General features: G+C 73.3%; 82 protein-coding genes, 5 pseudogenes and 2 riboswitches (1 of these 89 running past the window's edge). Of the genes and pseudogenes, 52 read left to right on the forward strand and 35 right to left on the reverse strand.

The features are described 5' to 3' along the window. Nucleotides 1-118 precede the first annotated feature (118 nt). Nucleotides 119-1,987, reverse strand: a complete 1,869-nt coding sequence (locus ACFYX4_RS29090) for an N-acetylmuramoyl-L-alanine amidase (protein WP_389339822.1) — start codon at nt 1,985-1,987, stop codon at nt 119-121. A gap of 339 nt (nt 1,988-2,326) precedes the next feature. Next, nucleotides 2,327-3,463 (reverse strand): aminoglycoside phosphotransferase family protein, encoded by a 1,137-nt coding sequence (locus ACFYX4_RS29095; RefSeq protein ID WP_389339514.1) that lies wholly within the window; start codon nt 3,461-3,463, stop codon nt 2,327-2,329. Between the two features lie 232 nt (nt 3,464-3,695). Here ACFYX4_RS29095 and ACFYX4_RS29100 point away from each other — a divergent pair, with 232 nt between their 5' ends. Continuing rightward, complete coding sequence (locus ACFYX4_RS29100; RefSeq protein WP_389339516.1) at nt 3,696-5,204, forward strand: hypothetical protein; 1,509 nt, start codon at nt 3,696-3,698, stop codon at nt 5,202-5,204. 78 nt (nt 5,205-5,282) lie between these two features. Here ACFYX4_RS29100 and ACFYX4_RS29105 read toward each other — a convergent pair whose 3' ends face one another. After that, on the reverse strand, nt 5,283-6,731 hold the full coding sequence (locus ACFYX4_RS29105) for a PP2C family protein-serine/threonine phosphatase (protein ID WP_389339518.1): 1,449 nt from the start codon (nt 6,729-6,731) through the stop codon (nt 5,283-5,285). 427 nt (nt 6,732-7,158) lie between these two features. On the opposite strand from ACFYX4_RS29105, the gene ACFYX4_RS29110 reads away from it, so the two are divergent. Then, nucleotides 7,159-7,581, forward strand: coding sequence for an SsgA family sporulation/cell division regulator (locus ACFYX4_RS29110; RefSeq protein WP_389339520.1), 423 nt, complete (start codon nt 7,159-7,161; stop codon nt 7,579-7,581). Nucleotides 7,582-7,904: 323 nt separating this feature from the next. Here the strand turns inward: ACFYX4_RS29110 and ACFYX4_RS29115 are convergent, their stop codons facing one another. Together ACFYX4_RS29115 and ACFYX4_RS29120 are read right to left on the reverse strand one after the other, a co-directional pair. Further along, entirely contained in the window at nt 7,905-8,918 is a 1,014-nt protein-coding gene (locus ACFYX4_RS29115) for a Gfo/Idh/MocA family protein (protein ID WP_389339522.1), read from the reverse strand. Between the two features lie 99 nt (nt 8,919-9,017). Beyond that, the gene (locus tag ACFYX4_RS29120; RefSeq protein ID WP_389339524.1) at nt 9,018-10,112 is read right to left on the reverse strand and encodes a chemotaxis protein; all 1,095 of its coding nucleotides are present in this window, start codon (nt 10,110-10,112) and stop codon (nt 9,018-9,020) included. A gap of 327 nt (nt 10,113-10,439) precedes the next feature. Here ACFYX4_RS29120 and ACFYX4_RS29125 point away from each other — a divergent pair, with 327 nt between their 5' ends. The 5 genes from ACFYX4_RS29125 to ACFYX4_RS29145 all read left to right on the forward strand — a co-directional run bounded on the left by ACFYX4_RS29125 (nt 10,440) and on the right by ACFYX4_RS29145 (nt 30,853). Further along, entirely contained in the window at nt 10,440-12,164 is a 1,725-nt protein-coding gene (locus tag ACFYX4_RS29125; RefSeq protein WP_389339526.1) for a fatty acyl-AMP ligase, read from the forward strand. A 200-nt stretch (nt 12,165-12,364) separates the two neighbouring features. Continuing rightward, nucleotides 12,365-26,386, forward strand: coding sequence for an SDR family NAD(P)-dependent oxidoreductase (locus ACFYX4_RS29130; protein WP_389339528.1), 14,022 nt, complete (start codon nt 12,365-12,367; stop codon nt 26,384-26,386). 73 nt (nt 26,387-26,459) lie between these two features. After that, the gene (locus ACFYX4_RS29135) at nt 26,460-28,844 is read left to right on the forward strand and encodes a thioester reductase domain-containing protein (protein WP_389339530.1); all 2,385 of its coding nucleotides are present in this window, start codon (nt 26,460-26,462) and stop codon (nt 28,842-28,844) included. Next, complete coding sequence (locus tag ACFYX4_RS29140; protein WP_389339532.1) at nt 28,841-29,983, forward strand: alpha/beta hydrolase; 1,143 nt, start codon at nt 28,841-28,843, stop codon at nt 29,981-29,983. Before ACFYX4_RS29135 ends, ACFYX4_RS29140 begins: the two co-directional genes overlap by 4 nt. Nucleotides 29,984-30,073: 90 nt before the next feature. Then, a complete protein-coding gene (locus tag ACFYX4_RS29145; RefSeq protein WP_389339534.1) occupies nt 30,074-30,853 on the forward strand; it encodes an alpha/beta fold hydrolase in 780 nt (259 codons plus the stop codon). Here the strand turns inward: ACFYX4_RS29145 and ACFYX4_RS29150 are convergent. From ACFYX4_RS29150 to ACFYX4_RS29160, 3 genes are all read right to left on the reverse strand, one after another. Then, nucleotides 30,850-32,235, reverse strand: a complete 1,386-nt coding sequence (locus tag ACFYX4_RS29150; RefSeq protein WP_389339824.1) for a phosphatase PAP2 family protein — start codon at nt 32,233-32,235, stop codon at nt 30,850-30,852. The genes ACFYX4_RS29145 and ACFYX4_RS29150 overlap by 4 nt on opposite strands. Before the next feature lie 199 nt (nt 32,236-32,434). Then, the gene (locus tag ACFYX4_RS29155; protein ID WP_389339536.1) at nt 32,435-33,949 is read right to left on the reverse strand and encodes a glutamate synthase-related protein; all 1,515 of its coding nucleotides are present in this window, start codon (nt 33,947-33,949) and stop codon (nt 32,435-32,437) included. Next, nucleotides 33,950-35,581, reverse strand: a complete 1,632-nt coding sequence (locus ACFYX4_RS29160; RefSeq protein WP_389339538.1) for an alpha/beta hydrolase — start codon at nt 35,579-35,581, stop codon at nt 33,950-33,952. It lies immediately after the preceding gene. Nucleotides 35,582-35,906: 325 nt separating this feature from the next. Here ACFYX4_RS29160 and ACFYX4_RS29165 point away from each other — a divergent pair, with 325 nt between their 5' ends. From ACFYX4_RS29165 to ACFYX4_RS29195, 7 genes and pseudogenes are all read left to right on the forward strand, one after another. Further along, the gene (locus ACFYX4_RS29165; RefSeq protein ID WP_389339540.1) at nt 35,907-36,620 is read left to right on the forward strand and encodes a chaplin; all 714 of its coding nucleotides are present in this window, start codon (nt 35,907-35,909) and stop codon (nt 36,618-36,620) included. Nucleotides 36,621-36,834: 214 nt separating this feature from the next. Continuing rightward, nucleotides 36,835-37,438, forward strand: a pseudogene (locus ACFYX4_RS29170) (aldehyde dehydrogenase family protein); the annotation flags it as partial. A 71-nt stretch (nt 37,439-37,509) separates the two neighbouring features. Further along, nucleotides 37,510-38,297 (forward strand): annotated as a pseudogene (locus ACFYX4_RS29175) (acyl-CoA dehydrogenase family protein); the annotation flags it as partial. Continuing rightward, nucleotides 38,294-39,358 carry an enoyl-CoA hydratase/isomerase family protein gene (locus ACFYX4_RS29180; RefSeq protein ID WP_389339542.1) on the forward strand — a complete coding sequence of 355 codons (1,065 nt, stop codon included), beginning with the start codon at nt 38,294-38,296 and terminating at the stop codon, nt 39,356-39,358. The pseudogene ACFYX4_RS29175 and the gene ACFYX4_RS29180, both read left to right, overlap by 4 nt. Beyond that, a pseudogene (locus tag ACFYX4_RS29185) lies at nt 39,355-39,968 on the forward strand (NAD(P)-binding domain-containing protein); the annotation flags it as partial. The gene ACFYX4_RS29180 and the pseudogene ACFYX4_RS29185, both read left to right, overlap by 4 nt. Before the next feature lie 176 nt (nt 39,969-40,144). Then, a riboswitch (cobalamin riboswitch) is annotated at nt 40,145-40,224 on the forward strand. Nucleotides 40,225-40,287: 63 nt separating this feature from the next. Continuing rightward, a complete protein-coding gene (locus ACFYX4_RS29190) occupies nt 40,288-40,443 on the forward strand; it encodes a hypothetical protein (protein WP_389339544.1) in 156 nt (51 codons plus the stop codon). Nucleotides 40,444-40,550: 107 nt separating this feature from the next. Beyond that, nucleotides 40,551-42,710, forward strand: coding sequence for a SpoIIE family protein phosphatase (locus ACFYX4_RS29195; protein ID WP_389339546.1), 2,160 nt, complete (start codon nt 40,551-40,553; stop codon nt 42,708-42,710). Between the two features lie 36 nt (nt 42,711-42,746). Here ACFYX4_RS29195 and ACFYX4_RS29200 read toward each other — a convergent pair whose 3' ends face one another. From ACFYX4_RS29200 to ACFYX4_RS29215, 4 genes are all read right to left on the reverse strand, one after another. Then, the gene (locus ACFYX4_RS29200) at nt 42,747-43,982 is read right to left on the reverse strand and encodes a cytochrome P450 (RefSeq protein ID WP_389339548.1); all 1,236 of its coding nucleotides are present in this window, start codon (nt 43,980-43,982) and stop codon (nt 42,747-42,749) included. Between the two features lie 23 nt (nt 43,983-44,005). After that, nucleotides 44,006-45,397, reverse strand: coding sequence for an NAD(P)/FAD-dependent oxidoreductase (locus tag ACFYX4_RS29205; RefSeq protein ID WP_389339550.1), 1,392 nt, complete (start codon nt 45,395-45,397; stop codon nt 44,006-44,008). After that, nucleotides 45,387-45,611 (reverse strand): ferredoxin, encoded by a 225-nt coding sequence (locus tag ACFYX4_RS29210; protein WP_389339826.1) that lies wholly within the window; start codon nt 45,609-45,611, stop codon nt 45,387-45,389. Before ACFYX4_RS29210 ends, ACFYX4_RS29205 begins: the two co-directional genes overlap by 11 nt. 166 nt (nt 45,612-45,777) lie before the next feature. Further along, complete coding sequence (locus ACFYX4_RS29215) at nt 45,778-46,416, reverse strand: hypothetical protein (protein WP_389339552.1); 639 nt, start codon at nt 46,414-46,416, stop codon at nt 45,778-45,780. A gap of 418 nt (nt 46,417-46,834) precedes the next feature. Between ACFYX4_RS29215 and ACFYX4_RS29220 the strand changes: the two genes are divergently transcribed. Then, nucleotides 46,835-47,593: an IclR family transcriptional regulator gene (locus ACFYX4_RS29220; protein WP_389339554.1), complete on the forward strand. Its 759-nt coding sequence runs from the start codon at nt 46,835-46,837 to the stop codon at nt 47,591-47,593. A gap of 104 nt (nt 47,594-47,697) precedes the next feature. Then, a complete protein-coding gene (locus tag ACFYX4_RS29225; RefSeq protein WP_389339556.1) occupies nt 47,698-48,864 on the forward strand; it encodes a PP2C family protein-serine/threonine phosphatase in 1,167 nt (388 codons plus the stop codon). Between the two features lie 19 nt (nt 48,865-48,883). Here the strand turns inward: ACFYX4_RS29225 and ACFYX4_RS29230 are convergent, their stop codons facing one another. Further along, nucleotides 48,884-49,309 (reverse strand): ATP-binding protein, encoded by a 426-nt coding sequence (locus ACFYX4_RS29230; RefSeq protein ID WP_389339558.1) that lies wholly within the window; start codon nt 49,307-49,309, stop codon nt 48,884-48,886. A 198-nt stretch (nt 49,310-49,507) separates the two neighbouring features. Here ACFYX4_RS29230 and ACFYX4_RS29235 point away from each other — a divergent pair, with 198 nt between their 5' ends. From ACFYX4_RS29235 to ACFYX4_RS29270, 8 genes and pseudogenes are all read left to right on the forward strand, one after another. Next, on the forward strand, nt 49,508-50,275 hold the full coding sequence (locus tag ACFYX4_RS29235; RefSeq protein ID WP_389339560.1) for an IclR family transcriptional regulator: 768 nt from the start codon (nt 49,508-49,510) through the stop codon (nt 50,273-50,275). 23 nt (nt 50,276-50,298) lie between these two features. Continuing rightward, entirely contained in the window at nt 50,299-51,804 is a 1,506-nt protein-coding gene (gene glpK / locus ACFYX4_RS29240; protein WP_389339562.1) for a glycerol kinase GlpK, read from the forward strand. 545 nt (nt 51,805-52,349) lie between these two features. Then, nucleotides 52,350-54,110, forward strand: coding sequence for a VanW family protein (locus ACFYX4_RS29245; RefSeq protein WP_389339565.1), 1,761 nt, complete (start codon nt 52,350-52,352; stop codon nt 54,108-54,110). A gap of 49 nt (nt 54,111-54,159) precedes the next feature. After that, nucleotides 54,160-54,646 (forward strand): annotated as a pseudogene (locus ACFYX4_RS29250) (heavy metal translocating P-type ATPase); the annotation flags it as partial. 447 nt (nt 54,647-55,093) lie between these two features. Next, nucleotides 55,094-55,909 carry a VOC family protein gene (locus tag ACFYX4_RS29255; protein WP_389339567.1) on the forward strand — a complete coding sequence of 272 codons (816 nt, stop codon included), beginning with the start codon at nt 55,094-55,096 and terminating at the stop codon, nt 55,907-55,909. A gap of 374 nt (nt 55,910-56,283) precedes the next feature. Next, a pseudogene (locus tag ACFYX4_RS29260) lies at nt 56,284-56,733 on the forward strand (PAS domain-containing protein); the annotation flags it as partial. A 457-nt stretch (nt 56,734-57,190) separates the two neighbouring features. Next, nucleotides 57,191-58,357, forward strand: coding sequence for a PP2C family protein-serine/threonine phosphatase (locus tag ACFYX4_RS29265; protein WP_389339569.1), 1,167 nt, complete (start codon nt 57,191-57,193; stop codon nt 58,355-58,357). 129 nt (nt 58,358-58,486) lie between these two features. After that, entirely contained in the window at nt 58,487-58,876 is a 390-nt protein-coding gene (locus ACFYX4_RS29270; protein ID WP_389339571.1) for a hypothetical protein, read from the forward strand. A gap of 33 nt (nt 58,877-58,909) precedes the next feature. Here ACFYX4_RS29270 and ACFYX4_RS29275 read toward each other — a convergent pair whose 3' ends face one another. The 4 genes from ACFYX4_RS29275 to ACFYX4_RS29290 all read right to left on the reverse strand — a co-directional run bounded on the left by ACFYX4_RS29275 (nt 58,910) and on the right by ACFYX4_RS29290 (nt 63,140). Next, nucleotides 58,910-60,526 (reverse strand): alpha/beta hydrolase, encoded by a 1,617-nt coding sequence (locus ACFYX4_RS29275; RefSeq protein WP_389339573.1) that lies wholly within the window; start codon nt 60,524-60,526, stop codon nt 58,910-58,912. A 187-nt stretch (nt 60,527-60,713) separates the two neighbouring features. Beyond that, nucleotides 60,714-61,892 (reverse strand): phytanoyl-CoA dioxygenase family protein, encoded by a 1,179-nt coding sequence (locus tag ACFYX4_RS29280; RefSeq protein ID WP_389339575.1) that lies wholly within the window; start codon nt 61,890-61,892, stop codon nt 60,714-60,716. Between the two features lie 37 nt (nt 61,893-61,929). Beyond that, on the reverse strand, nt 61,930-62,217 hold the full coding sequence (locus ACFYX4_RS29285; RefSeq protein ID WP_389339577.1) for a hypothetical protein: 288 nt from the start codon (nt 62,215-62,217) through the stop codon (nt 61,930-61,932). Nucleotides 62,218-62,297: 80 nt separating this feature from the next. Further along, entirely contained in the window at nt 62,298-63,140 is an 843-nt protein-coding gene (locus tag ACFYX4_RS29290) for a class I SAM-dependent methyltransferase (RefSeq protein WP_389339828.1), read from the reverse strand. A 110-nt stretch (nt 63,141-63,250) separates the two neighbouring features. On the opposite strand from ACFYX4_RS29290, the gene ACFYX4_RS29295 reads away from it, so the two are divergent. After that, entirely contained in the window at nt 63,251-64,105 is an 855-nt protein-coding gene (locus ACFYX4_RS29295) for an endo alpha-1,4 polygalactosaminidase (protein WP_389339579.1), read from the forward strand. Here ACFYX4_RS29295 and ACFYX4_RS29300 read toward each other — a convergent pair whose 3' ends face one another. Together ACFYX4_RS29300 and ACFYX4_RS29305 are read right to left on the reverse strand one after the other, a co-directional pair. Further along, a complete protein-coding gene (locus ACFYX4_RS29300) occupies nt 64,106-64,702 on the reverse strand; it encodes an NADPH-dependent F420 reductase (RefSeq protein ID WP_389339581.1) in 597 nt (198 codons plus the stop codon). A gap of 111 nt (nt 64,703-64,813) precedes the next feature. After that, the gene (locus ACFYX4_RS29305) at nt 64,814-65,659 is read right to left on the reverse strand and encodes an inositol monophosphatase family protein (RefSeq protein ID WP_389339583.1); all 846 of its coding nucleotides are present in this window, start codon (nt 65,657-65,659) and stop codon (nt 64,814-64,816) included. Between the two features lie 137 nt (nt 65,660-65,796). On the opposite strand from ACFYX4_RS29305, the gene ACFYX4_RS29310 reads away from it, so the two are divergent. Then, a complete protein-coding gene (locus ACFYX4_RS29310) occupies nt 65,797-66,702 on the forward strand; it encodes a LysR family transcriptional regulator (RefSeq protein WP_389339585.1) in 906 nt (301 codons plus the stop codon). Nucleotides 66,703-66,809: 107 nt separating this feature from the next. Next, nucleotides 66,810-67,886, forward strand: a complete 1,077-nt coding sequence (locus ACFYX4_RS29315) for an AI-2E family transporter (RefSeq protein ID WP_389339587.1) — start codon at nt 66,810-66,812, stop codon at nt 67,884-67,886. Nucleotides 67,887-67,931: 45 nt separating this feature from the next. Here the strand turns inward: ACFYX4_RS29315 and ACFYX4_RS29320 are convergent, their stop codons facing one another. Together ACFYX4_RS29320 and ACFYX4_RS29325 are read right to left on the reverse strand one after the other, a co-directional pair. Next, on the reverse strand, nt 67,932-68,687 hold the full coding sequence (locus ACFYX4_RS29320; protein ID WP_389339589.1) for a class F sortase: 756 nt from the start codon (nt 68,685-68,687) through the stop codon (nt 67,932-67,934). A 107-nt stretch (nt 68,688-68,794) separates the two neighbouring features. Further along, entirely contained in the window at nt 68,795-69,286 is a 492-nt protein-coding gene (locus ACFYX4_RS29325; protein WP_389339591.1) for a sortase, read from the reverse strand. 549 nt (nt 69,287-69,835) lie between these two features. On the opposite strand from ACFYX4_RS29325, the gene ACFYX4_RS29330 reads away from it, so the two are divergent. The 3 genes from ACFYX4_RS29330 to ACFYX4_RS29340 all read left to right on the forward strand — a co-directional run bounded on the left by ACFYX4_RS29330 (nt 69,836) and on the right by ACFYX4_RS29340 (nt 75,276). Continuing rightward, entirely contained in the window at nt 69,836-72,286 is a 2,451-nt protein-coding gene (locus tag ACFYX4_RS29330) for a protein kinase (protein ID WP_389339593.1), read from the forward strand. Nucleotides 72,287-72,534: 248 nt separating this feature from the next. Next, on the forward strand, nt 72,535-73,227 hold the full coding sequence (locus tag ACFYX4_RS29335; RefSeq protein ID WP_389339595.1) for a hypothetical protein: 693 nt from the start codon (nt 72,535-72,537) through the stop codon (nt 73,225-73,227). Nucleotides 73,228-73,788: 561 nt separating this feature from the next. After that, nucleotides 73,789-75,276: a PepSY-associated TM helix domain-containing protein gene (locus ACFYX4_RS29340; RefSeq protein WP_389339830.1), complete on the forward strand. Its 1,488-nt coding sequence runs from the start codon at nt 73,789-73,791 to the stop codon at nt 75,274-75,276. Nucleotides 75,277-75,335: 59 nt separating this feature from the next. On the opposite strand, the gene ACFYX4_RS29345 is transcribed toward ACFYX4_RS29340, so the two are convergent. Together ACFYX4_RS29345 and tsaD are read right to left on the reverse strand one after the other, a co-directional pair. Continuing rightward, the gene (locus ACFYX4_RS29345) at nt 75,336-75,968 is read right to left on the reverse strand and encodes a GNAT family N-acetyltransferase (protein WP_389339597.1); all 633 of its coding nucleotides are present in this window, start codon (nt 75,966-75,968) and stop codon (nt 75,336-75,338) included. Further along, nucleotides 75,968-77,047 (reverse strand): tRNA (adenosine(37)-N6)-threonylcarbamoyltransferase complex transferase subunit TsaD, encoded by a 1,080-nt coding sequence (tsaD, locus tag ACFYX4_RS29350; RefSeq protein ID WP_389339599.1) that lies wholly within the window; start codon nt 77,045-77,047, stop codon nt 75,968-75,970. The genes ACFYX4_RS29345 and tsaD overlap by 1 nt, the downstream gene beginning before the upstream one ends. 223 nt (nt 77,048-77,270) lie before the next feature. Between tsaD and ACFYX4_RS29355 the strand changes: the two genes are divergently transcribed. Beyond that, entirely contained in the window at nt 77,271-77,912 is a 642-nt protein-coding gene (locus ACFYX4_RS29355; protein WP_389339601.1) for a superoxide dismutase, read from the forward strand. A gap of 120 nt (nt 77,913-78,032) precedes the next feature. Here the strand turns inward: ACFYX4_RS29355 and cpt are convergent, their stop codons facing one another. After that, nucleotides 78,033-78,554 (reverse strand): chloramphenicol phosphotransferase CPT, encoded by a 522-nt coding sequence (gene cpt, locus ACFYX4_RS29360; protein WP_389339603.1) that lies wholly within the window; start codon nt 78,552-78,554, stop codon nt 78,033-78,035. A 163-nt stretch (nt 78,555-78,717) separates the two neighbouring features. Here cpt and ACFYX4_RS29365 point away from each other — a divergent pair, with 163 nt between their 5' ends. Both ACFYX4_RS29365 and ACFYX4_RS29370 read left to right on the forward strand, forming a co-directional pair. Then, nucleotides 78,718-78,894, forward strand: a complete 177-nt coding sequence (locus ACFYX4_RS29365; RefSeq protein ID WP_389339605.1) for a hypothetical protein — start codon at nt 78,718-78,720, stop codon at nt 78,892-78,894. Further along, nucleotides 78,864-79,346 (forward strand): LysE family translocator, encoded by a 483-nt coding sequence (locus tag ACFYX4_RS29370; protein ID WP_389339607.1) that lies wholly within the window; start codon nt 78,864-78,866, stop codon nt 79,344-79,346. The genes ACFYX4_RS29365 and ACFYX4_RS29370 overlap by 31 nt, the downstream gene beginning before the upstream one ends. 21 nt (nt 79,347-79,367) lie before the next feature. On the opposite strand, the gene ACFYX4_RS29375 is transcribed toward ACFYX4_RS29370, so the two are convergent. Continuing rightward, the gene (locus ACFYX4_RS29375) at nt 79,368-80,279 is read right to left on the reverse strand and encodes an NAD(P)-dependent oxidoreductase (RefSeq protein ID WP_389339609.1); all 912 of its coding nucleotides are present in this window, start codon (nt 80,277-80,279) and stop codon (nt 79,368-79,370) included. Nucleotides 80,280-80,363: 84 nt separating this feature from the next. On the opposite strand from ACFYX4_RS29375, the gene ACFYX4_RS29380 reads away from it, so the two are divergent. Continuing rightward, nucleotides 80,364-80,744, forward strand: coding sequence for a winged helix-turn-helix transcriptional regulator (locus ACFYX4_RS29380; protein ID WP_389339611.1), 381 nt, complete (start codon nt 80,364-80,366; stop codon nt 80,742-80,744). Between the two features lie 39 nt (nt 80,745-80,783). On the opposite strand, the gene ACFYX4_RS29385 is transcribed toward ACFYX4_RS29380, so the two are convergent. Then, nucleotides 80,784-81,884: a magnesium and cobalt transport protein CorA gene (locus ACFYX4_RS29385; RefSeq protein ID WP_389339613.1), complete on the reverse strand. Its 1,101-nt coding sequence runs from the start codon at nt 81,882-81,884 to the stop codon at nt 80,784-80,786. Nucleotides 81,885-82,198: 314 nt separating this feature from the next. Here ACFYX4_RS29385 and cbiE point away from each other — a divergent pair, with 314 nt between their 5' ends. From cbiE to ACFYX4_RS29400, 3 genes are read left to right on the forward strand one after another with little or no spacing between them, the layout of a single operon-like run. Further along, entirely contained in the window at nt 82,199-83,467 is a 1,269-nt protein-coding gene (cbiE, locus tag ACFYX4_RS29390) for a precorrin-6y C5,15-methyltransferase (decarboxylating) subunit CbiE (RefSeq protein ID WP_389339615.1), read from the forward strand. Beyond that, entirely contained in the window at nt 83,464-84,213 is a 750-nt protein-coding gene (cobM, locus tag ACFYX4_RS29395; protein ID WP_389339617.1) for a precorrin-4 C(11)-methyltransferase, read from the forward strand. The genes cbiE and cobM overlap by 4 nt, the downstream gene beginning before the upstream one ends. Beyond that, nucleotides 84,207-84,560, forward strand: coding sequence for a glyoxalase superfamily protein (locus tag ACFYX4_RS29400; RefSeq protein ID WP_389339619.1), 354 nt, complete (start codon nt 84,207-84,209; stop codon nt 84,558-84,560). The genes cobM and ACFYX4_RS29400 overlap by 7 nt, the downstream gene beginning before the upstream one ends. Before the next feature lie 21 nt (nt 84,561-84,581). Here the strand turns inward: ACFYX4_RS29400 and ACFYX4_RS29405 are convergent, their stop codons facing one another. Further along, on the reverse strand, nt 84,582-85,745 hold the full coding sequence (locus tag ACFYX4_RS29405) for a cobalt-precorrin-5B (C(1))-methyltransferase (RefSeq protein ID WP_389339621.1): 1,164 nt from the start codon (nt 85,743-85,745) through the stop codon (nt 84,582-84,584). 18 nt (nt 85,746-85,763) lie between these two features. On the opposite strand from ACFYX4_RS29405, the gene ACFYX4_RS29410 reads away from it, so the two are divergent. Beyond that, on the forward strand, nt 85,764-86,528 hold the full coding sequence (locus tag ACFYX4_RS29410; RefSeq protein WP_389339623.1) for a cobalt-precorrin-6A reductase: 765 nt from the start codon (nt 85,764-85,766) through the stop codon (nt 86,526-86,528). Between the two features lie 190 nt (nt 86,529-86,718). Here the strand turns inward: ACFYX4_RS29410 and ACFYX4_RS29415 are convergent, their stop codons facing one another. From ACFYX4_RS29415 to cobG, 3 genes are read right to left on the reverse strand one after another with little or no spacing between them, the layout of a single operon-like run. Then, complete coding sequence (locus ACFYX4_RS29415) at nt 86,719-88,209, reverse strand: precorrin-2 C(20)-methyltransferase (protein WP_389339625.1); 1,491 nt, start codon at nt 88,207-88,209, stop codon at nt 86,719-86,721. Next, nucleotides 88,206-88,838, reverse strand: a complete 633-nt coding sequence (locus ACFYX4_RS29420; RefSeq protein WP_389339627.1) for a precorrin-8X methylmutase — start codon at nt 88,836-88,838, stop codon at nt 88,206-88,208. The genes ACFYX4_RS29415 and ACFYX4_RS29420 overlap by 4 nt, the downstream gene beginning before the upstream one ends. A gap of 10 nt (nt 88,839-88,848) precedes the next feature. Further along, nucleotides 88,849-90,168 (reverse strand): precorrin-3B synthase, encoded by a 1,320-nt coding sequence (cobG, locus tag ACFYX4_RS29425; RefSeq protein WP_389339832.1) that lies wholly within the window; start codon nt 90,166-90,168, stop codon nt 88,849-88,851. A 102-nt stretch (nt 90,169-90,270) separates the two neighbouring features. After that, nucleotides 90,271-90,348, forward strand: a riboswitch (cobalamin riboswitch). A 52-nt stretch (nt 90,349-90,400) separates the two neighbouring features. On the opposite strand from cobG, the gene cobN reads away from it, so the two are divergent. Together cobN and ACFYX4_RS29435 are read left to right on the forward strand one after the other, a co-directional pair. Then, nucleotides 90,401-93,988: a cobaltochelatase subunit CobN gene (cobN, locus tag ACFYX4_RS29430; protein ID WP_389339629.1), complete on the forward strand. Its 3,588-nt coding sequence runs from the start codon at nt 90,401-90,403 to the stop codon at nt 93,986-93,988. A gap of 237 nt (nt 93,989-94,225) precedes the next feature. Further along, nucleotides 94,226-96,760, forward strand: coding sequence for a SpoIIE family protein phosphatase (locus ACFYX4_RS29435; RefSeq protein ID WP_389339631.1), 2,535 nt, complete (start codon nt 94,226-94,228; stop codon nt 96,758-96,760). Between the two features lie 48 nt (nt 96,761-96,808). Here the strand turns inward: ACFYX4_RS29435 and ACFYX4_RS29440 are convergent, their stop codons facing one another. Both ACFYX4_RS29440 and ACFYX4_RS29445 read right to left on the reverse strand, forming a co-directional pair. Next, nucleotides 96,809-99,310 carry a SpoIIE family protein phosphatase gene (locus ACFYX4_RS29440; protein ID WP_389339633.1) on the reverse strand — a complete coding sequence of 834 codons (2,502 nt, stop codon included), beginning with the start codon at nt 99,308-99,310 and terminating at the stop codon, nt 96,809-96,811. Nucleotides 99,311-99,490: 180 nt separating this feature from the next. Beyond that, entirely contained in the window at nt 99,491-100,093 is a 603-nt protein-coding gene (locus ACFYX4_RS29445) for a TetR/AcrR family transcriptional regulator (RefSeq protein WP_389339635.1), read from the reverse strand. A 132-nt stretch (nt 100,094-100,225) separates the two neighbouring features. Between ACFYX4_RS29445 and ACFYX4_RS29450 the strand changes: the two genes are divergently transcribed. Together ACFYX4_RS29450 and ACFYX4_RS29455 are read left to right on the forward strand one after the other, a co-directional pair. Further along, a complete protein-coding gene (locus tag ACFYX4_RS29450; RefSeq protein WP_389339637.1) occupies nt 100,226-101,209 on the forward strand; it encodes a patatin-like phospholipase family protein in 984 nt (327 codons plus the stop codon). A gap of 132 nt (nt 101,210-101,341) precedes the next feature. Continuing rightward, nucleotides 101,342-102,841 carry a flavin-containing monooxygenase gene (locus ACFYX4_RS29455; protein ID WP_389339639.1) on the forward strand — a complete coding sequence of 500 codons (1,500 nt, stop codon included), beginning with the start codon at nt 101,342-101,344 and terminating at the stop codon, nt 102,839-102,841. An 83-nt stretch (nt 102,842-102,924) separates the two neighbouring features. On the opposite strand, the gene ACFYX4_RS29460 is transcribed toward ACFYX4_RS29455, so the two are convergent. Further along, nucleotides 102,925-103,692, reverse strand: coding sequence for an SDR family oxidoreductase (locus tag ACFYX4_RS29460; protein ID WP_389339641.1), 768 nt, complete (start codon nt 103,690-103,692; stop codon nt 102,925-102,927). A gap of 148 nt (nt 103,693-103,840) precedes the next feature. Here ACFYX4_RS29460 and ACFYX4_RS29465 point away from each other — a divergent pair, with 148 nt between their 5' ends. From ACFYX4_RS29465 to ACFYX4_RS29495, 7 genes are all read left to right on the forward strand, one after another. After that, on the forward strand, nt 103,841-104,662 hold the full coding sequence (locus tag ACFYX4_RS29465) for a helix-turn-helix transcriptional regulator (RefSeq protein ID WP_389339643.1): 822 nt from the start codon (nt 103,841-103,843) through the stop codon (nt 104,660-104,662). A gap of 14 nt (nt 104,663-104,676) precedes the next feature. Next, a complete protein-coding gene (locus ACFYX4_RS29470) occupies nt 104,677-105,015 on the forward strand; it encodes a VOC family protein (RefSeq protein ID WP_389339645.1) in 339 nt (112 codons plus the stop codon). A gap of 195 nt (nt 105,016-105,210) precedes the next feature. Beyond that, a complete protein-coding gene (locus ACFYX4_RS29475; protein ID WP_389339647.1) occupies nt 105,211-106,575 on the forward strand; it encodes an APC family permease in 1,365 nt (454 codons plus the stop codon). A 198-nt stretch (nt 106,576-106,773) separates the two neighbouring features. Then, on the forward strand, nt 106,774-107,166 hold the full coding sequence (locus ACFYX4_RS29480; RefSeq protein ID WP_389339649.1) for a DUF3040 domain-containing protein: 393 nt from the start codon (nt 106,774-106,776) through the stop codon (nt 107,164-107,166). Nucleotides 107,167-107,291: 125 nt separating this feature from the next. Further along, nucleotides 107,292-108,611, forward strand: coding sequence for a cation:proton antiporter (locus tag ACFYX4_RS29485; protein WP_389339651.1), 1,320 nt, complete (start codon nt 107,292-107,294; stop codon nt 108,609-108,611). A 149-nt stretch (nt 108,612-108,760) separates the two neighbouring features. Further along, nucleotides 108,761-109,423 (forward strand): GPP34 family phosphoprotein, encoded by a 663-nt coding sequence (locus tag ACFYX4_RS29490; protein WP_389339653.1) that lies wholly within the window; start codon nt 108,761-108,763, stop codon nt 109,421-109,423. Between the two features lie 55 nt (nt 109,424-109,478). Further along, complete coding sequence (locus tag ACFYX4_RS29495; RefSeq protein WP_389339655.1) at nt 109,479-110,354, forward strand: methyltransferase domain-containing protein; 876 nt, start codon at nt 109,479-109,481, stop codon at nt 110,352-110,354. Nucleotides 110,355-110,448: 94 nt separating this feature from the next. Here ACFYX4_RS29495 and ACFYX4_RS29500 read toward each other — a convergent pair whose 3' ends face one another. After that, complete coding sequence (locus ACFYX4_RS29500; RefSeq protein ID WP_389339657.1) at nt 110,449-111,147, reverse strand: GAP family protein; 699 nt, start codon at nt 111,145-111,147, stop codon at nt 110,449-110,451. A 332-nt stretch (nt 111,148-111,479) separates the two neighbouring features. On the opposite strand from ACFYX4_RS29500, the gene ACFYX4_RS29505 reads away from it, so the two are divergent. Next, a complete protein-coding gene (locus tag ACFYX4_RS29505) occupies nt 111,480-112,517 on the forward strand; it encodes a YhjD/YihY/BrkB family envelope integrity protein (protein WP_389339659.1) in 1,038 nt (345 codons plus the stop codon). A 62-nt stretch (nt 112,518-112,579) separates the two neighbouring features. Beyond that, complete coding sequence (locus ACFYX4_RS29510; protein ID WP_389339661.1) at nt 112,580-113,257, forward strand: tetratricopeptide repeat protein; 678 nt, start codon at nt 112,580-112,582, stop codon at nt 113,255-113,257. Nucleotide 113,258: 1 nt separating this feature from the next. Here ACFYX4_RS29510 and ACFYX4_RS29515 read toward each other — a convergent pair whose 3' ends face one another. After that, complete coding sequence (locus tag ACFYX4_RS29515) at nt 113,259-113,972, reverse strand: hypothetical protein (protein WP_389339663.1); 714 nt, start codon at nt 113,970-113,972, stop codon at nt 113,259-113,261. A 131-nt stretch (nt 113,973-114,103) separates the two neighbouring features. Here ACFYX4_RS29515 and ACFYX4_RS29520 point away from each other — a divergent pair, with 131 nt between their 5' ends. Then, nucleotides 114,104-115,343, forward strand: the 5' portion of a protein-coding gene (locus tag ACFYX4_RS29520; protein ID WP_389339665.1) for a HEAT repeat domain-containing protein. Its footprint extends 986 nt past the window's final position; 1,240 of the gene's 2,226 nt are visible here — the first part of the coding sequence; its start codon is at nt 114,104-114,106; its stop codon lies off the right edge, out of view.

Genomic DNA, 115,343 nt, shown 5'->3' on the forward strand with positions numbered 1-115,343 from the left:
AGGTTTCCCATACGTCAGGCCCGACCGTCTCGCCGACCCACTCACCCATCGCCACATGACGAGTCTGGCCCTGCCGCTGACGCGGCAGGGCCAGAGCCCCAAGATCTTCATGAGCCTTCTAGGAAGCCGACACGCGCACGTCCGCCGCGCGGACGAACGCCACCCGGTGTCCGAACTGGATCTCGTAGTACTCGTCCTTGCCGACCACGACCTTGTGCGCGTCGGTGGCGAAGCTGACGGCGTAGTAGTACTCGCCCGGCACCTTGTCACCGACCACGTACTGCTGGCCCTTCGGCAGCCGGTACGGCAGCGGCGAGACCGCCTGCACCGGGACGCCCGCCGGGTAGGCCGACGCCTCCGGGTAGGCGCGCCCGTAGACCGGGACGCTGTCCAGGCCGTCCTTCGGGGTCACCACCACACCCTTGGCGGGCACCGCCGTCGGCTGCGCCGGCGGGTTGCGGAACCAGGCCTTCTGGCCGAGGTACCAGATCGCCGTCCAGTCGCCCCACCGGTCGGCGACCGCGTACTGCTGACCGGTGGAGACCCGCGAGGAGATGTCGTTGACGCCCGTGCCCGGCGTGGTGCCCAGACCGACGTCCTTGATCAGCGGGGACTTCTCGTCGTGGTCGGAGTACAGCCGTACGTCGCTGGAACCGTGCGCCGCGCATGGCTCGCCCGGGGCGACGCAGCCCGTGAAAACCGGCTGGTTGGCCGCGTAGTCCGGCCGGATCGTCACCAGGCCGCTGTTCTTGCGGCCCGTGGCCTTCACCGGACGGCCCAGCAGCTCGAAGTAGTGCGCCCAGTCCCAGTACGGACCAGGGTCCGTGTGCATCCCCGGCACCGTCGCCGTCGTCGGTCCCGGCACGTTGTTGTGGCCGAGGATGTGCTGCCGGTCCAGCGGGACGCCGTACTTCGCGGCCAGATACGTCACCAGGCGGGCCGACGACCGGTACATCGCCTCCGTGTACCAGGAGTCCGGGTAGGCCAGGAACCCCTCGTGCTCCAGGCCGATCGACTTGGCGTTGACGTACCAGTTGCCCGCGTGCCACGCCACGTCCTTCGCCTTCACATGCTGGGCGACATGGCCGTCGGTGGAGCGCAGCGAGTACTGCCAGGACACGTACGTCGGGTCCTGGACGAGGTTGATGACCCCTTCCCAGCCGCCCTCGGTGTCGTGGATGACGATGTACTTGATCGACTGGGACTTCGGACGGTCGCCCAGGTCGTGGTTGCCGTAGTCGTCGTCGCCGAACTGCTGGTACGGCGCCGGGATCCACTCGCAGGAGACGGTGCTCGGGCACTCGGTGCCCGCGGCGGCGGGCGCCCGCAGACCGGTCTGCCGCAGCTGCGCCGTCCTCGGCGCCAGGCGCGGCTGGGCGGCCAGCGCGACGCGCTGCCCGGCGTCGGTGGTGCGCTCCCCGCCGGTGCGGATCACGTCGTACACGTCGTGGGCGTACGCGGCGGCCGTCGCGCTGTCGTCGGCCCCCGAGAAGCGGGCCACCGCGCCGTACCAGTCCGCCGGGTCGGCGCTCAGCGGCACCCCCAGGTCGCGCTGGGCGAAGGCGAGGAGGGCGGCCCCGCCGGTGATGTTGGCCGCGGGGTCGGTGCGCAGGCGCTCGGGGCTCAGGCCGGTCAGTTCGGCGGCTTTGACGAGGGTGCTGAGCCGGGCCGGGACGTCGGCGGCGTTCGACAGGTCCGGCTGGGGGCGCAGGGCCGGGCGGGCGTCGTCGCCGCGCGGATCCTCCGTGCCCTCGCTGTGGTGCGGGGCCGTGGCGAGAGCGGTGCGGGCGTCGGTGAGGTGCATCGGGCCGTAGCCGCCGGTGACGCTCGGCGCGCCGGCGTGCCCGTCCCAGCGGGACTGGAGGTAGGAGACGGCCAGGAGCACGCTCTGCGGCACCCGGTACTCGGCGGCGGCGGCCGCGAACGCGTTCTGGAGCGTGGCCGAGGAGACGCGCTCGGGGCTCGGGGCGGCGCCCATCAGCGGCATCAGCAGGGCCGCCGAGGCGAAGGCGCCGGCGGTTCTGCGGGTGCGTCCGCGTCCGGCGGGGGAGTGGGGGGAGGGAACGGGTCCTCGCAATGCGGCCTCCTGGGACGAGCGAGCGGAGCGGGGCGTGCGGGGCCGAACGTGCGTTAGTCGTACCGGCTTGCCGACGATCCGTCAATCATGCCCACAGGCAGGCGATTTCCCTTGTCAAGAGGGGTCCGGCGCGTTTCGCGCCGACGGCGAGGACGGAAAGGTGAGGCACTGCGAACAGAGAGGTCCGCGGTGTGAACAGAAAGGTCCGCGGTGCGCCGCCGCTCTGGCGCACCGCGGACCTTCCTCCCCTCAGCGAGTGCCGACCGCCGCCCGAACGGCCCGTCGGGCCAGTTGGCAGTCGTCGTGCAGCCGCCGCAGCAGCAGCCGCTGCTCCTCGCCGGACGGCGCGGCGCCCGGGTGGGCCATCCCCGGGGCCGTGGGGGTCGTGTCGTGCAGGGAACGCTGCACGGCCGTCTCGTAGGTGCGGATCTCCCGGGTCAGGACCAGCATCAGGTTCACCAGGAACGCGTCCCGTGAGGCCGGGCCCGCGGACTGCGCGATCTGGCTGATCTGACGGCGCGCCACCGGCGCGTCGCCGAGGACCGCCCACAGCGTCGCCAGGTCGTAGCCCGGCAGGTACCACCCCGCGTGCTCCCAGTCCACCAGCACTGGACCGGCCGGTGACAGGAGCATGTTCGACAGCAGGGCGTCGCCGTGGCAGAACTGGCCCATGCCCTGCCGGCCCGCGGTCGCCGCGATGCCGCGCAGGAGTTTCTGGAGGTCGCCCAGGTCCCGGTCGGTGAGCAGACCCAGCTCGTGGTACCGGGAGATCCGGGCCGGGTAGTCCAGCGGCGCGTCGAAGGCGCCCGCCGGGGGACGCCAGGCGTTCAGCCGGCAGACCGCGCCGAGCGCCGCCCTGATGTCCGTCCGCGGCGGGGCCTCCACCGGGTGCCGCTGGAGCGCGGCCACCCGGCCCGGCATCCGCTCGATGACCAGGGTGCAGTTGTCCGGGTCCGCCGCGATCAGTCTCGGCGCCCGCACAGGGGGGCGGTGCCGGACGAACGTGCGGTATGCGCCTATTTCGTGCCTGATCCGCTCGGACCAGACGGGCGAGTGGTCCAGTAAACACTTGGCGACCGCCGTGCTGCGTCCCGTCGTGCCGACCAGGAGCACGGAGCGTCCGCTGCGGCGCAGCACCTGCACCGGGGCGAACTCCGGGCAGATCCGGTGCACCGACGCGATCGCCGTGCGCAGCTGCGCGCCCTGGGGGCCGGACAGGTCGAGTCTCCCGCTGAGCGGTTGCGTGCCGAGCCCCGCGGGGCGCCGGCCGCGGCCCGCGCCGAGCACGGGGGGCGCGGGCCGGGCGGGGTCGAGATACGGGCCGCCGCCCGGACGGATGCGCGGCGACCGGGGTGGGGCGGACACGGAGGACGATGCTGCGTACATGGGCGAAACAGATCCCTTCGTGTGCCGGACGTAAGAACGCTGCCCCGACCGGCCCTTACGGGTGCACCCTGGGGAATGTCCCTCGGCGACCGGGTCGGGGTGGCGCGTTCCTACCTGACACCCATCGCCCAGTGGCACACCATCTGGCGCACCCTGGCGAAACCCTGGCGAATAGTCGCCCGGCAACTTTTGCGGGCTACTGTCAACTCAGCCGAGAACCTGGGGGCTTGACGTGAGCGGACAACCCAACACCCGCCTGGCGGACCTGTTCGGCCTGGCCGGCTGGTCCAAGGGTGAACTCGCGAGGCTGGTCAACCGGCAGGCGGCGGCCATGGGCCACCCCCAGCTGGCGACGGACACCTCCCGGGTGCGGCGTTGGATCGACACGGGAGAGATCCCGCGCGATCCGGTGCCTCGGGTGCTGGCGGCTCTGTTCACCGAGCGTCTCGGCCGTGTCGTGACCATCGAGGACCTCGGTCTGGTACGGCACGGGCGCGCGGGGAAACGGCGGGGCGGCGGGAGTGCGGAACATCCCGACGGCGTGCCGTGGGCGCCCGAACGGACCGCCGCGGTCCTCACCGAATTCACGGGAATGGACCTCATGCTCAACCGACGCGGCTTGGTGGGCGCGGGTGCCGCGCTCGCCGCGGGCTCAGCACTCAGCAGCGCCATGTACGACTGGCTGCACACCGACCCCATCCTCTCCGCCGACGCACCCGTCGTCGACCATCCCCTCGTGCAGGCCGACTCGGCCGACTTCGACCGCTACGAGGCCGCTCCCGTCGGGACGGCGGAGGTCGACGAACTGGAGCGCTCGGTGGAGGTGTTCCGAGCCTGGGACGCCGCCCGCGGCGGCGGACTCCAGCGCAAGGCCGTGGTGGGTCAGCTCAACGAGGTGGGCGGCATGCTCGCCTACCACCACCCACCCCATCTCCAGCGGCGCCTGTGGGGCGTCGCCGCCAACCTCGCCGTCCTCGCGGGCTGGATGTCGCACGACGTCGGTCTGGAGCCCACGGCCCAGAAGTACTTCGTCATCGCCGCCCACGCCGCGCGCGAGGGGGGCGACCGGCCCCGGGCCGGTGAGGCGCTGTCCCGGGCGGCCCGTCAGATGGTCCATCTGGGCCGGCCCGACGACGCCCTGGACCTGATGAAGCTCGCCCAGTCCGGCTCCGGCGACGAGGTGCTGCCGCGGACCCGGGCGATGTTCCACACCGTCGAGGCGTGGGCGCAGGCCTCGATGGGCAAGGGCCAGGCCATGCGCCGCACCCTCGGCCGCGCGGAGGACCTGTTCGTCTCCGACAAGAGCGATGTGCCGCCGCCCAGTTGGATGCAGTTGTTCAACGAGGCGGATCTGTACGGCATGCAGGCCCTCGCCTACCGCACGCTCGCCGAGTTCGAGCCGGGCGCGGCGGCCCACGCCCAACACTACGCGGACAAGGCGCTGGCGCTGCGGATCGACGCCCAGGAGCGGTCGAAGATCTTCGACTTCCTGTCGATGGCCTCGGCCTGCTTCATCGCCGACGACCCCGAGCAGGCGGACCGGTTCGCCCGTCTCGCCCTGGTGTCGATGGGGCAGAACTCCTCGCGCCGCACGTGGGACCGGCTGCGCCAGATGTACCGGCTCAGCGCCGCGTACGCCGCCTACCCGAGCATCCACGAGCTGCGGGAGGAGATCCGGCAGGCGCTGCCGAAGACGTCGAGGGCGAAGGGGGGCAGCGGCGGCGACAGCGTCTCGCTGTGAGCCGGCCGGGAGGTCCGCCGTCGGTTCGGCCGGTGCCGGTTCGGCCGGTGTCGGGGCATCGTGTGCCGGCGAGGCCGGTCAGGAGGTCAGGGGGCGGTCGGGGGCCGGCACCCGGGCGACGAGCACGCAGGCGTCGTCCTCGCGCCCCCGCTCGCCGCACTCCTCCACGACCATCCGTACGCAGTCCTGCGCGGTGGGCGCCCCGTTCAGACGGGGGGCGAGGCCGAGCAGGCGGTCCGGGTCGGCCGGTGCGCCGCCGGGCAGCAGGCCGTCGGTGTGCAGCAGGAGCAGGTCGCCCACTTCGAGCGTCTCCTCGGCCTGTCCGTAGACGGCGCCCGGGGTGGCGCCGAGGAGCACGCCGTCCGGGGAGGTCAGCCGGCGTCCCGTCCCGTCGCGGAACAGCAGCGGGGCGGGGTGTCCGGCCTGCGCCCACAGCAGGGTGCGGCGGTCGGGGAGGTAGCGGCAGCATACGGCGCTGCCCAGGGCCGGTTGGGCGTTGGCGTCGAGTAACTGGTTCAGCCAGGACAGCAGTTGGGCGGGGCGGGTGCCGGCCATGGCCATGCCGCGCAGGGCGCCCAGCATCATCGCCATGGTGGAGGCGACGGCCGGTCCGTGCCCGGTGAGGTCTCCGACGCTCAACAGCGTCTCGCCGTCGGAGAGTTCGAGGGCGTCGTACCAGTCGCCGCCGATCGGCGAGTTCGCGTCGGCGGGCAGGTGGCGGGCGGAGAGGTCGAGACAGCTGGGGCCTCGGCGCGGCAGCCGCAGGGCGCCCCGGCCGGGCGGCAGCACGGCCTCCTGGACCTCTGCCGTCAACCGGTGCTCGGTGCGGGCCGCTCGGCGGTGGCGGCGTAACGACTCCTGGGTCTCGCTCACCTCCTGCCGGCCGCGACGGAGGTCGCTGACGTCCCGCAGTACGGCCCACATGGCGCAGGTGCTGCCGTCGGCGTCGACGACGGGCTCGCCCATCATGTGCACGGCGCGGACCACGCCGTCCGGCCGGACGACCCTGAACTCCCCGTCGATGGGACGGGCGTCGACGAGGCAGTCGGTGACCATGGCCGTGAGCGTGCGCCGGTCCTCCTCCACTACTAGGGAAGGGAGTTCGTCGAGGGTGAGCGGGGGAGCGGCCGGGTCGCGGCCGAGGATCCGGTACAGCTCCGCCGACCAGACGGCCTCGTCCGTGAGGAGGTTCCACTCCGCGCTGCCGACCGGGCCGATGAGGGCGTCGCGGTGGGCGGCGGGCGCCGCGCCGGGTGCGGGTGCGGGTGCTTGAGCGTTCTCGGCCTCCGACGTCGGGCCGTCCCGCAGTTGAGCCAAGTGCGCGTGCAGGTCGTCGAGTTGATGCAGCGCCAGGTCGCACAGCGCTCGTTGCCAGCGGCCCTGCGGGTCGGATCCGTCGTCCTGCGCGTCCCGTCGTACCGCGTCCACGTCGCCCTTGAGCCGTCGCGTCTGCGTGATCAGCGTGTCGACCGGGCCGCGTCCTGGCGGCTGGCCGGCGGGGCGGTCCGCAGAGAGATGGGACGGCATGACGCACTCCGATGGGGGGACGGGACGGCCGGGACGGACGGAAGGGGCCGTTACGACTCTCGCACAGCCCGCCACGCGGTGTAAGGGATTTGGCAACACACGATGCGGTGATGCTTCCGGCATATGCCACAGTCTTCACGGCCAGGTCACGGGGTGCGTTCGGCGTACGTCATGCAGGGGGTAAGTCGTAGTCGAGGTACGCGACTTGGTGGACGACGAGGGGCGTATGACGGGTGGTGTGCGGGTGTTCGGCGACCGTGTGTTCCCTCCAGCGCCGCAGAACGACGGGCCGGGTCCCTCGGGGCGTGCACTCGTGACACAGGTCACATCAATTCGTTACCGGTTTTGCGTAATGCGAAGGGCCCCTTCGAAGTCCTACAAGCACCATGCCGAAACGGCCGACCTCTCACCGCTGCGGAGACCGACCATGGACCTAGCCCACGTCACCGTCCAACAGTCCGCCCACGCCCGGCTCATCACCTCGGAGGAGCGGGAGGTGCCCGTCGCCGCGACGCTGCGCTACACCTCCGCCGATCCGCTCGCCGTGTTTCTGGACTTCCCTCCGGAAGCCGCGCTCCAGGGCGAGGCGGTCACCTGGACCTTCGGCCGCACGCTGCTGGAGGAGGGGCTGAGCGGGCCGGCGGGCAGTGGTGACGTGCAGATCTGGCCGTGCGGACGGGAGCGGACGGTGGTGGAGTTCCACTCGCCGATGGGCCTGGCCCTGCTCCAGTTCGACACGGCGGCCCTGCGCCGCTTCCTGCTCCGCAGCTACGCGGTGATCGCCCCGGGCAGCGAGGACGTCGGCGCGGCGGTCGACCGGGGGCTCGACGCCTTACTCGGCAACGTGTGAGACGGGTGGAGGGGTTTCGGTCGTAGCGCGCCGGGCGCGCCTGGCGCGGACGGTCTCTGCCGTACGGCACCGGGTCCGGCTGCGCCGAGCCCGGAGGGGCTTGCCTCGGCCGTACAGGGCGGGGCATCGCGCCCTGCGGTCCGGACAGTGCTGTGCCGTGTCGTGCCGGATTCTGCGGCCCGGCAGTGTCGTGCCGGAGTCTGCGGCTCCGGTTGTGCCGCGTCACGGCCGGCGACCTCCAGCCGTACAGCCCCGGGCTCAGCGGCTCAGTCGTACGGCCCCGGGCTCAGCGGCCTCAGCCGTACAGCCCCGGCTCCGCGGTCTCAGTCGTACAGGGCCGGGCGTGGGGCCAGGTCGATCTGGGTGCGGGCGCCGGTTTCGAGGGCGTGGACGCCGGCTTCGGCGACGGTGGAGGCCGCGTAGCCGTCCCAGGCCGTGGGGCCGGTGACGTGGCCCCGTCGGGTGGCGTCGACCCATGCCTGCACCTCGCGGTCGTAGGCCTCGGCGAACCGGACCAGGTAGTCCTGGGGCACCTCCGTGCCGGCCGAGCCGCGCCCGGTCACCAGCGGCCCGCGGTCGTCGCCGACGCGCACGCTGCCCGCCTCGCACACGGCCTCGCAGCGCACCTGGTAGCCGAAGCCGCAGTTGACGAAGACCTCCACGTCGACCAGGGCGCCGCCGTCGGTCTCGAAGAGCACGAACTGCGGGTCGAGGAGCCCCTCCGGAGCGCCGGCGGACGGGCGCGGCCGCAGCACCGTGACGGCGGTCAGCTCCTGGCCCAGCAGCCAGCGGGCCGCGTCGATCTCGTGCGACACCGAGCTGTCGATCAGCATCGCGCTGGTGAAGCCGGGCGGTGAGGAGACGTTGCGGTGGACGCAGTGCAGCATCAACGGCCGGCCGAGCCCGCCGTCGTCCAGCAGGGCCTTGAGCCCGCGGTACTCGGTGTCGTAGCGCCGCATGAACCCGATCTGGGCCAGCCGCCGGCCCAGCCGCGCCTCCGCCTCCAGCACGCGCAGCGCGCCCGCGGACTCCGGCGTCATCGGCTTCTCGCACAGCACCGGCAGCCCGCGGGCGAAGGCCGCGAGCAGCGCCTCCTCGTGCGCGGGACCGGGGGAGGCGATCAGCACGGCCTCGACGCCGGGCGCGTCGAGCGCCGCCTCCGCCTCGGTGTGCACGGCGACCCCGTCGATCCCCGCGACGGCCTCCCGCGCACGGTCCGCGTCGGGATCGGCGACGGCGGCGACCCTGGCGCCGCTCACCACGCCATCGAGGCGTCGTATGTGGTCGGCGCCCATGTGTCCGGCACCCAGTACGGCCACGCCCAGCAGGTCACCCATGTACGTCCGTCCTCCCGGCCTCCGGCGGTGATCACGCCGTAGGGTACGTCGCCGGGAGAAGCGCGGGGCGGGCCGCCTCGGAAGCGGGTCGGCGGCGCGTCAGTAGCGCAGCACCCCCGCCATGCCGGCCGCGTCGCCCAGCGCGCCGTCCGGGACGAACCGCACGTCGGCGCCCGTCTCCAGGCACTGCTCGACGATCTCGTCCACGATGTCCTCGCGGGCGTCGAGATCACCGCTCTCGGCCGGGATCAGATGGTCGCCGTCGTCGCGCACCGTGACGCGGTAGTTCTCCTCGACGGCCAGCAGCCGGACGCGGCCCTCGCGCGCGTTCTGCCACAGCTCGTCCACGCCGGCCGCGAAGGTCTTGTGGCCGCGCGCCGAGTCCAGCTCACGGGCCACGTCGGCGGTGTCCCGCCGGGCCTGCGCGTCGAGCACCGGGCGCACCGCCTGCCACACGGCGTCGGGGGTGGCGTGGGTGAGCCCGCCGTGCGGGACGTGCACCGCGTGCCGGGCGGCCCCGCCGAACTCGTCCAGCAGGGACAGCGCGGCCTGCTCGCCGGTGACGTACAGCGGCCGGGGGTTCTCGCGCAGCAGCCGGCCGAGGGCGGTGTCGGCGTCGCGCAGGAAGTGGCGGGTGCCCTCGTCGCGGAAGGTGCTCGGCAGGTCGCCGACGCGTTCCATGCGCTCGGCGTCGAAGTTCTCCCGGCTCCGGGCGAAGGGGAAGCCGCCCCGGCGCTCCTCGACGACCCGGTCGACGCCGCCGTTCCACAGTGTGACGCGGTCCGGCGAGACCGACAGCACCCAGAACGGCCGCTCGGCGGCCCGCGCGGAGACCAGGTTGCGGGTGAGGAAGGTGTCCGAGAGGACGACACGCTCGGGGACGGACCGGGCCAGGGACCACACCTGGTGCTCACCGGGCGCCGCGAAGATCACCAGACCGTCCTCGGTGTGCGTCAGGTCGACCTCGGCCAGCGCCCGGTCGAGCTGGTCCCCGACGTCGGCGCGCCGTTCCCGGGTGACCGACGGATCGGCCTCCAACTGCTTCTTCGCCTCGGCCACGACATTGCGCAGCCGCACGCGGTCCTGGGCGTTCAAGGGCTCGCGGCGGTGTGTCGGGGTCAGCACGGACACCGCGGGATAGGGCCGGGGGCGGCGCAGTTCGGAGAGGGTCGCGTGGCTGAGTGCGTGCTCCATATCAGCACGATAGGTCCGATTCGCGTACGGGGCATGGCGTGCCCGCTCCGGATGAATGCTTTAGAGTTCCAGCTTTCATCGGGGTCATCATGGGGGCGTTCGTGCATATGTGCGGCCAACTGTGTTTGGATACGCAGGGTTTACATGCGTTCGACACTCCGCACTCGTGAGCTTGTTATGGTGTTACTCGCCAGTAGCAAGCCTGGCGGGGGAGGCAACGGTCCGGCGACGGGGGCGGATCGACGTCACGCGTCCGAGGGGACCTGGTGATCGCGTCTCGAACGCCAATCCCCTGGCCACACATTCAGACAGGTGAGACTCGTCAACATGGCTCGTTCCCTGGTCGATCTGCTGACCACGCACGCCACGCACCAGCCCGACAGGACCGCCTACCGCTACCTCGTCACGGGGGACCCGGACGGAGAGGTCCAGGAGATCTCCTACGCCCGGCTGGCCACCCGCACCCGGGCCGTCGCCGCCTGGCTCCAGGAACGCGGACTCGCCGGCTCCCGCGCGATGCTGCTCTACCCGCCCGGCCTGGACTTCATCAGCGGCTACCTCGGCTGTCTCGCCGCCGGGGTCGTCGCCGTGCCCGGCGTGCCCCCGCAGGGCCGCGCCCACAACCACCGCGCCCTGACCCGGATGAAGCGTCTCATCGCCGACGCCGACGCCAAGGTGATCCTCGGCGACCGCCAAGTGATCGACGCGCTCGGCGCGATGACCGAGCACCTGCCCGAACTCGACGGCGTCACCTGCCTGGTCACGCGGGCCATACCCGACGAGGCCGCCGCCTCCTGGCGCGCACCCGACCTCACCGCCGACTCCGTCGCCTTCCTCCAGTACACCTCCGGCTCCACCTCCGCCCCGCGCGGCGTGGTCATCACCCACGGCAACCTGCTCGACAACGAGCGGATCATCACCGAACGCATGGGCCACACCCCGGAGGTGATCGAGGAGTACGGCCACGAACTGCTCGTCAGCTGGCTGCCCGTCTACCACGACATGGGGCTCATCGGCCCGGTCCTGAACACCGTCTACCTCGGACTCACCACCACGCTCTTCTCCCCGCTGCACTTCCTCCAGCGCCCCGACCGCTGGCTGCGGGCCGTCAGCCGCTACCGCCCGCACACCAGCGGCGGCCCCAACTTCGCCTACGAGCTGTGCCTGAAGCACGCCACCCCCGAACTCGTCGACGAACTCGACCTCAGTTCCTGGAAGGTGGCCTTCAACGGCGCCGAACCGGTGCGGGCCGCCACCCTGCGGCGCTTCACCGAGACCTTCGCCCCGGCGGGCTTCCGCCGCGAGGCCTTCTACCCCTGCTACGGCCTGGCCGAGGCCACCGTCATGGTCACCGGCGGCACCGTGGGCACGCCCCCCGTCCTCCTCGCCCCGGCCGACGGCGCCTCGGACGCCGACGCGTCCGCCATCGGCTGCGGACGGCCCGGTCCGGACCTGACCGTCGTCGTCGCCGACCCCGAGCGGCAGCAGGAACTGCCCGAGGGCGAGGTCGGCGAGATCTGGGTGCAGGGCGCCAGCGTCGCCAAGGGCTACTGGCGCAACGCCCTCGCCACCCGCGAGCACTTCCGCGCCACCCTGCCCGGCCACGAGGGCCGCTTCCTGCGCACCGGCGACCTCGGATTCCTGCGCGACGGCGAACTCTTCGTCACCGGCCGCAGGAAGGACCTCATGGTCGTCGACGGCCGCAACCACTACCCGCAGGACCTGGAACTCTCCGCCGAGATGTCCCACCCCGCGCTGCGGCCCGGCTGCACCGCCGCCTTCTCCGTCGACAGCGGCGACGCCGGCGTCGACGGTGAACGGCCCGTCCTCGTCGCGGAGGTCGACCCCGACGCGGCCGGCGAGGCGGAGAAGATCGTCGACCAGGTCCGGGGCGCCATCGGCGACGCCCACGGCCTGTCCGTGCACGACGTCGTCCTGGTCCACCCCGGCACCATCCCCAAGACCTCCAGCGGCAAGATCCAGCGCCGCGCCACCCGCACGGCCTACCTCGACGGCGCCCTCTCCGTCATCGGAGCACCCGCCACCGGATGACAACGGCCGCCGCCGGAACGCCCGTTCGGACCGACGGCGGCCCCCCGACCCTCGTGGTCCACCTGCGACCGTCGTGGTCCACCCCCGACCGTCGTGGTCCACCCGAGACCGTCGCAGTCCGCCCCTTCGCCCCGGCCGCGCCCGCCCTTCACGGCGTACGGCGCCCGCCGCGCACCCAGTTCCCGAGGACTCCCTTCCCGATGCCTGAGAACGCGTCCCAGCACCAGACACCCAAGCCGTCCGCGACGACCGCGGAGGGAGTGCTCTCCTGGCTCACGGCTGCCGTGGCGGAGGCCGCCGGGATCGACCCGGCGACCGTCGACCCGCACCGACCGATCGCCGAACTGGGTCTCGGCTCTCGTCAGTTGGTCGCGCTCGGAGCGGACCTCGCCGAGCGGACCGGCCGCGCCCTCGACCCCTCCCTCGTCTTCAACCACCCGACGATCGCGGAACTCGCCGAGGCCCTCTTCGAGCAAGCGCCGCCCGCACGGCCCGCTGCCGAGCGGGCGACCGGGCAGCCGGCGCGCTCCGCGCAGGGCGACGACATCGCCATCGTCTCCATGGCCTGCCGCTTCCCCGGCGGCGCCGACGGCCCCGAGGCGCTGTGGCGGCTCCTCGACACCGCGCGGGACGTCATCTCCGAGCCGCCGCCGGGACGTTGGGACACTCAGGGGCTCCTCGACCCCGACCCGGAGGCCACCGGCAAGGCCTACACCCTGCGCGGCGGTTTCCTCGACGGCATCGACCGCTTCGACGCGCCCTTCTTCGGCGTCTCCCCGCGCGAGGCCGCCGCCATGGACCCGCAGCAGCGGCTCCTGCTCCAGACCGCCTGGGAGACCCTCGAACGCGCCGGGATCGTCCCCGACAGCCTCAACGGCAGCTCCACGGGCGTCTACATCGGCCTCTACGACAGCGGATACCTCTCGGCGGCCTCCCTGGGGCAGCTCGACGGGCACGTCGGAACGGGGTCGGCCGCGAGCGTGGCCTCCGGGCGCATCGCCTACACCCTCGGCCTCCAGGGTCCCGCGGTCACCGTCGACACCGCCTGCTCCTCCTCGCTGGTCGCCCTGCATCTGGCGGCGCGGGCGCTCGCGGCGGGGGAGTGCGACCTCGCCCTGGCGGGCGGCGCGACACTGCTGGTGACCCCGCGCGGGCACGTCGAGTTCAGCCGGCTGCGCGGGCTGTCGCCCTCCGGGCGGTGCAGCCCGTTCTCCGCCGACGCGGACGGCGTGGTGTGGGCGGAGGGCTGCGGTCTCGTGCTGCTCAAACGGCTCGCCGACGCACGGCGGGACGGCGACCGGGTCCTCGCGGTCGTCAAGGGCTCGGCCCTCAACCAGGACGGCCGCAGCCAGGGGCTCAGCGCCCCCAACGGACGCGCGCAGGAACGGGTGTTGCGGGCCGCGCTGGACGCCGCCGGACTGCGCCCGCAGGACATCGACTACGTCGAGGCGCACGGCACCGGCACCCGGCTCGGCGACCCGATCGAGGGCGGCGCGCTCGCCGCCGTCTTCGGCCCCGGCCGCCCCGCCGACCGGCCCCTCGGGGTCGGCTCCCTGAAGTCGAACCTGGGGCACACCCAGGCCGCCGCGGGCATCGCCGGCGTCATCAAGACGGTCCTGGCCCTGGCCAACGAGCGGATCCCGGCCACCCTGCACGCCGAGACGCCCACCGACCACATCGCCTGGCAGCACAGCGGCCTGCGGCTGACCACCGACACGGCACCCTGGCCGCACCACCCGGACCGCCCCCGCCGCGCGGGCGTGAGCGCCTTCGGCATCAGCGGAACGAACGCACACGTGGTGCTGGAGGAGCCGGCACGGGACGAGGGGGTCGCGCAAAGCGAATGCGCCGAGTCGGCCGGGCAGTTGCTCTTTCCGCTCTCCGCCCGCAGCCTCCCCGCGCTTCGGGGGCAGGCCGGGCGGCTGGCCGGGGCTCTGCGTGAGCGACCCGAGCTGACTCTGACGGGCGTCGCCGCGACCCTCGCCCTCCACCGCACCCACTTCGAGCACCGGGCCGTCGTCCAGGCGGGCGACCGTGCCGAACTCCTCGACGCGCTGGCCGGGTTGGCCGAGGGCCGAGCCGAGCCCGACCGGACCACCGGCCCGCAGCGCGCCCTCCCGCCCGGCAAGGTGGCGTTCGTCTTCCCCGGGCAGGGCTCCCAGTGGGCCGGCATGGCCCGCGATCTCCTCGCGCACGACCCGGTGTTCGCGGACGAACTCGACCGCTGCGACGGCGCTCTGCGCCCCTTCACGGAGTGGTCCGTCGCCGCCGTGCTGCGCGGCGACGCGGGCTCCCCGTCCCTGGACCGCGTGGACGTGGTGCAGCCGGTCCTGTTCGCGGTGATGGTGTCCCTGGCCGCCGTGTGGCGGGCCAGGGGAGTCCGCCCGGACGCGGTGGTCGGGCACAGCCAGGGCGAGGTCGCCGCGGCCTGCGTCGCCGGCGCCCTCAGCCTCAACGACGCCGCCGCCGTGGTGGCGTTGCGCTCCCAGGCCCTGACCGCCCTGTCCGGCGACGGCGGCATGGCCGTCGTCGCCCTGCCCCGCACCGAGGTCGAGGCACACCTCGCCGGCCTCGACGGCCGGGTGTCCGTCGCCGCGGTCAACAGCGGGCGCTCCACGGTGATCGCCGGTGAGGTGGAGCCCCTGCGGGCCCTCCTCGACGGCCTCGACCGCGCGCAGGTGTTCGTCCGCCGGCTCGACGTCGACTACGCCTCCCACAGCGCCCAGGTCGAGCCCGTCCGCGCCGACGTCCTCGACGAACTCGACGGCGTGACCACCGTCCCGACGTCCGTCGCCTGGTACTCCACGGTCACCGGCGAGCCCGTCACCGACGAGCTGGACGCCGGCTACTGGTACGCCAACCTCCGCGAGCCGGTCCGCTTCGCGCCCACCGTGGAGCGCATGGCGGCCGACGGCTACCGTCACTTCGTCGAACTGAGCCCGCACCCCGCCCTGGTGACCGCGCTGCGCACGATCGGCGAGGAGACCGGCCGCGACCTCGTCGCCGTCGGCTCCCTGCGCCGTGACGAGGACGGGCGCGCCGGCCTGGACCGGGCCGCCGCCGAATTCCACGTCCACGGACGGGACATCGCCTGGCAGCGCATCCTCCCCGCGACGCCGCCCGCCCAACTGCCCACCTACGCCTGGGACGCCCAGCGGCACTGGACCGAGCCCGAGGGCGCCGACGGCACCGCCGGACTCCTCGACCGCGCCGCGCACCCGCTGCTCGGCATCCGACTCCGCTCGGCGGACGAGACCCGCTGGACCTTCCGCGACGAGTGGTCTCCCGCCACCGCCGACTGGCTCCCCGACCACGCCGTGTTCGGCCGCACCGTCGTCTCGGGCACGACCCTGCTCGAACTGTGCCGCGCCGCCCTCGCCGAGGCCCGCCCCGACGGCCCCGCCGACGTCACCGGCCTGCTGCTCCTCGCCCCCCTCACCCTGCCCGCCTCCGGCACGGTCGAGGTGTCCGTGGAGGTCGCCGCCGACGGTCCCGTGCCGGAGGTCACCGTGCACAGCCGTCCACGCGGTCCGGAATCCGGCGGCTGGACCCTGCACGCCACCGCCACCGCCACCGCCAGCGCCTCCGCCGCCTCGGACACCGACCCCGTCACGGAGACCGGGGACCGGCCCCCCACCTGGCCCGAGGACGCCGCACCCGCCTGGACCCCGGAGGCCTACGAACGGCTCACCGGCGTCGGCCTCGGCTACGGACCCGCCTTCCAGGGCGTCCGGGAAGCGGTGCTGACCGGGGACGGGAGCCTGCTCGCCCGGCTCGCCCTCCCGGCCGCCGCCCGCGACGTCTCCGACCCCTACCCCGTCCACCCGGCGCTGCTGGACGCCGCCCTCCACGTCGCCGCCGCGCTCGACCCCTCCGACGAACGGGTGCTCCTGCCCGTCTCCGTGGGCCGCTGCTCCCTGCCGGCCGCAGGAGCCGCCGACCTCATCGCCGCCGTCCGCCGGACCGGCGCGACGGACACCGACCTCACCCTCGACGTCACCCTGTGGGACGCCGACGGCTTCCCGGCCGGACGCCTGGAGGACGTACGCCTGCGCGCGGTGACCCCGGCGGACCTCAGCGCCGGGTCGGAGAACGCGCGGCACCTGTACGAGGTGGCGTGGACGGCCGTGAGCACTCCGGTGTCCCGTCCGGCGGAGGGCGTGTGGGCCGTCGTGGGCGACACCGACGCCGTACGCGCGCTGGAGGCGGCCGGGGTCCGGGTGGGCGACGGGGACGCGGACATCGTCGTACGGTTCTGGCCGCTGCCCTCAGTCGATGCCGAACCTGCCGCCTTCGCACAGGAGTTGGCGGCCACCGCCCTGGCCGAGATCCAGACGCTCGTCGCCCTGCCGCCCGGCCAGGCCCCCGCGCGGACGGTGTGGGTGACACGCGGGGCGGTAGCGACGGGAGAGGGGGACGCCGTACCCGGTCTCGCGCAGTCGGTGCTGTGGGGGCTGGCGCGCGGGGTACGGGCCGAACACCCCGACCTCGGGCTGACGTTGCTGGATCTCGACTCCGGGTCGGACTGCGCGGACGCTCTCGCAGCGGCCGTCTCCCTGAAGGAGGAGCCGGAACTCGCCGCGCGCCGAGCCGAGTTGCTCGCTCCGCGCCTCATACGCGCGCGGGGAGTCACCGACGGAAGCGCCCTGCCCGCCGACGGCACGGTCCTGATCACCGGGGGCCTCGGTGCCGTCGGCCGGCACATCGCCCGTCTACTGGCTGAACGCGGTGTCACGCACATGCTGCTGACGTCCCGTCAAGGCAGCCAGGACCCGCGTGCCGCCGAGACGATCGCCGAACTGGCCGCTCTGGGCGCGTCGGTGGACGTCGTCGCCTGCGATGTGGCGGACGCCGACGCCCTGGCCGGCGTCGTCGCCCGCGTCGGGACGTCGCTGCGCGGCGTGGTGCACTGCGCGGGCGTCCTGGACGACGGAGTGATCGCCGACCTGACCCCCGAGCGGCTCGCGCGGGTGCTGTCGCCCAAGGTCGCCGGCGCGGCCCATCTCCACCGGCTCACCGCCGGGCTGCCGTTGGAGATGTTCCTGCTGGTGTCCTCGGCCGCCGGCGTCCTCGGCAACGCGGGCCAGGCCAACTACGCCGCCGCCAACGTCTTCCTCGACCAGCTCGCCCACCACCGCCGTGCCCAGGGCCTGCCCGGCACCTCTGTCTCCTTCGGCGCCTGGGCCGGTGAGGGCCTCGCCGCCGAGCACGCCGACCTGACCCGTATGGCCCGCCTCGGCCACCGCGCCCTCACCCCCGAACAGGGCCGTGACCTGGTCGAACTCTCGCTGCGACGCGGCACGCCCCATCTGGTCGCCTGCGCCTTCGAGCTGCCGAGGCTGCGCGAGACCGTCACCGAAGGGGCCGGGGCCGCGCTGTGGCGCACGCTGCTGCCCGCGCCCCGTGACACCGGACGCGGCGACGGCCCCGCCGACCGGCTGGCGGCACTGTCCGAGGCCGACCGCGCCGACCGGGTCCTCGCCCTCGTCCGCGAGGAGGCCTCCCGCGCCCTCGGCCTGCGCTCGGCGCAGGCCGTGCCGGCCGACCAGCCGCTGCGCGACCTCGGCATGGACTCGGTGACGGCGGTCGAGCTGCGCAACCGCATCGGCGCCCGCCTCGCGATCAAGCTCCCGGCCACCCTGCTGTTCGACCACCCCACCCCTGACCGCCTCGCCCGTCACCTGCTCGACACCGCCCTCGGCGGCGCGAAGCGCAAGGCCGCCGACGGACGACCGGCACGCTCTCCTTCTGCGGCCACCCCGCCGGCCGGTACCCCCGTGCCGTCGGCCGACGAGCCGATCGCCGTCGTGGCGATGGCCTGCCGGCTCCCCGGCGGCGTCGACGACCCGGACGGCCTGTGGCGCCTCGTGGCGGAGGGCCGGGACGCCGTCGGCCCCTTCCCGGCCGACCGCTGGGACGTGGAGTCCCTCTACGACGCCGACCCGGACGCCCCCGGCAAGTCGTACGCGCGCGACGGCGGCTTCCTGGACGACATCGAGTCCTTCGACGCGGGCTTCTTCGGCATCACCCCGAAGGAGGCCGCCGCCATGGACCCCCAGCAGCGGCTGCTGCTGGAGATCGCGTGGGAGGCGCTCGAACGCGCCGGGATCGTGCCGGCCGCCCTCGCCGGCAGCACCACCGGCGTATACGTCGGCATGTTCGGCAGCGACTACCTGGCCGGCACCCGCCTCGACCAGCTCGACGGCTACGTGGGCACCGGCTCCGCGCTGAGCGTGGCCTCCGGCCGGCTCGCGTACGCGCTCGGCCTGCACGGGCCCGCCCTCACCGTCGACACGGCCTGCTCGTCCTCCCTGGTCGCCACCCATCTCGCGATCCAGGCCCTCAGGTCGGGGGAGTGCGACCTGGCGCTCGCGGGCGGCGTCACGCTGATGGTGACCCCGCAGACCTTCGTCGAGTTCAGCCGGCTGCGCGGGCTGTCCGCGACCGGACGGTGCCGGTCGTTCTCCGACGACGCCGACGGCGCGATCTGGGCCGAGGGCGCGGGCATGCTCGTCCTCAAGCGGCTGAGCGACGCGCGGCGCGACGGCGACGAGGTGCTCGCCGTGCTGCGCGGCACGGCCGTGAACCAGGACGGCCGCAGCCAGGGCCTGTCCGCGCCGAACGGGCCCGCGCAGGAGCAGGTGATCCGCCGCGCCCTGGAGCTGTCCGGGCTCGCCCCCGCCGACATCGACCACATCGAGGCGCACGGCACGGGCACCACCCTCGGCGACCCGATCGAGGCCAACGCCCTGTCCGAGGTCTTCGGCGCCGACCGCCCGCAGGACCGTCCGCTGCACCTCGGCTCCCTCAAGTCCAACATCGGCCACGCACAGGCCGCTTCGGGTGTCGCCGGGCTGATCAAGGTGGTGCAGTCGTTGCGCCACCGGACCCTCCCGGCCACGCTGCACGCGGACACCCCGAGCCGCCATGTCGACTGGGACGGCAGCGGGTTGCGGCTGCTCCACGAGGCGCGGCCCTGGCCGGCGACGCGGGAGCGTGTGCGGCGCGCGGGCGTGAGCGCGTTCGGCATCAGCGGGACCAATGCCCACGTGATCGTGGAGGAGGCGCCCGCCGAGCAGCCCGTCGGGTCCGTCGGGTCCGTCGAACCCGTTGAGCCCGTCGAGCTTGTCGAGGGGGCCGGTGAGGTCATCCGCACCGCTGCCGAGGCCGACGGCGAGCGCGAACCGGATTCCGGCAAGCGGCTGTTCGTGCTGTCCGGGCGCAGTGAGGCCGCCGTGCGTGGGCAGGCGGCACGGCTCTCCGCGTACCTGACCGACGACACCCCGCTGCCGGACCTCGCCCACACCCTCGCCCGGCACCGCAGCCACTTCGAACGGCGCACGGCCGTCGTCGCCGGAGACAGGGACGAACTGCGCACCGTGCTCGACGCGTTGGCGTCCGGCCGGGCCCCGCTGGCCGCACTCCGCGAGGAGCAGTCCGGCAAGGTCGCCTTCGTCTTCCCCGGGCACGGCGGCCAATGGCCGGGCATGGGCCTGGAGTCGTACGCCGAGTCGGCGGCGTTCCGTGAGGAGCTGACCCGGATCGACGCGGCCGTCCAGCGGCACGTCGGCTGGTCGGTGCTCAACGTCCTGCGCGCACCCGAGGAGTTCTCCCCGCTGGAGCGCACCGAGTACCTCCAGCCGGTGCTGTTCGCGGTCAACGCGGCGCTGGCCGCGGCCTGGCGCGCACTCGGGGTCGCCCCGGACGCCGTGGTCGGCCACAGCCTGGGCGAGATCGCCGCCGCCTACCACGCGGACGCCCTCACCCTCGACGAGGCCGTCACCGTGGTGACCGGCCGCGCCCACGCCGTCGTCCCGCACGTCGGACACGGCGGCATGGTCGCCGTCGATCTCCCGCACCAGGAGGTCGAGGAACTCCTCGCCCCTTACGCCGGACGGCTGTTCGTCGGCGCGGTCAACAGCGCCCGCTCCACCGCCGTCTCCGGCGAGGCCGACGCCCTGGCCGAGTTGGGCCGCCTGCTGGCGGACCGGGACGTCACCGTACGCCGGCTGTCGACGCCGTTCGCCTCGCACAGCCCGCTGATGGAACCGCTGCGCGACGAACTCCTCGACCGCTTCTCCGTCGTCCGCGGCGCACCGACGGACACCCCGCTGTACTCGGCGGTCCTCGCCGAACCCGTGCCCGGCGACCGCCTCGACGCCGCCTACTGGTACGCCAACCTCCGCCGGCCCGTCCGCTTCGCCGACACCGTCCGCCGGATGCTGGACGACGGCTACCGCTACTTCGTCGAGCTGAGCCCCCACCCGTCCCTCACCGCCGCCGTCGAGGCCGTCGCGGCGGAAGCGGGAGCAGACGCCGTCGCGGTGGGATCGCTGCGCCGTCAGCAGGACGGTCACGCGGTCCTGCTGCGCCGGGTCGGCGAGCTCTACACGGCCGGGCGCGCTCCCGACTGGTCGGCGCTGTTCCCGACGGGCCGCCGACTGGACCTGCCCACCTACGCGTTCGCCCGTGAACGTCACTGGCTCGCACCCGCCCCGGCCACCGCGTCCGGCGGGTCCCCGCTGCTCGGCACGCACATCGAGGCCAGCGACGAACCCGACCGGCACCTCTTCCAGGCCGAACTCGACCTGCGCGACAGCCGTTTCGCCTACCTCACCGACCACAAGGTCACCGGCGAGGTCTGGCTGCCCGGCGCGGCCTTCCTCGACATGGCCCTGGAAGCAGCGGCTTCGGTGGGCGACGGCGGCGAAGTGCGCCTGGCCGACGTACGGTTCGTCCAACCGTTGCGCCTCGACGAGGACGGGCCCGTACGGCTCCAGCTCGTTCTGCGGCCCCAAGGGGATGATGGCGAGCGGGAGTTCACGATCTCCTCGGCGGCCGTCGGCGACCGACGCTGGGAGGCCCACGTCAGCGGGCGGATCGTCGTCGCGGATACCGAAGTCGGTGCCGGTGCCGGTACCAGTGCCGCAGGTGAAGTACGTCTCGCGGATGTGCGCGAGAGTTGCCAGGAAGCCGTTGAACTGGTCCCTGTCTACGCCCAGTTGGGTGCCCTCGGCATCGACTACGGCCCCGCCTTCCGCAACCTGGAGTCGGGTCACCGCAGTGCCACCGCTGCCGTCGGCCGTCTCGCCGAGCGGCCCGCCGCCGGACACCTTCTCCATCCCGCCGTCCTCGACGCCGCGTTCCACTCGGCGGCCCTGCCCGCGGACGCGCCCCAGGGGCGGGCGTTCGTGCCGGCCGGTTTCGGGCGGGTCCGCCGCACCGGACGCCGTACCGCGCCCGTCTGGGTGAGCTGCGAGCTGCGCTCGGTGGCCGGCGACACCGCCATCCTCGACCTGCGGCTGTGGGACGCGGACGAACAACTCCTGCTCGAAGTCGAGGAGTTCCGGCTCGCCGCCCTCTCCCCGCTGGACGGAGCCCTCTGCGAGACCCGCTGGCAGCCCCGCCCGACCGCCCAGGCGGCCCCGGCCGAGGGCGGCTGGCTGATCCTCGCCGATGGGACCGGATCCGACGGCACCCGATCCGACAGCACCGGAACCGCCGAAGACCTCGCCGCACGCCTGACCGCCTCCTCCGTGCCGTACGTCCTGGTCCGCAGCGGTACCGAGTTCGAGGTCGAGGGCCCCGGGCGGTACGTGCTGGACCTCGCCGACCCGAACCACCTCACCCGGCTGCTCGACGAGGCATACCCCGACGCCCCGCCCGCGCACATCGTCCAACTCGGCGCGCTCGACGCCCCGGCCGTCGTCGACGAGCGGAGCGCCGAGGAGGCCGCCCGGCTGTGCTGCCTCGGCACCCTGCATCTGGTGCGTGCGCTCACCGACCGCCCGCGCGGCCGTGCCCCGCGCCTGTTCGTCGTCGTCCGCGGCAGCCAGGCCGCCGGGGACAGCGAGCGGGTGGCGCATCCGCAGCAGGCGCTCGCCTGGGGCTTCGGCCTCGCCGTCGCGCAGGAGTACCCCGAGCTGTCGACCACCCTCGTCGACCTGCCGCCCGCCGACGGCGGCGACGCCCTGTGGGCACAGTTGCGGCACGCCGACGACGAACGCCTGGTCGCCCTGCGGGAGTCGGGCCGACTCGTTCCCCGACTCGCCCGCACCCGCCCCGACGGCGATGAAGCCGGCGACGGGGACGGCCGCCGTCACGGCGACAGCGACGGCGTCCACCTGATCACCGGCGGTCTGGGCGGCCTCGGCCGCGTCGTCGCCGAACGACTCGTCCGGCGTGGAGTCCGCCGCCTCGCCCTGATGAGCCGGGGCGCTCCCGACCCGGAAGCCCTGCGCTGGATAAGGCAGTTGGAGGAGCATGGGGTCACCGTGCACCTCGCCCGCGCCGACGTGGCCGACCGCGCCGGACTGACGGCCGCCCTGGACGCCGTGCGACGGGAAGCCGGCCCCATCGCGGGGATCGTGCACGCGGCCGGTGTCCTCGACGACGCGACCGTGGCGAACCTGACCGACGAGCGGGTCCTGCGGGTCCTCGCGCCCAAGGTGCTGGGCACCGCGCTGCTCACCGAACTCGCCCCCGAAACAGAGAACTTGATCATGTTCGCCTCGGCGGCCGGTCTGCTCGGCTCGCCCGGACAGAGCCCCTACTCGGCGGCGAACGCGTTCCTCGACGCCTGGGCCCACCATCTCTCGCGCACCGGACGGCGGGCGCTCAGCCTCGACTGGGGCGCCTGGTCCGGCGTCGGCATGGTCGCCGGATCCGGCGCCCGCACCGCCGAGACGGGCCGCTCCGGACTGGTCGCCTTCTCCCCGCAGGAGGGCGGCGAGCTGTTCGACCGTGTCCTCGGCAGCTCCCGTCGCCAACTCGCCCCCATGGCACTGGACTGGGAGCTGCTCGCGCTCGCCCCGGACGCCGTCCGCACCCGTCCGATCCTGGCCGACCTGGTCGGCGCTCCCACCGTGACAGGCGACGCGGACGGCCTGGTGCGGAAGGTGTTCGCCGCGACGACCGACGAGGACCGCGTCGCCTGGCTGGAGGCCTACGTCCGCACCCGTGTCGGCGAGGTGTCCGGCGGCATCGTGGACACCTCCGCGAGCACCGCGCTCAAGGAACGGGGCCTGGACTCACTGATGTTGGTGCGGCTGCGCAACTCCTTCGCCCGCGAACTCGGCGTGGAGCTGCCCACGGCGGAGATGTTCGCCGCCGCCGACATCCGCGGCCTGGCGCGGAGCCTGGCCGCCGCACTGCCCGAACGGCCGGCGGACCGACCGGCTGCCGATCCCGGCACAGCCACCGGCACCGGTTCCGCCACCGCCACCGCCACCGCCACCGGCGCCGGTTCCGTCACCGGCCCGGACGCCGGCCCCGCATCGGTCGTACCGGAGAGCGAGACCCACCCCGCCACCCGCGACGTCGTCCGCCTGCTGCGCAGCGCCGCCCCGGGCATGCCGCAGGCCGCGCACGCCGTCGGGCTCGCCGTACGCCTCACCGCCCCGACCGACCGCGAGACGCTCACCGGCGTCGTCACCCGCCTCGCCGCACGGCACGCCGCTCTGCGCACGGCCGTCGTGACGGGACCCGAGGGGCGGGAGCTGAAGGTCGTCCGGGAGCCGGAACGGCCGCTGCTGCGCTGGACGTCCGTGCCCGAGGAGGTCGACGCGGCCGAGCGGCTGCGGGAGTTGCTGGAGCCGCCGTTCGACCTCGCCGCCGCGCCCTTGTGGCGGTTCGAGCTGCTCGACGGCGGATCGCGGGGCCAGACCCTGGTGTTCGGCGCCCATCACGCGGTCAGCGACCTTCAGTCCCTGCTGCTCGTGACCGGCGAGATCGACGCCGAACTCGTCGGGGCCCCGCTCGGCGGCGAGCCCACCAACCGTGACGTCCACCTCCTGATCGCGGCCCAGCAGGACGGCGAGGGCACCGCGAACGACGACTGGCGGCTGGCCTTCGAGGGCGTCGAACGGCTCGACCTCACGCTGTCCGGACCCCGGCCGGACCGGCGGTCGTACCGCGCCGGCAGCGTCACGCTCCCGCTGCCCGACGGGCTCGTGGACCGGGTGGCGGCGGCCGCGAGCCGGCTCGCCGTCACTCCCGCCGCGTTCTGTCTCGGCGCGCTCACCGTGCTGCTGGCGCGCACGCGGCAGAAGGAACGGTTCGCTCTCGCCGTACCGGTGGACACCCGCATCCACGCCGACGCCTTCGGCGCGGTCGGCTTCTTCGGCGTACCGGTGCCCTTCCCCGCCGAGGCGCGGGCGGAGGAGCAGGTGGCCGACGTGCTGCGCCGCACCGACGGCCGGCTGGAACGGCTGCTCGCCAAGGGCGCGATGTTCTCCGACGTCCTGGCGACCCTGGCCCGCCAGGGACTGCATCGGGCGAACGCGCCACTGGTGGAGGTCTACTTCAACTACGTCCGCCACGGGGGCCGCCTCGAACGCCTCGACGTCCTGCCGGCCGGGACGGGCTACTCCGACCTCGACCTGATGATCACCCTGACCCCGGACGCGGACCGCGTCCGCCTCGACCACAACCTCGACATCCTCGACGCGGAAGCGACGACCGGGCTGGGGGAGGAGTTCCTGCGGCTGCTGGGGGAGGCGGCGGAGGACGCGTCGGGGCCGGTGCGTACGGAGCCGGTGGGTACGGAGCCGGTGCGTACGGGGCCGGTGCGTACGGAGCCGGTGACCGCCGAGCCGTCTCCCGGCAGCACGGCACCCGCGTCCGCCGAACCGTCCCGCCCCCGCTCCCTCGCCCTCGCAGCCACCTTCGCCCTCGGCAATCTCCCGCCGATGTGCGAAGTGGCCCTCCGCAGCGAGGGATTGCCCGCCGCGCTGACGGTCGCCGAAGCCCCGTACCACCAGGTGCTCGCCGCCCTGCGCGACCCCTCGGGCGTCTTCGCGGACCCGGCGACGGCGGTGGGCGTCGTGCTCATGCGCGCCCGGGACCTGGAGCGGTTCGGCCCCGTGGACGACGCACTCCTCGCCGAACTGCGCACCGAGTACCCGGCGGCCCTGCGGGCCACGGCCGAACGCACCGGCAGGCCGCTGATCGTCGGCTTCCTGCCGTCGGCCGCTGCCGACGAGCGCCTCGCGCGCTGGGAGCAGGGGATCGCAGAGGAGCTGACCGGTCTGCCGGGCATCGCGGTGCTCGGCCCCGACGACTGGACCAGCCACCACCCGGTCGACGACGCCTTCGACGCGCGCACCGAGCGCCTCGCGCATCTGCCCTTCACCCCGCCGTTCCAGGCGGCGGTGGCGCTGACCCTCGCCGAGACGGTCCGGGCGGTGCTGCGGCCCGCGCCGAAGGTGATCGCGGTCGACGGCGACGAGACGCTGTGGGGCGGAGTGGCCGGGGAGATCGGCCCCGAGGCCGTCGACCTCTCCGGACCGCGCGCCCTGCTCGCCGGCCGGCTGCTGGCCTGGCGGGAGGCCGGCGCACTGCTCGCGCTCGTCAGCAACAACGACGAGGAGACCGTCCGCGCCGTCCTCGACCGGCCCGACAGTCTGCTCGATCCCGAGCACTTCAGCGTGCTCTCCGCCGCCTGGGGGCCCAAGCCGACCCGTCTGACGGAGGCGGCCCGCGCCCTCGGTCTCGGCGTGGACAGCTTCCTGTTCCTGGACGACAACCCGGCCGAGATCGGCAAGATGCGGGCGGCGCTGCCGCAGGTGCTGTCGGTGACCGTCCCGCCGGTGGACGAACTGGAGCAGTTCCTGCGCCGGTTGTGGCCGCTCGTGCCTGCGGCGGCCACGGCGGAGGACGCGTTGCGGGCCCGCTTCTACGACCAGGAACGGGAACGGGACGCCGTCCGCGAGCAGGCCGGCTACGAGGACTTCCTCGCCCGGCTGGACCTAGTGGTCGACGTCCGCGCCCTGGGCGAGGCGGACGTGCGGCGGGCCGAGCAACTGGTGCAGCGCACCAACCAGTTCACCCTGCACGCGCGAGCGGCCGACGGAGGTGATCTCCAGCGATGGCGGCAGTGCGGCGAGGTGTGGACGGCCGCCGCGAGAGACCGCTTCGGCGACTACGGCCAGATCGGCCTGCTCGCCGTGCGCGCCGAAGGCGACCGACTCGACGTGCTGGCCTGGCTGATGAGCTGCCGTGCCCTCGGACGCGGCGTCGAGGAAAGGCTGTTGGGCTGGCTCGCCGACCGCGCCGACGAACTCGGCTGCACCAAGGTGCGGTTGACGGCGGAACGCACCCCGCGCAACGCGCCCGCCCGCCGGATCGTGGCCGCGCTCGGCGGCGGCCACCAGGACGACGAGCGGCTGGAGACCGTGGCCACACCGGAGCACCTGCGGGCGTTCCGTTCCTGGGAACAGTGAGGTCCCCGCGCCGCGGCAGCGCGGCAGAGGAGAGGAAAGACAGTGCACACCGTGAAGGGCTCCGATGCGTGACATGAACGAGGACGCGACGGCGAACGCCGGACAGCGGGCGACCGCCGAGGCCATCGAACGGGGCGGAAGCGGGCTCGGCGTCGCCGAACTGCTGGCCCTGGTCGCGCCGGCCCAGGACCCGGCGGGGGAGACGCAACCCGCGGAAGCGGCGCAGCCGGCCCCGGACGTCCACGCCCTGGCCGACGCCATCGCCGTCGCGGCCGGGCGCTACCTGCCCCAGGGGCATCTGCCCCCGGACGCCGACTTCTTCGACGCCGGCGGCAGTTCCGTGCACGCCGTCGAACTCGCGGCGGAGCTGGAGCGCGACCTGGGCGTGGAGCTGAACCTCGACGACGTGTTCGCCGACGCCCGGCCGATCAGCCTGGCCCGCCGCTGGCTCCGCACCACCGGCCACGAACACCCGCAACCCCCTGCCGACGCCACCCCCACCCCCACCCCCACCCCCACCCCCACCCCCACCCCCAACGCCGCCACCGTCACGACCCTCCCCCTCCCGGCCCCGGACACGACCACCCCCGGAACGGCCGCCGCTCACACCACCTCCGCCCACACCTCCGCCCGCCCCGAAGACCTCGACCAGATCCTCGCCGACCTCGCCCTCGCCGACCGGCTCCCCTTCACCCGCTCGCCCGAGCCCCTGCCGCCCCGCCGGGTCCTGCTCACCGGCGCGACCGGGTTCCTCGGCGGCCACATGCTGCTCGATCTGCTCCGGCACAGCGACGCCCACGTCTACTGCCTGGTCCGCGCCGGCGACGAGGAGGCGGCGACCGCGCGGCTGGCCGAGCAACTGCGCGGCTACCGGCTGCCGTGGAACGCCGAGGTCCGCCGCCGCGTCACCGTCCTTCCCGGCGACGTCCGCCGCCCGCGCCTCGGCCTGTCCGAGGAGCTGTGGCACACCCTCGCCCACGAACTGGACAGCGTCGTCGGCGTGGCGGCGGCCGTGGACTTCCTGCGCGGCTACCAGTCGCTGCGGGCGAGCAACGTCCTCGGCGCTCTCACCCTGGCCGAACTCGCCGCCACCGGACGCCCGAAGCCGCTGCACCACATCTCCTCCATCGCCGTCTTCAACGAGGTCGGCATCAGCTCCATGGGAGAGGACGACCCCCTCGCCCACGTCGACCGCCTCGTGGCGGGCTACGACCAGTCCAAGTGGGCCGCCGAGGTCGCCCTGCGCCGCGCCCGCGACCACGGCCTCGTCGTCTCCGCCCTGCGCCCCGGCGGCATCGGCGGCCACACGAAGACCGGCGCCTACAACCCGCTGGACCTGAGCAGCGGCCTGGTCTCGGCGTTCGGCCGCTTCCGCACCGTCCCGGCGTTCCGCTACCTCAACGTGGCCCCCGTCGACTGGGTCAGCCGGGTCGCCGTCGCCGTCGTCTGCGAACCCGACGCCTGGGGCTTCGACTACAACCTCACCGGCGTCCCCAACACCCTCGACGACGTCGTCCGGGACATGGCCTTCGGCGGCATGCACGTCCGCGTCCACGACTGGGACGAGTGGCGCGGCGAGACCCTGGCCCGCATGGAGGCCGAGCCGGTCCCCGAACTCACCTTCCTCAGCCGCGTGTTGCAGAGCCCCACCGCGCTGAAGCTGTGCGAGGCCACGCTCAAGGGCCCGGCCGCGAGCGGCGAGCGCACCGACGCCCTCGTCGAGGCCCTCGGCCTGCCGCCCGCCGCCCGCTACGACGCCCGCGCCCAGCTGAAGACGTTCGAGAAGCTCGCCGGCGACGGCCTCGCCCGGCTGCCGCAGAAGGGCGACCAGCCGTACCTGTGGTTCTCCGAGACCGCCGAGGGCAGCGTCCGCACGGTCGCCGACGGCGGTGAATCCGCCTGCTCGATGGCCCTCACCCTCTCCATCGCGAGCATGCACCAACTCGTCAAGGAACGCCGGGTGGACGTCACCGGCACCGTCGACTGCCCGGCGGCGCACGGCGAACCGCTCATCGTCGAGCACGGCGACGTCTGGGTCCGCCCCGAGGAGGGCATCCCGCAGCAGCACGGCATGCGGCATCAACTCCTGCGCTACCGGCTGCGGTTGCGGGACGCCGACGGCGGACTGTGGTGGCTGGAGGGCCACAAGCACGCCCGCGCCCGCCGCGACCTGTGGCGTCAGACCCGCGCCCTCGCGATCGAACTCGGCCGCGACGGCGAACCGGCCGCGTTCACCGGCGAGGTCGTCGTCCCCGCCGACTCCTACGTCCGCGACCAGATCGACGGCATCCAGGTCGCCCCGCACCTCACCGGCCAGGAGAAGCGGGCCGCCAAGCTGACCTGGCTCGCCTGGTTCGGCCTGGAGATGGGCCGCGGCCTGCTCGGGCCGTTCGCCCGCGCCGCCGCGGACCTGCTCGACCTGCGCCGCACCCCGAACCCCACGGAGCACCACCGATGATCTTCAGGACGAACCCCGCCCCCCGGCGGCAGCTGCGCAAGGTCCGCACGACCACCGCCCTGCGCCCGCTGCGCCACCGCCTCGACCCGGCCCGCGTCGAGGAGATCCCCTTCCAGGCGCCCGACGGAGTCCGTCTCGGCCTCACCCGCATCGACCCCGGCGGCACCGGAAACACCGACCGCCCCGCCGTGCTCCTGCTGCACGGCCACACCGCGTCCGCCGACATGTTCCTGCTGCCCGAGACCCGCAACCTCGTCGACGCCCTCCTCGACGACGGCTACGAGCCCTGGCTGCTGGACTGGCGGGGCAGCTGCCGCCTCCCGTACAACGAGACCGGGCAGCGCTACACCTACGACGACGTGGCGCTGTACGACATCCCGGCGGCCGTCGACCACATCCGCCGCCGTATCGGCGACCGCCCGCTGTTCGTCGTCGCCCACTGCATCGGCTCCCTCACCCTGTCCCTCTCCCTGACCGCCGGACTCGTCCCCGGCCTCGCGGGCGTGGTCTCCCAGGGCGTCTTCCTCACGCCGAAGCTGGCCGGCCGCACCTCCCTGCGCATGACGGTCGCCGGGGAGCTGCTGAAGACGCGGATCGACCACATCCCGGTCGACTTCCGCAAGGTCGGTCTCCGCTCCCGCTACACGCCCCTGTTCGCCCTCGCCGCCCGCAAGGCGGACTGCCCCGACCCCACCTGCCAGATCCTGCACAACTCGGCCTGGGGCACCGGCGCCTCCCTCTTCGTCCACGAGAACCTGTCCGATGCCACCCACGACCGGCTCGCCGACCTGCTCGGCCCCGCCCCGCTGTGGATCCTGCCCCACCTGCGCCGCATCGAGCTGGCCCGGACCGTCGTGCGCTGGCACGACACCGACCACCGCTACCGGGCCCTGCCGGCCAACGCGCTCGACGCCGCCGCCCGCATCGACACGCCCGTGCTGCTGCTCGCCGGCAGCGAGAACGGCCTCTGGCTCGACTCGCAGCAGCTCTGCCACGACGTCCTCGCCCGCCGTCAGCCCCAGCTCGACGTCCGCTACACCGAGATCCCGGGCTACGGTCACCTCGACACGTTCATCGGCCGGGGCGCCGCCCTCGACGTGTTCGGGCACATCCTCGACTTCCTCGGGGAACGCCGGTGACGCCGACCGGTGACGCCGACCCCGGCGGCCGGTTACGGTACGCGTCAGTAACCACTGGAATCACTGGGCACCGCACCGCAGGAGGGCACCATGCCGCAGCTCGAAGTCGCCGGCGCAGCACTGACGTACGACGACGAGGGCCCGCGCGACGGCGGCGCGACGCCCCTGGTCTTCGTGCACGGCTGGACGGCGAACCGGCACCGCTGGGACCACCAGGTGGCGCACTTCTCCGAGCGGCGCCGGGTGATCCGGCTCGACCTGCGCGGGCACGGCGAGAGCGCCGGGGCGGGCGTGAAGACCGTCGACGAGCTCGCCGAGGACGTGCTCGCCCTCCTCGACCACCTCAAGGTCGAGCGGTTCGTCCTCGTCGGCCACTCGATGGGCGGGATGATCTCCCAGACCATCGCGCTCGCCCACCCGGAGCGGGTCGAGCGGATGGTGCTGGTGAACTCCATCGGCCGCATGGTCTACAACAGAGGCCGGGGCCTGCTGATGGCCGTCTCCACCCTCGTCCCGTACAAGCTGTTCGTCGCCGCCAACATCCAGCGCGCCTTCGCCCCCGGCTACCCCCGCGAGGAGATCCGCGCGTACATCAAGTCCTCCGCGGACACCCCCCGCGAGGTGGTCATGACGCTGTACGGGGCCATGCGGGCCTTCGACCTCCTGGACCGGGCCGGGGAGATCCGCACCCCGACCCTGATGATCCACGGCTACCACGACGTCCAGCTGCCGGTGAAGCAGATGCTCCGCATGGCCAAGGCGTACCCGGACGCCACCGTGCGCGTCCTGGACGCCGGCCACGAACTGCCCGTCGAGAAGCCGGCCGAACTGACCGCCGCGATCGACGCGTTCGTGACCGCGCCCCGCTAGGAGACGGGCTCCGACTTCTCCGTGCGCTTCTGCGCGGGCACCACCACGAGAGGACCGTCCGGCGCGGGGCGCGCTTCCGCGTCCCGCGCCGGCACGGGCTCGGCGTCCCAGCGCCTGGTGGTCCGTACGTAGGCGTAGACGACCGAGACCATGGCCAGCACGAGCAGTGGTCCGAACACCCACGGGTGTTCTGCCATCTCCAGCGGCAGATAGCGGTAGGACACCAGGTACGCGGCGAAGACCGCCGTGCCGTACGACACCAGCTGGATTCCGGAGCGGTCCCAGCCGTTGTCGTGCGCGCGCAGCGCCCCCTCGACGGTGAGCGCGAAGACCACGCCGGCGAGGAGGTCCGCGCCGTAGTGGTAGCCGAATCCCACCGTCGCGGTGAGCGTGGCGACCAGCCAGAAGGCACCCGCCCAGCGCAGCACCCGCGGGGCCTTGCGGGAATGGACGAAGATCGTGACGGCCCACGCGGTGTGCAGGCTGGGCATGCAGTTGCGCGGGGTGATCTCGTCGAACGGCATCGGCAGCGGGGGCTGGACCGGTGGCGGCGTCTGCGGCCACAGGTCGGCCACCGCCCAGTGCACGACGGACGGCACCTGCGACCAGTGCCCGGCCGGCGCCCAGTTCTCGCTGCCGCCGCCGTAGGCGTAGATCGGCCCGACCACCGGGAAGATCATGTAGATGGCGGGCCCGAGCAGGCCGATCACCAGGAACGTGCGGACGAGGTGATGGGTGGGGAAGCGGCGCTCCACGGCCACATGACGCAGCCGGTACAGCGCGAAGACCACCGCGGCCACCGCGAGCTGACCGTAGACGAAGTCGAGGACGCGGAAGCCGGCCGGGCCGGTGGCGTAGATGATCCGGCCCGCCACCCACGCGGGGTTGCCCAGCGCCTGGTCGGCGGTCGCCACGTACTGGTCGAGCACCTGGCGGCGGGTCTCCGAGGTCAGCAGCAGCCAGGTGTCGCCGGTCTTGCGGCCGGCCACCAGCAGCAGCCCCAGCCCGACGCCCTTCAGCAGCAGAACGCGTTCCGAGCCGGTGCGGCGCGTGAGGGCGATGACCGCGCAGCCGAGGATCACCCACAGCGCGCCGTTGCCGAAGGGGTGGCCGTCGCCCGTCCCTATGTCGAACGTCCACCGGACCAGCAGGAAGACCAGGTCGATGCCGGCCGCGACGCCGAGCGCGACGAACCGCTGCCGCCAGGTCAGCACCACCATCGTCAGCGCCAGGCTGGCGTACAGGAGGAAGCCCGACTTGGGGGCGACCACCACCTCCTGCACCTGGGTGGTCATCGGCCCCGGCAGTCCGTAGTGCCGCGCGGCTACTTCCAGCGCGACGAGGAAGCCGAGGCACACCACACCCGCCGTCGCCCACAGCATCGCCCGTGGACCACGCACGGCGAACTTGATCGTGCCGCTTATTCGCGAAGACACCCGCGTCGCTCTAGTCATCAATGTTCAAGACGCCGATTTGTGAGGTTTCGGTGGAGTGGGGCGCGCGGTGGGGCGCTCGCCGTGGGCTCGAACATGCTAACGGAGCTGCACGGACGGGGACGGCCGGGCGGCCAGGACCCTTCGTTCAGGTGAAGGAATCCGGGTCCGCCCCCTTCCAGTCCGCCGCCCATGACTGCGGCGGTCCCGCCGGCAGCGCGCCCGGCTCCAGCCACTCGTACGACTCCGCCCAGGAGCGCGGCTCCGCGGCACCGGACCGGCGCACCAGGTGGGCGGGGGAGAGGTCGCGCGGCTCCCGTACGCCCATCGCCGCCATGACCCGGACGGCCTCGCGGACCGTGTCCCGCTGGAAGCGCTGGACCCGCCGGGAGCCCTCGCGCACGTCCAGGGCGCGCGCCCGCAGACGGTCCTGGGTCGTGATGCCGGCCGGACAGGCGCCGGTATGGCAGCGCAGCGCCTCGACGCAGCCGAGGGCCCGCATCATCGCGCGCGCCGAATTGGCGTAGTCGGCCCCCAGGGCGAGACGCTCGACGAGGTCCGTGCCCGTGGCGACCCGCCCGCTCGCCCCGATCCGGATCCGCTCCCGCAGACCCGCGCCGACGAGCGCGTTGTGCACGGTGAGCAGCCCTTCGGTGAGCGGTGCGCCCAGCCGGCCCGCGGACCCGGACGGCGGACCGCCCGTACCGCCCTCCGCCCCGTCCACCACCACGAAGTCCGGCGTCACCCCCTCCGCCAGCATCGCCCGGCACACCGCGAGGAACTCCCGCCGCGACCCCACGCACAGCTTGAACCCGACCGGCTTGCCGCCCGCCAGCTCCCGCATCCGCGCCAGGAACAGCACCAGCTCCCGAGGCGTCGAGAACACCCGGTGCCGCGCCGGGGACACCACCGCCCCGCCCGCCCGCACCCCCCGCTCCCGGGCCACCGCGGCGCTCACCTTCACCCCGGGCAGCACCGCCCCGCCGCCCGGCACGGCCCCCTGCGACAGCTTCAGCGCCACGCACCGCACCTCCGGCAGCGCCGCCTTGTCCGCGAACTGGCGGGCGTCGAAGCCTCCGTCGCCGGTACGGCAGCCGAAGTACCCCGTGCCGATCTCCCAGACCAGGTCACCGCCCCCGCGCAGGTGGTGCTCGGACAGCCCGCCCTCCCCGGTCCCCTGCGCGAACCGTCCCAGCCGCGCGCCCTCGTTGAGCGCGAGGACCGCCCGCGGCGACAGCGCGCCGAAGCTCATCCCGGACACGTTCAGCAACGCCATGTCGTACGGCAGCCGGCAGTCGGGCCCGCCCACCCGTACTGCCGGCGGCTCCTCGGACGGCTCGACCGGACACAGCGACGGCACGAGGAACGCATGGCCGGGCGCGTACACGTCAGGTTCCCCTGCCGGGGTGCGGGCCGCGGCCGAAAGGGCAGCGGGGGAGCCGGCGGCCGGCGTGCGGGCGACGCGTCCGCCCCGCAGCCGGCCGGTCAGGGGACGGTTCCGCAGGACCGGGACCCGGCGCTGCGCCACGTCCCGGCAGCCCAGGCCCGTCAGCGCCAGCAGCGGTCCGGCCGCGAGCCACCACCGGGGGGACGACGTCACCGCGGCGGCCGTCGCCAGGGCCGCGGCCACCACGACGAGCAGCAGCGGCAGATACCGGCGCACTCAGTCGCCTTCCTCGTCCGCCCCGCAGGAGCTGCCGTTCGGCGGCAGGGTGCCGAAGAGCAGGAAGTCGTCGACCTTGCGGTGCACGCACTTCGACGAGCCGTAGCCGGTGTGCCCGTCGCTGCGGTTGTCCAGCACCACGGCCGACGGGCCGAGCCGCTTCGCCGTCTCCACCGTCCAGCGGTACGGCGTCGCCGGATCGCCGCGCGTGCCGACCAGCAGGATCTTCGGCGTGTCCAGGTCCCGCACGTCGTCGCGGATGAAGTCCGTCCCCTTGGGCCGGCCGTAGCAGAGCAGGACCTGCGTGAGGCGGTACTGCCCGAAGACCGGCGACGCCCGGTCGTAGGCGGCGCGCAGTCGCTGCACCTCGGCGGTGATCTGCCGGGCGGTGGGGCGGTCGGGGTCGTCCGCGCAGTTGATCGCCATCAGCGACGCGGGGAGGTTGTCGAGGGGCACGTCCTCCGGGTCGACGAGACCCCCGTCCGGATCGTCGTCGCCGGGCGTGGCGACGCCGCGAAGGCCGGCGGGCTCGTCCTTGACCGGCAGGGCCAGGCCGCCAGTCGCGAACGCCATCACTCCGCTGGTGTCCCCGTGCTCGACGAGCTGCGCGAGCGCCCGCTCCAGCGACGGCCACAGCTTCCTGCTGTACAGCCCCTGCCCGATGGCGCCCACGAGGTCCTGCCCGGTGAACTCGTCACCGAAGTCCGTCGGCACCGGCTCGTCGTCCAGTGACTTGACCAGCCGCTCGACCAGTTCCCGGGCGGTGCGCGGGTCCTGCCCGAACGGACAGGCGATGTCCTCGGCACACCAGTCGACGAAGTCCTCCAGTGCCGTCTGCTGTCCCCGGGCGCCCGCGATGCCCTGCTCCGCGAGCGACTCGGTCAGCGTGTCGACGCCGTCCAGCACCACGCGGCCCACCCGGTCGGGGAACTGGGCGGCGTAGACCGCGCCGAGCCGGGTGCCGTACGAGAAGCCGAGGTAGTTGAGCTTGGCGTCGCCGAGCGCCTGACGCATCACGTCCATGTCGCGGGCCGCGTCGACGGTGCCGATGTGCGGCAGGACGGGCCCGGAGTTCTCGGCGCACTGGGCGGCGGCCCGCTTCAGCAGATCCAGCAGCTTCTTCGGGTCGCGCAGGTCCGCCGGCTCGTCGTCCAGGGCGGTGAACGCCTGGTTCTCGCCGTCGCCGCAGCTCACCGGGGAGGAGCGGCCGACGCCCCGCGGATCGAAGGTCACCACGTCGTAGCGGTCGGTGAGATCCATGAACTCCTTGCCGCCGAGCGCGAGTTCGGGGACTCCCGGGCCGCCGGGCCCGCCGAAGTTCAGCAGCACCGAGCCGCGCTTGTCGCCCGTGGCCCGGTACCGGGCCAGCGCCAGATCGAGGGTGCCGCCCTTGGGGCGGGCGTAGTCGAGGGGCACGGTGACCTTGCCGCACTCCAGGTCGTCGGGCCACTGCTCGATCCCGCACTTCGCCCAGGCGACCTTCTGCCCGTAGAACCGGGACATGCTCTGGGCGCGGTCGCCGTCCGTGCCGGCGACGGCCGCCGGCAGCCCCGCGCCCAGCAGGGCCAGTGCGGCGGCCGCGGCGAGCGCGCAGCGCCGCCGCGCGGTCCCCCTCGACAGCTTGGCCAGCATCAGTGCCTCCAGGGACGCCCCACAGCGGACCGGGAACCGGCGTCGTCGCCCACGATAGGCGGGCCGCGCGGGGCCCGCCTCCGGAGCCGTCCGGAGCAGACGAAGGCCCGGCGGCGGGCCGCTCTCGCCTTGCCCGCATAGGGAAAGCGCTCCCCGTGCCGCACGGGGAGAAGGTCGTCTTGTCGTCCCTTCGACCTTGCTATTACTCGCCCGGCTGTGCCCCCCAATGGGGTGAAAGAGCGATTGGCCATAACGTGAGAGGTTTCGCCCGCGTTCTATGGGGTGCGGGTGAGTGCCCGCGACCATGTCTGGAAGGCAGGGACCCATGAAACGGGTTACCCGAAACGGTGTGATCGCCGTCGCCGCCGCCTCGGGCGCGATGGCCATGACGTTGCCCGCGTTCGCCGACTCCGGGGCGGACGCCCTGGCGGCCGGCTCGCCCGGCGTCGTCTCCGGCAACGGCGTCCAGGCGCCGGTGCACCTCCCCGTGAACCTGTGCGGGAACACCGTGAGCGTGGTGGGATTGCTGAACCCCGCCATGGGCAACGCCTGCGTCAACAAGGGCTCGGGCCCCGCGACGTCCGGCGCGGAGAACGGCGGCGGCACGGTGGCGTCGAGCATCACGAAGGACTCGCCCGGCGTCGTCTCCGGCAACGGCGTGCAACTGCCGGTGGACGTCCCGGCCAACGTCAGCGGCAACAGCGTGGACGTCGTCGGCGTGCTGAACCCGGCGTTCGGCAACACCTCCGTCAACACCTCGCAGGAGGAGGAGCCGCCCCCGACCGAGAGCGAGCCCGAGCCGCCGACCCGGCACACCCCGCCGGCGACGTCCGACCCGGGTCCGACCCGGGCGGTCCCGCCGACGCCCGCGCGCCAGGCGCCGGAGCCGCAGCGTCCGGAGATTCCCGGGCCCCGGAGCGTGTCCTCCCTCGCCGACACCGGCGCGGAAGCCACGGCCGCCGCTGTCGCCGGCAGCGCGGCACTGCTCCTGGGCGGGGCGGTCCTGTACCGCCGGTACCGTCCGGGCGCGGGGCGCTGACCCGCACGCACGTCCCCGCCCGGGAATGAGCTCGATCCGGGCGTGAGCCGGTCCGCCGACCAGCGGACCGGCTCTCGGCGCTCCCGGTGACTGGGCCCCCTGGTGACCGTGTCCCCAACGGCCATAGGATGCACGGGAATTCGGCGCGCCGCGATGCTGTACGCGCGGTGCGCGGCGATCGACAACCGCATACGTGCGTGACCGGGGGAAGCCGGTGGTCCATTTCGTCGGCGGCAAGCGCATCCCGGGAACCTCGGGCGCCTACGGCGACGTGTACGACCCCAACACCGGAGAGATCCAGGCCCACGTCCCCCTCGCCAGCCGCGCCGAGACCGAGGCCGCGATCACCGACGCGGCGCAGGCGCAACAGGAGTGGGGGGAGTGGAACCCGCAGCGCCGAAGCCCGCATCCTGCTGCGTTTCCTCCAACTCGTCGAGCAGGAAAGGGACTCGCTGGCCCGGCTGCTGTCGTCCGAGCACGGCAGGACCGTCGCCGACGCGCACGGAGACCTCCAACGCGGCCTGGAGGTCGTGGAGTTCGCCGCCGGGATCCCGCACCTGATCAAGGGCGAGTTCACCGACAGCGCCGGCACCGGCATCGACGTCCACTCGCTGCGCGCGCCCCTCGGCGTGGTCGCCGGCATCACCCCGTTCAACTTCCCCGCGATGATCCCGCTCTGGAAGGCCGCACCGGCCCTCGCCTGCGGGAACGCCTTCGTCCTCAAGCCGTCCGAGCGCGACCCGTCCGTCCCGCTGCGGCTGGCCGAGCTGTTCCTGGAGGCGGGCCTGCCGCCCGGCGTCCTCAACGTCGTCAACGGCACCGGGTCACCCCGGCGATGCGCATCCACCAGGAGGAGATCTTCGGCCCCGTCCTGTGCGTCGTCCGCGCCGCCGACTACGACCTGACCGAACCGGGCGCGGGCTCCGACGCCGCCGCCCTCACCACCCGCGCCGTCCGCGACGGCGAGGACTGGCTGCTCACCGGAGTCAAGCAGTTCGTCTCCGGCGCGGGCGCCTCCCAGCTGTACCTCGTCATGGCCCGCACCGGCGGCGACGGCGCCGACGGCGTCTCCGCGTTCGTCGTCGACAAGGACGACCCCGGCCTCTCCTTCGGCGCCGACGAACGCAAGATGGGCTGGAACGCCCAGCCCCCCGCCAGGTCGTCCTGGACGGCGTCCGCTTCCCCGCCGACCGGCTCCTCGGAGCCGAGGGCCAGGGCTTCCGCATCGCCATGAACGGCTTCAACGGCAGCCGGCTCGGCATCGCCGCCTGCTCCCTCGGCGGCGCGCGCAGCGCCCTCGACCGCAGCCTCGCCCACCTCGCCGACCGCGAGGCGTTCGGCCGCCGCCTCCTCGACGCGCAGGCGCTGCGCTTCCGCCTCGCCGACATGGCCACCGCACTTGCCGCCGCCCGCGCCCTGGTGCAGCAGGCCGCCCGCGCCCTCGACGCAGGCGACCCGCAGGCCCCGTACCTGTGCGCGATGGCCAAGCGGTTCGCCACCGACACCGGGTACACGGTGGCCGACCGCGCCCTCCAGCTCCACGGGGGGTACGGCTACCTCAGCGAGTACGGCATCGAGAAGATCGTCCGTGACCTGCGTGTCCACCAGATCCTGGAAGGAACCAACGAGATCATGCGCGTCATCGTGGCCCGCGGCCTGATGGAGGCGTTCGGATGACCGACGTCCTGTTCCGTACCACGGGCCGGGCCGCCCGCATCACCCTCAATCGCCCCAAGGCCCTCAACGCCCTCAACCACGCGATGGTGCTCCGCATCGACGAGGCGCTCGCCGCCTGGGAGCACGACCCCGCCGTCGAGACGGTCGTCATCACCGGCGCGGGGGAGCGCGGCCTGTGCGCCAGCGGCGACATCCGCTGCATCCACGACGACGCCCGCGACGGCGACGGCACGGCCTCGGCCGCTTTCTGGCGCGACGAGTACCACCTCAACGCCCGCATCGCCCGCTACCCCAAGCCCTACGTCGCCGTCATGGACGGCATCGTCATGGGCGGCGGCGTCGGCGTCTCCGCGCACGGCAGCGTCCGCGTCGTCACCGAACGCTCCCGGATCGCCATGCCCGAGACCGGCATCGGCTTCGTCCCCGACGTCGGCGGCACCTACCTGCTCGCCCTCGCCCCCGGCGAACTCGGCACCCACCTCGCCCTGACGGGCGCGCAGATCGGCGCCGGCGACGCCCTGCTGTGCGGACTCGCCGACCACTACGTCCCGTCCGAGGCGCTGCCGCGGTTCCTCGACGACCTCGCCGACCTGCGCGTACGCGAGGCCCTGGACCGGCATGTGAAGCCCGCGCCGCAAGGGGACCTGGCCGGGCGGCGGGAGTGGATCGACTCCTGCTTCGCCTCCGACACCGTCGAGGAGATCGTCCAGCGGCTGCTCGCGCACGGCGACCCGGACGCCAAGGAGACCGGCGAGACCCTGCTGACCAAGTCGCCCACCGCGCTCAAGGTCACCCTCGCCGCCCTGCGCCGCGCCCGGCGGCTCGGCCCGCTGGAGCGGGTGCTGGAGCAGGAGTACCGCGTCTCCTGCGCGGCCCTGACCACGCCCGACCTGGTCGAGGGCATCCGCGCCCAGGTCATCGACAAGGACCGCGCCCCCCGCTGGTCGCCGGCCACCCTCGCCGAGGTCGCCGACGCCGACGTGGAACGCTTCTTCGCCCCCCTCGGCGAGCGCGAACTCGGGCTCGCCGGCCCCGGCACCACCGAGGAGGTGGCCTGGTGAGCCCGACCGTCGCGTTCATCGGACTCGGACACATGGGCGGCCCCATGGCCGCCAACCTGGTCAAGGCCGGCCACCGGGTACGGGGCTACGACCTCGTCGTCACCCCCGGGCCGGGACCGGAGCCCGCCGCCTCCGCCACGGACGCCGACCTGGTGATCACCATGCTGCCCGCCGGCCGCCACGTCCTCGGCCTCTACGACGACATCCTCCCCGCGGCCCGTCCGGGCACCCTCTTCGTCGACTGCTCCACCATCGACGTCGCCGACGCCCGCACCGCCCACGAACGCGCCGCCGCCGGCATGCGGGCCCTGGACGCCCCGGTCTCCGGCGGCGTCGTCGGCGCCGAGGCCGCCACCCTGACCTTCATGGCCGGCGGGGGAGAGACGGAGTTCGCCGAGGCGCTCCCGCTGCTGGAGGCCATGGGCAGAAGGCCGTGCACTTCGGCGGCGCGGGCGCGGGCCAGGCCGCCAAGATCTGCAACAACATGATCCTCGGCGTGTCCATGATCGCCGTCAGCGAGGCGTTCGTCCTCGGCGAGAGCCTCGGCCTGTCCCACCAGGCCCTGTACGACGTGGCCTCGACGGCGTCCGGACAGTGCTGGGCGCTCAGCAAAGAGGGCATGGGCGCTTTCGTCGACAAGCGTCCGCCGGAGTTCCGCCACCGGTAAGCGTTCGGTGAGAACCGGCTCCCACCAGGCGATGTTCCCTTCGCCGAATCGCCGAATCGCCGAATCGCCGAATCGCCGAACCGGGGATACCGTCGAGTCGAGATAGACGACGGCGGCCCGGAAGCCGGTGGGAATCCGGCACGGTCGCGCCACTGTGAGCGGTGCGCTCCTCCCCGAGGGGGCGCACCGCGAGTCAGACCTGGGGCCGGTCGTCCTGTGCGCCACCGACATGGGACGCGAGCTCCCTGAAGGAGGCCCTGCCATGGCGCAGCACGCCGTACCGCCCGCAGCCACCCCCGTCGCACCGCCCAAGCTGCCGCTGAAGGACATCGCACCCTGGGCGGTCTTCTTCGGGTCCTGCGGCGGCACGTCGAGCCGCCGGAAGGCCGCCAACGGGCGGGTGCCGACCGCGACCTGACCGGGCCGCCGAGCAGCCGCGCGCGGGAGGCGGCGACAGACACCGCGCCCGCGCCCACGCCCGCCTCCCACGATGCGTACTCGCCCATACGGCGTACCGTCGAGACTGTGGACGTCACGGCCGGCAGTATCGTCTCCCGCGCCGCGCACGAGCTCGGCGCGGGCGCGGACCGGCTGAGCGCGGAGGTGGAGCGGTGCCTGCGCAGCGAGGTGCCCGAGCTGTGGACGGACCCGGACATCGCCCGGATGACGACCCGGAACATCGCCGAGCACCTCGTCGGCGCACTCACCGGCCTCGAACACGGCGTCGAACCCAGCCGGATCGACCCGCCCGCGGCCGACGCCGAACGGGCCCGCCGGCTGGCCCGGCACGGCGTCTCCGTCACCGCGATGCTGCGCGCCCACCGCCTCGCCCAGGGCATCGTCCTGGACCGCATGCTCGCCCAACTGCCCCGGCTGACCAGCGACCCCGAGCTGATCAGCGCGGCGGCGCGCCGACTGACCGCCTCGTCCACCCGTTACGTCGACCGCACCTCCGAACAGGGCGTCGTCGCCTTCCAGGAGGAGCGGGACCGCCGGCTGCGGTGGCGGCTGTCGACGGTGAACGAGGCCGGCATGTGCATCGGCACCACCCTGGACATCGCCCGCACCTCCCAGGAACTCGCGGACCTCGCCGTCGAGCGCTTCGCCGACCTGGCCACCGTCGACCTGCTCGACGCCCTCCTGCACGGACACACCGCCCCCGCGCAGCCGGCGCAGCGACCGCTCGCCCTGCGCCGCCTGGCCCGCTGCCCGGCGACCGACGACAGTCCGGACGACACCATCGCCGCGCACCAGCTCCACACCTACCCCGACGGCTCACCGCCCGAGCTCGCCCTCACCACCGGGCGGCCCTCGCGCGTCCACCCCGACGGACCCCCGGACCCCGGCCGCGCCGCCGGGACGCACGGGATCCACTCGACGCTGGTGGTGCCCCTGCGCGCCCGCGGCACCACCCTCGGCGTCGCCCGGTTCTGCCGCCACCGCACCCCCGACCCCTTCGACGACGAGGACCTGCTCCTCGCCCAGAAGATCGCCGCCCGCGCGGCCGTCGCCGTCGACAACGCCTGCCGCTACACCTACGCCCGCGCCACCGCCGTCAGCCTCCAGCGCAGCCTGCTCCCCTCGCGGACGCCGCCGCAGTCCGCCGTGGAGGTCGCCTGCCGCTACCTGCCCGCCGGCGACCGGATCGGCGTGGGCGGCGACTGGTACGACGTCATCCCGCTCTCCGGCGCCCGCGTCGCCCTCGTCGTCGGCGACGTCGTCGGCCACGGCATCCACGCCGCCGCCACCATGGGCCGGCTGCGGACCGTCGTGCGCACCCTCGCCGACATCGACCTGCCGCCCGACGAACTCCTCACCCACCTGGACGACGTCGTGCTGCGCCTGTCGGCCGAGACCGCCGCCGACCCCGACGAGGAGACCGCCTCCGCGGACATCGGCGCCACCTGCCTGTACGCGGTGTACGACCCCGTCGGCGGCGGCTGCACCCTCGCCCGCGCCGGCCATGTGCTGCCGACGGTGGTCACCCCCGACGGCGGGGCCGGCACCCTCGACCTGCCGCCGGGACCGCCGCTCGGCCTCGGCGGACTGCCGTTCGAGGCGACGGAGGTCGACCTGCCCGAGGGCAGCCTCCTCGTCCTCTACACCGACGGCCTGATCGAGGCCCGCGACCACGACGTCGACACCGGCCTCACCCTGCTCCGCCGTATCCTCGCCCGGCCCGCCCCCTCCCTGGAGGCCGCCTGCGACGAGGTGCTGCGCACCCTGCTGCCGGGCCGCCCGGACGACGACGTCGCCCTCCTGCTGGCCCGCACCCACGCCCTCGGGGACGGCCAGGTCGCCGACTGGGAGCTGGCACCCGACCCGGCCTCGGTCTCCCGGGCCCGCTCCGGCGTCTCCGAGCGGCTGAGCGCCTGGGGGCTCGACGACCTCGGCTTCACCGCCGAACTGGTCGTCAGCGAACTCGTCACCAACGCCATCCGCTACGGCCGCCCGCCCATCCGGCTGCGCCTCATCCACGACCGCGGCCTGCTGTGCGAGGTCACCGACGCCAGCGGCACCACGCCGCACCAGCGCCGGGCCCGCGTCCACGACGAGGGCGGCCGCGGTCTGCTCCTCGTCGCCCAGCTCGCCGAACGCTGGGGGACCCGCCATGCCCGGCGCGGCAAGACGGTCTGGGCCGAGCTGACCGACTCGGCCGGATCCCGGGAACTCGCGCCGGTGTAGAGGGGGCCGGACCGGTCATGGGTCCGCTCGCCGGTGTCAGGGGCGGATGTCGTCGCAGGCGATGTGCAGATGGCGCGGCCCGCGCAGCACCGCGTTGCGGCGATAGGGCGGCGGATCCTCCAGCAGCCGCGGGTTCTCCAGCCTGCGGGCCAGCTCGGCCAGGGCGAACTGTGCCTCCAGCCGCGCCAGCGGCGCGCCGAAGCAGCTGTGGATGCCGCTGCCCAGCCCGAGGTGCTGCACGTCCCGGCGGTCCGGATCGAAGCGGTCCGGATCGTCGAAGCGCTGCGGGTCACGGTTGCCGGAGGCCAGCACCAGCCACAGGGACGCGCCCTTGGGGATGGTGACGCCGTGGAGCTCGACGTCGGCCATGGTCGTGCGCTGCGGCACCAGCTGCACCGGCGGCTCGTAGCGCAGCAGCTCCTCGACGATGGGCACGGCGAGCCGCGGATCCTCCCGCAGCCGCCGCAGCACGTCCGGGTGGCGCAGCAGGGTCAGCATCCCGTTGGTGACGAGGTTGACGGTGGTCTCGTGGCCCGCGATCAGCAGCAGCGCCGCCGTGCTGAGCAGCTCCATCGTGGTCATCGCGCCGTCCGGGCCCTTGGCCGTCGCCAGCTGGGACAGCATGTCGTCGCCGGGCTTCTTGCGGCGCTCCTCGATCAGCCCGGCCAGGTACATGCCCAGCTGCATCCGGGCCTCGTGCGACTCCTTGCCCCGCGCCGCGGGATCCGCGTCCGGGTCGGGGTCCAGGCTCGCCGCGATGGTGTCCGCCCAGGTGTGGAAGCGCGCCTCGTCCTCCCGCGGCACGCCGAGCAGCCGGCAGATCACCGTCACCGGGAACGGGTACGAGAACTGGTCCACCAGGTCGATCCGCCCCGGGTCGCCGATCCCGTCGATCAGTCCGGAGACGATGTCCCGCAGCTCGCCCCGCATCCCGTCGACCCGGTGGGGGGAGTGCGGCGGGCCGAAGGGCCGGTTGGTCATCCGGCGCAGCCGGTCGTGCTCCGGCGGGTCGAGCCGCAGGAAGCTCGGCGGCAGCGCGCCCTCCTCCTGCGCCGAATCGGCCAGCGGATCACGGGCCGTGGAGGCCAGGTTGCGGGCGTCGGAGCTGATCCGCGGGTCGTGCAGGAGACTGCGGATCTCGTAGTAGGTGCTGACGACGTACGGCCCGTCCTCCTCGTGGTGGACCGGGGACTTCCGCAGCTCCTCGTAGATGGGGTAGGGGTCGGCGCGGTTGGCGTAGTCCAGGATCTGGTGCAGCAGCGAGTGCGTCATGGCGGGTCCTCGTGGCCGTGCGGTCAGTGCGCGGGCTTGAACGTCAGCCGGCGGTCGGCCGGCGAGTAACCGCTGAGAGTCACCGTGGGCCCGTGGGTGGGGACCGACGGGTCGGGGAAGTCCGCGTCCACCGGCCGCTGTCCGTCCGCGCGCCGGTCGACCGTGGGGAACGGCGGCGGGAACGCCGCCGCCGTCTCGATCAGCTCCTGGTAGAACGGCAGCCACCGGGCGTGGTCGAAGGCGACCGCGCCGATGACGCGCCCCTGGAAGCCGTAGACGCCGACGAACCGGCGGTCCGCGAGCGAGCCCTGCGACACGACGATCTCCGTGCCCAGCGTCGGCACGCCCACCGACTTGATGTTCACGCCGAACTGCGAGGACCAGAAGGCCGGCATCCACAGATGGGGGACGCGGTCGGCGCTCGCGCTGAGCATGTTGTGCGCCGCGGTGTCGGCCTGGGCGACGGCGTTGCCCCAGTGCTCCAGGGACAGGAACTGGTAGCCGAACAGCGCGTGCGGGGAACGGGCGACGTCGCCGGCGACGAAGACGTCGTCGGTGACGATGCCGCGGAAGTCGAAGGCGCGGCAGCCCGCGTCGCAGGCGATGCCGCGCGGGCCGGCCCCGAGCCCGGACCCGGCGAGCCACTCGGTGTTGCGGGTCGCGCCCAGCGACACCACCACCACGTCGGCCTCGACGGTCGAGCCGTCGGAAAGATGCGCGGCGCGCACCCGTCCCGAGGCGTCGCCCTCCAGCGCGGTCACCATCACCCCGCACCGCAGGTCCACGCCGTGCTCGCGCTGGAGCTCGGCGGCGACCTCCCCGACCACCCCGCCGAGCGCGCCGACCAGGGGGGCCGCGCCGCGCTCGGCGACGGTCACGGCGAGCCCGCGCTCACGGCAGGCGGAGGCGATCTCCGAACCGGTGAACCCGGCGCCGATGACGAGGACCCGCTTCGGCCCCTCGGCGAGCCGCCGCGCCAGCGCCGCGCCGTCGTCGCGGGTCCGCAGCACGAACACGCCGTCGAGTTCCGCCTCGACGGGATGCGGCCACGGCCGCGCCCGCACACCGGTCGCGATCAGCAGCCGGTCGTACGGCACCTCGTCGCCGTCGGCCAGCCGCACCCGCCGGGTCGCCAGGTCCAGGCCGGTGGCCGCGACCCCGAGCCGCCAGGTCGCGTCCACCTCCCGGCGTCTGGGCAGCGCGGTGCGGTCGGCGGCGGCCTTGCCCAGCAGCACCTGCTTGGACAGCGGGGGCCGGTCGTAGGGCTCGTGGGGCTCATCGCCGATCATCGTCAGCGACCCGGCGAAGCCCTTGTCCCGCAGGGTCTCCGCGGCCCGCAGGCCCGCCAGCGACGCGCCGACGACGACGATCCGGCCCTCGCGTCTGAGCTGTTCCAGGGATCCGTCACCGTTCACCGGACACCGCCTCGGCCGGGGTCTCCACCGAGTCGACGAGGATGGCCTGGACGGGGCAGGCGGCGGCCGCCTGGGCCAGTTTCTCGCGCTGCGCCTCGTCGGTCTCGGGGTCGTACAGCAGCCCCTCCTCGCCGTGCATGGCGAAGACGTCGGGGGCGAGGAACGCGCACTGCGCGTATCCCTGACAGCGGTTCAGGTCGACGACAAGCCTCACCAAGGGATCGGTCCTCTCCTACGGCCGCGGTCCCCCCCGCCCGACCATCGTGGGCGGGCGGAGGCGATGCGGCGACGAGGGGAGGCCGTTGGGGTGAACGCCGGTGCCGTCGGTGCCGGAGCTGGAGCCGTGCCGGTGCCAGTGCCGTGCCGACGCCGGGCCGGGCTCAGGCCGCGTCGGCGGGCCGCGCGCCCGCGGGACGCCGGTCCCGCAGCACGTACACGCTGACGATCAGCGCCCAGGCCGGGAACACCAGCTCCGACCAGGGCACGTCCGCCGCCACCACGAGCAGCGTCAGCCCCGCGAGGTAGCCGAGAAGGATCAGCGGACGGGGCAGGACGCCGAGCCGGCGGGCGATGGCCGAGGTGGTGAAGATGAACACCGCCGCCATCCGCATCGCGTACGTGGTGAGCAGGGCGTAGGCGAAGTGACGGCCGAACGGCGAGTGCTGCTGGCTCTCGGCCAGCACGGTCCCCGCCGCCGCGGCGCTGCCGAACAGCGTGGCGACGAAGACCAGCCCGCTGCCCAGGAACACGGTCGCCACGAACCGGTCCTCGCCCTCGCCCGCCTGCTCGCGCAGCGCGCCCATGAACCACAGGAAGGCGATCCCGGCGAACGGCACCAGCGTCAGCGCCGTCTGCACGGCGCCGCGCTGCCCGTCGTCGACGACGATCTCGTCCCCGCCCGCCCCGCCGGGCAGGGCGATCCGCATCAGGACGATCGTCGCGGCCATCAGGACCGCGAAGACGATGCCGGCGATCCCGGCGGCCCGGGGCGTCCCCAGGCTCTCGCGCTTGCGCGCCATGGCTGCTCGCTCTCTCTGCGCCGCTGTCGCGCGTACGGCCACGGCGTCGGCAGGCCGTCGCGTCCGCACGCCTTGCGTACAGCCAGCAGCAGATCGGGACGCCGCGCCACCGGGACCGCGTCGGGTGGTCGTGGCTCGTGGCTCAGCGGCTGCGGATGGCGCTCGTGGTGAAGAACCCGGTGGCCGCGGCGGTGATCAGGGCGCAGACGGTGAACAGGACGGTGCGTCGCATGGGGAGACCTTTCCCGGTGATGACGGATGGGCCCTGCACAACGCCGCTCGGCCCCGAGTCGGTTCGCCGACGGCCCGACGCCACCCGGACAGACGCGACCGTGCGGGGGGTCGACGGGCCTCGACGGGCCCGTGCCCGCGCGCCGCGCGCCTTGCCTGAGTCGGCCGCCCGGCGCACGCTGAGGGTATGGGTGCGCAAGAAGGCCCGACGCTCATCACCTCCGTCCAGCGCGCGTTCCGCCTGCTGGAGGCGGTCGGCGCGCACGAGAACGGCGCTCCGGCGAAGCAGCTGGCCCGCGAGACGAGCCTGCCCCTGGCCACCGCCTACCACCTGCTGCGGACGCTGGTCCACGACGGATACGTGCGCAAGCTGGGCGACGGCGGCTTCGTCCTCGGCGACAAGGTGCGGGCGCTGCACACCGACGGCCGCGGGCAGGCCCTGCTCAGCCGGATCCGGCCCACCCTCGCCGCGCTGCGCGACGAGCTGACCGCCCCCGCCTACCTCACCCTGTACGAGGACGGCGAGATCCGCGTCTGCGAGATCGTCGACGGCCCGCGCACGCCCCGCGTCGATCTCTGGGTGGGCTTCGAGGACGCCGGGCACGCCACCGCGCTCGGCAAGGCCGTGCTGCGCGAGATGCCGGACGACGCCCGCCAGGACTACCTCTCCCGGCACCAGCTCGCCGACCTCACCCCGCGGACCATCACCAGCCGCCCGGAGCTGCTCCGCAGGCTCGCCGTGTCGCCCCTCGCGCCGGCCGTCACGGACCTGGAGGAGTACTCCCTCGGCACGGTCTGCGTGGCCGTGCCCGTCTACAGCGGGGACACCATCGGCTCGCTCGGCGTATCCCTCCCGGCCGACCGGCTCTCCCGGCTGGAGGAGGTCCGGACCCGGCTGCTCCCGACCGCGAGCCGGGTGACCAGGAGCCTGTCGCTCACTATCTGAAATCCCTTGCCTTGTGGCCGCGGGCACATACCGCGTTTCCTGGATGAAAGGGACATCTCGGATGTGCACCCCGTACACGCACAGGTGAGGACCACCAACGGAACATGAGTCAGGCGCGAGACCACGGTGACGACCACTGGACGACACGGCGGCCCTTCAGGAGCCTCAAGAACGTCCTGCCCGTACTGCCCCTGCTGATCGTGGCCGTCGTCGCGCTCGTCGACATCGTCGGCGGGGCCGGGATGATCTGGCTGCCCCTCCTCGCGGCCGGACCGGCGCTGGCCGCCACCACCAACCGGCCGCGCGGAGTGCTCTGCGTCGGTCTGCTCGCCGCGGCGCTCAGCACGGCACTCGGCGTCCAGGACGCCGTCCGGGGCCGCGAACTCCTCGCCGTGCTGTCGGCGGTGGTGGCCGTCACCCTGGCGAGCGCCCTGACCAGCGCGCTGCGCAGGCGGCGCGAGCGGGTCCTCGCCGACGTCCGCTCCGTCGCGGAGGCCGCCCAGCACGCGCTGCTCAAGCCGGTGCCGGAGACCGTCGGCCCGTTCCGGGCGGCCGTGCGCTACAGCGCCGCGGCGGCCGAGGCCAGGATCGGCGGCGATCTGTACGCGCTGGTGGCCACGCCGTACGGGGTCAGGATGATCGTCGGCGACGTGCGCGGCAAGGGGCTGCCGGCGGTGGGGACGGCCGCGCTCGTGCTCGGCGTCTTCCGCGAGGCCGCCTACGACGAGCCCGATCTCCTCGCCGTCGTCGGCAGGATCGAGCGGAGCCTCGCGCGCAATCTGGGCGGCGACGACTTCGTCACCGCCGTCGTCGCCGGATACCCGAGGCCGGGCCATCTGGAAGTGATCAACTGCGGACACGCCCCGCCGCTGCTGGTGCGGGAGTCCGGTGACGTCGTACCGCTGGACCCGGCCCGTCCGACCCCGCCGCTTGGACTGCGCGCCCTGTCCGGGGAGGCCCCGAGCCTTCAGGTGCTGCCCTTCGCCGACGGGGAGCAGCTGCTGCTCTACACCGACGGCGTCACCGAGGCCCGCGACCAGGACCGCGAGTTCTATCCGCTCGCCGAAGGGCTGGCGCGCCATGTGTCCGAGGAGCCGGCGCGCACGCTCACCGCGCTCCACGACGAGCTGCTGGCCCACGTGGGCGGCCGGCTGCACGACGACGCGGCACTGCTGCTCCTGCGCAAGCCGCCCCTCCCCGAACCGGTCGCCGCTGCTGCCGCCGACACGGACGCCGACACGGACGCCGACGCCGCGCCGGTGGCCCCCTGACCGCTCCTCCCGCTCCTCGTCACGCCGCGACCAGGTCCGCCCAGCGGGTGACCCCGTCGGAGTGGATGTGCACGCCGTGCCGCGTCGACAGCGCGTGGACGATGTGCTCGCCCCGGCCGTGCTCGTCCGGGTCGACCCCCGCGCACGCCTCTCCCGCCGCGCGCGCCGGCCCCGCGTCGGTGACCTCGACCCGCAGGGTGCTGAGCCCTCCGCTGTGGAGCAGCGACAGCCGCAGCCGCGCCGGGGGCAGGGCGTGGACGAACGCGTTGGTGAGCAGTTCCGAGACGACCAGCAAGGAATCCTCGGTCACGCCGGGGGAGAGGTCCCAGTCGGCGAGCACCGCGCCCGCCTGCCGGCGCACGGTCGAGACGGCGCCGGTCACGGGAGGGAGCAGCCAGATGTGCTCGACATCCTCCCGAAGCATGCTGTTCAGCTCTAGCGGCATCTGCTTGTCCTCCGATGAGCGGTCAGTGGCCGGTGCGGGCCGCAGCGCGCGTGCCCGGCCACGGAGCACGTTAGGAACCGGACGAAGCGGGAGTCAATGAACGAAGGTCGGCATTGCCGAACGCATCCTCCGACCCCGGGCCGAAACGGGTCTCCGTCCCGTACGGCGGACCGTCCGTGACGGTAATAGGCTCGCTACATGGCCGGCCCAGTCCAGTCCATCGAACGGGCGGCGGCGATCCTGCGTCTGCTCGCCGGCGGGCCGCGCCGTCTCGGGCTCGGCGAGGTGGCGGCCTCGCTCGGGCTGGCCAAGGGCACCGCCCACGGCATCCTGCGCACGCTCCAGCACGTGGACTTCGTCGAACAGGACGCCGCGACCGGGAAGTACCAGCTCGGAGCCGCCCTGCTGCACCTCGGCACCAGCTACCTCGACGTCAACGAACTGCGCTCGCGCTCCATCAACTGGGCCGACGCCCTGGCCGCCCGCAGCGGCGAGGCGGTCCGCCTGGGCACTCCCCTGGAGGGCCAGGTCCTCGTCGTCCACCACGTGTTCCGGCCGGACGACACGCTCCAGACCCTCGACGTGGGCGCGCTGCTGCCCCTGCACGCCTCCTCCCTGGGCAAGGTGCTGCTGGCCTACGGGACCGCGACGCTGGAATCGGCCGTGGAAGCGGGCCTGGAGGCGTACACCCGGCACACCCTGGTCGTCCGCGAGCAGCTCACCAGGGCCCTCGCCGACATCCGGGAACTCGGCTGGGCCGGCGAGGTCCAGGAGCTGAGCATGGGGGAGGCCGGCGTCGCCGCGCCGATCCGCGGGCACGGCGGCCTCGTGGTGGGCGCCATGGGACTGTCCGGCCCGGTCGAGCGGATCTGCGACGGCCAGGGAAACCCCCGGCCGAGCCTGATCACCCTCCTCCGCGAGGCCGCGCGCGCCATCTCCAGAGACCTGGGCGCCACACGCTGGTGACAGACGGGAAGGCAGACCCGATCATGGTTGAACGGTATGTAATGTCCATCGACCAGGGCACCAACTCCACCCGCTGCATCCTGTTCGACCACCACGGCCGGCTGGTGACGGTCGCCCAGCGGGAGCACCAGCAGCACTTCCCCAAGCCCGGATGGGTCGAGCACGACGCCGTCGAGATCTGGCGCAACCTCCAGCGCGTCGTGCCCGAGGCGCTCTCCGACGGCGGGATCGACGCGGACGAGGTGGCCGCCGTCGGCATCGCCAACCAGCGCGAGACGACGGTGCTCTGGGACCGCCGGACCGGCGCCCCGGTGGGGAGGGCGATCGTCTGGCAGGACACCCGCACGGCGTCGCTCGTCGAGGAACTCGGACGCCACCCGGGCGACGACTTCTTCCTCGACCGGTGCGCCCTGCCCCCCTCCACCTACTTCTCGGCGCTGCGGATCCGCTGGCTCTTCGACCACGTCCCCGGCCTCCAGGAGCGGGCCCGGGACGGCGAGGTCCTGTTCGGCACGATGGAGAGCTGGCTGATCTGGAACCTCACCGGGGGAGCGGACGGCGGCCTGCACATCACCGACGCCACCAACGCGAGCCGCACCATGCTGATGAACATCCGCTCGCTGACCTGGGACGATGACCTGCTGTCCTTCTTCGGTGTGCCCCGCCCGATGCTGCCCGAGATCCGCTCCTCCGCCGACATCTACGGCACCGCCCGCTCGGTCCTGCCCGGCATCCGCATCACGGCCGCCCTCGGCGACCAGCAGGCCGCCCTGTTCGGCCAGACCTGCTTCTCGCCCGGCGAGGCCAAGTGCACCTACGGCACGGGCAGCTTCCTGCTGCTCAACACCGGCACCGAGGTCGTGCGCTCTCGGCACGGCCTCCTCACCACCGTCGCCTACAAGATCGGCGAGCAGCCGCAGGTCTACGCCCTGGAGGGCTCGATCGCCGTCACCGGCGCGCTCGTCCAGTGGTTCCGCGACCGCCTCGGCCTGATCAACAGCGCGCCGGAGATCGAGACCCTGGCCCGCTCGGTCGAGGACAACGGCGGCTGCTACATCGTCCCCGCCTTCTCCGGCCTGTTCGCGCCGCACTGGCGCAGCGACGCGCGTGGGGTCATCGTCGGCCTCACTTCGTACATCACCAAGGGGCACCTGGCCAGGGCCGTCCTGGAGGCCACCGGCTGGCAGACCCGGGAGGTCGTCGACGCCATGAACGCCGACTTCCCCGTGGCGCTCCGCCAGCTCAAGGTGGACGGCGGCATGACGGCGGACAACCTGCTCATGCAGTTCGTCGCCGATGTACTGGACGTGCCCGTGGTGCGGCCGATGGTCGCCGAGACGGTCTCTCTCGGCGCCGCCTACGCCGCGGGCCTCGCCGCCGACTACTGGCCCGACCTGGAGGTGCTGCGCCGCAACTGGCACCGGGCCGCCCAGTGGCTGCCGGACATGGACCCCGCCCGACGGGAGTCGGAGTACGACAACTGGCGGCGGGCGGTAGAACGTTCGGTGGGCTGGATCAAGCCGGGCTAGCGCTTTCGCGGCACCTTCGCGGCGCCTTCCCCGCGTCGGCTCGACGCCTTCCCCGCGTCGGCTCAGCATGTACGCGGACAGCGTCCACTGGGCGGCGGAGGGGGTGACGCCGAACTCCTCGGCGATGCCCGGCACGGCCAGGTTCAGCGCGAAGAAGTCGAGCTGGATGCAGAACAGGGCCAGGGCGACCGAGACGAAGGCCCCCGTCCGCGCGGCCGACGAAGACTCAGCGCGCATGAGCACGTTCCTCTCGGACCGACGCCGCCGACGCCGCCGACGCCGCCGACGCCGCCGACGCCGCCGAGGCGTTCGGGTGCGGGCCGGACACGCGTCCCGCCCTCCCACTGTCGGGCGGCCCCCGACGTGCCGCAGCCCGGCCGTCCCCGGTCCCGGTCCCGCCGCGCCGCGTGATCTGAGACATACGTGTTCTGGGACATACCCGCCCATCACCCGTTTTGGGTAACTTGGGTTTCTTGCCCGGTAAACGGCGCGTCGCGGCGCGCCACCGGAGTGCACCGCCTGCCGTCGTCCCGCCCTGGAGATCCATGCGTGTCCGAACAGCCTCCGTCCCGCCCCTCGCCCTGGCGGGCGGTGCGCTGACCGTCGGCGTCGGCGCCCTGTACCTGACCGGGCTGATGCTCACCGGCGGGGAGATCGAGTCGGGTACGACCGTGCGGGGCGTGGACATCGGCGGCCTCAGCCGCGAGGAGGCCGTCCGCGAACTGGACCGGCACTTCCAGACCCTCGGCTCGCGGGAACTCACCGTGAAGGCGGGCGACCGCACCGCGACCGTCGACCCCCGGCAGGCCGGACTCACGTTCGACGCCGAGCAGACCGTCGACCAAGCGGCGCGCACCTCCTCCGACCCGGTCGGCGTCATCGGCGGATTCTTCCGCTCGGGGGGCGCCGTCGAGCCCGTCGTACGCCTCGACGAGAACAAGGCCCGCGCCGCGCTGACGAACGCGGCGAAGACGCTCGACCAGAAGGTCCGCGACGGCGCCGTCGCCTTCGCCGACGGCACGGTCCGCCAGACCGCCCCGCACAACGGCTACGCCCTCGACGTCGACGCCTCCGTCCCCGCCCTGCGCGCCTCCTTCCTGCGCGGCGAGCCCCGCACGGTCACCGCCCTGCCCGCCCGCGAGACCAAGCCCAAGGTCACCGCGGCCGAGGTGCGGCGAGCGGTGCGCGACTTCGCGCGGCCCGCCATGTCCGCGCCCATCACGCTCACCGCGGACGGCAAGCGGTTCACCGTCGGCCAGAAGGTCCTGGGCGAGCACCTCACGATGCGGCCGGACGGCTCCGGCACGCTGACGCCGAAGCTGGACGTCGCCGGCCTGCGCGCCGCCCCCGCCGTGGCCCGCCCGCTCGCCGGCGTCACCACCACGGCGGCGAACGCCGCACTGGGCCTCGACGGCGACCGGGTCGTCGTCGCCGACGACGCCCGTACCGGTGTACGGGTCACCGACAAGGCGCTGGGCAAGGCCGTGCTGCCGCTGCTCACCAAGTCCGGGGCCGCCGGCCGTACCGGGGAGGTGGCCGTGCAGCGGACCGAGCCGCCGTTGACGGGCGACAACGCGGCGCGGCTGGGGCTGACGGAGAAGATGTCCTCCTTCACCGTCAACTTCGAGCCCGCGCCGTACCGCACGAAGAACATCGGACGGGCCGTGGAGCTCATCAACGGCTCCCTCGTCATGCCCGGCAACACCTGGAGCTTCAACCGGACCGTGGGCGAACGCACCGAGGCCAACGGCTTCACCGAAGGCATCATGATCTTCGACGACCAGTTCGCCAAGGCGCCCGGCGGCGGCGTCTCCGCCGTCGCCACGACCATGTACAACGCCATGTTCTTCGCCGGGGTCAAGCCCGTCGAGCACGGCGCCCACTCGTTCTACATCGAGCGCTACCCGGAGGGCCGGGAGGCGACGGTCGCCTGGGGCAGCCTCGACCTCAGGTTCGCCAACGACTCCGGCCACGCGATCTACGTACGGGCCCGTTCCACCGACTCGTCCGTCACCATCACCTTCCTCGGCACCAGGAAGTACGACGAGATCAGGTCGGTCAAGGGGCCCCGCACCGAGGTGACGCAGCCCGAGCACAAGGTGAGCGCCGACGAGAAGTGTGTGCCGCAGACCCCGCTGGAGGGCTTCGACGTCAAGGTCGACCGGGTGTTCTACAAGGGCGGCGAGGAAGTGAAGCGGGAGCCGTTCCGCACGCACTACACCCCGCGCGACGAGATCACCTGCGAGGCCGAGACCGAGACCGAGGCCGAGAGCAAGACCTCGACCGCGGCCAAGACTCACCAGTGAGGCCGTGACCCTGCCGCCCTCGCCGCCCCCGCCGTCCCTGCGGGAACCTCTGCTCGCCGGGCGACACCTGGAGGCGCGGGCGCGGCACGGGACCGAGGAGGCGCTGCGGTCGCCGGCCCGGCTCACGGTCAACGAGGTGTCCGTCCGAGCCGCCGACGGCTCCGAACACCTCGTTTCTGTCGAAGGTTTGACGGTCGATCAGATCTTTGTCGTGCGGCCGGGGGAGCGTATCGCCACCGACGGGCGGCTGGTGGAGGGCAGTTCGGCCGTGGACCTGTCCCTGGTCACCGGGGAGAGCGAACCGGTCGAGGTCGGACCGGCCTCGGCCGTGGTCGGCGGGGCCGTCAACGCGGGCGGGCTGCTGGCCGTCCGGGCCACGGCCGTCGGCGCCCAACTGGCGCGCATCGCACGGCTGGTGACCGAAGTCCAGGCGGGGAAGGCGCGGGCGCAGCGGCCGGCGGACTCGGTGGCCGGTTTTCGTGCCGGTCGTGCCGGCGCTCGCCGTCACCACGCTCGGGTTCTGGCTCGGCGCGGGACGACATCGAGGCCCTCGCGGACGCGGTCCTCCTCGCCAGGCGCACACTGGGCACGATCCGCGCCAACCTCGGGTGGGCCTTCGGCTACAACGTCGTCACCGTCCCGCTCGCCATGCATCAACGTGACCGACGGCAGGATGTTCCTCCCCTCCGGCGGCACCCCGGAGACCGCGGCCTTCTTCCGGATCACCAACACCGGGGGAACGGCGGACCGGCTGCTGAAGGTGACGTCCACCGAGATCGGCGCCGGCGCGCCCACCCTGAGCCGGCACGTCATGACGAGCGCCCGCTCGGCCTCCGACCGGACGGTGACCTCCGTCGCCGTCCCGGCCGGGCTGGGAGGGGCGCGAACCCTGACGGCGCGCCCCCGCGCCCGGAACGGCCGACGCGCGATTGTCAGTGCCGGGTGTCAATCTGGTCTCACTGGACCTGCGAAAGGGAATCGCCGTGATCACCACCGACCTCGCTCCCGGCTCCCCCTGCTGGCTCGACCTGGGCGCTCCCGACGTCCGGACCGCCGCGGCCTTCTACGGCGCGGTGCTCGACTGGGAGTACGAGTCCATGGGGGCGGGGGGTGAGGGCGCCGAGGGCGAGACCATGGAAGGCGGAGTGTTCAAGAAGGACGGCAAGACCGTCGCCGGTCTCGGCAAGCTCTCCGAGGAGGGCGCGCGCTCGGCCTGGATGATCTACTTCGCCGTCTCCGACGCGGACGCCACGACCGAGGCCGTACGGCGCGGCGGCGGCACGGTGCGGGTGGCGCCCAGAGACCTCGACGACTGGGGCCGGATGGCCCAGTACAGCGACCCGCTGGGCGGCCAGTTCGCCGCCTGGCAGCCCGGCAAGAACAGCGGCTTCGAACTGGCCGACGCCACAGGCTCCCTGTCCTGGACCGAGCTGTACACGAGCGACGCCGAGGCCGCCAAGGAGTTCTACGGCGGCGTCTTCGGCTGGCAGTACAGCACCATGGACATGCCGGGCGACGGCGGCGCGTACCACCTCATCACCCCCGCCGGCCTCTCCGAGGACCGCATGCACGGCGGCCTCATGGAACTCGGCAAGGACGACCTCGCGCTGACGGACGGACGGCCGTACTGGCACCCCGTCTTCGCGGTCGCCGACTGCGACGCGGCGGTCGCCAAGGTCACCGAGAACGGCGGCAGCGTGCAGATGGGCCCGGTGGACGCGGAGGGCGTCGGCCGGCTCGCCGTCTGCCTCGACCCGTCGAACGCGGACTTCGTGGTGCTCACCCCGTCCGAGAGCTGATCGGCGCGGCGCGGCCGGTCGCCCTGCTGCTGACGGCCCGTCTGCCGAGCCTGCCCGAGCGCCTGTCGGGCCACGGCAGGTCACGGCCCACGGCTGCCACGCGCCCGTCACCGGATCGCCCGCCGCCTTCGGCTCCTGCCCGCTGCTCCCGGCTCCTGCGAGGCCGTCAAGACACCCACCGACGACCGGCTGTCGGAATGACCGGATAGTGTGTTTCCGTACGGAATCCCACCCGGTGGATAGGTCGTGGCTTGGACACTCACCAGACGGCGGGGCAGGTGCCGGAGCAGCCCTTGCAGGCTGTCGGGTACGCCGGCGTGCTGCGCGAGCTGCTGCCGATCGCGCTGTGGCGCGAGGACGCGGACGGCAACATCGTGGAGTGGTCCCTCGCCGCCCAGGACCTGCTCGGATACCGCCCGGAGGAGGTCCTCGGCCGGCCCGCCTCCGCCCTGCTGGTCCCCGAGGGCAACCGGGACCTGGCCGATCAGCTCACCCGCCGCGTCCACGCCGGCGAGACCGTCGGCGGCACACTGCCCGTACGACACCGCGACGGCCGCCGGGTGCGGATGGAGATGTGGATCCTCCCGGCCGCCGACGCGCGGGGCCGCCCCGGCACCCTGCTGATCGCCGTCGAGACCTCCCAGGTCCTGCGCATGCGCGACTCGCTGGCCGCCTCGGAGAGCCTCTTCAGCCAGTCCCCGATCGGCCTCGCCACCCTCGGCACCGACCTGCGCTTCCTGCGCGTCAACGACGCCCTCGCCCGGATGAACGGCGTCTCCGCGGCGGAGCACATCGGCAGACGGCTCACGGAGGTCGTGCCCGGCGTCAACGCCGCCGTGCTCGAGGAGACCATGCGGGAGGTCCTGGAGCTGGGCGCCCCCGTGGGGGGGGGGGGGGGGGGGGGGCGGGGGGGGGCGGGGCGGGCGCGGGCCGCGGCCGCAGGGGCCGCGGGGCGCCCCCCCCCCCGCGCGGGGGGGGGGGCGCCCGCCCCCCCCCCGCGCCCCCCCCCCCCCCCCCCCCCCCCCCCCCCCCCCCCCCCCCCCCCCCCCCCCCCCCCCCCCCCCCCCGCCCGACCACGACCGGACCTGGTCCTGCTCCTACGCCCCGCTCTTCGACGGCGCCGGCCGCACGCTCGGCCTCATCGCCTCCCTCATCGACATCACCGCCAGCGAACAGGCCGCGGTCGACGCCGAGCGGGCCAGACGCCGCTTCGCGCTCCTCGCCGAGGCCGGCACCCGCGTCGGCACCACCCTGGACCTGCGGCAGACCGCCGAGGAGATCGTGCGCCTGCTGGTGCCCCAGCTCGCCGACTCCGCCGATGTGCAGCTCCTCGAAGAGGCCATCGACCCCGACGAGTCCGCCGCCTCCACCCGAGGCGTCGTCCGCCGCCTGGCCGCCCTCTTCACCGACCCCTCCGCCCCGACGGCGAAGCTGATGCCGGGCATGACCCTCCAGCTCCCGCGCGGCTCCCTGTACGAGCGGGTCATCGCCGACGGACGCCCCACCAACCTGTACCGCCCCGACGTCCGGGCCCTGATCACCGACCCCCGCGACGAGCAGCTGCGCGACTACCTCATGACCCTCGGCTCCGCGCGGCTGATCCCGCTGGTCGCCCGGGGCAAGGTGCTCGGCGCGGTGGTGGTGACCCGGCTGCGCAGCCGCGAGCCCTTCGACGAGCAGGACTGCGTCCTCATCGACGAGCTGTCGGCCCGCGCCGCCCTCAACATCGACAACGCCCTCATGTACACCCGCCAGCGGGCCGCGGCCCTCACCCTCCAGCGCAGTCTGAGCAACAGCGCGCTGCCCGCCGTCCCGGGCCTGGAGCTCACCGGACGCTACCTGCCCGCCAGTGAGCACGACGTCGGCGGCGACTGGTTCGACGTGATCACCCTGCCGGAGGGCAGGACCGGCCTCGTCATCGGAGACGTCATGGGGCACGGAATCCACGCCGCGGCCGTCATGGGACAGCTCCGCACGGCGGTGCGCACGCTCGCCCGGCACGACGTCCACCCGGCCCGCCTGCTGCGCTCACTGGACGCCGTCGTGGCCGACATGGGCGTGGACGAGATGGCGACCTGCGTCTACGCCGTCCACGACCCCGCGACCGGCGGCTGCCTCGTCGCCAGAGCCGGCCACCCCCCGCCCGCCGTCGTGACCCCCGGCGGGCCGGTCACCTTCCTCCACGGCCCGCCGGGCACCCCGCTGGGAACTGGCGGGCACGAGTTCCGGGCCGAGGAGGTCGCGCTGCCGCCGGGCAGCGTGCTGGTCCTGTACACCGACGGCCTGATCGAGGCCCGGGACAGGGACCTCGACCAGGGACTCGACCGGCTCGCCCACGCCCTGCGCACCCCCGCGCCGTCGCTGGCGGCGCTGTGCGCCGGCGTCCTGCGGCAGATGCTGCCGGGGCCCGCGCAGGACGACGTCGCGGTGCTCATGGCCAGGCCCTGACCCCGCTCCGTCCCCGCCCTCATCCCCGAATGCAACCTCTGGGCTTGCTCAAGAAGGGCTTGAGGGCACCGCACTCCGGGGGATTCTCGGAGCAGGCCGGTGCGAACGCCCGGCGGCCAAGGGGGAGACATGACGACTGTGCTTGTTCTGGTGGGTGTGGCCGTGGCCCTGGCGGGGCTGATCACCTGGGCCACGTGGTCGGTGCGGCGAGCCTGGCGGCGCGACGGTGAGCACTTGATGCGAGCTCTGCACGCCGGCGCCGCCGCCCGGCGCGCGCACAACGGCCGCCGCCGCTCGGCGCACAGCAGGAGGTACGCGACGCCGAGCACCTCCACCACGGACGGTTCGTCCGCGTATCTCACGGCCGCTTCCTGGTACGTCACGGACACGTCGTCCTGCGACAGCACGTCGAACGGTTCCTCCAGCGGAGGCGGCTCCTCGTCCTGCGGGAGCAGCTCGTCGTCGTGCGGGAGCTCTTCCTCGTGCGGGAGTTCGTCGTCCTGCGGCAGCTCCTGCTGACGGATCCCCGCCGGTGACGGAGCGACCGCCCCGTCACTCCGGACGTTTCACGGCACCCGCCGTCCCGCCCCCGCCGGTGGCGACGCCGCCCCGCGGCTCGGACGTCGAGAAGGGCGGTGTGTCGGGCTCGCAGGACGTGCCCGGCGGCGGCAGGAAGCCGTCGACGAGATAGCGGCTCACGTGGTCGTTGACGCAGGTGCTGGGGTTGAGCAGCGCGGTGTGCCCGTAGCCCTGGTGGGTGAGCAGCCGGGCGTCGGCCAGCTCCTCCGCCATCGCCTTCGCGCCCTCGTACGAGGTGGAGGGGTCGTAGGTCGTGCCGACCACCAGCACCGGGTTCGGCGTCGGTTTGTTCCACGGCCCGGTGTACGGGGCCGCGGCCTTCGCGGGCCAGGTGGCACACGGCTCCACGGCCCACGTCCAGTAGCGCGCGGCGTCGCCGTGACGCGCCCCGGAGGCCTCCTCCGCCGTGCGGTAGGCGGCGGGGTCACGCGGATTGGGGCTGTCGCCGCAGAACACGGCGGTCGCCTGCTCGTCGCCCAGGTACGGCACCGGGACCGGGGCCGGCGCGGACTCCCCGGACGCCTCCGGGACGCGCCCCTGCCACAGCTCCTGGAGCCGGGCGGCCAGCTCCCGCCAACCGGGATGGACGATGTACAGACCCTGCACCGCGTCCGCCACGGCCCGGGCGTACGTCCACGCCTCCACCGGACGCTCCCTCAGCCGCCGCGTCAGCTCCTGGAACTTCTCTTGCGTGGCCTGCGCGCTGCCCGCCGAGAACGGGCAGCGCGCGACGGCGGCGGACCCGCACAGCGACAGGAACCGCTCCAGGGTCGCCGACGCCGTCCGGTCCGACCCCATGCGCAGGAAGGTGGAGAGCAGGTCCTGCCCCGACCCCTCGCCGGTCCACGCGGACGGGGCGATGTTGCTGTCGAGCACCATGGCGCGGACGTTGTCCGGGAAGAGGTTGGCGTAGGTGGCGCCGAGGATCGTGCCGTAGGAGATGCCGAGGTAGGTGAGGCGTTCCTCGCCCACCGAGCGGCGGAGCCGGTCGAGGTCGCGCGCGGTGTCGGCGGTCGAGACATGGCGCAGCAGCTCCGGGTCGCGCCGCTCGCAGGCCCGGCCCAGCTCCCGGTAGGAGTCGATCCACCGGGTGCGCTCCCGTTCGCCGACGGGGAAGCCGGCCGGGTGGGTCGCGATCCACGCCTCGGATTGCTCCTGCGTCTCGAAGCAGTTCACCGCCGTGCTGTTGCCGACGCCCCGCGGGTCCCAGCTGACGATGTCGAACCGCTCCCGCACCTCGCGCGGGAAGAACTCGTAGTTCTGCGGCATCTGGACCGAACCGGGGCCGCCGGGGCCGCCGGGGTTGAAGAACAGGGTGCCGACGCGCCGCCCGGGATCGGCCGCCTTCCGCTTCACCACGGACAGTTCGATGGCGCGTCCGCCGGGCTTCGCCCAGTCCAGCGGGACCGTCGCCGTCGCGCAGTCGTACGCCGCGTCCTGCGGACAGGGCTTCCAGTCCAGGGCCGGCGCGGTCGCCGGCCCTCCGCCCGCCACGGCGAGAGAGGACCCGCTCAGCGCCGTCGCGCAGGTCAGCGCCACGGCGACGACCGCGGCGCACCTCCTGCGACGGCCGGCTATCGGAGCAGTCATACGCATGCCACGTCCTTTCACGGCCGAGCGCCCGACGCCGCCAGGACACCCGGCCGCCGGCACGCATCCGAGACCACGAGACCGCACCGGCACCCCGCCCGCGAGCCGACCGCACCCGAACGGGCGCGGCGAGGGCTCCCCTTCAGCTCAGGCGAAGCCCTCTTCTCAGCACCGGCAAAGACCCCCTTCAGCTCCGGCGGCGCTCGGCGGACTCCCGCAGTTCACGGCGCAGCCGCTCGGGGGCCCAGTCCTCGGCGAGGGCCCGCAGGACGGTGTCCGCCTGGGAGGGCGGGGCGAGACCGCCGACCGGGGGATCGAGGTCCAGGTCGGTGGGGAAGGGATAGCCCTCGGCGGCAGCGGCGACGACACGGCGCAGCCAGTCCTCCGAGATGCCCTCGGCCTTCCGGCGCAGCAGCACCGGGAAGACGGCGTTCGCCACCGCCTCCCGGTCCACCGTCTCCATCGCGCGGCCGAACGCGGAGGAGATCTGAAGGAGGTTGGCCATGCGCCGGACGCCGGCCGAGCGGTTGTGCCCGGCGGCGTGGAAGAGCGCCGGGTTGAAGAACGCCGCGTCGCCCTTCTCCAGCGGCAGTTGGACATGGTGGGCGTCGAAGTACTCGACGAACTCGGGCAGTCGCCACGCGAGATAGCCAAGCTCGTACTTCTGCGAGTACGGAAGGTAGAGCGTCGGCCCGGACTCCACGGGCATGTCGCAGTGGGCCACCGCGCCCTGGAGGGTCAACACGGGGGAGAGGCGGTGCACATGCGCCGGATAGGCGGCGGCGCGCTCCTGGGAGAGGAAGCCGAGGTGGTAGTCCCGGTGCGCGTTCTGCGCGGCGCCGCCCGGGTTGACCACGTTGACCTGCGAGGTCACCTGGTAGGCGGGGCCGAGCCAGGACTCCGCGACCAGCGCCAGCATGTCGTTGGCGTAGTAGTCCGCGAACACCTCCGGCGCGCGCAGCGCCACCTTGTCCAGCGCGCTCCAGACCCGGTCGTTGGCGCCGGGCTTGGCGAAATGGTCGCCGCGCGCCGTGCCGGCCGCGCGCTCCTCCTCGATCAGCGCCCGGAACACCTCGGACGCCCGGTCCACGACGGCCGTGTCCGCGAACGCGCCCTTGAGGACGAGGATCCCGGGCCCGTCCAGCAGGGTGCGCACCAGCTCGTCCCGCACCGCCCGCAGGCTCTTCGGGGTCGACGTCAGGGCGCGCAGACGTGCGCTGTCGTAGAGCGGGACGTTCCGCTCGATCCGCTCGGCCGAGGGGTGGTCGCCGGGGTCGGCGTCGCGCTCCACGAGCGAGCGGAGCGCGCCGAGATCGCAGTCGGCCTCGGCCAGCCAGGTCCGCGATCCTTCGGTGATGGGAGACATGCGAGTCCTTCCGCCGTACCTGCCTTGCTCGGAGAGATCACTCGTCGGACGGGGGCACGAGCAGCCGAGGATCGACGTCGGTCACGCCGTCCGCACAGCCGAGACGGTCGGCCGCTTCCATCAACTGGTCGTACTCGTCCCGCCGCAACGGCAACCGATGGAAGTTCACCGTGTTGACCAAGCAGTCGATCGCGATCTCCGCCTCGTCGTTCACGACGAGATCACGGACCGACACGAGCCCTCGCATGAACACCCCCTGCACACGGGCCCGTTGAGCGACGGCGTCGGCCACCGCGAGGATGAGTTCGTCCACGGGACCGTGCATGTGCTCCTGCCTCCGGCGGCCGCGAAGCGGCCATACGCGGGCCGGCGTCCACGCGACGGCCGTCCGGCCCGGTCGCCCGTTCAACGCGGGTCCTTCCACCAGACGAACACCTCGGTGCCAGGCCCGAGTTCGGAGAAGCGGCCGGAGGGGGAGGCCTTGCTCAGTCGTCGGCGCAGGTCCGTCTCGAAGTCGTCGCGGCGCGGGCCGAACAGGTGCGGTGCCGCGAAGGACATCGAGAACATCCAGGCGACGACGTCGTCGACCGTGCGCTCCAACAGCTGCCCTCCGGGCACCACATGACGATCGGGGCCGTGGAAACCGGCCCGCGCGTAGACGGCCGACTCACCGCCCGGCGTCCCCTGCGGCAGCACGCCCTGCCCGGCGCGCCGGACCGGCCCCAGGTACCGCCTGACCAGTTCCTCCAGAGCCGCGTACGGCACCGCCGGCCACGGCAGCCCGTCCAGGCTCCGGTTCTCCTCCTTCACATCGGAGACGTGCACCAGGGCCCCGCCGCGCTCGAGCATGCCCCTGACGGTCACCGCTACCAGGTCACGGTCCATCCAGTGGAACGACTGGCCGAACGTCACCACCGTGAACGCCCCCAGCCCTGCGGGAAGTTGCTCGGCACGGGCCCGCACCCACGTCGCCTTCCCGGCCACCCCCGCCTCGGCCGCTCCACGCTCCGCCTCGGCGATCATTCCGCGGTCCGGGTCCACGCCGACGACCTCGCCGAACCGGTGCGCCAGCTCCAGGGCGAGCGTGCCCGGCCCGCACCCCACGTCCAGGAGGCGGCCCCGCCCGTCCAGCCCCAGCGCCTCGGTGAGGACGTCCACCAGACCTGGGGCGTACGGCAGTCGCCCCCGCGCGTAGTAGGCGGCCGCGCCCGAGAACAGCGTCTCGTCCCACTCCCACCCGACGACCACGCCCACCACCACCCTCCACCGGAATGCCCGCCGCACATACGGCAGGGCCCATGGTGCCACCCCTGACCTCGACGTGAGTGCCTTGATCACGGGCGGTAGCCTGTCTTCCCATGCACATCCTCGGCGTTCGCCCCCGTCGGTCCGCGACGGGCCTCGCGGTGGCCGCCCTCTCCGTGGTCCTGCTCGCCGCGGGCTGTTCGGGATCCGCGGGGCCGCGGGAGGCGCCGGCCGCCCCCGCGAAGGTGACGCTTCCGCCGGTTCACGCCGGATTCGACTACCAGCTCGGCGGCCCCTACGCCCCGCCCGCCGGCGTCTCGGTCGTCGTCCGTGATCACACCGCGTCCCCCGCGTCCGGCACGTACGGCGTCTGTTACGTCAACGCCTTCCAGGCGCAGCCGGACGCGGAGGGGGAGTGGGACGACGACCTGCTGCTGCGGGACGCGGGCGGCGAGGTGGTGGTGGACCAGGACTGGGACGAGGCGCTCCTGGACATCGGCACCGACGCCAAGCGCCGACGCGTGGCCGCCCGGGTGAACACGTGGATCGACGCCTGCGCGGCCAAGGGCTTCCAGGCCGTCGAGCCCGACAACTACGACAGCTACACCCGCGCCCCCGAGGGCTCGTTGACCCCCGACGACGCCAAGGCCTTCCTCGCCCTGCTGGCGGACCACGCCCATGACCGGGGACTCGCCATCGCGCAGAAGAACACGTCGGAACTGGCCCCCGACCGCCGGGAAGTGGGCGTGGACTTCGCCGTCGTGGAGGAGTGCGGCATGTACGACGAGTGCGGTGACTACATCGCCGCGTTCGGCCGGCACGTCGTCGACGTCGAGTACGACGGGCGGGGCCTGACGAAGGCCTGCGAGGGCTGGGGCGACAGCATCAGCGTCGTCCTGCGCGACCGGGACGTGCTTCCGGCGGGGAAGCCGGGCCATGTGCGGAAGACCTGCGACCGGTCGACCTGATCAGCGGGCGATCGATATCGCGAAGGGCGCGAAGCCGCTGGACCGGATCACGTGCGGCACGAACAGGATCGCGGCCTCCGTGGCGCGGGCGGTCCGGATCCCGCCGAGATCAGTGATCCACTCCTTGTGCCAGCCGAGGTCGACGAGCAGGTCACGGACGGTCTCCTTGGCCTGCGGGTCGTCGCCGGAGAGGAAGGCGTCGGGCGCCTGGGAGAGCGTGGCCGGCGCGGTCATCACCGAGAAGAGCATCGTGTTGAGCGTCTTGACGACACGCGTCTCGGGGAGCGCTTCCTGAAGTTGCTCGGCGAGGCTCGAGCCGGGGTAGACCAGGTCGCCGGGCAGCCCGTCCGGTCCGTCGACGGTGGCGTTGGAGACGTCGACGAGGATCGTGTCGCGCAGTTCCTCGCGCAGGGCGGCGAGCCGCTCCAGCGAGCCGGCCCCCGGGGTGGCGTTGATGACGATCCGGGCCGTCCGGGCGGCGTCGGCGGCGGCGCCCGGCGCGCGGCCCGCCACGGTCACCTCGTGCCCCGCCCGGGTGAGAGCCGCGGCCAGGCTGCCGCCGACGCGACCGTTTCCGAGTACTGCGATCGTGGTCATGATGATCTGGTCCTTCCGTGCAAGTGGATATGCAAGTGGGTAGTGGTGCAGGGGTAGTTGTGTGCGGGTCGCGGGTCGCGGGTCGCGGGTCGCGGGTCGCGGGGGGCGCGGTCAGCGGGAGAGCGTGGCGACGGCCTCGGCGTGGATGCCCGGCGCGGCGGCCAGGAGGCTCTCGCTCTGCGGGGTCCAGGGGCGGCCCTCGGCGTCGGAGATGCGTCCGCCGGCCTCGGTGACGAGCAGCGCCCCGGGCAGCAGGTCCGCGCGGGCGCCGGCGAACTGCCAGAAGGCGTCGATCCGGCCGGCGGCCACGTTCACCAGATGCAGGGTCGCGGGCACGGCGGTGCGGACGACGAGCGCGTCGAAGAGCATCGCGGTGATCGAGGAGCCGACGCGCCGCACGACCTTCTCGTCCTCGTCCGGCCGGGCCTGGCTGGTGGCCACGATGCTCAGGCCGAGGTCCGCGGTCCGGGAGACCCGCAGCGGCCGGCCGTCGAGGTGCGCGCCCGCGCCGGCGAGCGCGGTGTAGGTCTCGCCGGTCAACGGCAGGTGGACCACGGTCAGGACCGGCCGGTTCTCCCGCACCAGGGTGGCGGTCACCGCCCACTCCGGCAGCCCGTGCAGGTGGTTGACGTTGCCCTCGGCCGGATCCACGACCCACCACTCGCCGGCCGGCAGCGCCCCGCCGTCCAGCTCGTCCTCCACCCAGCCGGCCTCCGGGCGCAGGGCCGTGAGGCGGGGGCGCAGGATGTCGAGGGCCGCGTCGTCGTTGACGGCGAGCGCGCGCATCAGCTCTTCGCGGGTCTCGTAGCGGACCACCTCGCCGAAGCGCTCGCGCAGCGCCGAACCGGCCTCGCGCACGGCGCTCGCGGTCCGGTCGAGCAACTCGGCGTCGGTGGCGGCAGCGTCGGTGGCGGCGGCCTCGGTGGTGGCGGCCTCGGTCTGAAGGGTTTCGGACATGGCGTACTTCCGTGTGAGAAAGGGGTGTTGAGGTCGGTCGAGCCGGGCCGTGCGTTCCGTCCTGCGCTCTGGTATCGAAGCTATACAGCCCCTTGATTAACTTCAAATGCATGTCAAGCACGTCTAGGATTACTCGCATGCAATTGGATTTGAACCTGCTCGCGGCGCTCGACGCGCTGCTGGAGGAGGGAAGCGTGGCCGGGGCGGCGGCGCGCCTGCACGTCACCGCCCCCGCGATGAGCCGGAGCCTGGGCCGCATCCGCCGCACGACCGGAGACCAGATCCTGGTGCGCACCGGCCGCACGATGACCCCGACGCCGTACGCCATCGCCGTCCGGGAACAGGTGCACGAGCTGCTGCACCAGGTCCAGGGGGTGCTGGCGCCGAGCCGGGAACTCGACCTGGCGACGCTGGAGCGCACGTTCACACTCCGCTGGCACGACTCCCTGGTCGCCCTGAGCGGCCCCGCGCTGCTCGCGGCCGTGCGCGAACAGGCGCCGGGCGTACGCCTGCGCTTCGTCGCGGAATCGAGCAACGACACCCCCGAGCTGCGGCGCGGCGAGGTCGACCTGGAGGCGAACGCCGACCGCCCGAGCGCACCGGACATCCGTGCCGAGAACGTGGGCGAGACCCGCCTCGTCATGGTCGTGAGGCAGGGGCACCCCCTCACCCGCGTCAAGACCGTCACCGCGAAGCGGTACGCCGCCGCCGACCACGTCACCGTCTCCCGGCGCGGAAACCTCGGCAACGGCCTCGACGACGCCCTCGCGCGGCTCGGCCTCACCCGCCGCGTGGTGGCGAGCGCGCCCACGGAAGCAGCCGCCTTGGAGTTCGCACGCGGCTCCGACCTCCTGGTCAGCGTCCCCGAGGCCACCACCCGTTCGGCGGTCGCCGACCTCGGCCTGGTCGTGCTCCCGCTCCCGCTCGAACTGCCCTCGGCGCCGATATACCTGTCGTGGCATCAGCGCTACGACACCGACCACGCCCACACCTGGCTGCGCGGGCTGGCCCGCACCGCGCTGTCCCAGCGCGCGGCGCCGTAGCGAACGAAGCAGCGCCCCAGTGCCGTAGCGCCTCAGGGACGAACCGTTCGGGCGAATCCGCGGCCGCACCCGCGGCGTCCCGGTCGGCCGGTGGTACGAGCATGACGATGTCCACACACTCCGATCCGGGCGGCGCGGAGTCGCGCGTGCCCGGACTGCTGCGCCTCGCCGCCGCCTACGCCTGGCGGATCCTGGCCGTCGGCATCGTCGTGCAGGCGGCCTTCTCCCTGCTGGGGCAGTTCCACCGCATCGCCGTCGCCGTCTTCCTCGGGCTCGTCGTCACCGCCGTGCTCCGGCCGGTGGCCGACCTCCTCGCCCGCCTCGTGCCCCGCCCGGTCGCCGTCGCCGTCGCGCTCGTCGGCGGCATCGTCCTCGTCCTCGGCGTGCTGGCCCTGGCGGGCGAGACGGTCGCGGGGCAACGGACCGGCCTGGAAAGGGAGTTCGTCTCCGGGATCGACCGGATCGAACGCCGGCTGGAGGATCCCCCGTTCCGGCTGGACCCGGGCGCGCTCGACGACATCCAGTCCCGTGTCGGCGAACTGCTGTCGAGCCACCGCTCCACCGTCATCAGCACGGCGCTCAGCGGCGCGAGCCGGCTCCTCGAAGTGCTGACGGTGCTCGCCCTCGCCCTGTTCTGCTCGGTCTTCTTCATCCATTCCGGCGGCCGTCAGTGGCGCTGGTTCTGCGCCCAGATGCCCCCGGCCGCCCGTGAGCGGGTCGCGGTCGCGGGCGGAGCCGCCTGGCGGACCTTCACCGGCTACACCCACGGCATCCTGCTGGTGGCCGCGACCAACGCGGTCCTGGTGGGCATCGCCCTGTCCCTGCTGCGGGTGCCGCTCGCGGTGCCGCTGGCGCTCCTGGAGTTCTTCGCCGCCTTCATCCCGCTGATCGGCTCCCCGATCGCGCTCGCGGTCGCCGCCGTGGTCGCGCTGGCGTCCAAGGGAGCGCTGACCGCCGTGCTGGTCGTGGCCCTGATCGTGGTCATCGGCCAGCTCGAAGGACACGTCCTGCACCCGGTCGTGATGAGCTGGGCGGTGCGGCTGCACCCGGTGGTGGTGGCCCTGTCGGTGGTGGGCGGAGCGGTCGCGGCGGGCGTGGTGGGCGCGGTGGTGGCCGTACCGCTGGTGGCCGTGGTCTGGTCCGTCCTCCAGGCGCTGCGGGAGCGGCGTCAGCGGGGCGCGTAGCCTACGCGAGGATGTCCGAGGCCACGTGGGGCTCGTCGCCGGCGGCTACTTCACCGCGGTGAGCGTCGCGTACACCACGACGTTGCCCTGGTAGCCCGAGTGTTCGGCGTAGCCGCCGCCGCAGGTGATCACCCGCAGCTCGGGCCGGCCGGTGCCGCCGTACACCTTCTCGCTGGGGAACCTGTCCTTGTCGTAGACCTCCACCGCGTCGACGGTGAACACGGCCGTACGCCGGTCCGCCCGGTCGATCTCGATGGCGGCCCCCCTGGACAGCGCGCCGAGCGCGTAGAAGACGCCGCGGCTGCCGTCGCGCAGGTCCACGTGCCCGGCGGTGACGGCGGTCCCGACGGAGCCGGGCGGGGTGCCGTCGCCGTACCAGCCCGCGAGGTCGGAGCGGTCGGCGGGCGGGGGGCGCAGCGAACCGGACGCGTCGAGGTCCAGTCTCGTCAGGGGGGCGTTCACGTCGATGACGGGGATCCGCAGCCGCAGCGGCTCCGCCGCGGGCAGCGCCCTGACGCGGGAGCCCGGCGAGGGGGAAGCGCTGCCGGAGGGCGGGCCAGCAGAACCTGCCGGACCAGCCGAAGCCGTCGGTCCCGTCGGTCCCGTCGGTCCCGTCGGTCCCGTCGGTCCCGCCGGTCCTGCCGGGGCGGGGAAGCCCTGGCCCGCCGACGGCTGCGGGGGTTCGCCCTCGTGCAGCGCGCCGGTCACCAGCAGGACACCGACCAGCAGCGTCCAGGTCAGCAGCCTGACCGAGGGGGTGTACGAGGGCGGGGAAGCGCCGGTGTCGTGCCCGGGTGCCATCGCGGTTGAGCCTCTTGCCTACGGCGGGGTCGGAATGTCAGTTGCGCGGCCCCCGGAGCCCGTCGCGAGGACGGTGCCGGGGGCCGGTGCGGCGGTGTCCGTACGAATCAGCCGCGGGCGCCGTTCGAGCGGTGACGCGCCCTCACCATCCACCCGGCGGCGGCAGCGGCGACCAGCGCCCCGCCCAGCGCGAGCTGCCCGGTCGAGCCCTGCGCGTCCCCGAACCCGGCCTCCACGGCCCCGTCCGGCCGGGGCGCCGACAGGTCGTACGTGTCCGTCATCTTGATCCGGGGCGGGCACTTGACGGTGACGGTGTCGGTGTCGGGCAGCGTCCCCTCCGGCACCGTGAACTTGCCGGTCAGCACACCCTTGCTCGCGCCCTCGAAGAGGTGGAACGCGCCCGCCACCTCCGACTCGCCCTTGCCGTAGGTCACGTCCTCGCCGCACGCCGTGGTGCTGACGGTGACCGTGGAGCCGGGGGAGCCGCTGCGCGAGCGGATGTCGAGACCCGAGTCGTCGGCTGCGGCGGCGACGGGGATCTGCAGAGCCAGGGCACCGACGACCAGGCCGATACCAACGCCAAAGTGTGTGTTTCGCAAGTGAACCCTCCAGTGGAGCACGTCCGGCCTGTCTGGCGGCGCCTCTGTTGTACGCCACTGACGAGGCAATCGACCCTCCGTCACCTCCGCAACATGACGCGTCGGCCCACGCGTCACCCGGGCAGGCGTACGAACCGCCCCCGTACGGGCGTTTGCGCAGCTCACCGAAACCGGGACCGGGACGGCGGACGAACCGTCAGAGGTCGGCGAACAGCCTAACGAGCCGGCGCCGGGAGGTGACCTTCGGCACATCGCCGGTCACCGCCGGTCTTCGGACCTCTGCATGGTTTCCCGCTGCATTTTGTTGCTCATCGCGCGCCGTTCCCGCAGCGCGAGCACGTGTCACCCGACCTCTGACGCGACGTCACATCGACTTCCGGGGGCGGAACGAGAGCTGAACGCCTACCTGCGGGTAGTTGAAAACGGCTCTCAGGAACCGTCCTCGTCCGTCACTCCAGCCTCTAGTCTGTTGCCGGACCCCCCACCGGGCCTTCCCCGCAGCCGGGCGGACCCCCCGCCCGTCACCTCCGAGAACAGGCGGTTGAGGGCATGAAACCACTGCGCCCAGACGACCCCGAGCGACTGGGGCCCTACCGCCTCGTGGCCCGGCTCGGAGCAGGCGGCATGGGCCGGGTCTATCTGGGGACGTCGCCGGACGGCCGTACCGTCGCCGTCAAGGTCATCCGCCCCGAGATGGCGGAGGACAAGAACTTCCGCATCCGCTTCCGCCGCGAGGTGGCGGCCGCGGCGGCCGTGGGAGGCATGTACACGGTGCCCGTGGTCGACGCCGCACCGGACGAAGAGACACCATGGCTCGCCACCGACTACATACCCGGCCCGACGCTGGCCGAGGCGGTCGAAGAGCACGGGGCGCTGCCGGTGGAGACGGTCCTCGCGCTGGGCGCGGGCATCGCCGAGGCCTTGATCGCGGTGCACGCCGAGGGGCTGGTGCACCGCGACCTCAAACCGTCCAACGTGCTCCTCGCCGCCGACGGCCCGCGCGTCATCGACTTCGGCATCGTCCGCGCCCGCGACGGCTACGAACTCACCGGATCCGGCGCACTGTTCGGCTCCCTCGACTACATGTGCCCCGAGCAGGCCACCGGCGATCCGATGGGCCCGGAGGGCGACGTCTTCTGCCTCGGCTCCGTGCTCGCCTTCGCCGCCTCCGGGCACGCGCCGTTCACCGGAGCCGCGGCGGCGGCGCTGCTCTACCAGGTGGTCCACGGCTCACCCGACCTGACGGCGGTGCCCGAGCCGCTCGACAAGATCATCAGCCTCTGTCACGCCAAGGACCCGGCCCTGCGCGTCCTCCCCGACCGGCTCTCCGCGGCCTGCGCGCCGGGCGGCGCCGAACTGGTGCTGACGGAGGGCTGGCTGCCGGCACCGGTGGCCGCGATGGTCGCCGAACGCCGGGCGGCGGTGACGGACCTCGACCGCCTCACGCGGTCCCTGACCCCGGCGCCGGGGCGGGGGCTCGGGCGGGTGCCGGCGGCGCGATCGTCGTACGAGACCGCCGCCGCCGTCACCGCCGCTCCCGTCAGCTCCGCGGTCACCGCTGTCGCCGCCGACGGCACAGCCGACGTCGTCCACGGAGCGGAGGGCGCGAGTGCCGTCGGCTCGCCGCGCCTGGAGCCGTTCCCCCTCCCGGACGACCTGGTGGCGGAACGTTCCACCGCACTCACCGCACCCACCTCGGCCGGCGCATCCGCCGCACCCGGCGACCTCACCGCGCCCACCGCCCTCACCTCACCCACCGCCCTCATCGCGCCCGACACGCCCACCGCACCGACCGCTTCCGCCGCGCCCCCGCACCACCGGGCCCCCGCCCGCTCCGTCTCCCGGCGTGCGGTCCTCGTCGCGACCGCGGCGGCGGGCACCGCCCTGGCCGCAGGCGCGGTCTTCGTCGCCCGGGGAACGGGCGGACAGCCCACCGGACAGGCGGTACGCCCACTGGGTCCGCCCCCCGAGCCGGCCTGGGTCTACCGCGGCGGCCCGCTGCTGCAAGCCCCGGCCGTCTTCCACGAGGGCACGGCCCTGATGAAGACCCGCCCCGGCGCCATGATCTGCCTCGACGTGGAGAACGGCGCCCAGCCCAAGTGGGTCTACCAGGGCATCAGCCTCTCGCCCACCCCCGTCCTGCTCACCTCCGACGCCGCCGTCGCGCTCGGCACCGGCGCGACGCTGATCGGCGTGGACCCGGCCAGCGGCGCCGAACGGTTCACCCTCGACTTCGGCGAGGACTACCAGTTCGACCAACTCCTCGGCAGCTACGACGGATACGCCGTCTCCGTCCTCGGCGCCAGCCTCGAACGCCAGTCGACCGAGCAGGGCGTCGCCACCTCCACCAGCACGGTCTTCGGCGTCAACCTCAAGGCCCACCAGGCCCTGATCATCCCGGTCGACCCGGAGGACGTCGGCATCCCGCTCCAACCCCTCATCACCTCCGACTACTTCATCTACGCCGACGGACTGCGCAACGTCGCCGTCCGCAACACCCGCGACGGCGGAAGCCTGCTCTGGCGGCACCAGGTGGGCTACGACCTCCGGCCGGGACTGGCCGCGCTGGGCCGGACCGTCTTCGCCATCGGCTCCGAGCTCATCGCCCTGGACCTGCCCACCGGACGGCTCCGCTGGAAGGCCAAGGCCGAACGCGGCATGTACGCCTCGCTCGGCGCGGGCGGCAACACCGTCTACGCCATCGGCACCGACCCCTACGGCGTCCACGCCTTCAACGCCTCGAACGGCGCCCGGCGTTGGTTCTGCGAGACGCCCCGCCTCGGCATCGACAACCCGATCGCGGTCGGTGCGCACGCCGTGTACGTCCCCGCCCTCGAGAACAAGAACGGCTTCTACGCGATCGACACCGCCTCCGGCCGCCTCCTGTGGAACTTCACCGACGGCCGCGAAACGGGCATCAACGACTGGCAGCTCTCCTGCGACGGAGCCGGACACCTCGTGGCCCAGCACTTCGACCGCGCCTACGGGTTGCCCGTCTGAGCCACGCCGTCCCGCTGTCCGCGATCCCCGCGCTCTGGCGGGAACCAGGGGGTGCCCCGGTGACGGGCGGCCGTTCGACAACCGTGTACGGTGACCGCGCTCACGCACCGGCGGGGCGGGGTGCGAGGATCGGCCATTCACAGGATCGAAGACTTCGTGTGGCCGGAACTGAGCGGACGTGCGGCTGCGTACGTAGTACCAAACAACAACGGAACCGGCACGGCCGGGTGAGCGCGCGAGGAGGGGCGATGGCTGAGCACGGTCCGCTCCGCTTCCTGCGTGTCGCGGCGTTCACCTTGGTGTGCGTGCTGCTCGCCGCCTCCGGACACGGCATGGCCTCCGGCCACCACCCGCCGGCGGCGCTGCTGGCGATCGGTGCGCTGGCGATCGCGGCCACGGCCGGGCGGCTCGCCTGCCGTGAACGCACCCTGGTCGAGATCGGCGGCGCCGTCACCGTCGTCCAGGGCGCGCTGCACGTCCTGTTCGCGCTCGCCGACTCCTCCCGGCACGCCACGCCGTCCCAGGCGGGCTACACCGGGCATGCCGGGCACGCCGCAGGTCAGGGGCACACCGGTCATCAGGGCTCCCTGGTCGCGGTGGACTCCGCGGAGCTGTGGGGCGGCGCCGAGGACCCGTTGGGCACGCTCTTGGCCCACGGCACTCCGTCCATGCTCCTCGCTCACCTGATCGCCGGACTCGGCGCCGCCTGGTGGCTGCGTCAGGGCGAGGCCCTCGTCTGGCGGTTGTGCAGCCTGCTGCGCGCGCCGGTCTCGGCGACGCTGCGGGCCCTGGCCCTGGTGTGGCGCTGGCTGCATCCGGACGGCCGGCTGCCGGGCAAGTGGCTTCCGGCGCTCGCCCGTTCGGCGTCGGCGCCGCGCCGGTCCCAGGTACTGGAGCACAGTCTCGCGCGGCGGGGTCCGCCCGCGCTGTTCGCTCGCTGATCCGCGTACCGGAGGTGCTGACGGCACCGTCCGGCGACGCGGTGTCCGCCGTGCGCGCCCGGTCCCCGACCGGACGCCCGCCACGGCTCTCACGGGTACGCCCCGCCGACCGGACCGGCCGCACGCCGTCCCCTCCGGCCGCGGGCGAGCCGTGCCTTCCCAGCGTGTGACACCTCGCCCGCCTCTGTGACGCGGGCCGCGCCCAGACCCAGGAGCCATGTCTTGAGCACCACTTCCGCGACCTCCTCCGACGAGACCCCGTCCTCGCCGCCGGCCGCGACCGACACCGAGAACGAGAACGGGAAAGAGACGGTCGCCGAGAGCGGGACCGGGGACGCGACCGGCGTCAGATCCGACACCGCGCCCGCCACCGAGCCGGCGGCGAAACCCGAAGCCGACCCCGAGTCCGCGGCGAAGTCCACCGTCGACCCCGATGTCGACCCCGAGTCCGCGGCGAAGCCCGAAGCCGCCCCCGAGCCCGAGTCCGCGGCGAAGTCCGCGGTCGGCCCCGGCACCCAGCCCGGAGCCGCCCCCGAGACCGACCCCGAAGCGAGCCCCGACGTGCCGCGGCCGGACGCCGACACCGCCGCCCCCGCCGCCGGCGAGGCCCCCGCCGCGACGGCACCGTCCAAGGGCGAGCCCCGCCCCGGCGCCACCCGTTCCCGCTCCGGTTGGTGGCCCCTGCTCACCCGGCTCCACTTCTACGCCGGCATCCTGGTCGCCCCCTTCCTCCTCGTCGCCGCCCTGACCGGCCTCGCCTACACCGCCGTCCCGCAGCTCGACCAGCTCGTCTACGGCGAGCAGCTGTACGTCGACAAGGTCGGCGACACGCCGAAGCCGCTGACCGAGCAGATCGCCGCCGCCCGCGAGGCGCACCCCGAGGGCAGCATCGTCTCGGTCATCCCGCCCGCCGAGTCCGACCAGACCACCAAGGTGGTCCTCTCGGTGCCGGAACTCGCCGAGCAGGACAAGCAGCGCACCGTCTACGTCGACCCCTACACGGGCGAGGTCCGCGGCGCACTCACCACCTGGTGGGGTTCCACTCCGCTGACCACCTGGCTGGACGACCTGCACCGCAACCTCCACCTCGGTGAGACGGGCCGCCTCTACTCCGAGCTCGCCGCGAGCTGGCTGTGGGTGCTCGTCCTCGGCGGCCTCGCGATGTGGTTCGGCCGTCGCCGTTCGTACGCGGGCGGCTCGGCACGAAACACCGTGCTGCCCGAGCGCGGCACCCGGGGCGTGCGCCGCACCCGCAGCCTGCACGCCGTCACCGGCGTGTGGATCTCGCTCGGTCTGCTCGTCCTCAGCGCCACCGGTCTGACCTGGTCCGCGCACGCCGGTGAGCGCTTCTTCGAGCTGCGCACCTCGCTCAGCGCCTTCCCCGCCGAGCTGGACACCGCGATGAGCGGCTCGGCGTCGGCCTCGCACGAAGAGAGCGGCCACCACGGCGGTCAGGGCTCCGCGGCCACGGGACTGCCCGCCGGGCTGACCGTCGACGAGGTCTACGAGAAGGCCCGCGCCGCCGGGCTGGACGGGCCGGTCGAGATCGGAACCCCCGCCGACGAGAAGAGCACCTGGACCGTCACCCAGACCGACAACCAGTGGCCGGTCCGCATGGACCAGGCGGCCGTCGACCCGCACAGCGGTGAGATCACCTCGCGCGTCGACTGGGCGGACTACCCCGTCCTCGCCAAGCTGTCCAAGCTCGGCGTCGCCGCCCACATGGGCGTCCTGTTCGGTCTCGCCAACCAGATCGTGCTGGCGGTCATCGCCCTCGGCCTCAGCGCGGGCATCGTGCTCGGCTACCGCTCGTGGTGGCAGCGCAGGCCCACCCGGACCGACCGCCGCGCCCTGGCCGGCCGTGCGCCCGCGCGCGGCACCTGGCGGCGGCTGCCCTGGCCCGCCCTGGCCGTCGTCGTGCCCGTCACCGTGTTCGTCGGCTGGGCCTTCCCGCTGCTGGGCTGGACCCTGCTCGGCTTCCTGGTCCTGGACCTCGTCCTCGCCCTCGTCCAGCGGCTGCGCGCCACGAAGACCCCCGTGGACGCCTGAACCGCCCCGCCGCCCCGAGCCCGCGGATCTCGGCGGTGCGCACGTGGGTCTCCGGATGCTTACAGGGGCTGGGCGGTCAGGGACCGCGCGGGGTGACGGGGGCCGAGGAAGACGGCGACGCCCGCGCCGTCGGGGGAGGGGTGGGTGGCCTGGCTCCAGCCCTGCCGGCGGTAGAAGGCCATGGCTCGGGCGGACCGTACGGAGGTGAGCAGCCACGAACGCCCGCCGGGAGCGCCCTCGGTGACGGCCTCCAGGAGCCGCGCGGCGACTCCGGTGCCGTGGGCCGACGGGCGCACGGCGAGTTCGTCCACCTCGCGGGCCCCGCACAGCCAGTCGACGGTGTGGGCCGGGCCCAGACCGGCGGCGGCCTCGGGGTAGCAGCGGTCGGTGGGGAAGGGGGCGAGGGTGGTCCAGGCGGTGGCGAAGCCGAGGACCCCGGCGGTCCGCGGGCCGGTGCGGCCGGATGCCGGGGAGCCGGCGTCCCCAGGGCCCGGCACCGGCCCCGGCTCGGCGAAGGCGATCGCGGCGGTGAAGCCGGGCCGCCGCACCTGCCCCGCGAGCCGCCGCACGAAGGCGTCGGCCTCCTCCTCGCCCTCGCTCCACGGCGGGGCGCAGAAGGCGTCGACGTACACGGACCGCAACTCAGCTTCGTGCGCGAGGAGTTCGGAGCTCGTCATGACCTGAACGTCCATCAGGCGGCCACCTCCTTCGCCCCGCCCGCGGAACGCGCGGAGAGCGGGTGCAGGGCCGCGTACTCCAGCGGCGCCGACGGATCGATCGACACGTCCAGCGGCGCGGGCTCGGCCCCGGCGCGTACGAGGAGGTCGCCGACGGCGGCGATCATCGCGCCGTTGTCGGTGCACAGCCGCAGCGGCGGCACCCGCAGCTCGATCCCGGCCGCCCGGCACCGCTCCTCGGCGAGCGAGCGCACCCGCGAGTTCGCGGCCACCCCGCCCACGACGACCAGCGTGCCCACACCGTGCTCGGCACAGGCCGCGACCGCCTTGCGGGTCAGCACGTCGGCGACGGCCTCCTGGAGCGAGGCCGCGCCGTCCGCCACCGGCAGCTCACGGCCCGCGTGCCCCTCAGCCCAGCGCGCGGCGGCCGTCTTCAGCCCCGAGAAGGAGAAGGCGTACGGATCGTCGCGCGCCCCGGTCAGCGGGCGCGGGAAGGAGACGGCGCGCGGATCGCCCTCGCGCGCCACCCGGTCGATGGCCGGACCGCCCGGATACGGCAGACCGAAGACCCGCGCCACCTTGTCGAAGCACTCGCCGGCCGCGTCGTCGAGCGTGTCACCGAGATGGAGGATCGGATCGCGGACCAGATCGCGGACGAGGAGCAGCGCGGTGTGCCCGCCGGACACGATCAGCACCGTGCAGGGGTCGGGCAGCGGCCCGTGCTCCAGGGTGTCGGCGGCGACATGACCGGCGAGGTGGTGCACGCCGTGGAGGGGGACGCCGAGCGCGTACGCGATGCCCTTCGCCCCGGCCAGGCCCACCTGGAGCGCGCCCGACAGCCCCGGCCCGGTGGTGACGGCGACCGCGCCGACGTCGGAGAGCCGCAGGCTCGCCTCGTTCAACGCCCGCCGCACGACCGGGCGCAGGGAGTGCACATGGGCGCGCGCGGCGACCTCGGGCACGACGCCCCCGTAGCGCGCGTGCTCGTCCATGCTCGACGCGATCGCGTGCCCGAGCAGCCTCCCGTCCCGGACGAGTCCCGCGCCGGTCTCGTCACACGACGACTCGATGCCCAGCACGATCGGAGAACCCATGACCACTTCTTCCTGCGCCTCTTGCTGCACCCATTAGGTTATTGCAAGTAGTGTGCAATAGAAGGGACGTGAATGGGTATCCGCACCCCGATCGGGAGCCGGATCGGACCGAACTCCGCGACACGGCCGAAGTCCTAGGTCCAATGCCTGATCGGCAACTGCTCGCTTCTACTGTTAGCGTGCAGCTGCATACTATTCGCAAGAACGTCGGAGGACGTTGGACATGGCGGTTTACACGCTCCCGGAGCTTCCGTACGACTACGCGGCGCTCGCCCCCGTGATCAGCCCGGAGATCATCGAGCTGCACCACGACAAGCACCACGCGGCGTACGTGAAGGGCGCGAACGACACCCTGGAGCAGCTCGCCGAGGCGCGGGACAAGGAGACGTGGGGTTCGATCAACGGGCTGGAGAAGAACCTGGCCTTTCACCTCTCCGGGCACATCCTGCACTCGATCTACTGGCACAACATGACCGGTGAGGGCGGCGGCGAGCCCCTGGACAAGGACGGCGTGGGCGAACTGGCCGACGCCATCGCGGAGTCGTTCGGCTCCTTCGCCGCCTTCAAGGCGCAGCTGACGAAGGCGTCGGCGACGACTCAGGGCTCCGGCTGGGGAGTTCTGGCCTACGAGCCGCTGAGCGGCCGTCTGATCGTGGAGCAGGTCTACGACCACCAGGGCAACGTCGGCCAGGGATCCACCCCGATCCTGGTCTTCGACGCCTGGGAGCACGCCTTCTACCTTCAGTACAAGAACCAGAAGGTCGACTTCATCGACGCGATGTGGCAGGTCGTCAACTGGCAGGACGTGGCGAAGCGTTACGCGGCGGCCAAGGAGCGGGGCGACAGCCTGCTGCTCGCGCCGTGACGGCGTAACACCTCGTACGACGAACCCCGTACGACGAAGGGCTCCCGCAGGAACGTGCCGCTGCGGGAGCCCTTCTGCGTGTCGTGGTCCTGTGTGCCGTGTGCCGTGTGCCGCGGTTGGTCAGCGCACGCGGGCCGCGATGGCCCGGGCGCACACGAGGGACTCGGTGTGGGTCGTGTCCACTTCGAGGTCGTAGCGCACCCCTTGGTGCACCGCCTCCGCCTGCGAGGCCGCCATCCCCACGACTCGGTCGCCCCGGGCGATCTCACGGCCCTCCGCGACCGCGCGCTCGCAGCGCACGCCGACCCACAGCACGTCCAGATCGCCCACGGCCTCTTGCCAGCGCCGCTGCGACGCCGCTCCGCCGAGGAACACGTCGTCGATGACGACCCGCGCCCCGGAACGAGCCATCGTCGCTACGCCCTTGGCCCAGGCCGCGTCCAGCGCCCGGAACTCAGCTCCGACGCTCACCCCGCCGTCCGCCGCGAACACGATGCCCTCGTCCGACGCCCGCATCCGCGCGGGCAGCGCGTCGACGAACGAGTCACACCCGAACGCCAGCCAGGGGTCAGGCAGTACGGCCTGAAGACACCGCACGATCCCGGACTTCCCCGAGCTGGAACCACCGTTGAGAATGATCATCTGAGTCTGCATCCGAGTCGCCACCGCGTCACAGTAGGCCGCGCGCCGGACGACACGAAACGAATATCGGCGCGGACCACGGGAGTTGCGGCATGGGAGCCGCCGCCGGTGGAACCCGCCCCGCACGGACGTCCGACGGCCGGACGCGGAACGGAGCACACCGATGTCGGTCGACCTAACGGGATTCCTCGCCGTGGTGCTGCTCGCCTACCTGGTGCCCGGCCCTGACTTCCTGGTCATCGTCCGGGCCGCCGCCCGGAGTTGGGCCGGGCGGCGGCCCTGGGAGCGCAGACCGGCCTGTGCGCGCACATGTGCGCCGCGGCGCTGGGCCTGTCGGTGATCGCCGCCGGCTCGGCCCACGCCTTCACCGCGATCAGGCTCGCGGGAGCCGCGTATCTCGTGTACCTGGGCGTCCGGGCCCTGCTCGACAGCCGTGCCGCCGCCGCCCCGGAACGCGGCCGGACGCCCGCGCGGGAAGCGGAAATCCCCAGCCGCCGTGACGGCTTCACCCAGGGACTCCTCACGAACCTGCTCAACCCGAAGGCGGCCCTGTTCTTCCTCAGCGTCCTGCCGCAGTTCGTCGACCGGGACGGCGGCGGCTCGGTCACCCGGCAGATCTTCCTGCTCGGTGCGCTCGACGTGCTGCTCGGCGTCGTCTACTGGCTGGCCCTGGTGGGAGTCGCGACCCGGCTGCGCGCGATCCTGAACCGGCCGGCATGGCGCCGCCGCTGGGAACGCCTCACCGGCGGCCTGTTCATCGCTCTCGGCGTCGGGGTGGCGGCGGCCGGGTGAGCCGCCGGTTCGGGTCCCGGGTCAGGTCCCGGATCCCCGGATGCCGTCGATGATCCGGGTCCAGTTGTCGCTGCCGTGGCCGTTGTCGAGGGCGTGGCGGTAGTGGGCCTGGACGGCCAGGGGGAGGGCGAGGTCGAGGCCGAGGGATCTGCTGGTGTCGACGATGTGGTCCGCTGTCGCGCCCATCATGGTGACCGTGCTGAGGTCGCCGGGATGCTCGCCGGCGTCCAGCGCCGCGCCGGGGGTCTCCTCGCCGGCCCTCAGTATGTCGCCGACCGAGTCGGCGGTGGCGAGCAGTTCCGTCAGGATTTCCTCGGCCTTCATCCCCGCGGAGCCCAGCATCGCGGTGGCGTGCATCAGCGCGGACAAGGTGCTGAGGAACACGGTGAGTTGGGCTTGGTACATCAGCTGGGCGAGGCCGGGATCCGCGCCGAGGTGTCTCGGCGTGCCGAGCGGCGCCAACACGGCCCGGTGCCGGTTCATCACCTCGTCGGGGCCGCTGTAGTAGACGAGGGACGCCTCCGTGCCGACCATCGGCGCCGGGACCATGACACCGCCGGTGAGGAAGGCGGCGCCGTGGCTCGCCGCCCAGGCCGCCGCCTCTCGGGTGCGGTCGGGGGTGTCCGAGCTGAGGTTGACCAGGGTCCGGCCGGCGAGGGAGGCGGTGGAGCCGTCGAGGATGTCGTACATCGCTTTGTAGTCGGTGAGGCTGAGGATCACGAGGTCGCTCGCCTCGACCGCCTCGCGTGGCGTCGCCGCGAGGGTCGCCCCGTCGGCGACGACGCCGTCGGCCCGGCGGGCGGTGCGGTTCCAGACGGTGACGGGGTGGCCGGCGGTGAGGAGGGTGCGGGTCATCGCCTGGCCCATCGGGCCGAGCCCGATCACGGTGACGGCGTTGCTCTGCGTAATGGGTCGGTTCTCTCTCTCGTTCACCCCTCCATGCTCGGACAGCGCCGCTAGTCTCGGAAGTACCCACTATTTACTGCGGTACTTACCTTCTAGTAAGGGGGATCAGCGATGGCGGCAGCGCCGAGACGCGGGCCTTACATCTGCGGCATCGACGCCGCGCTCGACGTGGTGAGCGGCAAGTGGAAGGGCCTTATCCTCTGGGAACTCCACGTCCACGGTGTACGCCGCTTCGCGGAACTCCGCCGCGGCCTGCCCGGAGTGAGCGAGAAGATGCTGACCCAGCATCTGCGCGAGATGGAGGCGGACGGCCTCGTCCACCGCAGGATCTACGCCGAGGTGCCGCCGAAGGTGGAGTACTCCCTCACAGAACACGGAAGCACCCTCAACGAGGTACTCGGCCCCCTCGGAGCCTGGGGCACCGAACGAGTGCAACGCGAAAACCTCACCGTGGTCGACACCACCGAGACTTCGGCCTCCACCACGAGATGAGCGACCGGTTGTGAGCGGTGGGAGTAGGCGGTCGGTGGCTCATAGCCAGCCGTTGCGTTTGAAGCCGCGGTGGATGACGAAGCAAGCCGTGGCGATGACCGTCAGGACCAAGGGGTAGCCGAAGCGCCAGCGGAGTTCGGGCATGTGGTCGAAGTTCATGCCGTAGACGCCGCACACCATGGTGGGGACGGCGATGATCGCCGCCCAGGCGGTGATCTTGCGCATGTCCTCGTTCTGGGCGACGGTCACCTGGGCGAGGTGGGCCTGGAGGATGGAGTCGAGCAGGCCGTCGAACGCCGTGATCTGTTCGGTGACGCGGGTGAGATGGTCGGCGACGTCCCGGAAGTACGCCTGTATCTCCTTGTCGACACAGGCGCGGGGTTCGGTGGCCAACCGGTCCAGAGGGCGGGCGAGCGGGACCACCGCTCGCTTCAACTCCAGCAGCTCACGCTTGAGTTGGTAGATGCGCCCGGCGTCGGCGTTGCGGGGGCTGTGCGGGGAGAAGACGTCGGTCTCGACCTGGTCGATGTCGTTCTGAACGGCCTCGGCGACCGACAGATAGTCGTCGACCACATGGTCGGCCAGCGCGTGCAGCACCGCGGAGGGACCCTTCGCCAACTGCTCCGGCTCCGCTTCGAGATCCTCGCGCAGGGGACCGAGCGAGCCGTGACGGCCATGGCGGACGGTGACGACGAAGTCGGGGCCCGTGAAGATCATGATCTCGCCGGTGTCGACGACCTCGCTGGTCGCGGTCAGCTCGGCGTGCTCCACGTACGTGACCGTCTTGAAGACGGCGAACAGTACCTCGCCGTACTGCTCCACCTTGGGCCGCTGATGCGCGTGGACGGCGTCCTCGACGGCGAGGGGGTGCAGACCGAACAGCTCCGCCACCCCGGCGATCTCCTCCGCGCGGGGCTCGTGCAGACCCAGCCACACGAACCCGCCCCGGTGCTTGCGGGCCTGCCGGACGGCCTCCTCCACCGAGTCCGTGCCCGGCTGCCGGACGCCGTCGCGGTAGACGACGCAGTTGACGACCGTCGAGCCGAGCGGGGAGCGCGCGGGATGACTGAGGTCCACGCGGCGGCGTCGGCTGCGCCGCGCCATGTTAGCGACTTTGCGCAGGTTGCCGACCATCGACATGCGGATCCTCCTTCACCGGACCGTCGGACCCGGACAGTGTGCCAGGCGGTCGCGCAGAGATACGTCAAGGCCGACACGGCCCCCCGGGCCCGCCCACCGGCAAGACCGCTGCCCCCGGCTGACGACACACCCAACGCGACGCGCCCGAAGGCCAGTTGAGGGGCCGACCGCCGTGGATTCGGTTGCAGTCCGCCGCCGTACGCGGCACCTGTAACGCGCCAAGAAAGCCCGATGACGTGCACCCGAGCACCGGCGAACCCCTCCCCGCCCAGTAGAGTGCGCCCCTGTTGCCCCCGAAACACGAGGTACGCGCAGTGAAGCCCGCACGGCCAGGACCGTCGTCGTCCGTCGTCACCGTCGTCGGAATCGGAGCCGACGGGTGGGCCGGGCTCCCGGACGCCTCGCGCGCCGCACTGCGCGACGCCGAGGCGCTGATCGGGGGTCCGCGGCAACTGGACCTGCTGCCCGCGGAGTGCGCCGGGGAGCGGATCGCCTGGCCCTCACCCCTGCGGCCCGCCGTCCCCGCCCTGCTCGCCGCGCACGCGGGCCGCCGCATCGCCGTCCTCGCCAGCGGGGACCCCATGTTCTACGGCATCGGACGCGCCCTCGCCGAGGAGACCGACGGCGACGCCCTGCGCGTCCTGCCGCACCCCTCCTCCGCCTCCTACGCCGCCGCCCGCCTCGGCTGGCCCCTGGAGGACGTCGACGTCGTCACGGTCGTCGGCCGCCCCACGGCCCGCCTCGCCGCCGCCCTGCACGAGGGCCGGCGGCTCCTCGTGCTCAGCGCGGGCGCCGGCACCCCCGGCGAGGTCGCCGCCCTGCTGCGGGACCGCGGCTTCGGGCCCAGCCGGCTGCGGGTCCTGGAACAGCTCGGCGGCCCCGCGGAGCGCGTCACCGCCGCGATCGCCGCCGACGACTGGCCCGGCTCCCCGCCGCCCGGCGATCCCCTCAACATCGTCGCCGTCGTGTGCCGCCGCGCCCCGGAGGCCCTGCGGCTCGGCGCGGCCCCCGGGCTCCCGGACGAGGCCTACGAGCACGACGGACAGCTCACCAAACGGCACATCCGCGCCGCCACGCTCGGCGCGCTCGCCCCCGCGCCCGGCGAACTGCTGTGGGACGTCGGCGGCGGCTCCGGCTCCATCGCCGTCGAGTGGATGCGCACCCACCCCTCGTGCCGCGCGATCACCGTCGAGCGCGATCCCGTGCGCGCCGAACGCATCGCCCGCAACGCGGAGCGGCTGGGCGTGCCCGGCCTGCGGATCGTCACCGGCGCCGCACCCGTCGCCCTCGCCGAACTCCCGCCCCCCGACGCCGTGTTCATCGGCGGCGGACTCACCGCCCCCGGACTCCTCGACGCCTGCTGGGAGGCACTGCCCTACGGGGGGCGGCTCGTCGCCAACACCGTGACGCTGGAGTCGGAGGCGCTGCTCGCCGACGCCTACCGGCGGCACGGCGGCGAACTGGTGAAGCTGGCCGTCGCGCACGCCGTGCCCGTCGGCGGCTTCACCGGGTGGCGGCAGGCGATGCCGGTGACCCAGTGGGCCGTACAGAAGATCAACCCGTCCTCAGGAGCAGACAGATGACCGTGTACTTCATCGGCGCCGGCCCCGGCGCCGCCGACCTGATCACGGTGCGCGGCGCACGCACGCTCGCCGCCTGCCAGGTCTGCCTGTACGCGGGCAGCCTCGTCCCGCGCGAACTGCTGGCCGAATGCCCGCCGGACGCGCGGCTGGTGGACACCGCGCGGCTCGACCTGGACCAGATCACCGCCGAACTGCTCCGGGCCCACGAGGAGGGCCACGACGTGGCCCGGCTGCACTCCGGGGACCCGTCCGTGTTCAGCGCCGTCGCCGAGCAGATGCGGCGGCTCGACGCGGCCGGGGTGCCGTACGAGGTCGTCCCGGGCGTGCCCGCGTTCGCCGCCGCCGCGGCAGCCCTCAAGCGGGAGCTGACCGTGCCGACCGTCGGCCAGACCGTCATCCTCACCCGCGTCGCCGAGCGCGCCACCGCCATGCCGGAGGGCGAGGACCTCGCCACGCTCGGCCGCAGCGGCGCGCTGATCGTGCTGCACCTGGCGGCCCGGTACGTCGACCGCGTCGTCGACGAACTCCTCCCGCACTACGGCGCCGACTGCCCCGCCGCCGTCGTCGCCTACGCGTCCCGCCCCGACGAGCTGATCATCCGCGGCTCGCTCGACGAGATCGCCGCGCGGGTGAAGGAGGCCGGAGTGCTGCGCACGGCCGTGATCATGGTCGGGCGGACGCTGGGGGCGGAGCAGTTCCGCGACAGCCACCTGTACTCGCCGGAACGGGACCGCCACTCGTGCTGAGCGACAGCGGCGGCGTCCGCGAGGAGATCATCCCGATCCTGCGCGTACGGGACGCGGCCGTCGCCGTCGACTGGTACGCGCGGCTGGGCTTCCGGCAGCAGTGGGAGCACCGCTTCGAGCCCGGCTTCCCGGTGTTCACCGAGGTCGCCCGTGGCCGGGTCCGGCTGTACCTGTCGGAGCACGAGGGGGACGCCCGCCCCGACACCCTGGTGTATCTGCGGGTCGCCGATCTCGACGCGGTGGCCGAGGAGTTCGGCGTACGGCCCGAGGAGGCGCCCTGGGGCCGCGAGCTGGAGCTGCGGGACCCGGACGGCAACCGCCTCCGCGTGGGCCCGGCCGGTGACTGAGCCGTCTCCCGCACAGGACGGTCAGGCCACCGCGCTGCGGCCCACGACCGTCCCCGCCCGGTCGATGCAGATCACGTCCACCGCGACCGGCGCGCCCCGCAGCACGGCCAGCGCCTCGTCGCGGGCCGCCGTCGCCACCAGGTCGCCCAGCGGCACCCCGGCCGCCATGCACAGCTGGAGCGCGGCGAGCCCGGTGTTGGCGACGGCCACCTCGGCGGCCAGCGCCTCGTCCGCGCCGCCGCGTCGCGCGAGTGCGGCGAGAAAGCCCTTGTCGACCTGCGAGCGGGCCGAGTGCAGGTCGAGGTGGCCCGCGGCCAGCTTGGACAGCTTGGCGAAGCCGCCGCAGACGGTGAGCCGGTCGACGGGGTGGCGGCGGACGTACTTCAGCACCGCGCCCGCGAAGTCGCCCATGTCGAGCAGGGCGTCCTCGGGCAGGTCGTACTCGGCGACGACCGTCTTCTCCGACGTCGACCCGGTGCACCCCGCGACATGCGTCCGCCCGGCCGCCCGCGCCACGTCCACGCCCCGCCGGATGGAGTCGATCCACGCCGAACAGGAGTACGGCACCACGATCCCGGTCGTGCCCAGGATGGACAGCCCGCCGAGGATGCCGAGCCGCGGGTTCCAGGTCGAGCGGGCGATCTCCTCGCCGTGGTCGACGGAGACGGTGATCTCGACGTCGCCGGCGTCGCCGTGCCGGGCCGCGACCTCGGCGACGTGGTCGCACATCATCTTTCGCGGGACCGGGTTGACGGCGGCCTCGCCGACGGACAGCGGCAGACCGGGCCGGGTGACGGTGCCGACCCCCGGGCCCGCCCTGAAGACGACCCCGGTGCCGGCGGGCAGCCGCCGTACCGTGGCCCGGATCAGCGCGCCGTGCGTGACGTCGGGATCGTCGCCCGCGTCCTTCACGACCCCCGCCATCGCGTACGCGTCCGTCCGCTCCTCGGCCGCCAGCGCGAACGACGGCGTCTGCCCCTTGGGCAGCGTGATCGTCACCGGGTCGGGGAACTCGCCGGTCAGCAGCGCGGTGTACGCGGCCGTCGTGGCCGCCGTCGCACAGGCGCCGGTGGTCCAGCCGGGCCGCAGACCGGTGTGCTTCAACTGGGCACTCCGGCCGCCCTTCGCCTCGTCGGCGCTTCCCGCGGCGGACTCGCCGGCGCCCTGTGACTCGCTGTTGCTCATGAACGGACCTGGACTTCCATGCACGTACTGATCCTCGGCGGCACCACGGAGGCCCGCCGCCTCGCCGAACTGCTGCACGGCACGCCCGGTCTGCGGCTGACCAGCTCCCTCGCCGGGCGGGTCGCCAGCCCCCGGCTGCCGCCGGGCGAGGTCCGCGTCGGCGGGTTCGGCGGGACCGAGGGGCTCACGGCGTGGCTGCGCGAGAACGCCGTCGACGCGCTCATCGACGCCACCCACCCCTTCGCCGGGACCATCAGCTTCCACGCGGCTCGGGCCGCCGCCACCGCCCATGTTCCCCTGCTCGCCCTGCGCCGCCCCGGCTGGGTCCCCGTCGAGGGCGACCGCTGGCACGAGGCCGGCTCGCTGGAGGAGGCGGCCGGGCTGCTGCCCGGCCTGGGGGAGCGGATCTTCCTCACCACCGGCCGGATGGGCCTCGCCGCCTTCGCGGACCTGACCGGCCCGTGGTTCCTCGTACGCTCCGTCGACGCGCCCGAGCCGCCGCACCCGCCGCGCATGGAGGTGCTGCTCGACCGGGGGCCCTTCACCCTGGACGGCGAGCGTGAGCTGCTGCGCCGCCACCGCATCGACGTCGTCGTGACGAAGGACAGTGGGGGAGCGGCCACCGCGCCGAAACTGACCGCGGCCCGGGAGGCCGGGGTCCCCGTGGTCGTGGTCCGGCGGCCCGAGGCACCCGAGGACGTCCCGGTCGCGCCCGACCCGGAGCGGGCGGCCGACTGGCTCACCCAACACCTCGGCCTGCCTCCGGTCCCCCCGCAGACCTGAGCACCGCCCACGACACCGCCCGGCGGACGGCCCCGCGTGCGCGGGGAGCGGGCGGTACCGCACGTGCGGCAAGCGCGTCCAGCGAACGGGCGGTGCCCCGCCCACGGCACCTGCTCGGGACCGGCACCGGTGCGGCACCGCCGGGCACGGCCGGCGGTGCCGCATCGCCTCACGCCTGCCTCCCGCCCCCTCACGCCTCCGGGTACCGGCGAGGCGTCCAGACGATCTCCTCGCCGTCGCCGCGCCGTACGACCTGCGTCTGTGAGGAGCCGACCAGCAGGATCGTCCGCATGTCGACCTCGGCCGGATCGAGGTCGGCCAGCCGCACGATCCGCACGCTCTCGCCGGCGCCGCCCACGTCCCGCGCCACCACGACCGGCGTGTCCGCCGCCCGCAGCTCCAGCAGCAGCTCACGGGCCTCGCCCACCTGCCGGGTACGGCTGCGCGAGCCCGGGTTGTACAGGGCGAGCACCAGATCGGCCGAGGCAGCGGCCCGCAGCCGCTCGGCGATGACCTCCCACGGCTTGAGCCGGTCGGAGAGCGAGATCGTGGCGTAGTCGTGCCCGAGCGGCGCACCCGCGCGGGCGGCGGCCGCGTTGGCGGCGGTCACGCCCGGCAGCACCCGCACCGGAACGTCCTGGTACTCCTTCTGCGAGGCGATCTCCAGGACGGCCGTCGCCATGGCGAACACCCCCGGGTCGCCGCCGGAGACGACGGCCACCCGCCGCCCCCGCCGGGCCAGGTCGAGGGCGAACTCGGCGCGCTCCGACTCGACCTTGTTGTCCGAGCCGTGCCGCACCTGCCCGGCGCGCTCCGGCACCCGGTCGAGGTAGGTGGTGTAGCCGACGAGGTCGTCGGCGGCGGCGAGCGCGCCCCGCGTCTCGGGCGTCAGCCACAGCGGGCCGGCCGGGCCGGTCCCGACGACGACGACCTCGCCGCTCTCCCGCGCCTCGGGCCGCTCGGCGTCGACCCGGCTCGGCAGCACGGCCACCGAGAAGTACGGCACCGACTCCGCGTCCACGTCCGCCAGTTCACCGACCCGCTCGCCGGCCATGGTGGCCCGCTCCACATACCGGGCCTCGCCCAGCCGCCCCGAAGTCTCCATCGCCCGGCGGACCTTGGAGAAGGTGCGGCCCAGCTTCATCACCACGGCCACGTCCGTCGCGGCGAGCCGCGCGGTCAGCTCCTCCTCGGGGAGCGTGCCCGGGAGGATCGTCAGCACCTCCTCGCCCTCGACGAGCGGAGCGCCGAGCCGGGCCGCGGCGGCGGACACCGACGTGACCCCGGGGATCACCTCGGTGTCGTAGCGGTCGGCCAGCCGCTTGTGCATGTGCATGTAGGAGCCGTAGAAGAGCGGGTCGCCCTCGGCGAGGACGGCCACCGTGCGGCCCGCGTCGAGATGCGCGGCGAGCCGGGCCGCGGCCTCGGCGTAGAACTCGTCGATCGCGCCCTGGTAGCCGCCCGGGTGGTCGGTGGTCTCCGTGGTGACCGGGTAGACCAGCCGCTCCTCGACATGGTCGGCGCGGATGTGCTTCGCCGCGATCGAGCGAGCGATCGACCGGCCGTGCCGGGCGCTGTGGTACGCGATCACGTCCGCCTCGGCGATCACCTCGACGGCCCGGACGGTCATCAGGGACGGGTCGCCGGGGCCCAGCCCGACGCCGTACAGCTTGCCGCTCACTCTTCCTCGCTCGCGATCGCGTTGAGCGCGGCGGCGGCGAGGGCGCTGCCGCCCCGCCGTCCCCGCACCACCAGGTACTCCAGGCCGGACGGATGCGTCGCCAGCGCCTCCTTGGACTCCACCGCGCCGACGAACCCGACCGGCACGCCGATCACGGCGGCGGGCCGGGGCGCGCCCTCCTCGATCATCTCCAGCAGCCGGAACAGCGCGGTGGGCGCGTTGCCGACGGCGACCACCGAGCCCTCCAGCCGGTCCCGCCACAGCTCCATCGCGGCGGCGGTGCGCGTGGTGCCGAGCTTGGCCGCGAGGTCCGGGACGGTCGGGTCGGACAGGGTGCACAGCACGTCGTTGTCGGCGGGCAGCCGCTTGCGGGTCACTCCGCTGGCCACCATCTGCACGTCGGTGAATATGGGCGCGCCGGAGCGCAGCGCCTCGCGGGCGCGGGTCACGACGGCGGGCGTGCAGTCCAGGTCCCGTACGAGGTCGACCATGCCGCAGGCGTGGATCATCCGGACCGCGACCCGGCTGATGTCGGCGGGCAGGCCGTCGAGGTCGGCCTCCGCCCGGATCGTGGCGAAGGACTGGCGGTAGATGGCCGCGCCGTCCTTCTCGTAGTCGTACGTGGTCACGGTCTTCTTCTCACTGCTCTCGGTCGTCGTGCGGCTCGTGTGTGATCGCCGCCAGGCCGGCGGCGAGCTGGGAGGGATGGTCGATGGAGGTGGTGCGGGGTTCCTGTCCGGCCACGGCGGTGGAGAGCCGGTAGCCGCCCTCCGGTGCGGCGACCACGTCGATCCGGTCGCCCCGAGGATGCCCGCAGCGGCGTTCACACCCCGACCAGTACAGGGGGAGACCGCCCGGGCCGGCCGCATCGAGGGTCTCCGTCGCGTCGGCCCGCACATCGGCCCTGGACTTCCCGCAACCGGGCCGGCCGACGCAGGCGCCGATCCGCAGCCAGGGCGAGTCGGGATCGGTGACGAGTCCGGCGGCGGCGAGCCGGGCGAGCGACTCCGCCGCGCGTGCGGCCGTGATCGCGGGTGTGGGAAGGACCACACCGCGCCACGGCGTCAGCCGCAGCTCACCGGAGGCGACCGACGTCAACTCCCGCCACTGGAGAGCCGAGAGCCGGCCCAGGGGCACATGCGCGGACAGGGCCTCGCCCACAACTCCAGGCGGGGGGCCCTGCGTACGGCCGGTGTTCCGCGCCCGGCGCTCGTGTCCGATGCCCCAGGCCGTCAGCCGACGCTCCACCGCGCCCAGCAACTCGTCGTTGCCGAGCGCGAGTTCGTCCACCCGCCAGACGTTCGTCCCGCCGGCCCGCATCCGCTCCAGGAACGTCTCGGCGGCTGCCGAGGCGGCCCGCGCCGCCTCCCCGGCGGGCACGATCAGCGCCTCGCCGGCCGAGCCGAGGGCGAGTTCCGCGCCGCCGTCCGCCGTCGCCCGGAGCGTCACGTCCGCGTCCAGCCCGGCCACGTCCCCGCGCCCGTCGTCGAGCGCGAACAGGAAGCGCCCGGACAGCGCCCGCGCCTCCTCGCTCGCGCAGAGCGCCGCGTCCAGCGCCGACAGCCACGGCCGTGCGTCGAGCAGACCCCGCCCGTCACAGCCGGACAGCGGGGAGGCGACGACGTTGCGGACCCGTTCGTGCGTGGGGGAGGGGAGCAGTCCGGCCGCGTCCAGCAGTGCGGCCAGCTCCCCGCCGCAGCCCTCACCCAGGCCTCTCACCTGCACGTTTCCGCGCGAGGTGAGGTGCAGGTCGCCGTCGCCCAGCCGCGTGGCGGCCTCGGCGAGCGCCACCGCCTGCCGTACGGTCAGGACGCCGCCGGGGATCCGGATCCGGGCCAGCGCGCCGTCGTCCGCCGCGTGCAGCCGCAGGGTGCCGGGGCAGGCGTCACCGCGTTCGCGCGAGGCCGACGGGGCCTCGGGCGATGAACGAAGGTCAGCCGTGGACATGGCGGCGAGCATACCCACCATCAGGCACGATGCACTTCGGGGCCTCTTCCCCCGCCCCTTACTATGCTGCTTGGTGGATCATCCCGATCCGCTCACGCCACGACGGCGACAGGGGAGGAAGCCCGGTGCGAGTCCGGCGCGGTCCCGCCACTGTGAGCCCGGCCCTGGACAGGCCGGGCGAGTCAGGAACTCCCGCCGTCCGACACCGCCCGGGGCGCGGACCCCGAGGAAGGCCAGACGCCGCATGATCCTCCTGCTGTCGACGTCCGACACCGACCTGCTCAGCGCTCGTGCGGCCACCGGCCCGGTCGCCTACCGCTTCGCCAACCCCTCCCGCCTCCCCCTCGACGACCTGCCGGCCCTCCTCGACGGCGTCGACCTGGTCGTCGTACGCCTCCTCGGCGGCCTGCGCGCCTGGGAGGAGGGGCTCGACCTGCTGCTCGCCGACGGCCGCCCGGTCGTCGTCCTCACCGGCGAGCAGGCCCCCGACGCGCAGCTGATGGCGGCCTCCACGGTCCCCGTCGGCATCGCCGCCGAGGCCCACGCCTATCTCGCGCACGGCGGGCCCGCCAACCTGGAGCAGCTCGCCCGCTTCCTCTCCGACACGGTCCTGCTCACCGGCCACGGCTTCGACGCCCCCGCCGCCGCCCCCACCTGGGGCCCGCTGCCCCGGGAGGCCGAGGAGAGCGAAGGACCGACCGTCGCGGTGCTCTACTACCGCGCCCACCACATGAGCGGCAACACCGCCTTCGTCGGCGCCCTGTGCGACGCCGTCGAGGAGGCGGGCGCCCGGCCGCTGCCCCTGTACGTGGCCTCCCTGCGCGCCCCCGAGCCGGAGCTGATCGAGGAGCTGCGCGCCGCCGACGTCATCGTCACCACCGTCCTCGCCGCCGGCGGCACCAAGCCCGCCGAGGCCTCCGCGGGCGGCGACGACGAGTCCTGGGACGCGGGCGCGCTCACCGGCCTGGACGTGCCGATCCTCCAGGCCCTGTGCCTCACCGGCTCGCGCGCCGACTGGGAGGACAACGACGAGGGCGTCTCCCCGCTCGACGCGGCCAGCCAGATCGCCGTCCCCGAGTTCGACGGCCGTCTGATCACCGTCCCGTTCTCCTTCAAGGAGATCGACGAGGACGGCCTCCCGGCCTACGTCGCCGACCCCGAGCGCGCCGCCCGCGTCGCCGGGATCGCCGTACGCCACGCGCGGCTCCGCCACATCGCCAACGCCGACAAGCGCCTCGCGCTCGTGCTGTCCGCCTACCCGACCAAGCACTCCCGCATCGGCAACGCGGTCGGCCTGGACACCCCCGCCAGCGCGATCGCCCTGCTGCGCCGCCTGCGCGACGAGGGCTACGACTTCGGCGGCGCCGACATCCCCGGCCTGGTCTCCGGCGACGGCGACGAGCTGATCCGGGCGCTGATCGAGGCCGGCGGCCACGACCAGGCCTGGCTCACCGAGGAGCAGCTCGCCCGCAACCCCGTCCGCATCCCGGCCGCCGACTACCGCCGCTGGTACGCGACGCTCCCCGAGGAGCTGCGCACCTCGGTGGAGGAGCACTGGGGCCCGGCGCCCGGCGAGATGTTCGTCGACCGCAGCCGCAACCCCGAGGGCGACATCGTCCTCGCCGCCCTGCGCTTCGGGAATCTGCTGATCATCATCCAGCCCCCGCGCGGCTTCGGCGAGAATCCCATCGCCATCTACCACGACCCGGACCTGCCGCCCTCCCACCACTACCTGGCCGCCTACCGCTGGATCGCCGCGCGCGCGGACGACGGCGGCTTCGGCGCCGACGCCATGGTCCACCTCGGCAAGCACGGCAACCTGGAGTGGCTGCCCGGCAAGAACGCCGGCCTGTCCGCCGCCTGCGGCCCCGACGCCGCCCTCGGCGACCTGCCCCTCGTCTACCCCTTCCTGGTCAACGACCCCGGTGAGGGCACCCAGGCCAAGCGCCGGGTCCACGCCACCCTCGTCGACCACCTCGTCCCGCCGATGGCCCGCGCCGACTCCTACGGCGACATCGCGCGACTTGAGCAGCTCCTCGACGAGTACGCCCAGATCTCCTCCATGGACCCGGCGAAGCTCCCCGCGATCCGTGCCCAGATCTGGACCCTCATCCAGGCCGCCAAGCTCGACCACGACCTCGGGCTGGACGACCGCCCCGAGGACGACGGCTTCGACGACTTCCTCCTCCACGTCGACGGCTGGCTCTGCGAGGTCAAGGACGCCCAGATCCGCGACGGTCTGCACGTCCTCGGCAGCCCGCCCGCCGGCGCCGACCGCGTCAACCTCGTCCTCGCCATCCTGCGCGCCCGCCAGATCTGGGGCGGCGCGACCGCCCTGCCGGGCCTGCGCGAAGCCCTCGGCCTCGACGAGTCGGCCGCCACCCGCACCACCGCCGACCAGGCCGAGGAGCAGGCCCGCGCCCTGGTCCAGGCGATGGAGGACGCGGACTGGGACGTGGCCGCCGTCCCCGCCGGGCACGGCGAACAGGTCGCCGCCATCCTGGAGTTCGCGGCCCGCGAGGTCGTCCCGCGCCTGTCGGCCACGACCGACGAACTCGACCACGCCGTCCACGCGCTGGCCGGCGGCTTCGTCCCGGCCGGCCCCTCGGGCTCCCCGCTGCGCGGTCTGGTCAACGTCCTGCCGACGGGCCGCAACTTCTACTCCGTCGACCCCAAGGCCGTCCCCTCCCGGCTCGCCTGGGAGACCGGACAGGCCCTCGCCGACTCGCTCCTGGAGCGCTACCGCACGGACAACGGCGACTGGCCCACGTCCGTCGGCCTGTCCCTGTGGGGCACCAGCGCGATGCGCACCGCCGGCGACGACGTGGCCGAGGCCCTCGCCCTGCTCGGCGTCCGCCCCGTCTGGGACGACGCCTCCCGCCGCGTGACGGGCCTGGAGCCCATCCCGTACGAAGAACTGGGCCGCCCCCGCATCGACGTCACGCTGCGCATCTCGGGCTTCTTCCGCGACGCGTTCCCGCACACCATCGGGCTGCTCGACGACGCCGTGCGGCTGGCCGCGTCGCTGGACGAGCCGGCCGAGGTCAACCACGTACGGGCGCACGTCGCGGCCGACCTGGCCGAGCACGGCGACGAACGCCGCGCCACCACCCGCATCTTCGGCTCCCGCCCCGGCACGTACGGCGCCGGACTGCTCCAGCTCATCGACTCCCGGGACTGGCGCACCGACGCCGACCTCGCCGAGGTCTACACCGTCTGGGGCGGCTACGCCTACGGCCGTGAACTGGACGGCCGTCCGGCCCGCGAGGAGATGGAGACGGCGTACAAGCGGATCGCGGTGGCCGCGAAGAACACCGACACCCGCGAGCACGACATCGCCGACTCCGACGACTACTTCCAGTACCACGGCGGCATGGTCGCCACGGTCCGCGCCCTGCGCGGCACCGCCCCCGAGGCGTACATCGGCGACTCCACCCGCCCCGAGACGGTCCGCACCCGCACCCTCGTGGAGGAGACCTCCCGTGTCTTCCGCGCGCGAGTGGTCAACCCCAAGTGGATCGAGGCGATGCGCCGCCACGGCTACAAGGGCGCCTTCGAACTCGCCGCGACCGTGGACTACCTGTTCGGCTACGACGCCACGACCGGTGTGATCGCCGACTGGATGTACGACAAGCTCACCCAGACCTACGTCCTGGACCCCGCCAACCGCGAGTTCCTGCAACAGGCCAACCCCTGGGCCCTGCACGGCATCGCGGAACGCCTGCTGGAGGCGGAGTCGCGCGGCATGTGGGAGAAGCCCGACCCGGCGGTCCTGGAGGAGCTGCGGCAGGTGTACCTGGAGACGGAGGGCGACCTGGAGGGCGACGAATGACCGACGCCTCTCCGCGGTCCGGCCGGGTTCTTATTGCGATGAGTTTGCAATAACGGTTAGATTGCAGGATCGCGGGGCGCCGTATGCCTGACAGCATCCGTCCCAACGGACGGCGCCCCGCGCATGCCACCGCCCCCTGGAGCGGTGTCGCTCATCTCACAGCCGATCCTGCGCGCTCTTCGCGGCCTTTAAGCTGATTGGTGCCGGTAGGGGATTCACCCACGAGATGAGAATCCTGTGGCAGAGAGAAAGCGGCGGGTCCATGGGGTGCGCGGCGCGCCCGACGCCGGGCAGGCCGAGGCGCTGCCCTTCCACGAGCGCGGGCTGGCCGCCGCGCGCGCGGCGGCCCAGGGCGCGGCTCTCACGGCGGCCCTGCTCGGCCTGATGGGGCTGGCCGGCTGGATCACCGGCAGCGACCTCCTGAAGGAACTGCTCCCCGACTCCCACGCTTCCATGAAGCCGAACACCGCCGTGGCGCTGCCGGCGCTCGGCCTCTCCCTGGTCGCGGTGATCCGCAGACCCGCCGACCCCAGGGCGACCGCCGCGGCCCGCGTCGCCGCGACCCTGGTCGCCGTGATCTGCCTGCTCACCGCCGCGGAGTACCTGACCGGCACCAACCTGGGCATCGACGAACTCCTCTTCGAGGAGACCGCGCGCACGGCCACCGAGGCGCCCGGGCGGATGGCGCCGAACACGGCCGCCGCACTGATCCTCGCGAGCGCGGCGACCCTGTGCGCGAGCCTGCCCCGGCTGCCGGCCTGGACATGCCAGATCCCGGGCCTGGCCGTGGCCGCAGCGGGCATGGTGCGCCTCTGCGGCTTCGTCTACCGCGTGCCCCAGCTGGAGCGGATCGGCGGCTACACGGCCATGGCCCTGCACACCGCGCTCGCCCTGGTGCTGCTGGGCGTCGCGGCGTTCCTGGCCCGGCCCGGCGAGGGCCCCGCCGGACTGCTGACCAACGCCGGCGCCACCGGCGCCCTGGGACGCCGGCTGATCCTCACCGCCCTCGTCGCGCCGCTGCTGCTGGGCAAGGCGGTCCTGGCCGGTGCGAACGCCGGGCTGTACGGGACCCACATGACGACCGCCCTGCTGGTCTGCGGCCATGTGATCGTGTTCACCGCGGTCACCTTCGCCGCCCTGGCCGTGGGCCGCCGCACCGAGGTGGCGCACGCCCGCGCCCAGTGGAAGGTGCGGCAGAACGAGCTGCTCCAGGCGTTCATGGACCACACCCCCGCGATGGTGTTCATCAAGGACCTCGAAGGGCGCTACCTCGCCGTCAACACGACGTTCGAGCAGAGCACCGGCGTGCCCCGCCGGCACGTCCTGGGCCGCCGGGACGAGGACGTCCTGCCGTCGGACCTGGCACGTCAGGCGCGGGCCGCCGACCTCGACATGCTCGAACGGGGAGTCCCGGTGCAACGGCAGGAACGCCTCGGGCTGCCGGGAGGCCCGCGGGACTTCCTCACCAGCCTGTTCCCGCTCAAGGACCCGGACGGCAGGCCGTACGCCGTGTGCGGAGTCGTCACCGACATCACCGAACGCGTCGCCGCCCAGCACGAGGTCGAACGGACCAACCGGCGCTTCCTCGCCCTGCTGGAGTCCGCCCCCGACGCCACGCTGATCACGAACGGCCACGGCACCATCGTCATGGCCAACGCCCAGGTGGAACCGGTGTTCGGGCACATACCGGCCGAACTCGTCGGGACCAGCGTCGACGAGCTCGTGCCCGGCCCGCAGCGCGCCCGCCACCACGCCCTCCTCCGCCGCTACCTGGGGGCGCGCCGCCCGCGCCCGGTCGTCCTGGGCACGGGGCTGTACGGACTGCACAGCGGCGGCAGGGCCTTCCCCGTCGAGGTGAGCGCCGGCATCTTCCAGGCCGAACAGGAAGTGCTGGTGTTCCTCACCGTGCGGGACATCACCGAACGCAGACACGTCGAGAGCGAACGCGCCCTGCGCTACGAGCAGCAGCGGCGCATCGCCTACACCCTCCAGCACAGCCTCATGGGGGACCCGCCCCGCCTGGCCTGTCTGCCCAGCGCCCACCGGTACCTGGCGTCCGCCCAGGACCCCGGGGTCGGCGGCGACTGGTTCGACATCATCCCGCTGGACGAGGCGCGCACCGGCGTCGTCATCGGCGACGTGATGGGCCGGGGCCTGGAAGCGGCCGCCGTCATGGGCCAGCTGCGCGCCGCGTCGCACGCGCTGGCCCGCACGGGCATCCCGCCCGGCCGGCTCATGGCCGGGCTGGACGCGTTCGTCAGCGACCTCGCCGACCAGCTCGTCACCTGCCTGTACCTGGTGATCGACCAGGACGCCCACGAGGTCACCCTGTGCTCGGCCGGACATCTGCCCGTCATCGCGCTGCGCCCCGAGGGCACCGCCCGTCTCCTGCGGACCCACGTCAACGTGCCGCTGGGCGTCAACCATGTGCGCGGCGACGGGACGCCCTACCGCGCGACGACACAGCCGCTGGCGCCGGGCACCACCCTCGCCCTCTACACCGACGGCCTGGTCGAGCGGCCCGGCACCGACATCGACGCCCAGATCGACGTCCTCGCGCACACCCTGGGGGCCGCGCTGCGGTGCGCCGCCCAGGACGTGGAGACGCTCGACCGGGCCGCGGCCCGACTGGTCGACACCCTCATCCCGGACACCTCGGTCCACGACGACGACGTGACCCTGCTGCTCATCACCCTGCCGGAGCCCGACGCGTACGCGACCGCGCGCGGTGCCCGCGGCATCGTGTCGCAGGCGTCCGCGTCCGACCGTTGACGACGGGCGAGGGGGGCTACGGCGAACGGGGACTACGGCGAACGGGGACTACGGGAGCGACTGCTCCGTCCAGATCGTCTTGCCCTTCGGCGTGTAGCGCGTGCCCCAGCGCTGCGCGACCTGGGCCACCAGGAACAGCCCACGACCGCCCTCGTCCGTGTACCGCGCGCGCCGCATGCGCGGCGAGGTGTTGCTCGCGTCGGACACCTCGCAGGTGAGGGCCCGCTCGTGGATCAGCCTCAGGGAGACGGGGCCGCGGGCGTGTCGCACCGCGTTGGTGATCAGCTCGCTGACGATCAGCTCCGTCGTGAACGCGAGATCGGCCAGACCCCACCGGGTGAGCTGCGCCGTCGCACGGCGTCTGGCCTCCGGCACGGCCGACGGAGTGGGCGTGAACTCCCACGACGCCACCCGGTCGGGACTCAGGGTGCGGGTCCGCACCACGAGGAACGCGACGTCGTCCCGGGGCCGGTCGGGCAGCAGGGTGCGCACCATGGTCTCGCAGATCTCCTCGAGCGGCCGGTCGGGATGGGCCAGCGCGAAGGACAGCCGCTCCAGGCCGGTGTCCACGTCATGGTCGTGCGCCTCGATCAGACCGTCGGTGAAGAAGGCGAGGACGCTTCCCTCCTCCAGATCGATCTCGGCGGACTCGAACGGCAGACCACCGAGGCCGAGCGGAGGTCCCGCGGGAACGTCGAGGAAGCCGACGGGCTCCCGCATGTGCGCGATCCCCGGACTGGGATGCCCCGCCCGTGCCGCGCACAGCTTGTGAACGATCGGGTCGTACACCGCGTACACGCATGTCGCGCCGACGACCACCGGCCCCTCGGCGCTCGCCTCGGCCTCCTCGGCCAGCCGCAGGACGAGGTCGTCGACGTGCGCCAACAGCTCCTCGGGCGGCAGATCCATGTCGGCGAGCGTCTGCACGGCCGCGCGCAGCCTCCCCATGCTGGCCGCCGCGTGGATGCCGTGCCCCACGACGTCCCCCACCACCAGGGCCACCCGGGCGCCGGACAGCGGGATGACGTCGAACCAGTCCCCGCCCACGCCGGCCTCCGCGTCCGCGGGCAGATACCGGTACGCCACCTCGACGGCCGTGTGATGCGGCAGCGCGGGAGGCAGCAGACTCGTCTGGAGCGCCAGCGCCGCGCTGTGCTCACGGGCGAAGCGCCTGGCGTTGTCCACGCACACGGCCGCCCGGGCGGACAGCTCCTCGACGAGGAGCAGATCGTCCTCGTCGAACGGATCGGGATTCTCCCAGCGCAGCAGCGTCACCACGCCCGCTGTCACGCCCCGCGCCCGCAGCGGCACCACCATGTGGGAGTGCACGCCGATCCGGACGAACGGGCTCTGCCGCAGCGGGTCGTCGCTGAGCCAGCGCGTCGACGGCGTCACGGCCGCGGTGCGCACGGCCCGGCCGGTGGCCAGGCTCCGGCTCTGGGGCGACTGCGCCGGATACCGGGTGGCCGCGCCGATCTCCACGACCACCTCCGGATGATCGGCGCGGATCGACAGGTGCGCGGCGCGGGAGAGACCGTCCTGGCCGCCGCGGTGACGCGGCGGCACGGGATCCGCCCCGGCGAGGACGTCGTCGAGCAGGTCCACCGCCGCGAAGTCGGCGACCCGCGGCACCAGGATCTCCGCCAGTTCCGCGACGGTGCGCTCCAGGTCCAGCGTCGTCCCGATGCGCTCGCTGGCCTCGTTCACCAGCAGCAGCCGTTGGCGCGCACGGTCCTGGTCGTCGAAGTCGACCGCGCTCTGGCACACCCCGAAGGCGACGCCGAACCGGTCGCGCAGCGGGACGGACGACCGCAGTCTCAGACGCGCGGGGCCGCGCCGGCGGGATCCGGACGGGGGCGTCACATGCTCGAAGGAGGAAACGGTCTCGCCCACCGCCAGCGCCTGACGGGCCTGCCGCTCCACTGCCGGCGGCATCGCCGCTCCGCCGCTGCCGCTGCCGCTGCCGCTGCCGCTGATGCCGCCGCCGTCGCCGTCGGCCGGCCGGAGCAGGGCGTGCCGCTGCTGCGATGGCTGGAGGTCCTCCATGCCGGCCAGGAGGTCGTTGGCCCACCGGCAGCGCAGGTCGGCGTCGAGCACGGCCACCCCGATCGGGGACCGGTCCAGCAGACCCCGCATCGCTGCCTGGTGCAGATCCCAGTCGTTCACCCGGGTGGCGGCGCACACGGCGGCGAGCCAGCCCTCTCGCCCGTCTCCCGCCGGCAGGGCGCGCACTCGGAGCGCGAGCTCCACCTGGTGACCCGCGCGGTGACATACGGAGACCCGTCCCGCCCAACGGTCGTCGCCCGTCGGTCCGCGTCGCAGTGCCGCGGCGACGACCTCGCCGCCGAGCAGGGACGCCACCGGACGGCGCAGTACGTCGGCCGCCGCGTAGCCGAGCAGGTCCTCCGCCGCGGCGCTCCAGTACTCGACGAGCCCGTCCGCGTCCACGACCAGCAGCGCGACGGCCGAGAGGCCGAACGGATCGACCCTGGCGTCGTCGTGGAGCAGGCCCTGCGCGCCGTCGTCGTGGGGCAGGCTCAAAGCGCCCATGTCCCGGTCCCATCCGCAGACGAGCCCCTGCCACCAGGCTCTCACACCGCAAGGCGCGCGGTACCTGCGAAAGCGGGCGCCTGAAGGCTCGCCGGACGTCCGGGACCGGGTGCCTGAAGGCTCGCGGTACTTCCGGGACCGGGCTCCCGAGGGCTCGCGGTGCCTCCGAGGCCGGGGCCCCTACGGGTTCGCCGCGTCCAGCCCCAGGAAGAGGCGCAGGGTGTCGGTCAGCACCGTCGTCGGGACGGACGGGTCGGCGACCCGCTGGACGCCCAGTCCGATGCCCAGGCTGAGCAGCGTCGCCGCGGCCCGGTCGGCGGGCATGGCCAGGCGGGCGCCCGACTCCTGGGCCAGGGCTTCGAGGAGCTGGGCCAGCATCTGCCGGATCAGCCCGACGCGCGCCGTCATCTCCTCGCGGAGCTCCTCGTCGTGCCGGGCCCGGGTGAGGAACTCGACCTCGAACGTCGTCCAGGCCTCGTCCCCGATGTGCGCCTCGCCCCACGCCGTGAACGCGGCGAGACGCTCGTCGACGGGCCCGTCGCCCATGACCGAGGCCGTGAGCATCTCCAGTTGCTCGGCGCGGATGTCGTCGAGGACGGCGAGGCAGAGGCGGTCCTTGTTGCGGAAGTTGGAGTAGACCGCGCCCTTGGAGTAGCCGGCCGTCTCCGCGACGTCGCTGAGGGAGGTGGCCGCGTAGCCGTTCCGCAGGAACAGCGTGCGCGCGGTGGCGACGAGCCGCTCGCGGGTGAGCTCCTGACTCTCGACGCGGCTGAGGCGGGCCATGTCCTGTTTCCCTTTTCCCTAGTGCCGACTCCCGGATCTTATCTCCGTCACGGCCTGTGCACGCCGTTCGAATACCGCTAGTATCCGGATCTCATCGGTATCCCGATCGGGAGAGCGGAGCACCCAGTGATCGTGCACGGCACGCGGAGCACACCATCCCGAGGCCTGGTGCTGGGCTGCGGCGGCACCCTCGGCACGGCCTGGACGATCGCCGCCCTGCACTCGCTGCGACAGGCCACCGCCTGGGATCCCCGCGACGCGGACGTCCTGGTGGGCACCTCGGCAGGGGCGGAGCTCGCGGCACTGCTGGGCGCCGGCGTCGGCGTGGACGAACTGCTGGCGGCGCAGCTCGCCTCCGGGGACGCCCGCCCCGAGCTGGTACGGCACTTCGCGCATCCGCCCCGCCGTGTCCCGCCCCGGCCCGCGCTCCTCCTCGGAGCGCCCCGGCTCGCCGGACACGCGCTGAGAGGAGCCGTCCCCGCCCTGACCGGGCTGTCCGGCCTGCTGCCCCGGGGGCGTGGCGACGCGGCATGGCTGGCCGCCCTGGCCGACCGCCTGGCCCCCGACGGCGCATGGGTAGGGCACCCCGCGACCTGGCTGGTCGCCACCGACCTCGACACGGGCCGCCGCACCCTCTTCGGACACCCCGAAGCCCCGAAGGCCGCCCTCCGTGACGCGCTGCGCGCTTCCTGGGCGATCCCCGGCTGGTTCCCTCCCGTGCGCATCGACAGCCGTCTCTACGCCGACGGCGGCATCAGCTCACCCACCTCGGCGGACCTGCTGCTGGAGCGCCGGCTCGACGAGGTGTACGTCGTCGCGCCGATGAGCTCGGTAGTCCCGGGACGCCGCAGCGGACTCGGCCGCGCCGAGGCTCTGCTGCGCCGCGCCATGACCCGCACCCTGAACGCCGAGTGCGCCGCCCTGCGCGCGGCCGGCACCCGGGTGATCCGCATCGAGCCCACCGCGGCCGACCTGGCCACGATGGGCGGCAACTTCATGGATCCGCGGCGGCGGCCGGCGGTGCTGGAGAGGGCGTTGCGCACGACGCGGGGGGTTGTCCGGGAGAGCTTGCGAACGGCGGTGCCGCGCACGGTAGTTGATGCGTCCGGTGGTTGATGCGTCCGGAAGTTGATGCGTCCGGAAGTTGAGGCGTCCGGAAGTTGAATCGGCGGATCACGCGCCCGCCGCCGCCCCGCAGTCCGTTCCCCTCCCCCCATCCCCCCATCCCCCCATCACAGGAGTCACGACATGCCCCGCCCGAGCGATGCCCCGGACGCAGGTCTCCGCACGACCGAGCCCCGTGACGTGGAGGTGCTGATCATAGGCAGCGGGATCAGCGGCATCGGATCCGCGGTCAAGCTGCGCCGGTCGGGCGTACGGGACTTGGTGCTGCTGGAGAAGGCGGACGACCTCGGCGGCACCTGGCGGGACAACACCTACCCGGGCTGTGCGTGCGATGTGCCGTCCGCCCTGTACTCCTACTCCTTCGCGCCCAACCCCGAGTGGACGCGCGCCTTCGCCGGCCAGGCGGAGATCCGCGCCTACCTGGACGACACCGCGTCCCAATACGGGATCACGCCCCTCATCCGCTTCGGCACGGAGGTCCTGCGGGCGCAGTGGCAGCCGAACGAGGCCCGGTGGCACGTCGACACGAACCGCGGTCGCTACACCGCCCGCTTCCTGATCTCGGCGGCGGGCCCGTGGCACGAGCCGCTGACCCCCGACATTCCGGGCCTCGCCGACTTCCCCGGCACGGTCTTCCACTCCTCGCGCTGGCGTCACGACCATCAACTGGACGGCGCGCGGGTGGCGGTGGTGGGCAGCGGCGCGTCGGCCGTGCAGTTCGTCCCGGCGATACAGCCCCGGGTGAGCCGGCTGCACCTGTTCCAGCGCACGGCCCAGTGGGTGCTGCCCAAGCCCGACCACTACGTCCCTCGTGTCGAACGCGGGCTCATGCGACGGTTCCCGGTGGCCCAACGGGCCCTGCGCGGCGCGGAGTACGCGGCGCTGGAAGCGCTCGGCGCGGGCTTCCGGCACCCCGCTCTCCTGCGCGCGGTGCAGAAGGTGGGCGACCTCCACCTCAGGGCGACGGTCAAGAACCCCCGCCTCCGCCGTGCCCTGACCCCCGACCACACCCTGGGCTGCAAGCGCCTGCTGCTGTCGAACACGTACTATCCGGCGCTGACCCGGCCCAACGTCAGTGTTCACGCCACGGCGGTGGACAGCGTCCGAGGCAATCAGGTCGTCGGCGCGGACGGCAGCACCGCCGAAGTGGACACCATCATCATGGGCACCGGCTTCCACATCCTCGACATGCCCATCGCCCGCCGCGTGCACGACGCCGACGGCGCGAGCCTCGACGACCACTGGAAGGGCAGCCCGGACGCCTACCTCGGCACCACGGTCAGCGGCTTCCCCAACGCGTTCGTCCTCCTCGGCCCGCACCTGGGCACGGGCCACTCCTCGGCGTTCATGGTGCTGGAAGCCCAACTGGACTACGTGGCAGCGGCGATACATCACTCCCGGTCGTCCGGCTGGACCAGCATGGAGGTACGCCCCGAAGTCCAGGCCGCCTTCAACGCCGAGGTCCAACAGGCCCTCCCCACCACGGTCTACAACGCCGGCGGCTGCTCCAGCTACTACCTCGACACCAACGGAGTGAACAGCTTCAGCTGGCCCTGGTCGACGGGCCGAATGCGCCGACGCCTGGGCGAGTTCGACACCGAGGCGTACAACGTCACGGCGTGATCCCGAGGGCGACTTCGTTGAACTGTTTCGCTGAACTCGACTCGACTGAGGAGCCGGGCCGCAGGCGTTCTCGCTGTCGCCGCTCACTGCGCGCTGGCCGTGGGGCGGACCACTATCTCGTTCACGTCGACCTGTGCCGGCTGGGCGAGTGCGTAGGCGATGGCCTCCGCTATGGCGAGGGCGGGGAGAGCCACGGATCGGTAGGTTTTCATGGCCTCCCTGGCCGACGGGTCGGAGATGGTGTCGGCGAGTTCGGACTCGGTGACTCCGGGGGAGACGAGGGTGACCCGGATGGCCCCGTCGGACTCCTGGCGCAGGCCCTCGGAGATCGCGCGGACGGCGAACTTCGTCGCGCAGTAGACCGCCGCGGTGGGGGAGACCTCGTACGCGCCCACCGACGCGACGTTCACGAAGTGGCCGCCGCCCTGGGCGCGCATCACGGGCAGACCGGCGGCGATGCCGTGCAGCACACCCCGCACGTTCACGTCGATCATCCGGTCCCACTCGTCGACCTTCAGCGCGTCCAGCGGCGACAGCGGCATCACCCCCGCGTTGTTGACCACTGCGTCCACCCGTCCGTACCGCTCCCGCGCGGCGGACACGAAGGCCCGGACGTCAGCCGCGTCGGTGACGTCCAGCCGCTGGAACGCCGCCGTCCCGCCCGCGGCGGCGATCTCCTCCACCAGCGTCCGCAGACGGTCGGTGCGGCGCGCTCCGAGGAACACGCGGTGTCCGTCGGCGGCGAGCCGGCGAGCGGTCGCCTCTCCGATCCCGCTGCTCGCTCCCGTGATCGCCACGACCTTGCGGCCTTCGAATTCGCCTGCACCTGCACCTGCGTGTGTGTCGGTCATGTGTGTCACTCCTCCCGGTGGGGCCGTCCGTGAGCCGGCCGCCTGTCCGACCGAGTCTGGGCGGCGCCGACCTCGCCTGCCACGACGTCTTCTCCCTGGGTGCGCCACACCCAGGCAGCCCCCGCCCCCGGCCCACTAGCGTGGGGACATGACCGACAACCACCTGGGAGAGTTCCTGCGCGCACGCAGGGCGGCCCTGCGGCCGCAGGACGTCGGCATCGCGAGCTACGGCGTGCGCCGGGTCAGCGGACTGCGCCGCGAGGAGGTCGCCGTCCTGGCCGGAGTGAACGCGGACTACTACGCCCGCCTGGAACAGGGCCGCGAACGCCACCCCTCGGCCCAGATGATCGACGCGCTCGGCCGCGCCCTGCGACTGGACCCCGACGCCCACGCCCACCTGCACCGACTCGCCGGAACCACCCCGGAGAACACCCACACCCCCACCACGGACCGGGTCACCCCCGCCCTCCGCCGGCTCCTGGACGGCTACCCGCACGCCCCGGCGTACGTCATCAACCCGGCCCTGGACATCCTGGCGTCCAACGCCCTGGCCGAAGCCCTCCACGCACCCTTCGAGCCGCCCCACAACCTCGCCCGCATGACCTTCCTCGACCCGGCCGGACGCCAGTTCTACACCCGGTGGAGCAGCACCGCGCAGGCCGTCGTGGGCCATCTGCGCCAAGCGACCGGCCTCGACCCCGACAGCCCGCGACTGCGGGAACTCGTCGAAGCCCTCACCGGATCCGGCCCGGACTTCACCCGGCTGTGGAACTCCCACGCCGTCCTGGGCAAGACCCAGGACGCCAAACATCTGCGCCACCCGGACGTCGGCCCCATGACCCTCACCTACCAGGCCTTCGACGTCCGCGACGCCCCCGGCCAGCAACTCGTCGTCTACCAGGCCGAACCCGGCAGCGCCGACGCCGAGGCGCTGACCCTGCTCGGCTCCCTCCACGCCACCGCGTCCTAGCTAAGGTGGTCCGCATGACCTTGGACGCGAAGATGATCACTGTTGACTGTGCCGACCCCCGCCGCCTCGCCGCCTGGTGGGCCAAGACGTTGGACGCGGACATCGCCCAGGACTTCGACGGCGAGTTCGTCATCGTCGGGGCGGAGCCGCTGGTCCTCGGCTTCCAGAAGGTGCCCGAGCCCAGACAGGGCAAGAACCGGCTCCATATCGACTTCCACACCGAGGACCGGCACGCCGAGGTGAGCCGACTGGTGGACTCGGGGGCCACCGTCGTCGGTGAACACTCCGCGGGCCCCCTCACCTGGACCGTCCTTCAGGACCCGGACGGCAACGAGTTCTGCGTGGCCGGCTGACGCTCCCCGGGACAGGAGTCCCCGGCTCAGCGGCTGCGGGCCTCCCCGCACCGACGCACGCTGATACTTGCGACCGAGATACCTGCGACCGATTGCAGTACGCCGAGGCATCACTCACCCGGCCGCCGGGCAGGCACAGTCCTGTCCGTGCAGGCGGAGTCCTGTTCAGTGCGGAACGCCCCGAGGGGAGCCGTCGTGCCCACAACCGGAACGGACGCCACCGCCACGGCGGGGGACGGGGACCACACCCCGCTGAAGCGCGCCATCGGCCCGAAGCTGCTGATCCTGTTCGTGATCGGCGACATCCTCGGCACCGGCATCTACGCCACCACCGGTCAGGTCGCCGGGAAGGTCGGCGGCGCGCTCTGGCTGCCGTTCGTCATCGGGTTCGTCGTGGCCGTCCTGACCGCAGCCTCCTACGTCGAACTCGTCGGCAAGTACCCGCGGGCGGCCGGAGCCGCGCTCTACACCCAGAAGGCGTTCAACGTCCCGTTCCTCACGTTCATCATCGCCTTCATGGTGATGTGCTCGGGCCTGTCCTCGGCGAGCGCGGCGGCCCGGGCCTTCAGCGGCGACTACCTCGGCGAGTTCACGGACTTCCTCCCGCCCACTCTCGTTGCGATCCTGTTCATCCTCGCCCTGGCGGCCCTGAATCTGCGGGGCGTGTCGGAGTCCGTGAAGACCAACGTCGTCCTCACCCTGGTCGAACTGACCGGCCTGTTCGTCATCCTCGCGATCGGTGCCTGGGCGGTCCTGACCGGCGAGGGCGAACCCTCCCGGCTCGGCGAGTTCCAGGCGGAGGGCGCCGGCTTCGCCCTCCTCACCAGCGTGCTGGGCGCTACAGCCCTCGGCTTCTTCGCCTTCGTGGGCTTCGAGGACTCCGTCAACATGGCCGAGGAGACCAAGGATCCGGCACGGACCTTCCCGCGCGCCATCTTCACCGGCGTCGCCGTCACCGGCACCCTCTACGTCCTCATCGCCCTGATCTGCTCGCTGCTCGTCGACTACCGCGTACTGGAGGAGTCCAGCGGCCCGCTGCTGGAGGTCGTCAAGGCCGGCGGGCTCGACTTCCCGCCCAAACTCTTCGCGCTGATCGCCCTGTTCGCCGTCACCAACTCGGCCCTGATCAACATCATGATGGCGTCCCGCCTGTGCTACGGCATGGCGAACGAACGCATCCTGCCCCGCGCCCTGGGCCGCGTCCTCCCGAACCGCCGCACCCCGGTCGTCGGCATCGTCTTCGTCTCCGTCCTCGCCATCGGCCTGGTGTCCACCGGCGAGATCGCGGGCCTCGGCGACACCACGGCCTTCCTCCTCCTGTGCGTCTTCGCCGTCGTCAACGTCGCCGTCCTCGTCCTGCGCCGCGACCATGTCGAGCACCCCCACTTCCGCACGCCGACGGCGCTCCCCGTGCTCGGCGCGATCACCTGTCTGATCCTGGCCAGCCCGCTGTCCGAACGGCCCGCCGACGTCTACATCCGGGCGGGCGTGCTGCTGGCCATCGGCATCGCGCTGTGGGCGCTCAACAAGGTGGTGATGAAGGCGCACGGCGAGGGGTGAGCGGGGCTCATGGACAGGTGAGAGGCGCTGCTGCCCTGAGCGGAGGGTGTGGCTGCCCTTAGGGGACGACGCCCGTGGGACGGGCCGGACATGGGGGTCTCACCCCTCCGAAAATGGGTGACGCGCCCGATGTGAGGCCGTGCCCCGCCGTGTGATGGTGGCATGGACCCCAACTGCCGGTCTCCGGAAGGAGGAGGCATGGCCCACCCTGGCGCCGACCCCTTGAACGATCTCGAACCGACGACGAAGAGAAGCGCCCCGCGCTTTCCCCGCGGTCTGGACACCGGCCGCCCACGCCGGCCGCGCTCGTCCCGCAGACCGCGACGGCGTGGGCCCGGCTGGGCGCTGCTGGTCCTCGCCGCGGCGATGCTGATCGTCGGCGTGACGCTCCCGCAGGGTCTGCTCCTCGCCTCGGGCCTCGTCACGGCCGGCATGGCGACACATCTGCTCACCACACCGCCGCCCGCCCGCACTTCGGACCGGCGCGCGCCGGATCGACGTGCTTCGGACCGGCGCACCCCGGATCGCCGCGGCCTGCCATTACCCCCGCAGGCCCGTCGTCCCGACGACGACGGGCACCACCGCCGCTGACGACGGCCGCGCCACCCGGTGACACCCAGCGACACCCGACAGGCAACCCCAACCCGCAGGAGGACGCATCCACTTCCGTCCCACACCGCACGTCATGCCCACCCCGCTGCGGAAGGCGGTGACCCGTGGGACATGCTGACACCCTGCTCGCCATGGGCGGCGCCTTCCTGGCCGCCGCCGTCCTCGCCCGCCTCGGCAGCCGGATCGGGCTGCCGACGATCCCCCTCTTCATGCTCGCCGGCATCCTGCTCGGCCCCCACACCCCCGGCCTGGTCCTGGTCGAGGATCCGCACGACTTCGAGATGCTCTCCGCGCTCGGCCTGGTGCTCCTGCTGTTCTATCTCGGCCTGGAGTTTCACCTCGACGACCTCCGCAGCGGTGGGAGGCGACTGCCGGCCGTCGGCGGCGTCTACTTGCTGCTGAACGTCGGCGCGGGCCTGGGATTCGGCTTCGCCCTGGGCTGGGGAGCACGCGAGGCCCTGGTCCTCTCCGGTGTCCTCGGCATCTCCTCGTCCGCGATCGTCACCAAGATCCTCGTCGACCTCGGCCGACTCTCACGCCCCGAGACCCGGCTCATCCTGGGTGTCACCGTCGTCGAGGACATCTTCCTCGCCCTGTACCTCGCCGCCCTCCAGCCCGTCATCAGCGGCGCGCACGGCATCACCGAAACGGTCCTCCAGGCGGCCAAGGCGTTCGCCTTCCTGATGGCGCTGGCCGTCGCGGCCCGCTACGGAACCCGTCTGATCGGGCGTCTGATCGCGGTACGGGACAACGAGCTGCTGGTCATCAGCTTCCTCGGCGCGGCGATCCTCGTCGCCGGCGTCTCCGAGGTCCTCGGGGTGGTCGACGCCATCGGCGCCTTCATGGTCGGCCTGATCTTCGCCGGGACCCCTTCCGGGCCACGGATCCGCGAACTGGTGCATCCGCTGCGCGACGCCTTCGCCGCGATCTTCTTCTTCGCCTTCGGACTGGCCATCGACCCCGCCGACCTCGTCACCGTCGCCGGACCCGTCACCGCCGCGGTGGCCCTCACCATCGTCATGAACGTGGCCGCAGGACTCTTCGCGGCCCGCCTCTACGGCTACGGCGCCCAGCCCACCGCCGACATCGCCACCACGCTCCTGGGCCGCGGCGAGTTCGCGCTGATCCTGGCCTCCATGGCCGCCGGCGCGGGACTCGACGACCGCCTCGCCCCGTTCATAGCCAGCTATGTCCTCATCCTCGCCGTCCTCGGCCCCATCGCCGCCGGGCACTCGCATCTGCTGGCCCGTGCATTGAAGTCCGCACGCGGTGTGCTGCCCGGCGGCCGGCCACGAGCACCCGCGGACGGCCGTCCGCCCGCCGACCCGGAGTCGATTCCGCCCGCCGCCCCAGAGTTGATCCCGCCCTCCGACGCCGCCGCCTCCCGGCCCGAAGCGGATCGCACCGGTACCGGCATTCGGTGAGGCGGTCCTGACCGCCGCCGGATCGTCGGCAGGACGACGCCGCTGTCCGCCCGACAGGACGGGCACCGCGCGCGGGACTAGCCTGAGGGAGGCTGCGTCGATGATCGAGGTCTTCGACGAGGACACCGACCGCGGATGCGAGGCTCCTCATGACGACGCCGCGGGATCTGCTGATCGCCGCCCTCGACGCCGAGGCCGGCGGCGACCCTGTGCCCACGGGCGACCTGTCGCTCGCGCTCGCCGGAGCCGAGCTGATCGACCTGCTGACCACTGCGGCCGTCCGGCTCGACGACGGTCGCATCGTGGCCGGCACTTACGGGCCTACGCCCACGGATCGCCTCCTGGAGGAGGCCGCGGCCTCACTGGCGACGGCCGAACCGTTCGAGCCGGTGGGCGACTTCCTGTGGCGTCGCGGAGAGAACCTGGCGCAGACGTACCTGGCCGCCTTCGAGGCGGAGGAACTCGTCGTGCGGCAGGGGAAAAATCCCCTCCGGAAGGGGCGGTGGGCTTTGGCGGACTCTCCGTCCCGTCGTCACGCGACGGAGCGCGCGGCTTCGGCCGAACCGGTCCTCCGCACCCTCGCGGAGGAGGTCGGCATCGGTCACCGGCCCGCCCAGGGCGCGTCGGGCACACGGGGTGCCTCCAGCGCAGCCGGCGCATCGGCCACATCGGACGCATCGTACGTCGACTCCGAGGACGCGGAGACCGTGCTGGCCGCCGTCCACGACGCGCTGCTGGAGCTGGAAGCCGTACGGCAACGGCGGGGGATCGAACAGGCCGCGTTCGACAACATCTGGCGCGGCCTCGAATGATCCGCCGCCATGAGAGCCGCACGAGGCCACAGAGGCGGCGAAGGAGGCCTCGGACATGACAGCTCCGCGTTCTCAGGGCGAGACCCGGGCCGGCACTGCTTCCGGAGTCAAGGGTGGCGGCGTCAGCAGCGGCGAAGTCGGTGTCGGCGGCGGCGGTAGATACGGTGAGGATCTGTTCGAGCCGGAACGCCCGGGGGAGGGCGAGCGGATCGACGCCGCCGCCGCGGTCTACGACCCCGTCACCACCCGCCGCCTCCGGGCGCTGGGCGCGGGGCCGGGCCGGCGCTGCCTGGAGGTCGGGGCCGGGACCGGAACCGTGGCGCGCTGGCTGGTGGAGGAGGCGGGCGTCGAGGAAGTGGTCGCTCTGGACCGCGACACCGGAGCCCTGGCCGCGCTCGCCGGTCCCCGGCTGCGCCCGCTCGCCGCCGATCTCACGGACGAGACCCTGAGCCCGGGCGGCTTCGACCTGATCCACGCCCGGTTCGTCCTGATGCACCTGCCCGACCGCCGTCGGCTGATCTCACGGCTCGCCGGCTGGCTCGAGCCGGGCGGCTGGCTGGTGCTCGGCGACGCCGTCGACGTGCCCGACGTCCTGGACGCCTCCTCCGCCTACCGGCGCACCATGGACGCCATGTGGCGGACGCTGAAGTCGACGATCGGCACCGACATCTCCTCCGTACCGGCGTACCCGCACTTCCTGAGGGACGAGGGGCTGCGCGAGGTCGCCGCCGAGTTGTACTGCCCGCCCCTGGTAGCGGGCGGTCCCGCGGCCCGCTTCTGGTCGGAGACGTGGAGCCGGATGCGGCCCGAGTTGGAGGCGGCCGGCCCGGGCCACGCCGATGTTCTCGACGAGGCGATGGCGTACCTGGCCTCACCGGAACTCGCCGAACTCGGGCCGGGCATGGCGATGGCGTGGGGGCAGCGGCCCTGAGGCGGCCCACCGCCAGGTCTGTTCCGCCCGGCACGCCCACTCCACCGGGCGGCGGGACCACTGGGCGGCGGGACCGGGACGGTGACCGGGTACGTCACCCGGTCAGCTCGTAGATGCTCTTCCCGGTCAGCCACAGGCCGACGATGAGACTGCCCACCACGATGGCCTGCTCTTCGCGGCTCTCCATCCACGTGCGCAGCGCGAGCAGCCGTTGCTGTGCCGCGTCCGGCGCGAACACCACGTACAGCTCGGCGGCGATCAGACTCGCCGTGGCCAGCACGCAGAAGGCGAAGAGCACCAGCCAGGTCGACAAGTGGGAGGCGTCCGCCTCGACGATGGTCACGGCGCCCGCGGCCACCAGTCCCCACGGCTGAAGGAGCATGGCCAGTCCCGCCGCCGAGCCGAGGGAACCGCGATGCGCACGCGCGACGTCGGGGGAGGGCTCCGATCCGGTGGAGCCGGGACGCGAAGGCTCCGCCGCGGCGGCCCCGACCGACACCCGGTCCGGGACGGGCCGGCGATGCCGGTACGCCCCGTAGAGGACCAGCCCCACGCCGATCGCGAGCTTCAGCGACAGGACCGCCGTGGACGGCGGCGACCTCGGCGGTGGCGGCTGGCCGCCGGTCAGCGACAGCACCAGGGCGATCACCACGACGAAGCACGCCAGCCACCCGAGAATGAAGGCGAGCCCCTTCCACACACCCCGCGGCGATGCCACGACCAGCACGAAAGCCATCAGGGGAAGCGGGTCCAGGGTGATGACGAGAGCGATGAGCAGCAGGTCGAAGACCATGGCGATATCCCGTCGTGCACCGACGAGTCGAGCCTAAGCACGGGGGTGACCCACCGCATCTCTGAGCCGTCTCCGTGCCGTCGCCGACGTGGGCGTGGGCATGGGCGGGCGTGGCTGTGGGTGCGGGCGTGGGGCGGACCGCCGGGTGCCGAGGGCCGCACCTTCCCGCACCCTGGGGAGAGGACTTGGACAGAGGACATGGACAGAGGACCTGGACAGACGGCCTGAACAGGGGATCGGAGCGACTCGATGGAGACTCCTGTACGGCTTCCGTCGTCGGCGGCGGCCGGGGCGCGGTCGTGGTGCTCGGGCATCACCCCCGTGGGCGGCTGATGCAGCCCGAGAAGGCCGGGAACGGCCGACGCCCCCCGGACGGCCGACTCTCCGGCCGTCCGCACGACCGCGCTTCCGGCCTGCCCTCCACCTCCGACGCGACGAGGCGCGCCCCCGGCCCCGGCGCACGCCGTCGGCCCGCCGCCTCCGGAGCCCGCGTACGGCGCGCGACGCGCGTGTTGCGCCCGTCCTGGTGGCGTGTCCGGACCCGGGACCTGGCCGCCCGGGCCAAAGCCCTCCACCACCGTCTGGAGACCCGGCTCCCGGTGATCACGCAGATCGTGGACCGGATGGTGGCGGTGAACATCTTCGACTCCGCCACCCGCCTCGCGGCCCAGTGCTTCCTGACCGCCGTGCCGTTGCTCTTCGTCATCGGCGCGTACGCACCGACGGCGGTGCAGGAGCAGCTCGTCGCGTCGGTGAGCGACGTCTTCGGCCTGACGGGGGACGTGAAAGCCCAGTTGGAGCAGGCCTTCCAGCCCCCGAACGAGGAACTCCAACAGGCCACCGGCCTGGTGGGCGGACTGATGGTGCTGCTGTCGGCGACCGCCGTGAGCCGCGCCATGCAGCGGCTGTGCAGACGGGCCTGGGCGATCCCCCGGTCGGAGACGCGCATCGCGCCTTGGCGGTGGCTGGCCTGGATCCTCCTCTGGCTCGCTTTCCTGCTCGTCCAGGGGCCGCTGCGCGACGGGTTCGGCCTCGGGGCGTGGCTCGGCGTACCGATCACCCTCGTCACCCAGACGGTTCTGTGGTGGTGGACGCAGCACCTCCTGCTGGGCGGGCCTTTCCGCTGGGGCCCGCTCCTGCCCGGCGCCGTCATCACGGCGGTCTCGGTCACCGCCGTGTCCCTCACCGCGCAGTTCTACATGCCCCGGGCGCTCGACCGGGCCCTGGCCGACTACGGTTCCGCGGGCACGGTCTTCGTCCTGCTGTCCTGGCTGATCGTGGTGTGCGTCGCGATCACCGTCAGCGTCACCGTGGGCGCCGTCCTCAGCCGGGAACCCTTCCTGGCGAAGCGCCTCGGCCCCCCGACGTGACCGCCCGCGGGGCCAGAGCGCGGTCGGTCGTATGCCCGCGGGGCAGGACATACGATCGCGGCATGACTGCCGACGAGCGAATCGAGCGAGCCCAACTCCTCTACGAACGTGCCGTGTTCGGAGGTGACAGCAGTGCGTTGGCGGCGGCCGACCATTGTCTGGACGAGGTCGAGGCGGACCTCGTGTTGGCTCGCGGACGGGTGATCCACGCCCGGTTCCTGGAGGATCGGGTCGAGGACGCCCGGGAGCTGGAACTCTTCGAGCGTGCGGCGGAGTTGTACGGCCGGCTCGGTGACGTGCGGGGCGAGGGCGAAGCCGTGTTCTGGGTCGGCGCCTTCCACCAAGTGGTCCGCGACGACACCGAGACCGCCGTGCCCGCCTTCACCCGCGCCCTGGACCTCGCCACCCGGGCCGACGACCGGCTGACGGCGTCCTACGCGCTGCGGCACCTCGGCTTCGCCGACCACATGGCCGGCCGCCTCGACGAGGCCCGTGCCCGCTTCGAGGAGTCCACACGCCTGCGCCGGGAGACGGGCTTCCTCCCCGGCGTGGCGGCGAACCTGATCGGGCTGGCCTACCTGGCCGCGCAACAGGGGCGGCGGGACGACGCGGCGGCGCTGCTCGCCGAGGCGACGGAGGCGGCCGAGAGCACCGACTCGCACGGCGTCCTGCGCTGGATCGAGGAAGCCCGCAAGGAACTGGCCCTGCCGGCACTCACACACGACGGCGACCGCCCCTGAACTACAGCTCCCACCACCAGGTTTCGAGCTCCTCGGCGTCGGCGAACTCCACGTGAGCCGCGTAGGGCGACCGTCGCGCGACGGGCAGGGCATCGGTCCGGCGAACCACGGCACGCAGCTCCCGCACGGCAGGCATCTCGGCGAGTTCCGCGACGTCGAAGGGGCAGCCCGCAGGTCCGCCGACAAGGGTCTCGCAGCCGAACGCGTACCACTGGCCTATCAGCTCACGGTCCCCCTCCTTCTCGGCGGCGACGGCGACCTCGCGGACCACGTCGATCAGCCGGGCGCGGCCGAGCGGCACGGCGTCGGGACCGTGGAGTCGACCGGCGTCGACCATCCGCCGCCACAGCGCGGTGCCGGCGTCGCAGTACAGGAACGGCGGCTGCACATAACCGTCTTCGAGCCACGACCCGTAGCCGTCGAAGTCGGGCGCGCCCTCATCGAACGTGCGCAGCACGGTGAACCCGGTCAACCCGTCGAAGTAGGGGGCCCGCTCGGCATGGTCAGGGTGCCGATCCACCGGAAAACGGTAGGTGTACCCGCGCCGCAACAGAACGTCCATCACCCGAAAGTGCGTGAACGAACAGTCGTACCCACCCTGAAACCCGTACAGAACCCCGAACCAGTCCCGAACACGCGGGTCGCCGTCCCCGCAGCGAACGTCAAGCACACGAACGGAGTCCGCGACCAGATCCTCGATCTCATGCTCGGCCATACCATCCTCCGCCCTTCGAACAGCCCACCGCGCACCGCGACATGCCCGCATCCAACCAGCAGCAGAGCAGGCCGGGCGAGACGACCACGGGGACGGTTCGGGTGTCAGACCCTGCTGGCACGATGCCTCTCATGAACTTCGTACACCCGCTCGACGGTCTGGACGCGCACCCCTGGTCCTCCTTCAGTCATGCCTACGGACCCGCCGAGGACCTGCCCGATCTGTTGCGGGCTCTGGTCGATGTCGATGTCGATGTCGATGTCGATGGTGATGCTGATGTCGATGAGGCGGACGACGCCTTGTCGGAGTTGTACGGCAGCGTGCTGCACCAGGGGACGGTCTACGCCGCCAGTGCGGAAGCGGTGCCGTTCCTGGCCAGGATCGCGGCGGCAGGCCACCGCACGGCGGGCGTGCTGACGCTGCTCGGAGGCATGGCCGAGAGCGAGGACGAGCACGGGGTGGCACCGGGCGCGGTACGCGACGCTGTGGCCGGTCAACTTCCGCTGCTGTTGCCCCTGTTGGACGATGCGGAGACCCAGGTTCGCCGCACCGCCGTCTGGGCGGTGTCCCACACTCGTGCGACCGCGCGCGTGCTCCCCGCCCTTAGGCAGCGCTGGGAGTCGGAGGCCGATCCGCTGGTGCGTTCGGAGATCCTCGCCGGGATCTCCCGGCTCGACCGAGCGGCCGGTGCCGACACAGCCGGCCCGGTTCTGGCGTCGTCCCAGCCGGCTGCGGTGCGCATGGCTGCCGTCTTCGCCTGTCTCGACGCCGATCTGCCCTGGACCGAGGTGCACCAGACGACGATGCTGTCCCTCCTGCCCGCCGAGGCGTCGCAAGGAGACAGCCTCGACCTCGACCGCAACGAGCCGCTCGCGGCCGTCGTGGAGATGCTGCTGACGAGGGCTCACGATGCGGATCGCGATGGGGGCCGCGAGGCTGATCGGGAGGCGGTGTTCGCGCTCCTCGACGCGGCCCTGCGGGACGACCGCGCCGAGGTGCGGTCCGAAGCCCTGTGGGCGGCCGACCGCGCCTGCATGCTCTCCCGCAGCGCTCCGCGGCGGCTGCTGGACGGCCTTCGCGCGGCGGCCGTCGACGAGGAAGCCGTCGTCGCCATGGCATCGCTCCTCGGCCGGCTGGGAGCCGTGGCCGCACCGGCCGCGGAGATTCTCCTCCCACTCGCCGGCCGTGACCCGGAGCAGACCGATGACCACGCGGACCGCGCGCTGTCCGCCCTCGTCCTCCTCGCACCGGCGCAGGCCGCGCCGTTGCTGGCCGACGGACTCGGCCGACGGCCCAGGGCCCTCGACGCCGCTGCCGGTTTCCTGGCCCCGGCGGACTCCACGTTCCCGTTCGACGCCCGACTTCTCGGCG

This window comes from Streptomyces sp. NPDC002328 (genome assembly GCF_042890065.1).
Lineage (GTDB): Bacteria > Actinomycetota > Actinomycetes > Streptomycetales > Streptomycetaceae > Streptomyces.

What these genes read in the sequence shown, in the direction of transcription:
- ACFYX4_RS29145 (WP_389339534.1), top strand. Translation starts at nt 30,074, where the DNA reads ATGCCGCAGCTCGAAGTCGCCGGCGCAGCACTGACGTACGACGACGAG.
- ACFYX4_RS29270 (WP_389339571.1), top strand. Translation starts at nt 58,487, where the DNA reads ATGACGACTGTGCTTGTTCTGGTGGGTGTGGCCGTGGCCCTGGCGGGG.
- ACFYX4_RS29305 (WP_389339583.1), bottom strand. Translation starts at nt 65,659, where the DNA reads ATGTCCGAAACCCTTCAGACCGAGGCCGCCACCACCGAGGCCGCCGCC.
- ACFYX4_RS29500 (WP_389339657.1), bottom strand. Translation starts at nt 111,147, where the DNA reads ATGGTCTTCGACCTGCTGCTCATCGCTCTCGTCATCACCCTGGACCCG.
- ACFYX4_RS29510 (WP_389339661.1), top strand. Translation starts at nt 112,580, where the DNA reads ATGACTGCCGACGAGCGAATCGAGCGAGCCCAACTCCTCTACGAACGT.
- ACFYX4_RS29230 (WP_389339558.1), bottom strand. Translation starts at nt 49,309, where the DNA reads ATGCCGCTAGAGCTGAACAGCATGCTTCGGGAGGATGTCGAGCACATC.
- ACFYX4_RS29410 (WP_389339623.1), top strand. Translation starts at nt 85,764, where the DNA reads ATGCACGTACTGATCCTCGGCGGCACCACGGAGGCCCGCCGCCTCGCC.
- ACFYX4_RS29115 (WP_389339522.1), bottom strand. Translation starts at nt 8,918, where the DNA reads ATGGGTGACCTGCTGGGCGTGGCCGTACTGGGTGCCGGACACATGGGC.
- ACFYX4_RS29300 (WP_389339581.1), bottom strand. Translation starts at nt 64,702, where the DNA reads ATGACCACGATCGCAGTACTCGGAAACGGTCGCGTCGGCGGCAGCCTG.
- ACFYX4_RS29140 (WP_389339532.1), top strand. Translation starts at nt 28,841, where the DNA reads ATGATCTTCAGGACGAACCCCGCCCCCCGGCGGCAGCTGCGCAAGGTC.
- ACFYX4_RS29370 (WP_389339607.1), top strand. Translation starts at nt 78,864, where the DNA reads ATGTGCGCCGCGGCGCTGGGCCTGTCGGTGATCGCCGCCGGCTCGGCC.
- ACFYX4_RS29495 (WP_389339655.1), top strand. Translation starts at nt 109,479, where the DNA reads ATGACAGCTCCGCGTTCTCAGGGCGAGACCCGGGCCGGCACTGCTTCC.
- ACFYX4_RS29285 (WP_389339577.1), bottom strand. Translation starts at nt 62,217, where the DNA reads ATGCACGGTCCCGTGGACGAACTCATCCTCGCGGTGGCCGACGCCGTC.
- ACFYX4_RS29440 (WP_389339633.1), bottom strand. Translation starts at nt 99,310, where the DNA reads ATGGGCGCTTTGAGCCTGCCCCACGACGACGGCGCGCAGGGCCTGCTC.
- ACFYX4_RS29405 (WP_389339621.1), bottom strand. Translation starts at nt 85,745, where the DNA reads ATGAGCAACAGCGAGTCACAGGGCGCCGGCGAGTCCGCCGCGGGAAGC.
- ACFYX4_RS29245 (WP_389339565.1), top strand. Translation starts at nt 52,350, where the DNA reads ATGCGTGTCCGAACAGCCTCCGTCCCGCCCCTCGCCCTGGCGGGCGGT.
- ACFYX4_RS29275 (WP_389339573.1), bottom strand. Translation starts at nt 60,526, where the DNA reads ATGACTGCTCCGATAGCCGGCCGTCGCAGGAGGTGCGCCGCGGTCGTC.
- ACFYX4_RS29515 (WP_389339663.1), bottom strand. Translation starts at nt 113,972, where the DNA reads ATGGCCGAGCATGAGATCGAGGATCTGGTCGCGGACTCCGTTCGTGTG.
- ACFYX4_RS29310 (WP_389339585.1), top strand. Translation starts at nt 65,797, where the DNA reads ATGCAATTGGATTTGAACCTGCTCGCGGCGCTCGACGCGCTGCTGGAG.
- ACFYX4_RS29365 (WP_389339605.1), top strand. Translation starts at nt 78,718, where the DNA reads ATGTCGGTCGACCTAACGGGATTCCTCGCCGTGGTGCTGCTCGCCTAC.
- ACFYX4_RS29445 (WP_389339635.1), bottom strand. Translation starts at nt 100,093, where the DNA reads ATGGCCCGCCTCAGCCGCGTCGAGAGTCAGGAGCTCACCCGCGAGCGG.
- ACFYX4_RS29335 (WP_389339595.1), top strand. Translation starts at nt 72,535, where the DNA reads ATGGCTGAGCACGGTCCGCTCCGCTTCCTGCGTGTCGCGGCGTTCACC.
- ACFYX4_RS29135 (WP_389339530.1), top strand. Translation starts at nt 26,460, where the DNA reads ATGAACGAGGACGCGACGGCGAACGCCGGACAGCGGGCGACCGCCGAG.
- ACFYX4_RS29180 (WP_389339542.1), top strand. Translation starts at nt 38,294, where the DNA reads ATGACCGACGTCCTGTTCCGTACCACGGGCCGGGCCGCCCGCATCACC.
- ACFYX4_RS29120 (WP_389339524.1), bottom strand. Translation starts at nt 10,112, where the DNA reads ATGGAGCACGCACTCAGCCACGCGACCCTCTCCGAACTGCGCCGCCCC.
- ACFYX4_RS29215 (WP_389339552.1), bottom strand. Translation starts at nt 46,416, where the DNA reads ATGGCGCGCAAGCGCGAGAGCCTGGGGACGCCCCGGGCCGCCGGGATC.
- ACFYX4_RS29470 (WP_389339645.1), top strand. Translation starts at nt 104,677, where the DNA reads ATGACCTTGGACGCGAAGATGATCACTGTTGACTGTGCCGACCCCCGC.
- ACFYX4_RS29480 (WP_389339649.1), top strand. Translation starts at nt 106,774, where the DNA reads ATGGCCCACCCTGGCGCCGACCCCTTGAACGATCTCGAACCGACGACG.
- ACFYX4_RS29490 (WP_389339653.1), top strand. Translation starts at nt 108,761, where the DNA reads ATGACGACGCCGCGGGATCTGCTGATCGCCGCCCTCGACGCCGAGGCC.
- ACFYX4_RS29455 (WP_389339639.1), top strand. Translation starts at nt 101,342, where the DNA reads ATGCCCCGCCCGAGCGATGCCCCGGACGCAGGTCTCCGCACGACCGAG.
- ACFYX4_RS29160 (WP_389339538.1), bottom strand. Translation starts at nt 35,581, where the DNA reads ATGCTGGCCAAGCTGTCGAGGGGGACCGCGCGGCGGCGCTGCGCGCTC.
- ACFYX4_RS29095 (WP_389339514.1), bottom strand. Translation starts at nt 3,463, where the DNA reads ATGTACGCAGCATCGTCCTCCGTGTCCGCCCCACCCCGGTCGCCGCGC.
- ACFYX4_RS29380 (WP_389339611.1), top strand. Translation starts at nt 80,364, where the DNA reads ATGGCGGCAGCGCCGAGACGCGGGCCTTACATCTGCGGCATCGACGCC.
- ACFYX4_RS29505 (WP_389339659.1), top strand. Translation starts at nt 111,480, where the DNA reads ATGCAGCCCGAGAAGGCCGGGAACGGCCGACGCCCCCCGGACGGCCGA.
- ACFYX4_RS29235 (WP_389339560.1), top strand. Translation starts at nt 49,508, where the DNA reads ATGGCCGGCCCAGTCCAGTCCATCGAACGGGCGGCGGCGATCCTGCGT.
- ACFYX4_RS29130 (WP_389339528.1), top strand. Translation starts at nt 12,365, where the DNA reads ATGCCTGAGAACGCGTCCCAGCACCAGACACCCAAGCCGTCCGCGACG.
- tsaD (WP_389339599.1), bottom strand. Translation starts at nt 77,047, where the DNA reads ATGGGTTCTCCGATCGTGCTGGGCATCGAGTCGTCGTGTGACGAGACC.
- ACFYX4_RS29220 (WP_389339554.1), top strand. Translation starts at nt 46,835, where the DNA reads ATGGGTGCGCAAGAAGGCCCGACGCTCATCACCTCCGTCCAGCGCGCG.
- ACFYX4_RS29200 (WP_389339548.1), bottom strand. Translation starts at nt 43,982, where the DNA reads ATGACGCACTCGCTGCTGCACCAGATCCTGGACTACGCCAACCGCGCC.
- ACFYX4_RS29330 (WP_389339593.1), top strand. Translation starts at nt 69,836, where the DNA reads ATGAAACCACTGCGCCCAGACGACCCCGAGCGACTGGGGCCCTACCGC.
- ACFYX4_RS29110 (WP_389339520.1), top strand. Translation starts at nt 7,159, where the DNA reads ATGGACCTAGCCCACGTCACCGTCCAACAGTCCGCCCACGCCCGGCTC.
- ACFYX4_RS29280 (WP_389339575.1), bottom strand. Translation starts at nt 61,892, where the DNA reads ATGTCTCCCATCACCGAAGGATCGCGGACCTGGCTGGCCGAGGCCGAC.
- cobN (WP_389339629.1), top strand. Translation starts at nt 90,401, where the DNA reads ATGATCCTCCTGCTGTCGACGTCCGACACCGACCTGCTCAGCGCTCGT.
- ACFYX4_RS29295 (WP_389339579.1), top strand. Translation starts at nt 63,251, where the DNA reads ATGCACATCCTCGGCGTTCGCCCCCGTCGGTCCGCGACGGGCCTCGCG.
- ACFYX4_RS29385 (WP_389339613.1), bottom strand. Translation starts at nt 81,884, where the DNA reads ATGTCGATGGTCGGCAACCTGCGCAAAGTCGCTAACATGGCGCGGCGC.
- cpt (WP_389339603.1), bottom strand. Translation starts at nt 78,554, where the DNA reads ATGATCATTCTCAACGGTGGTTCCAGCTCGGGGAAGTCCGGGATCGTG.
- ACFYX4_RS29320 (WP_389339589.1), bottom strand. Translation starts at nt 68,687, where the DNA reads ATGGCACCCGGGCACGACACCGGCGCTTCCCCGCCCTCGTACACCCCC.
- ACFYX4_RS29460 (WP_389339641.1), bottom strand. Translation starts at nt 103,692, where the DNA reads ATGACCGACACACACGCAGGTGCAGGTGCAGGCGAATTCGAAGGCCGC.
- cobM (WP_389339617.1), top strand. Translation starts at nt 83,464, where the DNA reads ATGACCGTGTACTTCATCGGCGCCGGCCCCGGCGCCGCCGACCTGATC.
- ACFYX4_RS29190 (WP_389339544.1), top strand. Translation starts at nt 40,288, where the DNA reads ATGGCGCAGCACGCCGTACCGCCCGCAGCCACCCCCGTCGCACCGCCC.
- ACFYX4_RS29465 (WP_389339643.1), top strand. Translation starts at nt 103,841, where the DNA reads ATGACCGACAACCACCTGGGAGAGTTCCTGCGCGCACGCAGGGCGGCC.
- ACFYX4_RS29315 (WP_389339587.1), top strand. Translation starts at nt 66,810, where the DNA reads ATGTCCACACACTCCGATCCGGGCGGCGCGGAGTCGCGCGTGCCCGGA.
- ACFYX4_RS29165 (WP_389339540.1), top strand. Translation starts at nt 35,907, where the DNA reads ATGAAACGGGTTACCCGAAACGGTGTGATCGCCGTCGCCGCCGCCTCG.
- ACFYX4_RS29345 (WP_389339597.1), bottom strand. Translation starts at nt 75,968, where the DNA reads ATGGACGTTCAGGTCATGACGAGCTCCGAACTCCTCGCGCACGAAGCT.
- ACFYX4_RS29105 (WP_389339518.1), bottom strand. Translation starts at nt 6,731, where the DNA reads ATGCCGTCCCATCTCTCTGCGGACCGCCCCGCCGGCCAGCCGCCAGGA.
- ACFYX4_RS29355 (WP_389339601.1), top strand. Translation starts at nt 77,271, where the DNA reads ATGGCGGTTTACACGCTCCCGGAGCTTCCGTACGACTACGCGGCGCTC.
- glpK (WP_389339562.1), top strand. Translation starts at nt 50,299, where the DNA reads ATGGTTGAACGGTATGTAATGTCCATCGACCAGGGCACCAACTCCACC.
- cobG (WP_389339832.1), bottom strand. Translation starts at nt 90,168, where the DNA reads ATGCTCGCCGCCATGTCCACGGCTGACCTTCGTTCATCGCCCGAGGCC.
- ACFYX4_RS29090 (WP_389339822.1), bottom strand. Translation starts at nt 1,987, where the DNA reads ATGCCGCTGATGGGCGCCGCCCCGAGCCCCGAGCGCGTCTCCTCGGCC.
- ACFYX4_RS29150 (WP_389339824.1), bottom strand. Translation starts at nt 32,235, where the DNA reads ATGCTGTGGGCGACGGCGGGTGTGGTGTGCCTCGGCTTCCTCGTCGCG.
- ACFYX4_RS29125 (WP_389339526.1), top strand. Translation starts at nt 10,440, where the DNA reads ATGGCTCGTTCCCTGGTCGATCTGCTGACCACGCACGCCACGCACCAG.
- ACFYX4_RS29225 (WP_389339556.1), top strand. Translation starts at nt 47,698, where the DNA reads ATGAGTCAGGCGCGAGACCACGGTGACGACCACTGGACGACACGGCGG.